General features: G+C 63.8%; 96 protein-coding genes, 1 other RNA gene and 8 pseudogenes (2 of these 105 only partly in view). 55 read left to right on the forward strand and 50 right to left on the reverse strand.

Annotated features, from left to right (window positions below; genetic code table 11):
• The 6 genes from ACHMW6_RS28100 to ACHMW6_RS28125 form a co-directional block, all read left to right on the forward strand.
• Positions 1–1,778, forward strand: the 3' portion of a protein-coding gene (locus tag ACHMW6_RS28100; RefSeq protein ID WP_395401871.1) for a M3 family metallopeptidase. Its footprint begins 307 nt before the window's first position; the window shows 1,778 of its 2,085 coding nt (coding positions 308–2,085); its start codon lies off the left edge, out of view; its stop codon occupies positions 1,776–1,778.
• The gene (locus tag ACHMW6_RS28105) at positions 1,775–2,404 is read left to right on the forward strand and encodes a DUF4124 domain-containing protein (RefSeq protein WP_395401873.1); all 630 of its coding nucleotides are present in this window, start codon (positions 1,775–1,777) and stop codon (positions 2,402–2,404) included. Before ACHMW6_RS28100 ends, ACHMW6_RS28105 begins: the two co-directional genes overlap by 4 nt.
• Before the next feature lies 1 nt (position 2,405).
• Positions 2,406–2,831: a DNA polymerase III subunit chi gene (locus ACHMW6_RS28110; protein ID WP_395401875.1), complete on the forward strand. Its 426-nt coding sequence runs from the start codon at positions 2,406–2,408 to the stop codon at positions 2,829–2,831.
• The gene (locus ACHMW6_RS28115) at positions 2,828–3,367 is read left to right on the forward strand and encodes a hypothetical protein (RefSeq protein ID WP_395401877.1); all 540 of its coding nucleotides are present in this window, start codon (positions 2,828–2,830) and stop codon (positions 3,365–3,367) included. Before ACHMW6_RS28110 ends, ACHMW6_RS28115 begins: the two co-directional genes overlap by 4 nt.
• Positions 3,368–3,449: 82 nt before the next feature.
• The gene (locus ACHMW6_RS28120; protein ID WP_395401879.1) at positions 3,450–4,595 is read left to right on the forward strand and encodes a branched-chain amino acid ABC transporter substrate-binding protein; all 1,146 of its coding nucleotides are present in this window, start codon (positions 3,450–3,452) and stop codon (positions 4,593–4,595) included.
• The gene (locus tag ACHMW6_RS28125) at positions 4,595–5,722 is read left to right on the forward strand and encodes a branched-chain amino acid ABC transporter substrate-binding protein (protein WP_395401881.1); all 1,128 of its coding nucleotides are present in this window, start codon (positions 4,595–4,597) and stop codon (positions 5,720–5,722) included. The genes ACHMW6_RS28120 and ACHMW6_RS28125 overlap by 1 nt, the downstream gene beginning before the upstream one ends.
• 114 nt (positions 5,723–5,836) lie before the next feature.
• On the opposite strand, the pseudogene ACHMW6_RS28130 reads toward ACHMW6_RS28125, so the two are convergent.
• A pseudogene (locus ACHMW6_RS28130) lies at positions 5,837–6,149 on the reverse strand (c-type cytochrome).
• A gap of 158 nt (positions 6,150–6,307) precedes the next feature.
• Between ACHMW6_RS28130 and ACHMW6_RS28135 the strand changes: the two are divergent.
• Positions 6,308–6,538, forward strand: coding sequence for a TIGR04438 family Trp-rich protein (locus ACHMW6_RS28135; protein ID WP_395401883.1), 231 nt, complete (start codon positions 6,308–6,310; stop codon positions 6,536–6,538).
• Between the two features lie 205 nt (positions 6,539–6,743).
• Here the strand turns inward: ACHMW6_RS28135 and ilvD are convergent, their stop codons facing one another.
• A complete protein-coding gene (gene ilvD, locus ACHMW6_RS28140; RefSeq protein WP_395401885.1) occupies positions 6,744–8,606 on the reverse strand; it encodes a dihydroxy-acid dehydratase in 1,863 nt (620 codons plus the stop codon).
• A gap of 93 nt (positions 8,607–8,699) precedes the next feature.
• Between ilvD and ACHMW6_RS28145 the strand changes: the two genes are divergently transcribed.
• Together ACHMW6_RS28145 and lgt are read left to right on the forward strand one after the other, a co-directional pair.
• Positions 8,700–9,602 carry a LysR family transcriptional regulator gene (locus tag ACHMW6_RS28145; protein ID WP_395401887.1) on the forward strand — a complete coding sequence of 301 codons (903 nt, stop codon included), beginning with the start codon at positions 8,700–8,702 and terminating at the stop codon, positions 9,600–9,602.
• A complete protein-coding gene (gene lgt, locus ACHMW6_RS28150; RefSeq protein WP_395401889.1) occupies positions 9,603–10,424 on the forward strand; it encodes a prolipoprotein diacylglyceryl transferase in 822 nt (273 codons plus the stop codon).
• Here lgt and ACHMW6_RS28155 read toward each other — a convergent pair.
• The 3 genes from ACHMW6_RS28155 to ACHMW6_RS28165 are packed head-to-tail and all read right to left on the reverse strand — an operon-like array spanning position 10,366 to position 12,587.
• Positions 10,366–11,130 (reverse strand): class I SAM-dependent methyltransferase, encoded by a 765-nt coding sequence (locus ACHMW6_RS28155; RefSeq protein WP_395401891.1) that lies wholly within the window; start codon positions 11,128–11,130, stop codon positions 10,366–10,368. The two genes, lgt and ACHMW6_RS28155, sit on opposite strands and share 59 nt — an antisense overlap.
• Positions 11,131–11,142: 12 nt before the next feature.
• A complete protein-coding gene (locus tag ACHMW6_RS28160) occupies positions 11,143–11,739 on the reverse strand; it encodes a chromate transporter (RefSeq protein ID WP_395401893.1) in 597 nt (198 codons plus the stop codon).
• Positions 11,736–12,587, reverse strand: coding sequence for a chromate transporter (locus tag ACHMW6_RS28165; RefSeq protein WP_395401895.1), 852 nt, complete (start codon positions 12,585–12,587; stop codon positions 11,736–11,738). Before ACHMW6_RS28165 ends, ACHMW6_RS28160 begins: the two co-directional genes overlap by 4 nt.
• A gap of 100 nt (positions 12,588–12,687) precedes the next feature.
• On the opposite strand from ACHMW6_RS28165, the gene ACHMW6_RS28170 reads away from it, so the two are divergent.
• Complete coding sequence (locus tag ACHMW6_RS28170; protein ID WP_395401897.1) at positions 12,688–13,557, forward strand: LysR family transcriptional regulator; 870 nt, start codon at positions 12,688–12,690, stop codon at positions 13,555–13,557.
• Here the strand turns inward: ACHMW6_RS28170 and ACHMW6_RS28175 are convergent.
• The 10 genes and pseudogenes from ACHMW6_RS28175 to ACHMW6_RS28220 form a co-directional block, all read right to left on the reverse strand.
• The gene (locus ACHMW6_RS28175) at positions 13,554–14,504 is read right to left on the reverse strand and encodes an NAD(P)H-dependent flavin oxidoreductase (RefSeq protein ID WP_395401899.1); all 951 of its coding nucleotides are present in this window, start codon (positions 14,502–14,504) and stop codon (positions 13,554–13,556) included. The two genes, ACHMW6_RS28170 and ACHMW6_RS28175, sit on opposite strands and share 4 nt — an antisense overlap.
• Before the next feature lie 11 nt (positions 14,505–14,515).
• A pseudogene (locus tag ACHMW6_RS28180) lies at positions 14,516–15,588 on the reverse strand (mandelate racemase/muconate lactonizing enzyme family protein).
• Between the two features lie 105 nt (positions 15,589–15,693).
• Positions 15,694–17,013: a porin gene (locus tag ACHMW6_RS28185; protein WP_395401901.1), complete on the reverse strand. Its 1,320-nt coding sequence runs from the start codon at positions 17,011–17,013 to the stop codon at positions 15,694–15,696.
• A gap of 37 nt (positions 17,014–17,050) precedes the next feature.
• Positions 17,051–18,301, reverse strand: coding sequence for an MFS transporter (locus tag ACHMW6_RS28190; protein ID WP_395401903.1), 1,251 nt, complete (start codon positions 18,299–18,301; stop codon positions 17,051–17,053).
• Positions 18,298–20,025 carry an AMP-binding protein gene (locus ACHMW6_RS28195; RefSeq protein ID WP_395401905.1) on the reverse strand — a complete coding sequence of 576 codons (1,728 nt, stop codon included), beginning with the start codon at positions 20,023–20,025 and terminating at the stop codon, positions 18,298–18,300. The genes ACHMW6_RS28190 and ACHMW6_RS28195 overlap by 4 nt, the downstream gene beginning before the upstream one ends.
• A complete protein-coding gene (locus ACHMW6_RS28200; protein ID WP_395401907.1) occupies positions 20,025–20,480 on the reverse strand; it encodes an acyl-CoA thioesterase in 456 nt (151 codons plus the stop codon). Before ACHMW6_RS28200 ends, ACHMW6_RS28195 begins: the two co-directional genes overlap by 1 nt.
• Positions 20,480–21,634: an FAD-dependent monooxygenase gene (locus ACHMW6_RS28205; RefSeq protein ID WP_395401909.1), complete on the reverse strand. Its 1,155-nt coding sequence runs from the start codon at positions 21,632–21,634 to the stop codon at positions 20,480–20,482. The genes ACHMW6_RS28200 and ACHMW6_RS28205 overlap by 1 nt, the downstream gene beginning before the upstream one ends.
• Positions 21,631–22,485: a VOC family protein gene (locus ACHMW6_RS28210; protein ID WP_395401911.1), complete on the reverse strand. Its 855-nt coding sequence runs from the start codon at positions 22,483–22,485 to the stop codon at positions 21,631–21,633. The genes ACHMW6_RS28205 and ACHMW6_RS28210 overlap by 4 nt, the downstream gene beginning before the upstream one ends.
• Positions 22,486–22,496: 11 nt before the next feature.
• Positions 22,497–22,799: a hypothetical protein gene (locus tag ACHMW6_RS28215; protein ID WP_395401913.1), complete on the reverse strand. Its 303-nt coding sequence runs from the start codon at positions 22,797–22,799 to the stop codon at positions 22,497–22,499.
• Positions 22,800–22,942: 143 nt separating this feature from the next.
• The gene (locus ACHMW6_RS28220) at positions 22,943–23,731 is read right to left on the reverse strand and encodes a hypothetical protein (protein ID WP_395401915.1); all 789 of its coding nucleotides are present in this window, start codon (positions 23,729–23,731) and stop codon (positions 22,943–22,945) included.
• 168 nt (positions 23,732–23,899) lie between these two features.
• Between ACHMW6_RS28220 and ACHMW6_RS28225 the strand changes: the two genes are divergently transcribed.
• Entirely contained in the window at positions 23,900–24,634 is a 735-nt protein-coding gene (locus ACHMW6_RS28225; protein WP_395401917.1) for a TetR/AcrR family transcriptional regulator, read from the forward strand.
• Between the two features lie 129 nt (positions 24,635–24,763).
• Here ACHMW6_RS28225 and ACHMW6_RS28230 read toward each other — a convergent pair whose 3' ends face one another.
• The 10 genes from ACHMW6_RS28230 to ACHMW6_RS28275 all read right to left on the reverse strand — a co-directional run bounded on the left by ACHMW6_RS28230 (position 24,764) and on the right by ACHMW6_RS28275 (position 33,406).
• Complete coding sequence (locus tag ACHMW6_RS28230; RefSeq protein WP_395401919.1) at positions 24,764–26,119, reverse strand: TolC family outer membrane protein; 1,356 nt, start codon at positions 26,117–26,119, stop codon at positions 24,764–24,766.
• Positions 26,116–29,175, reverse strand: a complete 3,060-nt coding sequence (locus ACHMW6_RS28235) for an efflux RND transporter permease subunit (protein WP_395401921.1) — start codon at positions 29,173–29,175, stop codon at positions 26,116–26,118. The genes ACHMW6_RS28230 and ACHMW6_RS28235 overlap by 4 nt, the downstream gene beginning before the upstream one ends.
• Entirely contained in the window at positions 29,172–30,248 is a 1,077-nt protein-coding gene (locus ACHMW6_RS28240) for an efflux RND transporter periplasmic adaptor subunit (RefSeq protein WP_395401923.1), read from the reverse strand. The genes ACHMW6_RS28235 and ACHMW6_RS28240 overlap by 4 nt, the downstream gene beginning before the upstream one ends.
• A gap of 115 nt (positions 30,249–30,363) precedes the next feature.
• On the reverse strand, positions 30,364–30,777 hold the full coding sequence (locus tag ACHMW6_RS28245) for a helix-turn-helix domain-containing protein (protein ID WP_395401925.1): 414 nt from the start codon (positions 30,775–30,777) through the stop codon (positions 30,364–30,366).
• Entirely contained in the window at positions 30,716–31,261 is a 546-nt protein-coding gene (locus ACHMW6_RS28250; RefSeq protein ID WP_395401927.1) for a hypothetical protein, read from the reverse strand. Before ACHMW6_RS28250 ends, ACHMW6_RS28245 begins: the two co-directional genes overlap by 62 nt.
• A 55-nt stretch (positions 31,262–31,316) precedes the next feature.
• A complete protein-coding gene (locus ACHMW6_RS28255) occupies positions 31,317–32,120 on the reverse strand; it encodes a sulfite exporter TauE/SafE family protein (protein WP_395408732.1) in 804 nt (267 codons plus the stop codon).
• Complete coding sequence (locus tag ACHMW6_RS28260; protein WP_395401929.1) at positions 32,120–32,578, reverse strand: EVE domain-containing protein; 459 nt, start codon at positions 32,576–32,578, stop codon at positions 32,120–32,122. The genes ACHMW6_RS28255 and ACHMW6_RS28260 overlap by 1 nt, the downstream gene beginning before the upstream one ends.
• Positions 32,579–32,644: 66 nt before the next feature.
• Positions 32,645–32,825: non-coding RNA, 6S RNA (gene ssrS / locus ACHMW6_RS28265), on the reverse strand.
• A 51-nt stretch (positions 32,826–32,876) separates the two neighbouring features.
• Complete coding sequence (locus ACHMW6_RS28270; protein ID WP_395401931.1) at positions 32,877–33,188, reverse strand: cell division protein ZapA; 312 nt, start codon at positions 33,186–33,188, stop codon at positions 32,877–32,879.
• Positions 33,185–33,406 carry a hypothetical protein gene (locus ACHMW6_RS28275; protein ID WP_395401933.1) on the reverse strand — a complete coding sequence of 74 codons (222 nt, stop codon included), beginning with the start codon at positions 33,404–33,406 and terminating at the stop codon, positions 33,185–33,187. Before ACHMW6_RS28275 ends, ACHMW6_RS28270 begins: the two co-directional genes overlap by 4 nt.
• Positions 33,407–33,725: 319 nt before the next feature.
• Between ACHMW6_RS28275 and ACHMW6_RS28280 the strand changes: the two genes are divergently transcribed.
• The 4 genes from ACHMW6_RS28280 to ACHMW6_RS28295 all read left to right on the forward strand — a co-directional run bounded on the left by ACHMW6_RS28280 (position 33,726) and on the right by ACHMW6_RS28295 (position 37,045).
• Positions 33,726–34,256, forward strand: a complete 531-nt coding sequence (locus ACHMW6_RS28280; protein WP_395401935.1) for an FxDxF family PEP-CTERM protein — start codon at positions 33,726–33,728, stop codon at positions 34,254–34,256.
• A 285-nt stretch (positions 34,257–34,541) separates the two neighbouring features.
• On the forward strand, positions 34,542–34,832 hold the full coding sequence (groES, locus tag ACHMW6_RS28285; protein ID WP_145874107.1) for a co-chaperone GroES: 291 nt from the start codon (positions 34,542–34,544) through the stop codon (positions 34,830–34,832).
• Positions 34,833–34,868: 36 nt separating this feature from the next.
• The gene (groL, locus tag ACHMW6_RS28290; protein ID WP_395401937.1) at positions 34,869–36,515 is read left to right on the forward strand and encodes a chaperonin GroEL; all 1,647 of its coding nucleotides are present in this window, start codon (positions 34,869–34,871) and stop codon (positions 36,513–36,515) included.
• Between the two features lie 152 nt (positions 36,516–36,667).
• The gene (locus ACHMW6_RS28295) at positions 36,668–37,045 is read left to right on the forward strand and encodes a YcxB family protein (protein ID WP_395401939.1); all 378 of its coding nucleotides are present in this window, start codon (positions 36,668–36,670) and stop codon (positions 37,043–37,045) included.
• Here the strand turns inward: ACHMW6_RS28295 and ACHMW6_RS28300 are convergent.
• Positions 37,039–37,482: a hypothetical protein gene (locus ACHMW6_RS28300; RefSeq protein WP_395401941.1), complete on the reverse strand. Its 444-nt coding sequence runs from the start codon at positions 37,480–37,482 to the stop codon at positions 37,039–37,041. The two genes, ACHMW6_RS28295 and ACHMW6_RS28300, sit on opposite strands and share 7 nt — an antisense overlap.
• Before the next feature lie 162 nt (positions 37,483–37,644).
• On the opposite strand from ACHMW6_RS28300, the gene ACHMW6_RS28305 reads away from it, so the two are divergent.
• The 3 genes from ACHMW6_RS28305 to ACHMW6_RS28315 are packed head-to-tail and all read left to right on the forward strand — an operon-like array spanning position 37,645 to position 39,383.
• Positions 37,645–38,118: a hypothetical protein gene (locus ACHMW6_RS28305; RefSeq protein ID WP_395401943.1), complete on the forward strand. Its 474-nt coding sequence runs from the start codon at positions 37,645–37,647 to the stop codon at positions 38,116–38,118.
• A gap of 9 nt (positions 38,119–38,127) precedes the next feature.
• On the forward strand, positions 38,128–38,757 hold the full coding sequence (locus ACHMW6_RS28310; protein ID WP_395401944.1) for a glutathione S-transferase family protein: 630 nt from the start codon (positions 38,128–38,130) through the stop codon (positions 38,755–38,757).
• A gap of 2 nt (positions 38,758–38,759) precedes the next feature.
• A complete protein-coding gene (locus tag ACHMW6_RS28315) occupies positions 38,760–39,383 on the forward strand; it encodes a hypothetical protein (RefSeq protein ID WP_395401946.1) in 624 nt (207 codons plus the stop codon).
• Here the strand turns inward: ACHMW6_RS28315 and ACHMW6_RS28320 are convergent.
• Complete coding sequence (locus tag ACHMW6_RS28320) at positions 39,361–40,596, reverse strand: MFS transporter (RefSeq protein ID WP_395401948.1); 1,236 nt, start codon at positions 40,594–40,596, stop codon at positions 39,361–39,363. The genes ACHMW6_RS28315 and ACHMW6_RS28320 overlap by 23 nt on opposite strands.
• Positions 40,597–41,124, reverse strand: coding sequence for a PadR family transcriptional regulator (locus ACHMW6_RS28325; RefSeq protein WP_395401950.1), 528 nt, complete (start codon positions 41,122–41,124; stop codon positions 40,597–40,599).
• A gap of 201 nt (positions 41,125–41,325) precedes the next feature.
• Between ACHMW6_RS28325 and ACHMW6_RS28330 the strand changes: the two are divergent.
• Positions 41,326–41,643, forward strand: a pseudogene (locus ACHMW6_RS28330) (FAD-dependent oxidoreductase); the annotation flags it as partial.
• 162 nt (positions 41,644–41,805) lie between these two features.
• Here ACHMW6_RS28330 and ACHMW6_RS28335 read toward each other — a convergent pair.
• A complete protein-coding gene (locus ACHMW6_RS28335; protein ID WP_395401952.1) occupies positions 41,806–43,680 on the reverse strand; it encodes a glucokinase in 1,875 nt (624 codons plus the stop codon).
• Between the two features lie 87 nt (positions 43,681–43,767).
• Positions 43,768–45,375: an alpha-glucosidase gene (locus ACHMW6_RS28340; protein WP_395401954.1), complete on the reverse strand. Its 1,608-nt coding sequence runs from the start codon at positions 45,373–45,375 to the stop codon at positions 43,768–43,770.
• 189 nt (positions 45,376–45,564) lie between these two features.
• On the opposite strand from ACHMW6_RS28340, the gene ACHMW6_RS28345 reads away from it, so the two are divergent.
• The 7 genes and pseudogenes from ACHMW6_RS28345 (at position 45,565) to ACHMW6_RS28375 (ending at position 56,193) form a co-directional block, all read left to right on the forward strand.
• Positions 45,565–47,196: an oligopeptide:H+ symporter gene (locus ACHMW6_RS28345; RefSeq protein WP_395401956.1), complete on the forward strand. Its 1,632-nt coding sequence runs from the start codon at positions 45,565–45,567 to the stop codon at positions 47,194–47,196.
• 254 nt (positions 47,197–47,450) lie between these two features.
• On the forward strand, positions 47,451–48,422 hold the full coding sequence (locus ACHMW6_RS28350) for an ABC transporter substrate-binding protein (protein ID WP_395401958.1): 972 nt from the start codon (positions 47,451–47,453) through the stop codon (positions 48,420–48,422).
• Positions 48,423–48,432: 10 nt separating this feature from the next.
• Complete coding sequence (locus tag ACHMW6_RS28355; protein WP_395401960.1) at positions 48,433–49,254, forward strand: ABC transporter permease; 822 nt, start codon at positions 48,433–48,435, stop codon at positions 49,252–49,254.
• A 3-nt stretch (positions 49,255–49,257) separates the two neighbouring features.
• A complete protein-coding gene (locus tag ACHMW6_RS28360) occupies positions 49,258–50,055 on the forward strand; it encodes an ABC transporter ATP-binding protein (protein WP_395401962.1) in 798 nt (265 codons plus the stop codon).
• Positions 50,056–50,259: 204 nt separating this feature from the next.
• Positions 50,260–52,005, forward strand: a complete 1,746-nt coding sequence (locus ACHMW6_RS28365; RefSeq protein WP_395401964.1) for an ATP-binding protein — start codon at positions 50,260–50,262, stop codon at positions 52,003–52,005.
• Positions 52,002–53,362 (forward strand): annotated as a pseudogene (locus ACHMW6_RS28370) (sigma-54-dependent transcriptional regulator). Before ACHMW6_RS28365 ends, ACHMW6_RS28370 begins: the two are co-directional and overlap by 4 nt.
• Positions 53,363–53,445: 83 nt before the next feature.
• Positions 53,446–56,193 (forward strand): alpha-1,6-glucosidase domain-containing protein, encoded by a 2,748-nt coding sequence (locus ACHMW6_RS28375; protein WP_395401966.1) that lies wholly within the window; start codon positions 53,446–53,448, stop codon positions 56,191–56,193.
• Between the two features lie 63 nt (positions 56,194–56,256).
• On the opposite strand, the gene ACHMW6_RS28380 is transcribed toward ACHMW6_RS28375, so the two are convergent.
• From ACHMW6_RS28380 to ACHMW6_RS28395, 4 genes and pseudogenes are all read right to left on the reverse strand, one after another.
• The gene (locus ACHMW6_RS28380) at positions 56,257–57,906 is read right to left on the reverse strand and encodes an alpha-amylase family glycosyl hydrolase (protein ID WP_395401968.1); all 1,650 of its coding nucleotides are present in this window, start codon (positions 57,904–57,906) and stop codon (positions 56,257–56,259) included.
• A 19-nt stretch (positions 57,907–57,925) separates the two neighbouring features.
• Positions 57,926–59,558: pseudogene (locus ACHMW6_RS28385) on the reverse strand (alpha-D-glucose phosphate-specific phosphoglucomutase).
• 165 nt (positions 59,559–59,723) lie between these two features.
• Complete coding sequence (locus ACHMW6_RS28390) at positions 59,724–61,049, reverse strand: MFS transporter (RefSeq protein WP_395408733.1); 1,326 nt, start codon at positions 61,047–61,049, stop codon at positions 59,724–59,726.
• A gap of 119 nt (positions 61,050–61,168) precedes the next feature.
• Positions 61,169–63,547: a TIM-barrel domain-containing protein gene (locus ACHMW6_RS28395; protein ID WP_395401970.1), complete on the reverse strand. Its 2,379-nt coding sequence runs from the start codon at positions 63,545–63,547 to the stop codon at positions 61,169–61,171.
• Positions 63,548–63,599: 52 nt separating this feature from the next.
• On the opposite strand from ACHMW6_RS28395, the gene ACHMW6_RS28400 reads away from it, so the two are divergent.
• Complete coding sequence (locus tag ACHMW6_RS28400; protein ID WP_395401972.1) at positions 63,600–65,420, forward strand: M2 family metallopeptidase; 1,821 nt, start codon at positions 63,600–63,602, stop codon at positions 65,418–65,420.
• Between the two features lie 183 nt (positions 65,421–65,603).
• On the opposite strand, the gene ACHMW6_RS28405 is transcribed toward ACHMW6_RS28400, so the two are convergent.
• Complete coding sequence (locus ACHMW6_RS28405) at positions 65,604–68,336, reverse strand: TonB-dependent receptor (RefSeq protein ID WP_395401974.1); 2,733 nt, start codon at positions 68,334–68,336, stop codon at positions 65,604–65,606.
• Between the two features lie 434 nt (positions 68,337–68,770).
• Between ACHMW6_RS28405 and ACHMW6_RS28410 the strand changes: the two are divergent.
• The 3 genes and pseudogenes from ACHMW6_RS28410 to ACHMW6_RS28420 form a co-directional block, all read left to right on the forward strand.
• Positions 68,771–69,334, forward strand: a pseudogene (locus tag ACHMW6_RS28410) (alpha-amylase family glycosyl hydrolase); the annotation flags it as partial.
• A gap of 127 nt (positions 69,335–69,461) precedes the next feature.
• The gene (locus tag ACHMW6_RS28415) at positions 69,462–70,490 is read left to right on the forward strand and encodes a cyclomaltodextrinase C-terminal domain-containing protein (protein WP_395401976.1); all 1,029 of its coding nucleotides are present in this window, start codon (positions 69,462–69,464) and stop codon (positions 70,488–70,490) included.
• The gene (locus tag ACHMW6_RS28420) at positions 70,490–73,684 is read left to right on the forward strand and encodes an alpha/beta hydrolase-fold protein (protein ID WP_395401978.1); all 3,195 of its coding nucleotides are present in this window, start codon (positions 70,490–70,492) and stop codon (positions 73,682–73,684) included. Before ACHMW6_RS28415 ends, ACHMW6_RS28420 begins: the two co-directional genes overlap by 1 nt.
• Positions 73,685–73,903: 219 nt before the next feature.
• Here ACHMW6_RS28420 and ACHMW6_RS28425 read toward each other — a convergent pair whose 3' ends face one another.
• The 5 genes from ACHMW6_RS28425 to ACHMW6_RS28445 all read right to left on the reverse strand — a co-directional run bounded on the left by ACHMW6_RS28425 (position 73,904) and on the right by ACHMW6_RS28445 (position 77,972).
• Positions 73,904–75,538 carry a methyl-accepting chemotaxis protein gene (locus tag ACHMW6_RS28425; RefSeq protein WP_395401980.1) on the reverse strand — a complete coding sequence of 545 codons (1,635 nt, stop codon included), beginning with the start codon at positions 75,536–75,538 and terminating at the stop codon, positions 73,904–73,906.
• A 65-nt stretch (positions 75,539–75,603) separates the two neighbouring features.
• A complete protein-coding gene (locus tag ACHMW6_RS28430; RefSeq protein ID WP_395401982.1) occupies positions 75,604–76,122 on the reverse strand; it encodes a GNAT family N-acetyltransferase in 519 nt (172 codons plus the stop codon).
• On the reverse strand, positions 76,122–76,298 hold the full coding sequence (locus ACHMW6_RS28435) for a hypothetical protein (RefSeq protein ID WP_395401984.1): 177 nt from the start codon (positions 76,296–76,298) through the stop codon (positions 76,122–76,124). Before ACHMW6_RS28435 ends, ACHMW6_RS28430 begins: the two co-directional genes overlap by 1 nt.
• A complete protein-coding gene (locus ACHMW6_RS28440; protein ID WP_395401986.1) occupies positions 76,277–76,645 on the reverse strand; it encodes a GNAT family N-acetyltransferase in 369 nt (122 codons plus the stop codon). Before ACHMW6_RS28440 ends, ACHMW6_RS28435 begins: the two co-directional genes overlap by 22 nt.
• 34 nt (positions 76,646–76,679) lie before the next feature.
• Complete coding sequence (locus ACHMW6_RS28445) at positions 76,680–77,972, reverse strand: amidohydrolase family protein (protein ID WP_395401988.1); 1,293 nt, start codon at positions 77,970–77,972, stop codon at positions 76,680–76,682.
• A 176-nt stretch (positions 77,973–78,148) separates the two neighbouring features.
• Here ACHMW6_RS28445 and phaP point away from each other — a divergent pair, with 176 nt between their 5' ends.
• The 9 genes from phaP (at position 78,149) to ACHMW6_RS28490 (ending at position 86,794) form a co-directional block, all read left to right on the forward strand.
• Entirely contained in the window at positions 78,149–78,766 is a 618-nt protein-coding gene (gene phaP, locus ACHMW6_RS28450; protein ID WP_395401990.1) for a TIGR01841 family phasin, read from the forward strand.
• 138 nt (positions 78,767–78,904) lie between these two features.
• Positions 78,905–80,656 (forward strand): ABC transporter ATP-binding protein, encoded by a 1,752-nt coding sequence (locus tag ACHMW6_RS28455; protein ID WP_395401992.1) that lies wholly within the window; start codon positions 78,905–78,907, stop codon positions 80,654–80,656.
• Complete coding sequence (locus tag ACHMW6_RS28460) at positions 80,643–82,439, forward strand: ABC transporter ATP-binding protein (RefSeq protein WP_395401994.1); 1,797 nt, start codon at positions 80,643–80,645, stop codon at positions 82,437–82,439. Before ACHMW6_RS28455 ends, ACHMW6_RS28460 begins: the two co-directional genes overlap by 14 nt.
• Positions 82,440–82,620: 181 nt before the next feature.
• On the forward strand, positions 82,621–84,669 hold the full coding sequence (locus tag ACHMW6_RS28465; RefSeq protein WP_395401996.1) for a diguanylate cyclase: 2,049 nt from the start codon (positions 82,621–82,623) through the stop codon (positions 84,667–84,669).
• Positions 84,670–84,724: 55 nt separating this feature from the next.
• Positions 84,725–85,084 carry a hypothetical protein gene (locus ACHMW6_RS28470; protein WP_395401998.1) on the forward strand — a complete coding sequence of 120 codons (360 nt, stop codon included), beginning with the start codon at positions 84,725–84,727 and terminating at the stop codon, positions 85,082–85,084.
• 41 nt (positions 85,085–85,125) lie between these two features.
• Entirely contained in the window at positions 85,126–85,824 is a 699-nt protein-coding gene (locus ACHMW6_RS28475; protein ID WP_395402000.1) for a YjjG family noncanonical pyrimidine nucleotidase, read from the forward strand.
• 187 nt (positions 85,825–86,011) lie between these two features.
• Entirely contained in the window at positions 86,012–86,251 is a 240-nt protein-coding gene (locus ACHMW6_RS28480) for a BrnT family toxin (protein WP_395402002.1), read from the forward strand.
• 101 nt (positions 86,252–86,352) lie between these two features.
• Positions 86,353–86,583: a BrnA antitoxin family protein gene (locus ACHMW6_RS28485; protein WP_395408734.1), complete on the forward strand. Its 231-nt coding sequence runs from the start codon at positions 86,353–86,355 to the stop codon at positions 86,581–86,583.
• A 31-nt stretch (positions 86,584–86,614) separates the two neighbouring features.
• Positions 86,615–86,794, forward strand: coding sequence for a hypothetical protein (locus ACHMW6_RS28490; protein ID WP_395402004.1), 180 nt, complete (start codon positions 86,615–86,617; stop codon positions 86,792–86,794).
• Here ACHMW6_RS28490 and ACHMW6_RS28495 read toward each other — a convergent pair.
• Together ACHMW6_RS28495 and ACHMW6_RS28500 are read right to left on the reverse strand one after the other, a co-directional pair.
• Positions 86,758–87,409 (reverse strand): annotated as a pseudogene (locus ACHMW6_RS28495) (glutathione S-transferase family protein). The gene ACHMW6_RS28490 and the pseudogene ACHMW6_RS28495 overlap by 37 nt on opposite strands.
• A 123-nt stretch (positions 87,410–87,532) precedes the next feature.
• Positions 87,533–88,246: a hypothetical protein gene (locus tag ACHMW6_RS28500; protein ID WP_395402006.1), complete on the reverse strand. Its 714-nt coding sequence runs from the start codon at positions 88,244–88,246 to the stop codon at positions 87,533–87,535.
• Positions 88,247–88,410: 164 nt separating this feature from the next.
• Here ACHMW6_RS28500 and ACHMW6_RS28505 point away from each other — a divergent pair, with 164 nt between their 5' ends.
• Positions 88,411–88,527: a hypothetical protein gene (locus ACHMW6_RS28505; protein ID WP_395408735.1), complete on the forward strand. Its 117-nt coding sequence runs from the start codon at positions 88,411–88,413 to the stop codon at positions 88,525–88,527.
• Positions 88,528–88,626: 99 nt separating this feature from the next.
• On the opposite strand, the gene ACHMW6_RS28510 is transcribed toward ACHMW6_RS28505, so the two are convergent.
• A complete protein-coding gene (locus tag ACHMW6_RS28510) occupies positions 88,627–88,959 on the reverse strand; it encodes an apolipophorin (RefSeq protein ID WP_395402008.1) in 333 nt (110 codons plus the stop codon).
• Between the two features lie 99 nt (positions 88,960–89,058).
• Between ACHMW6_RS28510 and ACHMW6_RS28515 the strand changes: the two genes are divergently transcribed.
• Genes ACHMW6_RS28515 through ACHMW6_RS28525 form a run of 3 tightly spaced genes read left to right on the forward strand, consistent with a single transcriptional unit; the run spans position 89,059 to position 91,816 of the window.
• Complete coding sequence (locus ACHMW6_RS28515; protein WP_395402010.1) at positions 89,059–90,831, forward strand: molybdopterin-dependent oxidoreductase; 1,773 nt, start codon at positions 89,059–89,061, stop codon at positions 90,829–90,831.
• On the forward strand, positions 90,762–91,265 hold the full coding sequence (locus tag ACHMW6_RS28520; protein ID WP_395402012.1) for a molybdopterin dinucleotide binding domain-containing protein: 504 nt from the start codon (positions 90,762–90,764) through the stop codon (positions 91,263–91,265). The genes ACHMW6_RS28515 and ACHMW6_RS28520 overlap by 70 nt, the downstream gene beginning before the upstream one ends.
• A gap of 41 nt (positions 91,266–91,306) precedes the next feature.
• Positions 91,307–91,816: a GNAT family N-acetyltransferase gene (locus tag ACHMW6_RS28525; protein ID WP_395402014.1), complete on the forward strand. Its 510-nt coding sequence runs from the start codon at positions 91,307–91,309 to the stop codon at positions 91,814–91,816.
• 3 nt (positions 91,817–91,819) lie between these two features.
• Here ACHMW6_RS28525 and ACHMW6_RS28530 read toward each other — a convergent pair whose 3' ends face one another.
• On the reverse strand, positions 91,820–92,092 hold the full coding sequence (locus ACHMW6_RS28530) for a hypothetical protein (RefSeq protein WP_395402016.1): 273 nt from the start codon (positions 92,090–92,092) through the stop codon (positions 91,820–91,822).
• 120 nt (positions 92,093–92,212) lie between these two features.
• Here ACHMW6_RS28530 and ACHMW6_RS28535 point away from each other — a divergent pair, with 120 nt between their 5' ends.
• The 5 genes from ACHMW6_RS28535 to ACHMW6_RS28555 are packed head-to-tail and all read left to right on the forward strand — an operon-like array spanning position 92,213 to position 101,086.
• Positions 92,213–94,414, forward strand: a complete 2,202-nt coding sequence (locus tag ACHMW6_RS28535; RefSeq protein ID WP_395402018.1) for a TonB-dependent receptor — start codon at positions 92,213–92,215, stop codon at positions 94,412–94,414.
• Positions 94,415–94,432: 18 nt separating this feature from the next.
• Positions 94,433–95,266: a carotenoid biosynthesis protein gene (locus ACHMW6_RS28540; protein ID WP_395402020.1), complete on the forward strand. Its 834-nt coding sequence runs from the start codon at positions 94,433–94,435 to the stop codon at positions 95,264–95,266.
• Positions 95,263–96,645, forward strand: coding sequence for an oxygenase MpaB family protein (locus tag ACHMW6_RS28545; protein ID WP_395402022.1), 1,383 nt, complete (start codon positions 95,263–95,265; stop codon positions 96,643–96,645). The genes ACHMW6_RS28540 and ACHMW6_RS28545 overlap by 4 nt, the downstream gene beginning before the upstream one ends.
• Positions 96,645–100,169, forward strand: a complete 3,525-nt coding sequence (locus ACHMW6_RS28550) for a response regulator (RefSeq protein ID WP_395402024.1) — start codon at positions 96,645–96,647, stop codon at positions 100,167–100,169. Before ACHMW6_RS28545 ends, ACHMW6_RS28550 begins: the two co-directional genes overlap by 1 nt.
• Complete coding sequence (locus tag ACHMW6_RS28555) at positions 100,166–101,086, forward strand: diguanylate cyclase domain-containing protein (RefSeq protein ID WP_395402026.1); 921 nt, start codon at positions 100,166–100,168, stop codon at positions 101,084–101,086. The genes ACHMW6_RS28550 and ACHMW6_RS28555 overlap by 4 nt, the downstream gene beginning before the upstream one ends.
• Here the strand turns inward: ACHMW6_RS28555 and ACHMW6_RS28560 are convergent.
• Positions 101,083–101,541 (reverse strand): hypothetical protein, encoded by a 459-nt coding sequence (locus ACHMW6_RS28560; RefSeq protein WP_395402028.1) that lies wholly within the window; start codon positions 101,539–101,541, stop codon positions 101,083–101,085. The genes ACHMW6_RS28555 and ACHMW6_RS28560 overlap by 4 nt on opposite strands.
• A gap of 137 nt (positions 101,542–101,678) precedes the next feature.
• Here ACHMW6_RS28560 and ACHMW6_RS28565 point away from each other — a divergent pair.
• From ACHMW6_RS28565 to ACHMW6_RS28580, 4 genes and pseudogenes are all read left to right on the forward strand, one after another.
• Positions 101,679–102,702: pseudogene (locus ACHMW6_RS28565) on the forward strand (hypothetical protein).
• Positions 102,703–102,732: 30 nt separating this feature from the next.
• Entirely contained in the window at positions 102,733–105,873 is a 3,141-nt protein-coding gene (locus ACHMW6_RS28570; RefSeq protein WP_395402030.1) for an ATP-binding protein, read from the forward strand.
• Between the two features lie 76 nt (positions 105,874–105,949).
• The gene (locus tag ACHMW6_RS28575; RefSeq protein WP_395402032.1) at positions 105,950–106,606 is read left to right on the forward strand and encodes a hypothetical protein; all 657 of its coding nucleotides are present in this window, start codon (positions 105,950–105,952) and stop codon (positions 106,604–106,606) included.
• A 160-nt stretch (positions 106,607–106,766) separates the two neighbouring features.
• Positions 106,767–108,002, forward strand: a complete 1,236-nt coding sequence (locus ACHMW6_RS28580) for a hypothetical protein (RefSeq protein WP_395402034.1) — start codon at positions 106,767–106,769, stop codon at positions 108,000–108,002.
• 169 nt (positions 108,003–108,171) lie between these two features.
• Here ACHMW6_RS28580 and ACHMW6_RS28585 read toward each other — a convergent pair whose 3' ends face one another.
• Positions 108,172–108,582, reverse strand: a complete 411-nt coding sequence (locus tag ACHMW6_RS28585) for a DUF6632 domain-containing protein (RefSeq protein ID WP_395402036.1) — start codon at positions 108,580–108,582, stop codon at positions 108,172–108,174.
• A gap of 125 nt (positions 108,583–108,707) precedes the next feature.
• Here ACHMW6_RS28585 and ACHMW6_RS28590 point away from each other — a divergent pair, with 125 nt between their 5' ends.
• Both ACHMW6_RS28590 and ACHMW6_RS28595 read left to right on the forward strand, forming a co-directional pair.
• Positions 108,708–109,094 carry a PA2779 family protein gene (locus ACHMW6_RS28590; RefSeq protein ID WP_395402038.1) on the forward strand — a complete coding sequence of 129 codons (387 nt, stop codon included), beginning with the start codon at positions 108,708–108,710 and terminating at the stop codon, positions 109,092–109,094.
• The gene (locus ACHMW6_RS28595) at positions 109,094–110,029 is read left to right on the forward strand and encodes a PA2778 family cysteine peptidase (protein ID WP_395402040.1); all 936 of its coding nucleotides are present in this window, start codon (positions 109,094–109,096) and stop codon (positions 110,027–110,029) included. The genes ACHMW6_RS28590 and ACHMW6_RS28595 overlap by 1 nt, the downstream gene beginning before the upstream one ends.
• 8 nt (positions 110,030–110,037) lie before the next feature.
• Here the strand turns inward: ACHMW6_RS28595 and ACHMW6_RS28600 are convergent, their stop codons facing one another.
• From ACHMW6_RS28600 to ACHMW6_RS28615, 4 genes are all read right to left on the reverse strand, one after another.
• Complete coding sequence (locus tag ACHMW6_RS28600) at positions 110,038–110,622, reverse strand: glutathione S-transferase family protein (RefSeq protein WP_395402042.1); 585 nt, start codon at positions 110,620–110,622, stop codon at positions 110,038–110,040.
• A gap of 81 nt (positions 110,623–110,703) precedes the next feature.
• A complete protein-coding gene (locus ACHMW6_RS28605; RefSeq protein ID WP_395402044.1) occupies positions 110,704–111,249 on the reverse strand; it encodes a carboxymuconolactone decarboxylase family protein in 546 nt (181 codons plus the stop codon).
• Positions 111,250–111,301: 52 nt separating this feature from the next.
• The gene (locus ACHMW6_RS28610) at positions 111,302–111,937 is read right to left on the reverse strand and encodes a nitroreductase family protein (protein ID WP_395402046.1); all 636 of its coding nucleotides are present in this window, start codon (positions 111,935–111,937) and stop codon (positions 111,302–111,304) included.
• 115 nt (positions 111,938–112,052) lie between these two features.
• Positions 112,053–113,012 (reverse strand): AraC family transcriptional regulator, encoded by a 960-nt coding sequence (locus ACHMW6_RS28615; protein ID WP_395402048.1) that lies wholly within the window; start codon positions 113,010–113,012, stop codon positions 112,053–112,055.
• A gap of 112 nt (positions 113,013–113,124) precedes the next feature.
• Between ACHMW6_RS28615 and ACHMW6_RS28620 the strand changes: the two genes are divergently transcribed.
• On the forward strand, positions 113,125–113,443 hold the 5' end (the start) of the coding sequence (locus ACHMW6_RS28620; RefSeq protein ID WP_395402050.1) for a PLP-dependent aminotransferase family protein. The gene runs 1,094 nt beyond the window's last position; the window shows 319 of its 1,413 coding nt (coding positions 1–319); it begins with the start codon at positions 113,125–113,127; its stop codon lies off the right edge, out of view.

Here is a 113,443-nt window from a genome sequence, read left to right on the forward strand (position 1 = left end):
CCGCCCTGGCCCAGAACGAAAACCTGTTCGCGAAATACAAGGCCCTGCGCGCCAGCCCCGAATTCGCCACCTTGTCTCCCGCGCGCAAGCGCATCGTGGACAATGCGATCCGCGACTTCCGCATGGGCGGCGCCGAGCTCCCGGCGGACAAGAAGGAACGCTTCGCCGACATCCAGGAACAGCATGCCGCCACGTCCACCCGCTTCAGCGAGAACGTGCTGGATGCGACCAATGACTGGAAGATGCTGATTGAAGACGAAGCCGAACTGGCCGGCCTGCCGGAAGACGTGAAGGCCGCCGCGAAAGCGCTGGCCGAGAAGGAAGGCAAGCAGGGCTTCATGTTCTCGCTGCACTTCCCGTCCTACTACCCGATCTTGCAATTCGCCGACAGCCGCGCGCTGCGCGAGAAGGTGTATCGCGCCAACGCCAGCAAGGCTTCCGAACTGGGCGAGATGTTCAGCGAGCGCGAAAAGTGGGACAACTCCGCCAACATCGTCACCCTGCTGAAGCTGCGCGAAGAAGAGGCCCAGCTGCTGGGTTACAAGAACTTCGCCGAAGTGTCGCTGGTGCCGAAGATGGCGCAGAGCCCCGAGCAGGTGATCGGCTTCCTCGAAGACCTGGCAAAACGTGCCCGTCCCTTCGCGGAAAAGGACCTGGCCGAGCTGCAGCAGTTCTCGTCGCAGGAACTGGGCATCAAGGACCTGCAGGCCTGGGACCTGCCCTACACTTCCGAGAAACTGCAGCAGCACCGCTATGCCTTCTCGGCCCAGGAAGTGAAGCAGTACTTCCCCGAGAATAAGGTGATCGACGGCCTGTTCAAGCTGGTGCAGAATCTGTTCAATGTGTCCATCGTGCCGGACGAAGCGCCGGCATGGCACAAGGATGTGCGCTTCTACCGCATCGAGCGCGATGGCAAGCTGATTGGCCAGTTCTACCTGGACCTCTACGCCCGCGCCGGCAAGTCCGGCGGCGCCTGGATGGACGATGCGCGCGGCCGACGCATGAAGGAAGGCCAGCTGCAAACGCCGGTCGCCTACCTGACCTGCAACTTCACCGAGCCCGCCGTCATCGACGGCAAGCTGCAGCCATCGCTGTTCACGCACGATGAAGTGATCACCCTGTTCCACGAATTCGGCCACGGCCTGCACCACATGCTGACGCAGGTGGAAGAGCTGGCGGTGTCCGGCATTTCCGGCGTGGAGTGGGATGCGGTGGAACTACCGTCGCAGTTCATGGAAAACTTCTGCTGGGAGTGGGATGTGCTGAGCCACATGACGGAGCACGTCCACACCGGCGAGCCGCTGCCGCGCGCGCTGTACGACAAGATGCTGGCCGCGAAAAACTTCCAGTCCGGCCTGCAGACGCTGCGCCAGGTGGAATTCTCGCTGCTGGACATGCACCTGCACTACGACTACAAGCCGGAGAGCGGCAAGTCAGTGCAGGATGTGATCGACGAAGTGCGCCGCAAGTTCTCGGTCATCATTCCGCCGTCGTTCAACCGCTTCCAGAATTCCTTCGGCCATATTTTCGCCGGCGGCTATGCGGCCGGCTATTACAGCTACAAGTGGGCCGAAGTGCTGTCCGCCGACGCGTATGCCGCGTTCGAAGAAGCGGCGGCGCTGGATGGCGGCAAGATGTCCACCGAAACGGGCAAGCGCTTCCAGCAAGAGATCCTGGCCGTTGGCGGTTCGCGCCCGGCGCTGGAATCGTTCACGGCCTTCCGCGGCCGCGAGCCCACCATCGACGCCCTGCTGCGCCACAGCGGCATGGCGGCATGACCATGCGCCGCGCCGCCCTGTTCCTGCTGCTGTGCGCCGCCGGCGTGGCGCAGGCGCAGATGTACAAGTGGAAGGACGCCAAAGGCGTGACCCATTACACGGACACGCCGCCGCCCGCGTCCGCCAGGAAGGCCGAGGTGAAAAACTTCAGCGCCGGCGGCGCCGGCGAGCTGCCGCCCGAGCTGGCGGACGTTGCGCGCGCCCGTCCCGTGGTGCTGTACACGGCGGCCAACTGCCCCGGCTGCGAGCAGGGCCGCGCCCTGCTCACCACGCGCGGCATTCCCTTCCGCGAGCGCACCATCGCCACCGCTGACGACCATGCCGCCCTGAAGGCGGCCGGCAGCGACGGCCAGTTGCCCCTGCTGCAGGTAGGCCGCACGAAGCAGATCGGCTTCGAGTCCCAGACCTGGGATGAGCTGCTGACCGGCGCCGGCTACCCCACCATCAACGCCCTGCCGCCGGGCTACCAGAATCCGCCGCCGGTGGCCGCCGCGCCGCCGAAGCAGCCTTCGCCGGAACAGGCTGCGCGCGCAGCAGAACTGGACGCGGCCCGCGCCCGCACCGCCGAAGAAGCCGCGCGCCGCGCACGCCAACCAGAAAACGCCCCGCCGAATTTCCAGTTTTAAGATGACGCAAATCGATTTCCACAGCAATGTGGCGGACAAGATCGCCTATGCCTGCCGCCTCCTGCGCAAAGCCTACACCGCCCGCAACCGCATCGTCGTGATGACCGAAGACGCCGAGCAACTGGCCGCGCTCGATCAGGCGCTGTGGACCTTTTCCGATGTGGACTTCCTGCCGCACGCCCACGTCAACGATCCCAAGGCTCCCGATTCGGCCATCGTGCTTGCCGACAGCGATGATGTGGAACTGCCCCAGGCCGATCTGCTCGTGAACCTCGCGCGCCGCGCGCCGGCCCAGTTCGAGAATTTCCCGCGCCTGATCGAAGTGATCTCCACCGACGAAGCCGATGCCGCGGCTGGCCGCCAGCGCTTCGTCGCCTACAAGCGCCAGGAATTCCAGCCGTCCCACCTCACCATAGGCAAGCCATGAGCAAGTTCGACGCCAGCATCCCGGTCCTCACCGAAGTCTTCCAGGACGAACCCGCGCTGGCGCCCACCGCGCACGCATCAACTGGCGCGCCCCTGGTCACGCCTAACCGGTCCGCCGCGTGGCCTTACCGCGCTGCCGACGCCGCCGATGCAACTGCGTCCGCGTCCGCCGCCGCCCCAGCCGACCCGTTCGCGCCCGCCGACACCTCCGAGCTGGATGCCGCGCGTCCTCCCTTGCCGGCCGAACCGGAGGCTGAACCGCCCGCGCCCGCGACCGTCGAACCGCTCGACTGGGAGCGCCTCGAACGCCAGGTCAGCCACAGCGTCCTGCAGCAACTCACCGCACGCGTCGACTTCGTGCTCGAGCAGCGCATCAACGACAGCATGGAAGAAGTCCTGAACCACGCCCTGCGCCGGCTGACCGAAGAAATCCGCGTTGGCCTGCACGACACGCTGAACAAGATCGTCACCCGCGCCGTGCAACAGGAAATCGCCCACCTCCAGGCAAGTGCACCACAGCCCAACGACAAACGTTAAATACAAAGCGGAAATTCCCGCTTTGCCAATTATTCATTTTGTTGTACCTTGTGCTGTCTGCAATTTTTCTTGGAGAATACCTATGCAGTTGACCAGCAAGTTGCTTCCAGTTGCCATCGCCATGGCCTTCGCCACCGGTGGCGCCTATGCCCAGGAAATCATTAAGATCGGCCACGTGGCCCCGGTATCCGGCCAGAATGCCCACCTCGGCAAGGACATGGAAAACGGCGCCAAGATGGCCGTGGAAGACCTGACCGCCAAGAATATCAAGATCGGCGGCAAACCGGTCAAATTCGTCATCCAGTATGAAGACGATGCTGGCGACCCCAAGCAGGGCACCAATGCCGCGCAAAAGCTGGTGGACGCCAAAGTGCAGGGCGTGATCGGCCACCTGAATTCCGGCACCACCATCCCCGCCTCCAAGATCTACTACGACGCAGGCATCCCGCAGATTTCCCCGGCAGCCACCTCCCCCGTCTACACCAAGCAGAAATTCAACACAACCTTCCGCGTGGTCGCGAATGACAACAAGCTGGGCGGCACCTTGGGCGCCTACGCCGTGCAAAAACTGGGCGCCAAGAAAATCGCCGTGATCGACGACCGCACCGCTTATGGACAGGGCGTTGCTGAAGAGTTCGTCAAAGGCGCCAAGAAAGCCATGCCGGGCGTGCAAATCGTCGGCAAGGAATTCACCAATGCGAACGCCACCGATTTCAACGCCATCCTGACCAATATCAAGTCCAAGAATCCGGATCTGGTCTTCTTCGGCGGCATGGATTCGGTGGGCGGTCCGCTGCTGCGCCAGATGAAGGCGCTGGGCATCAACGCCAAATACATGGGCGGCGACGGCGTCTGTACCGACGCGCTGTACCGCCTGTCCGCCGGCGCTGCGGCCGACGGCGTAGTCACCTGCGCGGAAGCGGGCGGCGTGCCAGCGGAAATGTCCAAGAACATCGACGAATTCCGTGCCCGCTACAAGAAGCAATTCGGCCAGGAAGTGCAGCTGTACGCGCCGTATGTCTACGACGCCATCATGACCATGGTGCAGGCGATGCAGGAAGCCAATTCCTCCGAGCCGGCCAAATACCTGCCCTATCTGGCCAAGATCAAGCATCAGGGCGTAACCGGCCCGATCGCCTTCGACCAGTTCGGCGACATCAAGGATGGCGCGCTGACCCTGTACACCTACAAGGCCGGCAAGAAAACCCAAATGGAAGTTGTGAAGTAATGCATAGAAAACTCATCGCCGCAGGCGCGGCGCTGGCCCTGGCGGGCGGCGCTTATGCGCAGGAAACCGTAAAGATCGGCTATGTCGGGCCGCTGTCCGGCCAGTCCGCCCACCTGGGCACGGACACCGGCAACGGCGCCCGCATGGCGGTCGACGACCTGAATGCCAAAGGCTTCAAGATCAATGGCAAACCGGTCAAGTTCGTGCTGCTGTCCGAAGACGATGCCGGCGAGCCCAAGCAGGCAACCGCCGCTGCGCAGAAGCTGGTGGACAGCAAGGTCAACGGCGTGATCGGCCATCAGACTTCCGGTACCTCGATCCCAGCGTCCAAGATTTACTACGACGCCGGCATTCCGCAGATCTCGGCCTCGGCCACCAGCCCCGTCTATACCCACCAGAAATTCAACACCACCTTCCGCGTGGTGGCGAACGACAACAAGCTCGGCTCCTCGCTTGGCCAGTACGCGGTGGGCAAACTGGGCGCGAAAAAGATCGCGGTGATCGACGACCGCACGGCTTACGGCCAGGGTGTGGCGGATGAGTTTATGAAGTCGGCACGCAAGACGGCCGGCGTTTCGATCGTGGCCAAGGAGTTCACCAACGACAAGGCCACCGACTTCAATGCCATTCTGACCAGCATCCGCGCCAAGAATCCGGACCTAGTGTTCTTCGGCGGCATGGACTCCGTCGGCGGCCCGCTACTGCGCCAGATGAAGGCGCTCGGCATCAAGGCCAAATTCATGGGCGGCGACGGCATCTGCACGGAAGCCATGCCCAAGCTGGCCGGCAATGCGGACGATATCGTCACCTGCGCCGAGGCCGGCGGCGTCACGCCGGAGCAGGAAAAGAAAATCGTCGAATTCGGCGAGCGCTACAAGAAGCGTTTCGGCAAGGATGTGCAGATTTACGCGCCGTACGGCTACGATGCGGTGATGGCGATGGCCACGGCCATGGCCGATGCCAAGTCCGCCGATCCGGCCAAGTACCTGCCCTTCCTGTTCAAGGTCAAATACGCCGGCAACAGCGGCCTGATCGCCTTCGACCAGTACGGCGACATCAAGGATGGCGCGCTGACCTTGTTCACCTACAAGAACGGCAAGAAATCCCGCCTCGAAGTCGTGAAATAAATAAGAACCCACGGCGTAACCCAGGTGTCTGCCACGATGTGGCAGACACCAGTTTTATGCCGTGGGTTTAAAAAAGCCGGGCTGACCCGGCTTTTTTCGTTAATGGCGCTTCGATTACTTCTGCGCCAGCACCCATTTCACCAGCGTGCGAGCTTCAGTCTCGTTCACCTGCGGATTGGCAGGCATCGGAATGGCGCCCCAGGGAACCGGAACCGCCCTTGATCACCTTCTGAACCAGCTTGTCCTCAGCGTCTTTCTGGCCGGCGTATTTCGCAGCGACATCCTTGAACGCAGGGCCAACCAGCTTGTTGGCAACAGCGTGGCAAGCCATGCAGTTCTTGGCCTTGGCCAGGTCCGGATTAGCCAGTGCAGCTTGCGAGGCGAAGGCGGAAGCGAGCAACATACCAACCATCAGGGAACGTTTCATCATTTTCTCCAAAATAAATCCTGCGAAATTCTAAAAGGTAAGATGCAGGTTTGTGCCAGATCAACGCGGTCGCCGCCACTGGGGTTGACCAGCTTGCGAATATTGCCCCACGTCAAGTCAAATCTTTTGTAAGATGATAGCAGACCAGGAGAATTCAATTGCCAATCATCATTATTATCGTAGCACTATGTTTGCTGCGTTACTTCGAAGTATGGAAATTCGCCGACCTGTCCTGGTGGTGGATTGTTGGCCTGATGGGCGTCGCCTTCCTGTGGTTCGAATTCATCGAACCCATGCTCGGCCTCGACAAGCGCAAGGCCCACGACGTCGACGCCCAACGCCGCAAAGAGCGCGTCAAGCAAAGCTTCGGCGATAAGAAAAAGAAATAACCCCAAACCTTGGGGTCAGATCCGACATTCGGACACGAACTCGGCCGTCCCTCGCCTGGCGGTGAGTGAACACGCAATCTACGTCACTTTTGGCAGATCCTGCTAAAGACGCGCGAGCTCAACAACTGCGCTTGCAAGACCGCCTCCCTCTGCGGCCTTGCAAGTGATGAGCTCGTGTCCGAATGTCGGATCTGACCCCAGGGGGTTAGCGGTGGAGCTGGGTGAGGTCGCGGACGGCGCCGCGGTCGGCGGAGGTGGTCAGCGCGGCGTAGGCTTGCAGGGCTTGCGAAACGACGCGCTGGCGGTTCACTGGCTTCCATGCGTCCGAACCACGCTCTTCCATCTGCGCACGGCGATGCGCCAGCTCTTCGGACGTCACGCGCAGGTTGATGGTGCGGGCCGGGATATCGATGTCGATCATGTCGCCTTCCTGCACCAGGCCGATCGCGCCGCCTTCCGCCGCTTCCGGCGATGCGTGGCCGATCACCAGGCCGGAGGAACCGCCCGAGAAGCGGCCGTCCGTGAACAGCGCACAGGCTTTGCCGAGGCCCTTCGACTTGATGTAGGAAGTCGGGTACAGCATTTCCTGCATGCCCGGGCCGCCCTTCGGACCTTCATAGCGAATGATCACGACATCGCCCGCGTGCACCTTGTCGCCCAGGATGTTTTCCACTGCTTCATCCTGGCTCTCGAACACGCGCGCCTTGCCGCTGAACTTGAGAATGGACTCGTCCACACCCGCCGTCTTCACGATGCAGCCCTTCTCGGCGATATTGCCGTACAACACCGCCAGGCCGCCGTCCTTCGAGTAAGCGTGCTCCAGGTCGCGGATACAGCCGGTAGCACGATCGGTGTCGGACGAGGCATAGCGCTCCGATTGCGAGAACGCCACCTGGGTCGGCACGCCGCCCGGCGCCGCGCGGAACAGCTGGTGCACGGCCTGGTCGTCGCTGCGCTTGATATCGTATTTCTCGATCGCTTCGCCGATGTTCTTGCTGTGGACCGTGTGCTGCGTGACATCCAGCAGCCCGGCGCGGGCCAGTTCGCCCAGGATGGAGATAATGCCGCCGGCGCGGTGCACGTCTTCGATATGGAATTTGTCCGTCATCGGCGCGACCTTGCACAGGCAAGGCACTTTGCGCGAGATGCGGTCGATATCGGCCATGGTGAAGTGGACTTGCGCCTCATGCGCGGCCGCCAGCAGGTGCAGCACGGTATTGGTGGAACCGCCCATGGACACGTCCAGCGCCATCGCGTTCTCGAACGCTTCCTTGGTGGCGATGGAACGCGGCAGCACCGAGTAGTCGTCCTGCTCGTAGTGGCGCTTGGCCAGGTCCACGATCAGGCGGCCGGCGCGCAGGAACAGTTCCTTGCGGTCGCTGTGGGTCGCCACGATGGTGCCGTTGCCCGGCAAGGACAGGCCCAGCGCCTCGGTCAGGCAGTTCATCGAGTTCGCGGTAAACATGCCGGAGCAGGAACCGCAGGTCGGACAGGCCGAACGTTCCGTCTCCGCCACATCGGCGTCGGACACCGAGGAATCGCCCGCCTTGATCATGGCGTCGATCAGGTCCAGCTTGATGATCTTCTCGCCGCCGTTGACGGCCTTGATCACCTTGCCCGCTTCCATCGGGCCGCCGGACACGAACACCGCCGGGATATTCAGGCGCATGGCGGCCATCAGCATGCCCGGGGTAATCTTGTCGCAGTTCGAGATGCAGACCATGGCGTCCGCGCAATGCGCGTTGACCATGTATTCCACCGAATCGGCGATCAGGTCGCGCGATGGCAGGGAGTACAGCATGCCGCCGTGCCCCATGGCGATGCCGTCGTCGACGGCGATCGTATTGAATTCCTTGGCGACGCCGCCGGACGCTTCGATCTCGCGCGCCACCAGCTGGCCCAGGTCCTTCAGGTGCACGTGGCCCGGCACAAACTGGGTAAACGAATTGACGACAGCAATGATCGGTTTTTCGAAGTCACCATCCTTCATGCCAGTCGCGCGCCACAAAGCGCGCGCGCCTGCCATATTGCGGCCTTGGGTAGTCGTTCTTGAGCGGTATTGGGGCATGGGGTTCTCCTCAGATAGATCCTTTCAGATTGCCTTGCCCAAGTCAGGTTGTCAAATATATGATTCACGTATCAGTGAGTCGAAAAACATATCATGGGAACCAATGTCGAGCTGCGCCAGCTACGCTATTTCGTAACTGTTGCCGAGGAATTACATTTTGGACGGGCCGCGCGCCGCCTGCACATGACGCAACCGCCCCTGTCCCAGACCATTCTCGCCATGGAGGACATGCTGGGCGCGGCCCTGTTCGACCGTAACCGCCGCGGCGTGGCCCTGACGCCGGCCGGCGAAGCCCTGCTGCCGGAAGCGCGCCGCCTGCTGGTCCAGGCGCAGCAGCTGCCGGAACTGGTGCAGAAGGCGGCAACTGGCGCGGTGGGCCATCTCTCGCTGGCTTTCGTGTCCTCGGCCGACTACAGCGTGCTGCCGCCCTCCCTGCGCGCCTACCGCGCCGCCTTTCCCCATGTGCAGATCACGCTGAAGGAAGCCACGTCCGATGTGCAGCTGGAAGACTTGCTGCAGGGTCGCGTCGATGCCGGCCTGCTGATCCCGCCCATGCCGGACAAGGCGAAGCAAGAGCTGGATTACATGGCCGTGCTGAGCGAACCGTTGATTCTCGCCTCCCCCGCCGGACTGCCGGAGCTGAAGGGCGTGCACATGGCCACCCTGCGCGAGCTGCCCAACCTGCCGCTGATCATCTTCCCGCGCGCCATTTCCCCTTCCTTATATGACTCCATCCTGGCCGTTTTCCGCAGCGCGGGCATCACGCCGGTCATCGGCCAGGAAGCGATACAAATGCAGACAATCGTAAGCCTGGTCTCTGCTGGCATGGGCATCGCACTTGTGCCACAATCCGTGTCGAATCTTAGGCGTCCGGGAGTAGAATACCGGCCGCTCGCGCATAACTCGCCGACCGTCGAAACAGGACTGGCCTGGCGGCGCGACAATGCCTCGCCGGTTCTGCGGGGCTTCCTCGATTTGATGAGAAAGAGAGTCTGAATGCCGCTTGTTCACCCGATGCCCGATCCGGTCGCCTTTCATATTGGCCCGGTAGCGGTTCACTGGTATGGCCTGATGTATGTGCTGGCCTTCGCCCTGTTCATCGCGCTCGGCCGCCTGCGCATCAAGCAGCCGCATATCGCGGCGCAGGGCTGGAAAAACCAGGACCTGGACGATATGCTCTTCTACGGCATGCTGGGCGTGATCATCGGGGGACGCCTGGGCGAAGTGCTGTTCTATCGTCCCGCCTATTTTGCCGCCAACCCGCTGGAAATCTTCATGGTCTGGCATGGCGGCATGTCCTATCACGGTGGCTTCCTCGGCGTGCTGATCGCCATGGCCCTGTGGTCGCGCAAGGCGAAACGCAATCTGCTGGACGTGTATGACTTCATTGCGCCGCTGGTCCCGCTGGGCTATGCCTGCGGACGCCTGGGCAATTTCATTAACGCCGAACTGCCGGGGCGCGTGGTGTCCAATCCGGATCTGCCATGGGCGATGGTGTGGCCGGGCGTCGAAGGCCTGCGCCACCCGTCGCCTATCTACCAGATGCTGGTGGACGGCATCCTGGTGTTCTGCATCCTGTGGCCGTATGCGCGCAAGGCGCGCCCCCGCCTGGCGGTCGGCGCCATGTACACGCTGCTGTATGGCTGCGCGCGTTTCGTGACCGAATACTTCCGCACGCCGGACTGGGAAATCAGCGTGGCCGGCCTGCCGGTCACCTCGGGCCAGATGCTGTCCCTGCCGATGATCCTGGCCGCCATCGCTATGCTGGTGTGGGCTTACCGTCAACCACACCAACTCGCACCGAAAGCGGCCAGTTGATCGTCATGCGGTGCTGCGGGTCGCCCCAGCAGCGCGCGAATTCATCACGGAACGGCGCCAGTGGATCGGCGCCGTTTTTTTCTTTGTAGGTCGCCACGGCGGACCAGCTTTCCAGGTAGTTCAGGAAGCGCCTCAGGTCCCACCGCGCGGTCAGCATGGCGGACGGCATTTCGATGCGCTGGAACGGGAAGGGAATCGTGCGGTAGCCGTTCTCCACGTGCGCCCGCTCGGGCGCCCAGTAGCCGTTCAGCACTTCGTTATAGAGGCGGTGGATCAGGATATCGACGTCCGGCGTGGCTTCCAGCAGGTTGTAGGAGATCACGGCCAGCAACCCGCCTGGCTTGCTGACGCGGCGCACTTCTTTGTAAAAGCCGTCGATGTCGAACCAGTGCAGGGCCTGGGCGACCAGGGTGAGGTCAACGCTGTTCGCTTCCAGGCTGCTCTGGTGTGAGGGCTCGCAGCGGTAGCTGATGTTGTCGGTGATCGGCGCGCGGTCGAGCTGCGGCTGGCTGATGTCCGTGCCCACCACTCTGTCGAAGTGGCTCGCCAGGTCGATCGTGGCCTGGCCGGAGCCGCAACCAACGTCCCACGCCAAGGCGCGGCTCGGCGCCAGCTCGGCCAGTCTGGCAAACAGCTGCGGGTCGTAGCCGGGGCGGCTGGCGCGGTATGCGTCCGATTGCTTGGTAAAGAGTTCTGCAGTGCTCATGATTTCGGTCCCTTACAAGATGCCCGCTGCGCCGGCCAGCGCGCCGGCAGCGATCAGGTAGACTGGATTGATCTTTGTTCCGTAGACGATGGCGGCGGACAGCATGGCCAATCCTATCGCAATTGCGCTGGCGTTGGCCATGCTCAGGAAGCTCCATGCGGCGGCGGCCAGCATGCCGGCCGACAGGGGCGCCAGGGCGTGGCGCAGCGCCTGCGTCCAGCGACTGCTCCGCCCGACCGTTTCTCGTTCGCCCTCGCCTTTGTCTCCGCCTTCGCCCTTGCTCGCGTCCCGCCGCCCGCGCCGCGCTGCAAGCTTCGCCGCGCCCAGCGCGAGCAGCGATGACGGCACAATCACCGCCGCCGTCGTCGCCAACGCGCCGGCCATGCCGGCAATCAGCCAGCCCACCAGCGTAATGAACAGCACATTCGGCCCCGGCGCGGCCTGCGCCAGCGCGTAGACTGCCGAGAACTGCTCGCTCGTCAGCCAGTGGTTCTGCACCGCCACATAATCATGGATATCCGGCGCCACCAGCACCACCCCGCCGCCAATTGCCGACAGCGACAGCACCGCCAGATGCAACGACAGCCCGCTCAAATTCACCCCGCTCACGGCAGCCTCCACACAAACGCAAACATCACAAACCCGAACGGCGCCAGCGCACACACCACCGTCACCAGCCCGAGCTTCAACACCCCCAGTCCCACGAAGGCCATCGCCAGCAGCGCCACCTGCGTCACCCGCCGCGCAATCCGCGCCTCCCGCTCCTCCCCCATCGCTGCCGCCGCGCCCCCGCCCACCGCGCCCGCAACACCCAGCTCCGCCCGGCCCGCGCCCGCGAGCGCGTCGTCCCGCACTACACCAGCAGGGGCCTGCCCCGCGCCGACCGCGCTGCCCACGCCTTCCGCCATGGCCACGCCTGCGGGCGCGGGCTCGCGCTCGGTCGCGCTGGCGGAGTGGCGGCGGTCATTGCCAGCCGCCGTTAGCGTGCGGGTCGCAGAAGGCGGCAAGGTCACGGGGCGCTCGCCGGCTGTGGCAGAGGAGCGCGGAGCGTCATCCCGCCACATGCCCCGCGCCAGCTTGGCCGCCGTGGCGAGAATCAGCCCGGCAGCGGCAGCGGCCATGCCCTGCAAGGCATGGGCAAATAAGGCGGACGTGGCCAACTCCTGGTAGGCCACGCCAAGCGCAATCACAATGAAGAAGGGCGCCACGAGCAGGCCGGACAAAGCGGCAAGAGCACCCCCAGTGCCGGCAAAGCGTTGGCCGACAATCACGGCCAGGTTGCAGATCGTGGGACCGGGCAGCAGCTGCGCGATACTGAGCAGCTGCGCAAATTCGCTATCGCTGAGCCAACGGGACCGTTCAACGAGATAACGGTAAGCAAACGGCAGGACACCACCAAACCCCAATAGCGCCATCTGCGAAAACAGCTTGAACAGCGCCCAGCAATTGATCTTCATGGCCGACTCCCCTCATCCATGAAGCCCAGTATAGTTCTGCACCGAACATATGAAAAATATATAATATAAATACCATCCATATGTATCAGGTATGCGTGCCATGAACCTCCGACAGCTCGAAATCTTCCTCGCCGTAGCCCGCCACGGCAGCTTCACCGCCGCAGCCGAAAAGCTGCCGATGGCCCAGCCGGCCGTCAGCCTCGCGATCCATAAGCTGGAGGACTCGCTGGACGCGAAGCTCTTCGTCCGCGATAAGTCCGGCGCCACGCTCACCGACGAAGGCAAGGTACTGGTGCGCCACGCCGAAGCGGTACTGTCGCAACTGGAAAACGCGAGGCAGGACATCGGCGCCTTCAGCAAACTCGCATCCGGCCATGTCACCCTGGGAGCACCGGCCATGGTGGCCGGCTACGTGCTGCCGCCCCTGTTGAGCAGCTTCCGCCGCCAATTCCCCGGCATCTCGCTCTCCGTGCGCCAGGCCGGCGCGAAAGCCATCGAGGAAGAGATCCGCAGCGGACAAATCGATTTCGGCCTGATCTCCGACTGGCGTAACTCGGAAGACCTGCATGCGGAGCACATCAGCAGCCACAGGATCGTCGCCTGCGTGGCCAAGCGCTCAAAGCTCGCGCAGGTGAAGTCGCTGAGCTGGCAGCAGCTGTTCGAACATCCCTTGATATTGTTCCCGCAGGACTACTACATGCGGCAAGTGGTGGACCACGCCTCCGCGCGGCTGCACGCGAAAGTCCAGGTCGCGATGGAGGTGGAGACGGTGCCCCTGATCGTGGGCCTGGCCGAGCGCGGCGTGGGCGTGGCGACCTTGCTCGACAACGCCGCCGAAGCGCACGCCAGCCAGGTTGCCCGCCTCGCCCTGCCCTCCGACGCGCGCATCGATGTGGCCTTGTGCCGCCGCAAGCACGTCCCCCTCAGCCGCGCCGGCGAGGCGCTGTGGACGCACCTGCGCGGCGCCTAATCGCGCAGCTCCGACAGCAGCTGGCAGGCCGCGGCGCGGTACTCGTCTGTCAGCCGGCTGACCAGCTGGCGCGTCGGCAGAATCTCGCGCACGCAGCCGGCGCCCTGCCCCGCGCCCCAGACATCCTTCCAGCGCCCGCGCGCGCCCATGCCCGCTCCGTCCGGCGCCGGCAGCGCATCCGGGTCGAGGCCACTGGCGGCGATCGAGCCGCGCAGGTAATTTGCCGGCAGCCCGGAAAAATACGGCGTGTGGACGATATCGGCTGAACCGCTGTCGACCACCATCTGCTTATGGGCCGCGGACGCCGCCGTTTCGGCGGTCGCCAGGAAGCGCGTCCCCATATAGGCCAGGTCGCATCCCATGGCCTGCGCCGCCAGCACATCCGCGCCGCTGCTGACCGCCCCGGCCAGCACCAGCAGGCCGTTGTAGAAGCTGCGCACTTCCCCCGCCAGCGCCATCGGATTCAGCGTGCCATCATGGCCACCGGCGCCGGCCGCGACGAGTACCAGCCCGTCCACGCCGGCCTCCAGCGCCTTGCGGGCATGCCGCACCGTGGTGACGTCGTGCAGCACGATGCCGCCATAGGCATGCACCGCCTGCACCAGCGCCGACGAGGTACGCAGCGACGTGATCACGATCGGCACCTGCTGCCGCACACACACGGCAATATCCGGCTCCACGCGCGGGTTGGCCGGATGGATGCCGATATTCACCGCAAACGGCGCCACCACGGCGCCCGGCGTGGCGGCCGCGCCGGCCAGCGCCGCCTTGATGCCGATGATCCAGTCCTCCAGCATCTCGGTAGTGCGCGCATTCAGGGCCGGCAGCGAGCCGACCACACCGGCCGTGCACTGCGCAACCACGGATTCCGCGCTCGACACAAGGAACATCGGCGCGGCAATGACGGGCAGCGCCAGGCGCCCGCGCAGCAATTCAGGTATAGCCATGGCAAACCTCCTCAGACAGAAATCGAATAGCGTCGCAGCGCGTCCGGCGCCAGTACCAGGCCGTGGCCGGCCGCAGCGCCAACTTCAAGGCAGCCGTCGCGCATCACAGGCCAGCCCTCGAACAGTGGTTCCAGCAGGGGGAAGTCCTCCAGCCAGCTCACATTGGGGCTGGCCGCCGCCAGATGGACGAAAAGGCCCGGCAGGAAATGCGGCGCCACATTGACGCCGAAAGCCGCCGCCAGGCGCGCAGCCTCCAGCGCCGGCGTCAGTCCGCCGATCAGCGCCAGGTCGGGCTGGATCACGCCGCACAAGCCACCGGAAACGAAGGGCAGGCATCGTCCGCACCCTGCAGGTGCTCGCCGGTGGCCACCATATAAGGGAAGGTGCGCGCCAGCGTGCGGTAGCCCGGCAGGTCGGACGCCGGCAGCGGCTCCTCCACAAACAGATACTCCGCCTCCTGTGCCACCGCCAGCAGCCGGCGCGCCTGCACCGCGCTGCACTTCTCGTTGGCGTCGCACATCAGCTCAATATGCGCCGGCGCCGCGCCGCGCACGGCCTGCAGCACGCTGCCCGCCTTGCGGCTGCCGTCCACGCGCGGCTTCACGCCGCGGAAGCCCGCCTCGACATGCGCTTGCGTGACTTCAGCCGCCTCGCGCGGCGACTGGCCGGCAAAATAACCGCCGCTGCCATACACGGGCACACTGCGCGGCGCGCCGCCCATAGCCACGCCCAGCGGCTCGCCGCGCGCGCGGGCATAGGCGTCCCACACGGCCATATCAATTGCCGCCAGCGCCAGGTAGTTCGGCCCGCGGCGGCTGCGGTTCAGCGTGTCGTTCAGCGCGCGCCAGCTGGCGGCGGGATGGAACAGCGTGGCGCCTTCGAGCTTCGCCGACAGCGCATAGGCCGAGGCCAGCATGGGCGCACCCGCGCCCGACAGCACATAGGAAAAACCCATGCCCGTGCAGCCGCCCTGCAGCACCACGTGCGTCACCAGCACATCGACACTGGAAACGCCCGATCCGCCGACCGGCTTCGCAAGCTTGTAGCGCAGCAGCTCGTGGCTGCACGATTCAATCTTCATCATTCACCTGCAAGAAAAAAACCCCGCAGCGTCGCCGCTGCGGGCAAACCTTCCCACTGGAAGGAGGAGTATGCGGAGCAGCCCCACGCCGCCCCACATCCACGAGACTCAGAACGAATGGCGCATGCCGAAGCTGACGATGGTGGTGCGCGCATCCATATTCGTGCCGGCGCCGGCGAACAGCGGGATTTCGTTCGCGCCCAGCGGGATCAGCAGCGCGGTCGGTCCGCCTGAAATCGGCAGCGGCGTGATCACGCCGCGCACGATGCGGCCGCGTTCATCCTTCACATAGCCGCTGCGCATGTAGAGCGCGCTGCGCTTGGACAGGTTGTAGTCGAAGCCGATCACGGCGCCGAAGTCCTTGCCCTTGGTGAAGTTGGTGAACTTGGTCTCCATTGCGCTGGCAACGAAGTTCCAGTTGCCATAGGGCTGGTTGACACCGATCGCATAAGTGTTGACCTTGGGGTTTTCCGGGCCTTCGAAGTTGAAGGTGCCGGTGTGGAAGTTGGCGCCCACCACGGTGCCGGTGGCGGCAAACTTGTACTTCGCGCCCACCATGGCGCCGCGATAGGAGTCCACTTTCACCAGCGGCACGAAGCCGGTGGTGCTGACAAAGCCCATCGGTGCGCGCATTTCGCTGCGCTGGTAGGAGCCAACCAGCGTGATCTCCTCGGTTGAGTAAGCGGCCATCGCGCTGAACGTGCGGCCGCGGTGGTCGTTCGATTCGGCACCCGCCGTCAGGCCGCCGAGGATCTGGCCGGTAGCCGGCGTGGATGGCGGCGTGGTCGGCGTCTGCACCGAGCGGGCCGGGCTGATTTGCGACGGCACCCCGGCATTTGGCGAGAAGCTGGCCAGCACGACCCACGGTCCCTTCATCGCGGCATAAGTGAGCAGGTTATCCTGGAACATTTGCAGGCTGTTGGTCACCAGGCCGCGCGCCATCAGGTCCGAGGAGCCCAGGCGGTCGGTGGTGCCCAGGTAGTAGGCGATCATCATCGGCGAAGCCTGGCGTCCCAGGCGCACTTCGCCGGCCTGCGTGGTCAGCGCCACGTAGGCCTGGCGGCCGAACAGGCGGCCATCATTGGTCAGCGTGCCGCCATCGAGCTGGATGCCGCCTTCGAGCACGAAGTTGGCCTTCATGCCATTGCCCAGGTCCTCCACGCCCTTGAAGCCGAAAAAGCTTTGCTGCGACAGGCTGGGCGTCATGCGCGTCACGCTTTGCGATGGCGACGCGATACTGTTCGGCACCGGGGTGGTGCCGTTCATGCCGAAGACGGTGCCGGTCACATTGCCCTGCGTCTTGCTGATGTGGTCAACCGCCACATCCAGGTTGCCGTAGATGGTCACGTTCGATTGCGACCATGCCGGAGCACTGGCCAGCGCACACGACGCCAGCCCGACGGCAGCCTTGAAAATCCTGTACTTCATGAAGTCTCCCAATATTGATTTATGTATTGCGCTTGTTTTACGCCGTAGCGCGGAGCGGCGACGCTTGCCGGTATCGCCCGAGCGCCAGCAGGGCCATGCCCGCCGCACCCAGCATCCAGGGATAGATTTCGAGCACCATGCGGTAGTGCCCGTTCAGGTCGAAGTAGCGGCCCATAGCGACAGGGCCGATCACGCCGCCCAGTGCATAGGCGGAGAAGCAGATGCCATACAGGGCGCCGAAGGCACGCATGCCGAAGTAGGAGCGCACAAGGTAGGAGATCAGGTCTCCTTCCGCGCCGATCGCCATGCCGATCATTGCGCCGCCCAGCAGCAGCGTGTTGTAATCGCTCGCGCCGGCCAGCATCAGCAAGCCGGAGGCGCCGGCGAACAGGAAGGCAGCGCCGACCAGCGGCGCGTGGACGCGGTCCAGCAGCACGCCGGTGAGGATGCGGCCGATGAACAGGCCGATGCCCATCAGCGACACGGACTTCGCCGCCTGCTCCGGCGTGTAGCCCCGGTCGATGAACAGCGCCGGCAGGTGCGGTCCCAGGGACAGCGTGGCGATGGACGCGACCAGGAAGGCGCCGAAGATCAGCCACAGGCGCGGCGAGCGCAGGCCCTCGGCCAGCGAAAGGCCGTCGGTACCCGGCCAGCCGGCTGCGCCATCGGCACGAGCGTCCGCGCTGCGGCGCGCCAGTGCTGCGGCCGGCGCGCGCCGCTCGCGCAGCAGCACAGAGGCCAGAAGCGCGGCGAACAGCGCAAACACAGCCAGTCCGACGTAAGCCATGCGCCAGCCATAGGCGCCGATCAGCTTTTGCGCCAGCAAGGGCATGCCCACCATCCCCAGCCCGAGGCCGGACATGGCGAGGCCCAGCGAAAGTCCCAGCCGGCGGTCGAACCATTGCGGCATGATGGCCAGGTAGCTGAGCGGCGAAGTGCCGGTGCCCAGCAGGCCGATGGCCAGCGCCAGCGCCGCCCATGCCGCCACGCTGCCCGTCTGCAGCGCCAGCGATGCAACGCAGGCAGCCATCAGCAGCGCCGACAGCAGGGCCACGCGGCGCACGCCATAGCGGTCCATCAGCAGGCCGACCAGGGGGCTGGCCAGCGCCACGCCCAGCATCGCGCTGCCGAAGGAGAGCGCCGTCTCCGCCCTGCCCCAGCCGAATTCCTGCGACAGGGGATGGACGAACACGCCCACCGTGCCCGCGAACAGCGGCCCGACGCCCGCGCCAAGTCCCACGGCGCCGCCGAAGACCACTGCCGCCAGGCGCCAGGCCGCGGCGTTCATGCTCGCACCCGCTGTTCCTGCGCCACCGCGGACGCGATCATCTCGCGCAGCGGAGCCTTGTCCGGCTTGCCGACCTTGGTGGCAGGGATGGCGTCAATGGCCTCGATGCGCTCGGGCCATTTGAACTTGGCCAGTCCAAGCGATTCCAGGTATTTGCCCATCTCTTCGACGGTCGGCGCCCTGCTCTTCGCGCGCAGCACGACATAGGCGCAAGCCTGCTCGCCATAGACCTCGCTCGGCATCGGCACCACGGCGCAATCGGCGATGGCGGGATGGCTGGCGACGCAGGATTCCACCTCCTCGCAGTTGATCTTTTCGCCACCGCGGTCGATCACGTCCTTGATGCGGCCTTCGAAGTAGTAATAGATGCGGCCATCGATGAAGCGCGAGGACAGCAAGTCCCCGGAGCGGTAGAAGCCATCGCTGGTGAACACCTGTGCGTTGCGTTCCTCGGCATCGTAGTAGCCGTGGAAGGTGCTCGGCCCTTTCGTCGCCAGTTCGCCCACTTCGCCCACCGCCACTTCGTCCTCCGTGCCCGGCTTGAGCAGCTTGACCTGATCCAGTTCGCAGATCGGATAGCCCACGGAGCGGTCGCGCACCTCGTCCGAATCGCTCTGGCGGGTGAACATGATCAGGCCTTCCGTCATGCCGAAGACGTGGATGCCGATGGTCTGCAGGTCGCGCCGCACCACATCCGAGCCATTGGTGCTGATGATCTTCACGCCCTTGAAATTGAGCAGCTTGCCGGCAATCGCTTCCTGCAGCTTCAGCATGATCGGGCGCACCAGGCCGATCCAGCTGGGCTTGTAGAACGCCATCACCTTGAAGAACACGGCCGGATTCACGTCCGGCGTGATGATGTTGCGCATGCCCATCAGCAGCGCCGGGCCCCAGCCGCACACCATGTTCGCGTTGTGAATCATCGGCAGCGGCAGGAACAGCACATCGTTTTCCGTCCAGCCGTGGGCGCGCGCCACCAGGCGCATTGCCAGCACGTACTCGCTGTGCATGCGCGGGATGATCTTCGGCACGCCGGTCGTGCCGCCGGACAGCTGGAACACCGCCACCTGCTGCGGATCATGCTCGATAGGCGCCAGGATGCGCTGCGCTTCCTTGAAGCCGATGGACTCGATCATGTCATCCATATGATGGTGGTGCGCCGGCTGCGCCGTGTTGTCCTTCTTCGAGAACAGCCCAGTCACGGCGCCGATCAAGCCCTTCGGCTTGCCGCGGGCGATGATGATGTGCTCCATGCTCGGGATCTGCGGCTTCAGCTTCTCGGCAAAGGCCACCATGTCGAACTTGGAATTGTCACCTTGGATCACCCAGGCCTTGGCCTTGGCGTGATTGGCGAGGTAGCCGATTTCCTTTTCGCGGTGGGCCGCCAGCGTGCAGATGGGAATCACGCCCGCCTTCCAGCACGCCACAGTGGCGACCACCAGCTCATTGCAGTTCTGGACCTGGAACACCACCCGATCCAGCGGTTTCAATCCCAGCTGGATGAAGGCCGCGCCGAGGCGCTCTGTGCGCTGGTGCAGTTCGTCGAAGGTGATGTCGCCTTCCGGCCCGGTCAGCGCGACCTTGCCGGCAAAGCGCGCGAAGGCTGCACGCAGCGCCCCGGGCACGGTCTCCCTGCCCAGCAGGCCGGCGCGCATATAGGCTTCCATTTCTTTCGCAGGCGGATAGACCACGCCCGGCATGGGATTTTTGACGCCAACTTCCATTACTTGTCTCCTTGTTTTGTATGCCGCATCAGCAAACCGCGCAGCTCTTCGGGAATGGCCACTTTGCGTTTGCTTTCGCGGTTGATGCAGACGATTGCGCAGACCCCGGCGAAGACCAGGTCGCCGTTCGGGGCGCTGGCTTCGCAGTGGAATTCGAAGCTGTGCTCACGCACTTCGCCGACCCAGTAGCGGATGTCCGCCACATCGCCCGGCGCCATGGACCGCCTGAACTCCAGCGACATGCCGCGTGCCGGGGTGGTGGCGCCGTGGCGGTGCATGAGGGCCATCATGCTGCCGCCCGCCACGTGGTCCGCGTACAAGCGGGCGGAGTCGAGCAGGTACTCGGTATAGCGCCCGGTGTAGACGATGCCGGCGGGATCGCAGTCCGACCAGCGCGCCTTGCGGCGCACCACGAAGGGTGCGCGGCTCAGCACATACTCGTGCGCGTCGTTCATCAGGCGCCTGCCAGTTCCGGCAGCTCGCCGGATGCCTCGATTTCCCGCACCAGGTCCGGGAACTGGGCGCGCAGCCTGTCCAGGCTGATGCGGCCGGTGCGCGTCATGTAGCGGTAGACGAATTCGTAGGGTCCGTAGGCATCCATCCAGCGCGGGAATTCCTCGTACCACATGGCCGAAATCTCGGAGGCGCCGATCAGTTTTTCCTTTTCCGGACGCCGCTTCATTTCATATTCGGCCAGCGCCGCATCCAGCGCCTGCGGATGCGCGCAAATGGCTTCCGCCAGCGCGATCGCGTCTTCCATGGCGATGCGGGTGCCGGAACCGATGGTCGGGTGGGCGCTGCTCAGCGCATCACCGATCAGCACCGTGCGGCCGCTGGACCAGCGCGCATTGCGGATCACGTCGAACTGGCGCCAGGTCGTGTTGTTGGACACCAGCGGATGGCCGTCCAGTTCGGGCGCGAATACGGCTTCCAGCAGCGCCTTGCGCTCTTCCAGAGACATCGCTTCGAGTCCCAGCTTCTGCCAGGTGGCGTGATCGCACTCGCCGACGAAGGTGCTCATCGTGTCGCTGTATGGGTAGTAGTGCGCCACGAAATAGCCGCCCTGGTATTTGCGGAACACCAGCGCCGCGGTCGGGAACACGCGCGTGGTGCCGAACCAGGCGAAGTGGTTTTCCAGGCTGCGGTGCGTGGTGCCGAAGCTCTCCCTGGCGCTTTCGCGCACCATGGAGTTCACGCCATCGGCGCCCACAATAAGGTCCGCATCCAGCGCGGACACGTCAGCCAGCCGCGCCTCATAGCGCACGTCGATACCCAGGTCGGCCGCGTGCTTGCGCAGGATGGTGACGAGGGTGATGCGCGGCAGCGTCCCGGCGCCGGGACCGGGCACGCGCACGCTGACCGGTGCTTCGCGGTTGCTGATCACCTGCGCCTTGAAGAAGTGCAGTGCCTGCATGATGTCCGCCGTGACCGCCGCATCGGCCGCTTCCAGCCGTGCCAGGCCGCCTTCGGTCAGGCCCATGCCGAAGCCATAAGTGGCGTCGCGCGCGTTCTGCTCATACACGGTGATGCCGATTTCCGGCATGCGCTTGCGCAGCAGGATGGCGAGGAACAGGCCGGATGGACCGCCGCCGACAATCGCTACCTTCATGCCGCCTCCGCCGCGCTGATCACCAGCTCATTCATGTCGAAGCGCTCGATGCGGCCGGCGAAACCGCCGGTCAGCACGCCATACCACACGGCAGGCTTGAAACCCAGTTCCTTGCGGTTGAACTGCAGCGTGGGATTGCCGTCGATGCGCGTGTAGCCGTTCGGCAGCGCTGTGGTGGCATAGCAGCCGCGCGCTTTCGCTGCATCGATCAGGGGACGGAACTCCGGTACATCCAGCACGAAGGCGCTGGCGGCGCCGGACGGCGTGGCGCCATCCACGCGGCGGGCCTTGCGCAGCCACACGTCGTCGATCGCCTTGAACGGTGCGCCCTGGTCGCGTGCCTTTTCCATTTCAATGGCCGCTTCGATGGTGTTGGTCGCATCGTTGCGGTCTTCCGCACCGAAGGGACGCAGCTGCAGCGTGATCTCGATCGGATAGCCGTTCGGGTCTTCGAAATACAGCGACTCGATCACTTCATGGCGCACCTGCATGTGCAGCGGAATGCCCATTTTCTCGGCGCGCGTCTTCCAGGCCAGCAGTTCATCGTAGGTCTCCACCTGCCAGGCGGTGTGCGTGGCCAGGTCGAAGGTCGTGTTGCGCACCGGGAGCCAGTCGGGGCGCTCGGTGCCGATGTAGTAGAAGAAGGCGATGGTGGCGCCGCGGCCCGCATCGAAGAAGAAGTGCAGGAAGTCCGGGTGGTCGTGCGGGCCCCAGCCGCGGGCGGAAACGGCATGCACCAGCGGCAGGCCAAGCAGGTCGCGGTAGAAGTGGACGGTTTCGGCCAGCTTCCAGGTGGGGCGGGCGGTATGGTGGACGCCGGCCAGCAGCGGTGTTGGAACGGTTTGGGTCATTGTGCTCTCTCTCAGAATGCGCGCAGCCAGTTGCCGAGGTGCTGCGCAGTGATGTTGCGGCCGGGTTCCTCGCCTTCGGCCAGCGCGGCGCCGTGATGGTTGCCGCGCACCGTGTGCATGACTTTGGCGGCGCTCGGAACCTGCTTGTAGATTTCCTCGATGTCCGAGGGGAAGGCTGCCTGGTCTCCGCTGTAGTAAATCAGCAGGAAGGGCTGGGTGATCGAGGCGCCGCACTTTTCCAGCGAGGCGTTGGAGGACAGGCCGGACCAGGTGGACAGCCAGGATTCCGGCGTGACCACGCGGGCAAAGCCCACGCTGCCCAGGTTGGAAACGAAGGGATCGCGCCCCCACAGGCCGCCGGCCGGGCGGTCGTTCGGATCGAGGCTGGGGTCCCAGGTGCGCAGGTCGGCATCGGTGCGCCAGACGTTGAAGATGGGCGCGTAGGAGGCCAGCTTCTTCAGCTCCAGGCTCTTCTCCTCCGCCAGCTTCTTTTCGCGCCGATCTTCACCTTCAGCAGCTGCTTCGCCTTCTGGTCCAGGCGTTCGACGCGGGCCACCTGGGCGGCGCGATAGCGGTCGATGAATTCCGGCGTGTACTTGGCCTTGCCCGTCATTGGGTTGAAGCCATTGGCGGGCGAGAACGGGTCCAGCGACGGGTCCACGTTCAGCGGGTCGTTTTCATCGGTGACCGAGCCGTCGATGCTGGCCATCAGCAGCTTGCCCTGGCCGCCGTGCGGTGCGACGAAGATCATGCCGTCCGCCACCGGCATGTCCAGCTCCGCCAACTTGGTTGGGCGGCCGCCCGGCGTGCGCTCGATGCGCTGCTCCGGCGCCAGCCTGGACTGCTGGTTGTACAGCGCATACAGCGGCGCGCCGCCGGAATTGCCCAGCAGGGCGATCTTCCTGAAGCCCAGCTTGCGCAGGTGGACCATGCCGGCGGCCACGTCGAACAGCGCGATCTCATGCTCCAGGCGCAGATCATTGCCGATGGAGCGTGGCGCCTGCACCCAGCATGCGCAGCCGGCATCGAGGATGGCCGGCACCAGGTAGTGCGACAGTTGGAACTCGCGCGGGTGCATCACCGATACCACGGTGCTTTCCTCGCCGGTCACCGTGAACAGGAAACCCATCGTCTTGCTGCCATCCGCAGTGCTCAGCGTGGCCGGCACCACCTTATGCGGGCGGTTCATCAGGCTGGGGTCCCAGCCCGCGCCGCGCAGGCCGGCGGTCGCTTCGTTTTCGCTCATTTCTGTCTCCTTGCTTGGATTAATTGATGCGTCGTCAATTAGTGTAGGACGCGGTTTTGGGGAAGTCAATTAAATTTGATGGCCCATCAATTAAATTGTGGAACGGTTGCACGGGCGGCGGGAAGGCCGCAGAATAGGCGGGTTTCCAGATCCCGCAGAACAAGCACCATGAGCAAAGCCAGCCCGGCGAAAGAAACCGCCGTTGCGCGCCCCCGCGGGCGCCCGCCCAAAGCCGCTGCCGCTATCGGCAACGAGGCGGACCTGTCGCGCAGCGCCATCATCGACAAGGTGCTGGAGCTCACTAAAACCGAGCCGCTGCAGGACATTTCCATCACCCTCATCGCACGCGAGTTCGGCGTGGTACCGGGGCTGATCTACTACTACATCGGCAACCGCGACAAGCTGGTGTCCGGCGTGATGAACCATTTCTACGAGAGCCGGATGCGCCATATGCCGCCACTGAGCGGCGACTGGCGCGCGGACATCGAAGACCTGGCGCGCTCCAACCTGAAGCTCACCAGCAAATATCCCGGCGTGGCGCAATACATCGCTTCACGCGGGCCGTACCGACTGTTCCAGATGGTCGGCGAGGGTGAGACCGACTACGGCATGGTGTATTTCGACCATGTGTCGGCCCTTTTCCTGCAGGGCGGTTTTACGCCGCAGCAGGCTGCGCTGGCTTATCGCCTGGTGGCGCAGTTCGTGTCGTCCTGCAGCCCGGCCCGGCCGGGATTGGCCGGCAGCCCGACGCAGGATGAGATCAAGGCGCGGTTTGAGGAGCTGGATGAGGAACGCTATCCTTCGGCCAAGTCCGTCGGCGTGCCGTTTGCTTCGCTTAAGACGAAGGATATGTTCGAAGCCGGCCTGCAGCTGCTGCTGGACGGGTTCGAAGCCTGGCTCTGAGCACACACGGCGGATCAAAACGATCCGCCCTACGCGCCGGTGGTGTGCCTGCGTCCGGTAATTGACCGCCCAACACAGCGTAGGGCGGATCATTGATCCGCCGTGCATGCCGGCCAGCGACGCCATAATTCACCGCTCCGCCAGATACGCATTAACCGCCCTCACCTCCCCCTCCCCAAGCCCACCCGCCGCCGCCGATAAACGCAAGCTGCCCATCAACCAGCTCACGCGCGCCTTCGACAAGTCATACATCGCCGAATAAACACTCTGCTGCGCATTGAGCACATCCAGCGTGGTGCGCATGCCCACTTCGCGCCCCAACTCCGCCGCCTCCTGCGCCGTGCGCGCGGCCTTGACCGACTGCTCCAGCGCCAGCACCTGGGCCGCGCCGTCGCTGACGGCCAGCCAGGCGTCGCGCACCTGCAGGCGCACATCGCGCCGCGCCGCATCCACATTGAACTGGGCCTCGCGCAGCCTGGCCGCCGCCTCGCGCTGCTGGGAGTCCAACGCCCCGCCCTGGTACAGGGGAATATTCAGCTGCAGTCCGATCGTATTGCTGCGCGTGCGTTCCGGCGACACCAGCGGCGACACATCGCCGGTCGTACGTACCTCCCCGTGTGAAGCCACGAGGTCCAGCGTAGGACGACTGATGCGCTTGTGACGTTCTGTTTCGGCGCGAGCTGATTCCAGCTGTCGCAGGCGGGTTTGCAGCTGCGGGTTATTGTCCTGCGCCTTTTGCTCCCAGGCCGCCAGCGGGGTGCTGCTGGCCTGCGGCGCAAAGCCCTCGCGCATCACGGCCAGCCCGCCTGCCTCCATGCCGGTCTGCTCGAAGAACTGCACGCGGCGCAATTCCAGCTCGCTGCCGGCCGCAATGCGCAGCGACTGCACGGACTCGCGGCGCGCCTCGGCATCGCGCAGGTCGATGATGCGGGCGCGGCCCGCGTCGAAACGAGCCTTGGCGTCGGCCGCCTGTTCGCCCGTGGCCGCCAGCTGGGCATCCAGCAGGCGCACACGTTCCTCGGCCAGCAGCACATTGAAGTATGCCTGGGCCACGCGCTGGATCTGGTCCTGGCGAGCGCTGTCGTAGCTCAGTTCAGCAATGGCCGACTGGCTGTGCATCTGCTTGCGCGCGGCGCGGTAGTCGGCGCGGTAGATCGGCTGCACCAGTGTCAAGCTGGCCTCGCGCCGCGTGCCCTTGCTTTCCGTCGGCAGCAGGTTGGACAGCTGCGGCGGCCCGAAAGCGCCGCTGTTCGTGTCCAGATGCGTCACGGCCGCAGTGAGATTGACGCGCGGCTTGAACAGCGCATCGCCCTGCACTTTCTTCTCGGCGCCCGCCTCGCGCGCGGCGCCGGCCGCCATCAGGCTGGGGTCCATGTCCAGCGCATGCTGCCAGGCCCCCATCAGGTCCATGGCATTGACGGACAGCGGCAACGCCCCGGCCAGCGCAGCGGCGACGCACGCGCCTGCGAACAATGTCGTTTTCATACGGCCTCCGGTTTCTTCACGCGATATGCTGCGGCGTACAGGGCCGGCAGGAACAGCAGGGTAAGCAGGGTCGCCACGATCAGGCCGCCCATGATGGCCCAGGCCATCGGGCCCCAGAAGGTGGAGCGGGTCAACGGGATCATGCCCAGCACCGCCGCCAGCGCGGTCAGCACGATGGGACGGAAGCGGCGCACGGCCGATTCCACGATGGCGTCGTAATACGAAGCACCGCGCGCCAAGTCCTGGTCGATCTGCACGACAAGGATCACGGAATTGCGGATGATCATGCCGAACAGCGCAATTACGCCCAGCGTGGCCACAAAACCGAAGGGAATGCGGAAGGTCGCCAGGATCAGGGACACACCGATCATGCCCAGCGGCGCGGTCACCAGCACCAGAACCATCTTCTTCATGTCCTGCAGCTGCATCATCAGCAGGAGCAGCACGACCACCAGCATCATCGGCATTACGGCCTTGATCGAACCCTGCGACTTCGCGCTCGATTCCATCGTGCCGCCCACCTCGATACGGTAGCCGAACGGCAGGCCGGCCGCCAGTTCGTCGATCTTCGGCTGCAGCGCGGCCGCCACGTCCGGCGCCATCGCTCCCTCCACGTCGGCGCGCACGGTGATCGTGGGCACCCGGTTACGGCGCCACAGTACGCTCTCTTCGCTGCCGACGACCAGGCGCGCCACCTGCGACAGGGGCACGAACTTGCCATCGCGAACGTAGACCTTCACATCCTTCAGGTTGTTCAGGTCACCGCGCTCGACGGCCGTCAGCCGCGCCACCACGTCGATGCCCTTGTCATCCTCAATGTACTGGGTGATGGCCTGGCCCGTCATCGACGTTTGCAGAGCGCTGGCGATCTGGCGCGAAGTCACGCCCACGGCGCGCGCCGCATCCTGGTCGATTTCCACGCGCATGGTCTTCAGGCGCTCGCCGTAATCGCTGTTCACGCGGCGCACGTTCGGATTGGCGCGCATGATGGCGGCCAGTTTTTCCGACACCGCCGCCAGCTGGTTCATGTCCGGCCCCGAGATGCGGAACTGCAGCGGATAACCGACCGGCGGACCGTTCTCCAGCCGGTTTACGCGGCCGCGCACCAGCGGGAAATCCGTCTCGAACAGCTTCTGGATCTTCGCCAGCACGCGTTCGCGCGCTGCCTCGTCATGCGTGACGACCATCATTTCGGCCAGGTGCAGGTTGGGCATCTGCGCATCCAGCGGCAGGTAGAAGCGCGGGCTGCCGCCACCCACGTAGCCGGTCACTGAAACCACATCCTTGTCGCCGGACAGTTTGGCTTCCATTGCCTTGACCTGGCTTTCGGTGGCGCCATAGGTCGCCGCTTCCGGCAGCCACAGGTCCACCATCAGTTCCGGACGATTGGACGCCGGGAAGAATTCCTTCGGCACGAACTTGAACAGCGCCAGTGAGCCAAGGAACAGCGCGCAGGTGACGGCGATGACGATGCGGCGGTGCGCCAGGCAAGCCTGCACTAGCTTGCGGAAGGTCACGTAGAAACCGCGCTGATAGACGGCATCCTCGTCGTGATGCGCATGCCCCTCTTTCGGCGTGGGCAGCAGCACATAGCCCAGGCAGGGCGTAAACAGCACGGCCACGATCCAGGACAGCAGCAGCGCCAGCCCGACCACCTGGAAGATGGAGAAGGTGTACTCGCCGGCCGAGGACTTGGCAAAGCCCACCGGCAGGAAGCCCGCCGCCGTGATCAGGGTGCCAGTCAGCATGGGGAAGGCGGTCGCCGTGTAGGCATAGGTGGCGGCCGCGAACTTGTCCCAGCCCTGCTCCAGCTTGAGCATCATCATTTCCACGGCAATGATCGCGTCGTCCACCAGCAGGCCAAGTGCGATGATCAGCGCTCCCAGCGAGATGCGCTGCAGTTCGATATTCAGCGCATACATGGCCAGGAAGGTGATCGCCAGTACCAGCGGGATGGACAGGGCGACCACGATGCCGCTGCGCACACCCAGCGAGAAGAAGCTGACCGCCAGCACGATGATCACGGCCTCCATCAGGCTGTGCGTGAATTCGTGCACGGAGCGCTGCACCACTTCCGGCTGGTCCGACACCGAGTGCATCTGCACGCCAACCGGCAGGCCGGACTGGATGCGCTTGATCTGCGCGTTCAGCTGCTCGCCGAGGCGGATCACGTCCCCGCCCTTGCGCATCGAGATCGCCAGGCCGATCGCTTCCTGGCCGTTGAAGCGCATCTTGAAGGTGGCGGGATCGGTCACGCCGCGCTTAACCTCCGCGATGTCGCCGAGGCGGAAGCTGCGGTCGCCGGCGCGGATGCCCATCTCGCGGATGCTCTCCACCGACTTGAATTCGCCGGACACGCGCACATGCACCCGCTCGTCGCCCGTCTCCACCACGCCGGCCGGATCGATCACATTGGTCGCGCGCAGCGCATTGACGATGGCGTTCGGGTCCAGTCCCAGCGACGCCAGCTTGGCGTTGGAAGTCTCCACGTAGATCTTTTCATCCTGCGCGCCCACGTAATCGACCTTGTTCACATCCGGCAGGCGCAGGATTTCATTGCGCGCCGCATCGGCAAAATCCTTCAGCTGCGGATAGTTGTAGCCATCGCCCGTGATCGCATACAGATTGCCGAAGGTATCGCCGAATTCATCGTTGAAGAAGGGACCGCGGATGCCCGAGGGCAGCGTGGGCTTGATGTCGCCGATCTTCTTGCGCACCTGGTACCAGGCGTCGGCCACATCGGCCGGGCTGGTGTCCTCGCGCAGCATGATGGTGATCTGCGTGACGCCGGGACGGGAATAGCTGGTCGTGTAATCGATCTGCGCGACTTCCTGCAGTTTCTTTTCCAGCTTGTCCGTCACCTGGTCGGCCATTTGCTGCGCCGTTGCGCCAGGCAGCTTGGCCTGCACCACCATGGCGCGGAAAGTGAACTCGGGATCTTCCTTCTGGCCCAGCTTCTGGTAGGCGAAGATGCCGGACAGCGCCAGCAAGCCAATCAGGAAGATCATCATTTGCGGGTGCTTGAGCGCCCAGCCGGAGAGGTTCAGGTCTTTCATGGCGCGCTCCGTGCGGCAACGCGAACCTTCTGGTCCGCGTGCAGCATGTGCACGCCGGCCGTGACGACCTGCTCGCCGTCCTGCAGCCCGCCGCCGATGATGGCGATATTATCCAGCGCCGCCAGCAGCGTGACGGGACGCTGGCGCACGCGCTGGGATTTCGGGTCGATGACCCAGACGGTCGGCTTGCCGTGGTCGGTGATCGCCGTCAGCGGCAGGCGGATGGCGGTCTCGCCTTCCACATCGGCCAGGTTCAGGGTGGCCGTCATGCCCAGGCGCAGATTGTCGTCCGGCTCGAGGATGGTGGCGCGGGCGATATAGGTGCGTGTCACGCTGTCCGTATCGGGCGCCAGTTCGCGCAGGCGGGCGGCGTAGACCCAGTCCGGCCGCATCCACGTCGTGACCTGCATGGCGCGGCCCGGCTTCAGTTCGGCCACACGGGACTCGGGCACGCTCACGACAATTTCCCGTTCGCCGGCAACGGCGATCGTCAGCACGGCCTGGCTGGCACCCACGGTCTGCCCTGCTTCGGCATAAATGGCGGTGACCACGCCGGCGCGGTCGGCGCGCAGTTCCGTATAGCCGCGCTGGTTTGCGGCCAGCTGGCGTTGCGCGGACGCGGAGCGCATCTGCGCTTTCGACTGGCGCACCAGCATGCGGTTCTGATCGAGTTCGGCCTGCGAGATGAACTGCTTGCGGAACAGCTCTTCGGCGCGCGCCAGGTCGGCATCGTCCTTGGCCAGGCGGCTCTCGGCGGAATCGGCCTGTGCGCTGTAGGCCGCGAGGTTGAGGGATGCGTCCTGCGGATCGAGGCGCATCAGCACCTGGCCCGGCGCCACCTTGTCACCCACGTCCACCATGCGCTCGGTGATCTTGCCGCCGACGCGGAAGCCGGCCTTGTGCTCATGCCGCGCGCGCACTTCGCCTGAGTAGGCGGCGCCCACGGTGCCCTTGCTGTGAGTGACGACAGTGCTCCATACCGGCCGCACATCTTCGTACTGCTCCTGTTCGCGGTGGTGGCAAGCGCTCAGGAGGACTGCGGTTGCCAATGCCGCTGCGATGCTGGTCTTCATTGCGTATCTCCGTTCGGTTCGCAGCCCGTGCGGATTGACGGGCTGCGAGAGGGATACTAATGAAGGGGATGCATCGCTTTCTTGTACCAACCCGACATTGGCGCTTGTCGAATTTTCACAATGGACTGGTAATTACGAGCTGGCGATCGGCGCCGGAGTAGCGCAGCAGGCGCGCTTCGTCTTCCTGCTCCGTGTCGCCGTACATGGCGCGCACGCAGGCGGTCGGCGTCATGTTCGAGAGTTCGGCGAACTCGCGCACCATCTGCGCCTGGTCGTAATAGCCTGCTTCGTGCGCCACAGCCGTCAGTTGCCCGCGGCGCGGCGTGCTGCGCAACATTGTCGCCATGGCCAGCATATGCCGCATCAGGCGGCGCGTATCGCGCAGCGGCACGCCATAGGACGAGAGGAAGCGGCGTTCGAACTGCCGCAAGGACAAGTTTGCATATTCGGCCAGCGCTTCGGCCGGCTCATTCAGCGCATGCACAGGCAGGCACAAGGGCGCCACACGGTTCTGGCTCTCGGCCTGCATGCGCTCCAGCAGCCAGTCGCCGAACGCAGTAATCCAGTCCAGCGGACCGTCGCCCCGCGCGAATGGCATCGCTCAGCTGGTGCACGCTGCCGGGGGCCGTGATGAACTCCAGAGGCACGATGCGGTTGGCCAGTTCATTGGCCGGCACATCGAACAGGCGGCCCACGCGGCCAACGCGCATCACCGCCACAATCAGGCTGGTTCCCGGCAGCCATTCAAGCCGCACCGGGCGCTGGTTCGGCCCGCGCATGAAGCCTTCGGTGACCAGCAATCCGTCCGGACCGCCAAGCCGCACGCCGCCCTGCACGATCACGCACATTGAAGGAAAAGCCATCGCGGGGATCAGCACCGGGCCGCCTGCGCACAGCTCAACATGCATATAGCGCAGCAGCGACATCAGGCGCAGCGGCGCCTTGAACAGGCGGCGCAGCGGCTCGCCGCAGGGTGCGCTCAGGCGGAAGACTTGATCGAAATCGGCATCCATGTCCTTCTCCGGGGACTTTTCAATGATGCGCTTCCCCGGCCATGCTGGCAATGGCTCAATGCAAGGCGTGCCAGAACATATAGATGGAAAGGCAATACAGAACGAAGGCGAAGACGCGCCGCAGCGATTGCACCGGCATGCGATGCGCGGTGCGTGCGCCCAGCGGCGCCAGCATCACGCTGGCCGCCACGATGACCAGCAGCGCCGGCGCGTAGATGAAACCCAGCGACAGCGGCGGCAGCTTCGGTTCGCCCCAGCCGAACCAGATATTCGACAGCGTACCGGCCAGCGCAATCGGAAAGCCCAGCGCCGCGCTGGTGGCCACGGCCTGATGGATGCGCACATTACACCAGGTCATGAAGGGCACGGAGATAAAACCGCCGCCCGCGCCGACCAGTCCTGCCACGATGCCGATCACGCCGCCCGCCGCGAACATGCCCGCGCTGCCGGGCAGCTCGCGCGTGGCGGAAGGCTTCATGGCCACCAGCATCTGCGTGGCCGACACCGCCACGAAGGCCGAGAACAGCAGCGACAGCACGGTCGTATTCAGCTGCTTGCCGATCCACGGTCCGATCCACGATCCGATCAGGATGCCCGGCGCCAGCAGCGCCACGATGCGCCACTGCACGGCGCCGAGACGATGGTGGGCGCGCACCGAAGAGAGCGAGGTAAACAGAATGGTGGCGAGCGAGGTCGCAATCGCCATATGCACCACCAGCTCGGGCGCAAATCCCTTGGCGGTAAAGATCATCGTGATGAAGGGCACCAGCACCATGCCGCCGCCGATGCCCAGCAGGCCCGCGGCAAAGCCGCCGCCCGCGCCCATCGCGAGCAGGATCAGGACCAGCTCCCAGTCCATCACTTCAACAGCGTCATGAGCTTTTTCCACTGGCCCGCGGTGACGGGCGTGATGGAGAGGCGGCTGCCCTTCTGCAGCACCACCATGTCTTCCAGGTCCGGAATGCTGCGCAGTTCGGCCAGCGACAGCAGGCGCGTTTTGCGCACGCCCTTCACATCGACGGAAATCCAGCGCGGCGTTTCCCCGGTCGCCTTCGCGTCGTAGTAAGGGCTCTTCTTGTCGAACTGCGTCGCATCCGGATAAGGACCGCTGACCACTTCGGCAATGCCGGCAATGCCCGGTTCGGGACAGGAGGAGTGATAGAACAGCACGCCGTCGCCCACCTGCATCGCATCGCGCATGAAGTTGCGCGCCTGGTAGTTGCGCACGCCGAACCAGGGCACGGTCTTGTCCTGGGCAGCCATCACATCGTCGATGCTTACTTCATCGGGTTCGGACTTCATCAGCCAGTACTGCATGCGCTTCCTCCGGACGTAAAAAAACGGTTGGGCGTCTTCCGACGCACGCAACCGCTTCATATGGAATAAGGCCCCGCCTGTGCCGCTATGCCGGCATCCCGAACCTGATGGTTCAAGGTGGTTGCAGTTAGCTCAACTTCGGGTTCATCGAACAAGCGACGCTCACGCCCGTCGAACAAATTCCCACAACCTATGCATGTAAATGGTTCAAGGAATATATGGCAAATCGCGAACACTGCAGGGTGACACGAAGTTTACTCCTCCAAGCCTTTTCGCGAAAGGCTTTTCGGACAATAAATCAAAACAGATTTTCTTGCGGAGCGAGTGCATTGTCGAGCACCTTTTGCATCGCGCGCATCTTCTCCTGCACTTCGAGCATCGACATTTGCGACAGCGGACCCTGGCCTGTTTTCGCGCTGAGGAATTCGCCGGCCATGGCTAGCGCGGCCATCACCGCGATACGGTCATTGCCCTTCACCTTGCCTGCGTCGCGGATTGCGCTCATACGTTTATCGAGCAGCTTGGCCGCTTCGCGCAATGCACCTTCCTCGCCTTCCCTGCACGCCAGCTTGTAGGCCTGGCCCATGATGGACACATCGACATGGATCATTGCGCGTCCTCTTGTACGGGCGCCGGTGCGCCGGGGATTTTTTCGAGCAGTGCGGCGACACGTTCGTGCGCTTCACTGAGGCGGCGCTGGAAAGCCATGTTTTCCACCACCAGGGCGGAGTTCGCCTGACGCAGCTGGGCATTTTCCCGGCGCAGCGCCTGGGTCAATTCCGCCAACTGGTCGATTTTGTCGGAAAGATCTTGGAAGTCTGAAATCATCTTGCAACTATAGGGCCGCACGATAACGGGGTCAACCGCTTTGTAAGCGTTGCCCGGAGCCTCCGCGAGCCCGTCCGGTAAGATTTTCTCGCTTCGCCGTAGGTCCGCTCCTACAAGCTTTCTCATCCATTTCACGACTTATTGTTAAGTGACTGATTTTGCAAGTTTGTCAGGGTTGAAAATTTCATAAATTCAACCCCAATTTCCTGATGGAGAGTTGTAAGTACTTGTTAATAAACAGAAATTAAGAAATCTGTGTTTGATACCTTGTCGGCTCCTTTAGCGGTCCCAACCGTAGAATCTTACTTAGGAGTACGGCATGACTAAACTGAAACATATTGCAGCAGTCCTGGCGCTGACCGGCGCCACCATGGCGGCCCATGCGGCCGACATCAGTGTAGCCCCAGGTCCGATCGATCTGGAAGAAGGCGTTGGCCTGGCCAGCCGACTGATCACCGGCAACAATTCCGGCAATACCTTCGCCGACCAGTACACATTCAACCTGTCCGGCGTATCGAACGTGCTGGCCGACGTGTATTCCTTCAGCGGCAACGCCAAGAACGGCCTGGACATCACCGGCTTCTCGCTGTTCAACGCAGCCGGCAACCTGATCAGCGCAGGTTCCCAGCTGTCCAGCGGCAAGACCGACCAGTGGGTGCTGGACCTGGGCACCCTGGCGGCCGACAACTACTACCTGCAGGTGAGCGGCACCGTGCTGTCGCAGGCTGCCGGCAGCTATACCACCAACCTGGCCATCTCGGCTGTTCCTGAGCCTGCCACCTACGGCATGCTGCTGGGCGGCCTGGCCCTGGTGGGCGCAGTAGCAGCGCGCCGCCGCAAGCAACAGTAAACCCAAGGCATAAACCTGGTGTCTGCCACGAGTGGCAGACACCTGCTTCACGCCCCTGGTTTTCCCCGCCTCCCCGAGGCAAGGACGCCGTCCCGCCGGCAAACTCGCAGGGCCCGCTGAGGAGCGTGGCCGGCGTCCTATCTGCACATCTTGCGACTCCGCAAACAAATTCTCTTGAAAAGCCAATAGGCCGTCCATATAATTGTTGGCACTCGTTAGCCGAGAGTGCTAACAGCCGCAGTACTTGCACAACTAGCAACAATCAACTGAATAAAGGAGTTTTGTATGAACCTTCGCCCATTGCACGATCGCGTAATCGTCAAACGTCTGGACCAGGAAACCAAAACTGCGTCCGGTCTGATCATCCCTGATGCTGCCGCCGAAAAACCGGACCAGGGTGAAGTGCTGGCTGTGGGCAACGGCAAAGTGGCTGACAACGGCACCGTGCGTGCCCTGGAAGTGAAAGTCGGCGACCGCGTCCTGTTCGGCAAATATTCCGGCCAAGCTGTCAAAGTCGACGGCGAAGAACTGCTGGTGATGCGCGAAGAAGACATCATGGCCATCGTAAACAAGTAATCGGCCTTTTAATACAGAATTCAGGAGAATACAAACATGGCAGCTAAAGAAGTTATTTTCGGCGATTCCGCACGTGCAAAGATGGTAGAAGGCGTCAACATCCTCGCCAACGCCGTTAAAGTCACCCTGGGCCCTAAAGGCCGCAACGTGGTTCTGGAACGCTCCTTCGGCGCCCCGACCGTCACCAAGGACGGCGTATCGGTCGCTAAAGAGATCGAGCTGAAAGACAAGCTGATGAACATGGGCGCGCAGATGGTGAAGGAAGTCGCGTCCAAGACCTCCGACAACGCCGGCGACGGCACCACCACCGCAACCGTGCTGGCACAAGCCATCGTGCGCGAAGGCATGAAGTACGTGGCCGCCGGCATGAACCCGATGGACCTGAAGCGCGGCATCGACAAGGCTGTTGCAGCCACCGTTGAACAGCTGAAGGCCATCGCCAAGCCAACCACCACCTCCAAGGAAATCGCCCAGGTTGGCGCGATCTCCGCCAACTCCGAAACCTCGATCGGCGAGCGCATCGCTGAAGCGATGGAAAAAGTGGGCAAGGAAGGCGTGATCACCGTGGAAGACGGCAAGTCCCTGCACGACGAGCTGGACATCGTGGAAGGCATGCAGTTCGACCGCGGCTACCTGTCCCCGTACTTCATCAACAATCAAGAGAAGCAAGTTGCCGTGCTGGAGAACCCGTTCGTTCTGCTGTGCGACAAGAAGATCTCCAACATCCGCGATCTGCTGCCGGTACTGGAGCAAGTGGCGAAAGCCGGCCGTCCGCTGCTGATCATCGCCGAAGACATCGAAGGCGAAGCGCTGGCGACCCTGGTGGTCAACAACATCCGCGGCATCCTGAAGACCTGCGCAGTGAAAGCTCCTGGCTTCGGCGACCGTCGCAAGGCCATGCTGGAAGACATCGCCATCCTGACCGGCGGCCAGGTGGTGGCTGAAGAAGTCGGCCTGACCCTGGAAAAGATCTCCCTGGCAGAACTGGGCCAGGCCAAGCGCATCGAAGTGGGCAAGGAAAACACCATCGTCATCGACGGCGCCGGTGAAGCCTCCGCCATCGAAGGCCGCGTGAAGCAGATCCGCGTGCAGATCGAAGAAGCGACCTCCGACTACGACCGTGAAAAACTGCAGGAACGCGTGGCCAAGCTGGCCGGCGGCGTTGCCGTGATCAAGGTTGGCGCTGCCACCGAAGTCGAAATGAAAGAGAAGAAGGCCCGCGTTGAAGACGCCCTGCACGCAACCCGCGCTGCTGTGGAAGAAGGCATTGTTCCTGGCGGTGGCGTTGCCCTGCTGCGTGCCCGCGCTGCCCTGAACGTGAAAGGCGACAACGCCGACCAGGACGCAGGCATCAAGATCGTGCTGCGCGCGATGGAAGAGCCTCTGCGCATGATCGTCACCAACGCCGGCGAAGAAGCTTCGGTGGTTGTGAATGCTGTGATGGCCGGTACCGGCAACTACGGCTACAACGCTGCCAACGGCACCTACGGCGACATGGTGGAAATGGGCGTGCTGGACCCAGCCAAGGTGACCCGCTCTGCCCTGCAGAACGCGGCCTCCATCGCTGGCCTGATGCTGACCACCGACTGCATGGTGGCTGAGGTTGTCGAAGACAAACCAGCCGGCGGCATGGGCGGTATGGGTGGCATGGGCGGCATGGGCGGCATGGACGGCATGATGTAATCTGCCTCCAGCGCTCCAGGCTGATAAAAAGCCTGCAGGGTTTGCGCCCTGCAGGCTTTTTTTATTACGGCTGAGTGTTATTCTGACGCCACCATGGCCAATTCCCAATCAAGGTGACGAATCCGGTAATACAGTTCAGCGTCAGCTATCGGATGCGCGAGTACCTCGCCCTGGTGGCCGACCACGCACAGGCGGAATTGATTCTCCGGAAGCGCGCGGCGCGCAAGCCCTTGCGCCAGTTCGACTTGCTGATGGTGCGCGCAGCGCTGTGGGTCGTGGGCCCGCCGGTATTCCTTTACAAGAGATGGCGCATCGGCGATTGCCGCTTCGCGATCGACCACGAAGGCATCGTCCGCGATTCGAAAGCGGGACGCATGGCGGTGCCGTGGTCCGAGGTAATGCGAATCTTTGAATACCCCTCAGGCTACCTGATCATGAAGTCCCAGGGCGGCATGCCGATACCCCTGCGCTGCCTGTCTGGCGCGCAATGGCAGCAACTGAGAACCCTGGCGGCAGACAGGCTTCAGTAATCGAACTTCCTGCTGCGGGCGTTCTTGTCGAATTTTTTCTTTGGCAACGCCGCTTCGGCCGCCGCCGCTGCCGCAGCCTGGCGGCCGCGCTCCTCGGCGGCCAGGCGCCTCTCCTCCGCGCGCTGCGCGTACAGCAAGTCCATCTGCTTCTGCGACTCGTAGCGCTCGCGCAGTTCCTGGAACTGCACGCTCTGCTTCACCAGGGCCGCCAGCCATGCCAGCGCCAGCAGCCACAACACGAAGTTATAGCCGCTTTGCCAGGAGCTGTAGGCCATGTCGACCATTGGAAAAATCGGACGCGCCTGGGTCAGCGCACTCTGCCCGACAAAGGCGAGGAAAGCGGCCATCAGGCCGAGGATGACCGTGCCGGTCAGTTGGCGTTTCGCGTCATGCACCTGGGTGGCAAGTGCGGCTTGCAATTCTGATACGGAATTCATGGTACAGCGGTGGCCGATCGAAGAGAAAACAGTGCTGATTGTCTCATCAATTTTGCCGCATGGAAACTACCGATCGCTACCGGGCCCCGGCCGGCACGGCCGCGAAGTCTCCGTCTGGTAGTATGTGCGCACCTTTGACACGCTATTGAAGACGACCACACCATGAGCAAGCGCAGTACGACCAGGAATCCCGCCATCGCCGGCGCCATTGCCGGCATCCTGGCAGTGGCGCTTGGGGCGTGGTATCTGAAGGAGCAGCGCACCGAAACGGCAACCGCCGTGGTGAACGCGAAGCCGGCCGCCGCAGAAGCCGTCTCGCGCGAGCAGGCTGTCGAAAAGCTGATGGCCCTGCCCGAGCTGCTGGCCTGGGGCGCGAAGATCGAACAGCGCAGCGGCGGCAAGGTACGCGGCGCGCTGATCGAATACGATCCGGCGCCGCGCGATGTCGAAGGCACAGCGTATTACCAGTTCACCTTTGTCGAAAACGGCGAGGAATCCGTGCAGGCCTGGCAGAGCTTCCTCGTGTCCACCCAACGCGGCGATATCCTCGTGGAAGACGATATCAGCGGCGAGCTGCTCACGCTCGACCGCTGGCGCGAGGACAAGCAGCCGCTCCAGCGCGCCAGCGCGCAGTAAAGGAGATCCATGTACACGCTCTACTACGGCAAGGGCGGCGCCAGCCTCGCCATCCACGCAGCGCTCAAGGAAATCGGCGTGCCTTATGAACTGCTTGAAGTGGACCTGGAAGCGGGACAGCAGCGCAGCGAGGAATACCTGCGCCTGAACCCGGACGGCCGCGTGCCGACCATGCTCGTGGAGGGCAAGCCGCTGCGCGAAGCGGCCGCCCTGATGATGATCCTGGCAGATCGCCACCCGCACTCCGGCCTTGCTCCGGCTCCGGGTTCGCTGGCCCGCGCCGAGTGGACGGAGCTGATCGTGTGGATGGCCTGCAATATCGCTGCGCCCTTCCGCCAGTGGTTCTACCCGGGCGACATTGGCTGCAGCAAGGAGCGCACCGAAACAATGGACGCGCTGCGCAGCAAGATCGAGGCGGGATTCGCCGCACTGAATGCGCGCCTGGAAGCCGGTGGCCCTTACCTGCTGGGCGAGCAGTTCAGCGGCGCCGACCTGATGCTGGCCATGTATATGCGCTGGTCGCGCAATATGCCGCGCCCCGCCACCGAATGGCCGGCGCTGAAGCAGTATGCCGACATACTGCGTGCCCGCCCGAGCTGGCGCCATGTCAACGAAGTCGAAGCACTCACTGGATGGTAAAGATGTTCAAGAAGTTATTCGGCGCGAAGAAGTCCGCGCCCGCGGCAGCGTATGGCAAGGAAGAACTGAATATAGTCTACGCAATGCTGTTCTGCGACGATCTGCCGCAGGGCGGTAAAGATCTCTTCGGCGAGCAGCCGGACGTGCGCGTGGTCACCGCCATCGCGCAGGACGCCAATGAAGAAAGCCGCCTGCGCCTGCTGGCCGCGCGCTGGCTGCGTGCCAACGGGCATCCCGCGCCCGCGTCGACCATCCTCGGCGTGGTGGTCGAAGTGCCGCTGGAAGGCGGCCTCGATACCCTGGCCGCCTACACGGACGGGCGCGTGCGCTACATCAACCACACGGGCCGCCTTGCTGTCTACGAAGGCGCACCGGAAGATGTGGCGCAGCAGGCCAGGCTGCTGGTCGCGGCGGCGATTCCCGCTGCAGCCAGGGCCACGCCGACAACGCAACGCGGTGCGCGTCCGCCGGCGGGCACGGTGCGCTTCAGCTACCTCTCCACCGAAGGCTTGCGCGTGCGCGAAGGGGGCTTTGGCGACCTGGCGCGCGATCCACTGGCCGCGTCCGTGCTGGAAAATGCGCAGCAACTGCTGGACCTGATCGTCAAGCAGTCGAACGCACAGTAATCTGCTCCGCGGGTGTGCCCTGCACCCGCCCCACCCACCAGACGGCGAACAGCGTGCCGCAAGTGGCGAGCAAGCCATTGCTGCCGTAGCCCTCGATGCGTCCCGACGCTTCCGTGTGCAGCAGCAGGCCGCCCAGCAGGGCGCCCAGGCCCGTGCCGACCTGCTGCACGGCAGCGTTTGCGCTGAGGAAGGCGCCGCGCTTGTGCGGCTCGGGAATCGTGGTCAGCAGCGCCTGCAGCGGCACCGTGCGGCCGGACAGCGCCACCATGAAGAAGGGGAAGAAAGCCATCAGCGCCAGCAGCGGCCAATGCGGCAGGTGCGTGATCGTCAGGATCGGCAGCGCCGAAAACAGCGCCACGTAGCGGAACACGCGGTGCTTGCCGTCCCTGTCAGACCAGTTGCCGATCATCCTTGAGCTGAACAGCGTGGCCAGGCCGCCGCACAGATAGACCCAGGTCACGTCCGCCGGCGAAATGCCGAGATTCCCCACCAGCACGGGCGAAATGAAGGGAATCACCAGCATCCCGCTCAGCATCGTCACAAAGGTCAGCAGGAAGGCGCGCAGGTGCGCCGGCACGCGGAACATGGCAACCAGGTCGGGCAGCACGCGCGACAGGGGCGCCGCATGGCCCAGGTGCGCCGTCAGCGAAGGCAGCGCGCGCGCCGCGGCGATCCAGATCAGCATCGAGAACACCACCAGCAGATAGAAAGGCATCTGCCAGCCGAAGTGCGCGGCCAGCATGACGCCCAGCGGCACGCCTGCAATGGCCGCCATGCTGAAGGACGTCATCACCACGCCGGTCGCGGCGCCGCGCCGCTCCTGCGGAATCAGGTCGCCGATGATGGACATCACGATCGCGCCCAGCACGCCGCCCGTCAGTCCGGCAAAGGCCCGCGACAACACCAGCATGTGGAAATTCGGCGCCAGCGCACAGGCCAGGTTGGAAAGATTAAAGAGCAGGAAGACCGTCAGCAGCATGCTCTTGCGGTCGAAGCGGTCGATATAGGTCGCGGCCAGCAGGCCGGAAAGACCGGCGCACCAGGCGTAAGCCGACACGGCGCCCGATACCTGGGCGGCGCTGGCATCGAAGGCCCGCATCAGCTGCGGGGCCAGCGGCATCATCACCATGAAGTCCATGATGACGGTGAATTGCGTGAGCGCCAGCAGCCACAGGACGGCACGCTCACGTTGCGGAGCAAGGGGAATAGTCATTTAGGGCAGCTGATTGATCTCGTCGGCGGCACGTTTCAGGATAGCGCTAATTTGCGCGATGCGCTGGCGGGGCGCAGCGGCGTCCCTTGCACGCTGGTGCACGACTTCCTTCAGCGCATGCATCAGCATGCGGATATCGCCGCCGCCCTCGCCCGCTTCGGACAGGCGCGACACGAAGGCATCGACCATCTGGCGGTTCTCTTCTAGGAAGGCCAGGCCTTCAGGCGTGATCGTATGCAGCTTTTTATTGCCGTCCGGCGCTGCCGACACATGCCCCATGTCCAGCAGCATCGAGAGCAGCGGATAGATGGCGCCGGGGCTGGGCGTGTAGCCGCCCCCCGCGCGCTGCTCCAGTTCCTTGATGATTTCATAGCCGTGGCGCGGTTTCTCGGCGATCAGCTGCAGCACGACGTAGCGCATGGCGCCGGCGTCGAACATCCTGGGACCGCGTCCGCCGCCGCCGCCGCCGCGGTGGAAATGGTGGCCATGCATATGGGGATGGTGGTGCCCTCGGAAGAATTTGAACATGCTGAATTCCTTAAGATATATCGCAATAAGATATATCGTAAACTATTTCGGCAAAATAGCAAGGACGGGCCGCCGTCTCTCCGCACAATGTGAAATGGCGCATGGATGCAGCGCCGGCGGCCGCAGAGAATGGAAGCCATGGACACCTACATCAAACACGCCGCATTTTCCGGCCGCATCGTGATTCTGGGCCTTGGCAGCATGGTGGCCGCGTTCCCGCAGCTGCAGGATGTGGGCATCGATTATGCGTGGGGCGGCTTCGTGGACATCAGCATGAACCGCGCGCCCGATATCGGCCGCGCCGACAACAACATCTACTATATGCAGGGCTTTTCCGGCCATGGCCTGGCCTTCACCGGCATGGCGGGCCTGATCGTCGCGCAGGCGATCGCCGGGCAGGCCGAGTGCTTCGACCTCTTTTCGCGCGTCAGACACGCCGAGTTCCCGGGCGGCACGCTGTTCCGCACACCGGCCCTGGTGCTAGGGATGCTGTATTTCCAGTTGAAGGATATGTTGTGACGGCGCACAGACGGCGGATCAATGATCCGCCCTACGCGCCACGATAACGCGTGGTTTTATCGATTCCGCGCCAACGGCGTGCATAACGCGTGGTTTCATCGGTTCTGACGCCGACGGCGTGTAGGGCGGATCATTGATCCGCCGTGCATCCCGGCCTGCGGCTTAATTATCGAGGTGCGAAATCAGCAGCTTGCGGCTCTCCTGCACCACCCCATTCTGCTTCCGCTCCAGCACCAGCGAAGCATTCTGCTGATCCAGCGAAATCCCGACCGACAGGATATCGATCAGCAGCAGCTGCAGGATGCGCGAGATCATGGACAGGAAAGTCGAGCTGTCCTCGGTATGATCGACCGCCAGGCACACCGTAGCCTTCTTCGCCAGCGGCGACTGCGACGTGGTAATCGCAATCACATCCGCGCCCGAAGCGCGCGCCGCATCGACTGCCGACAGCAGCTCCGGCAACTTGCCCGAATTGGAAATCGCAATCACCACATCGCCCGGGCTCAGCAACTCCCCCGCCAGCGTGAACAGATGCGAATCCCCATACACCGCAGTCGGAATGCGGAAGCGGAAGAACTTGTGCTGGCCATCCAGCGCCACCACGCGCGAATTGCCCATCGCGTAGAACTCCACCTTCTTCGCCTTTGCCAGCATGGCGATGGCACGGTCCAGCGAGCGCACGTCCAGCTGGTCGCGGAACTTCAGGATGGCGGACACGGTATTGTCGATCACTTTCGCGCTCAGGTCGTGCGTGCTGTCGGACACGCGCACCTGGCTGTGGCGCACCGGAATCGCGCCCGTCAGCGACGAAGCAAACTTCAGCTTGAAGTCCGCCAGGCCCTGGAAGCCCAGCGAACGGCAGAAACGGATCACGGTCGGCTGGCTCACGTCCGCCAGGCGCGCGATATCGGCAATCGGCTCATTCAGCACGAGGCGTGGCTGCTCGATCACCAGCTGCGCCACGCGCTGCTCGGCCGGCGTCAGCTCGCTCTGCATCTGCTGCACGCGTTCCATCAACGTGTTCGCGCCAGTGCGGCCCCGCAGGTGTTCGGACAGGATCGTCGCCACGCCATAGAAGGCCGGATTCGGCGTCGTGATCACATAGGTCGGGATTTCCGCCAAATAGGACGAGAAACGGCCCTTCGCTTCAAAGCGCGTGCGGAACGGCGAAGTCCGGAACCACTCACCCATGCGCGGCACGATGCCGCCGCCGATGAAGATGCCGCCGAAGGAGCCCAGCGTCACCGCCAGGTTGGCCGCCGCCCCGCCCAGCATGGCGCAGAAGCACTCCAGCACCTCGGTGCACAACGGATCGTTGTCTTTCAGCGCACCGGCGATGATCTGCTGCGAAGTCAGGTCGCGCACATTCAGGCCGTTGCGGCGCGCCAGCGCGCGATAAATGATTTCCATGCCGGGACCGGAAATCAGGCGCTCATTGGACACGTGCGGCCATGTCTGCCACGCATACTGCAGGATCGCGTATTCGCGCTCGTCGGCCGGCGCGAAATTGGTGTGGCCGCCTTCCGAACCCAGGGTCACGTAGCCGTCCACGGTCGGAATCACGCCGGAGCAGCCCAGGCCCGTGCCCGGGCCGAGCACGCCAATCACCGACTGCTGCGCCGGTGCGCCGCCGCCGACCTGCATCAGGTCTTCGGCCTTGAAGCCGGGGATGGCCATGGCCAGCGCGGTAAAGTCGTTCACCACCAGCAGCGTGTGCAGGCCCAGTTCACGGCGCACTTCGTCGGTGGAGAATTGCCAGTCGCGGTTGGTCATGCGGATGTAATCGCCATGGACCGGATTGGCCAGCGCCAGTGCGCCGTGATTCAGGTTGATGTCGCCATGATCGGCAAGATAGTTGCGCAGCAACGGCACGATGCCCGTGAAGTCGTCGCACTGGAGCACGCGGACAGCCTTGAATTCGCCGGGCGCCGTTTGCAGCGCCAGGCGGGCGTGCGTGGCGCCGATGTCCGCCAGCAGGCGAGGACCGTCGGCAAAGGCGCCGCGGGTCGTTTTGGAGTCTGCCTCTACTTGTTTCATGGTGTCTTGTGTTTCTTGAGTTTTATTCAACAACGGCCGCAAGGATACCCGAAAAAACAAACCCCGTGCAGTGACGGGGTTTTCTTCTTACTTCGCGTAGCCGAACCAGGCGCCGTAACCCGGCAGCTTGACCTGCCCGTCCACCACCTCACCCGGCAGGCCGGGTTGCGCCAGCTTCTCCGCACCGGCCGCCTGCGGCAGCGATACTTCCACCGGCTGGGCGCCGAGATTAAATACGGCGATCACGCTGCGCTCACCCTCCAGGCTGCGCTGCAGCGCCAGCACCGGTTCCGGCACATCGAAGAAGACGATATCGCCGCGCGTCAGCTGCGGCATGGTCTTGCGCCAGGCGATCATGCGGCGGGCAAAGTTCAGCGGCGAATCCCGGTCCTCTTCCTGCGTGGACGCCGCGATCGCGATATGCTCCGGCGCCACCGGCAGCCAGGGCGTGCCTTTCGTGAAACCGCCGTTATCGTCCTGCGTCCAGGCGATCGGCGTGCGGCAGCCATCGCGGCCCTTGAACTCGGGCCAGAAGGTCTTGCCATACGGGTCCTGGATCAGTTCATAAGGCACGTCCGCCTCGCTGAAGGCCAGCTCGTCGCCCTGGTACAGGCAGGGCGTGCCGCGCAGCGACAGCTGCATGGCCAGCACCAGCCTGGCGAAGGCCGCCGGATTGGACTGCCCTTCCCAGCGCGTGACGACACGCGCCACGTCGTGATTGCCGACCGACCAGGAACCCCAGCCATCGATCACGCGCGCGCCGAAGTCCTCGACCTGCTTGCGGATATGGGCCGCGGTGTGCACGGCGGTCAGCAGGTTGAAGCTGTAGGCCAGGTGCAGCTTGTCGCCGCCTTCGGTGTATTCGGCCATCACTGCCAGCGAATCGTCCGCCCCCACTTCACCAATGGCGATAGCGCCGTATTCATCGAGCAGCTTGCGCAGCTTGACGAGGAAGGCCACGTTCTCCGGCTGGGTCTTGTCGTGGATGTGAGCCTGCATGCCGTAAGGGTTTACATCGCTGACGGTGGATGTATCGCGCACCAGCGCCGGCGGATTGCTCTTCAGCGAACGGTCGTGGAAGTGGAAGTTGCAGGCGTCCATGCGCACGCCGTCGACGCCGCGCTCCAGCCAGAAACGCAGCGCATCCAGGTGGGCTTGCTGCACTTCCGGATGGTGGAAGTTCAGGTCCGGCTGGCTGACGAGGAAGTTGTGCATGTAGTACTGCTTGCGGCGCGAATCCCACTGCCAGCTGGAGCCGCCGAACACGGACAGCCAGTTGTTGGGTGGGTTCCCGTCCGGCAGCGGATCGGCCCATACATACCAGTCGGCCTTTGGATTGTCGCGCGAAGAGCGGCTCTCCTTGAACCATGGGTGGTCTTCGGAAGTGTGGGACATCACCTGGTCGATCATGATCTTCAGGCCCAGGCTGTGCGCCTTGGCGATCATCACATCGAAATCGGCGAGGGTGCCAAAGAGAGGGTCGACATCGCAGTAGTCCGCAACGTCGTAGCCGAAATCGCGCATCGGCGACTTGAAGAAGGGCGAGATCCAGACGATGTCCACGCCCAGCCTGGCGATGTACTCCAGGCGCTCGGTAATGCCGGGCAGGTCGCCAACGCCGTCGCCATTGCTATCCTGGTAGCTGCGCGGATAGACCTGATAGATAATCGCCTCTTTCCACCACTCTTTGTTCATGTCGCTTCCTTAAAAGGTTCTGTAGATAATATACATGAACTTCAGCGTGGTCGCAACGTTGTGATTTCCTTTGTTTTCAAAGACTTAGCGTTTTTCGTCGTAGTCAAACTACAGCGCCGATCAAAGTTGTATTGCCAAGCCAGCGGGCATCGCATAGCATCGCGGCCATTATTTGAACGGGGAGACTACATGTCACAAAATGACTTGCAGCAGGGAAACGGGCCGTTACCGCGGCAGATCCCATACATCATCACCAACGAAGCCTGCGAGCGCTTCAGCTTTTACGGGATGCGCAACATCCTGACGCCATTCCTGATCAGCACCCTGCTGCTGTTCCTGCCGCAGCCTGACCGCGTGAGCGAAGCGAAACACATCTTCCACACCTTCGTGATCGGCGTGTACTTCTTCCCGCTGCTGGGCGGCTTCCTGGCTGACCGCTACTTCGGCAAATACAACACCGTGTTCTGGTTCTCGCTGATCTACTGCGCGGGCCACGCCTGCCTTGCGATCTTCGAGGACAACCTGAACGGCTTCTATCTTGGCCTGTTCCTGATCGCCTTCGGCTCGGGCGGCATCAAGCCGCTGGTGGCATCGTTTGTCGGCGACCAGTTCGACCAGACCAACAAGAAGCGCGCCAAGGTGGTATTCGACGCCTTCTACTGGTCGATCAACTTCGGCTCCTTCTTTGCGTCGCTGCTGATGCCGATCTTCCTGCGCGACCTCGGCCCGGCTGTCGCCTTCGGCATTCCAGGCATCCTGATGTTCATCGCGACGCTGGTGTTCTGGATGGGCCGCCGCAAATACGTGCACGTGCCGCCGGCCGCGCCGAATCCGGACTCCTTCACGCGCGTTGCGAAGACTGCGCTGGTCAGTCATGCTGCAGGCCAGGGCCGTCCGGGCCTGAACATGGCGCTGGTCGGTGTGATCGGCGCGCTTGGCTCGCTGGCCATGACGCCCAAGTGGGGCTTCGTCATCTCCGCCTGCACCGCACTGGTCCTGCTGCTGGCATTCGGCGGCTGGGGCACGTCCATGCAACTGGAACGAGCCCGCGGCAAGCATTCCGATGAAGCCGTGGACGGCGTGCGTGCCGTGCTGCGCATCTTCATCGTGTTCGCGCTGGTGACGCCGTTCTGGTCCCTGTTCGACCAGAAGGCATCGACCTGGATCGTGCAGGCCAACGACATGGTCCACCCGACCTATGAAATCCTCGGCTACTCCTTCAGCTTCGTGCCGGCGCAAATGCAGGCGCTGAATCCCCTGCTGGTGATGCTGCTGATCCCCTTCAATAACTTCGCCCTGTTCCCGCTGCTGCGCCTGATCGGCATCGAACCGACGGCGCTGCGCCGCATGGGCGCCGGCATCTTCATCTCCGCGCTTTCCTGGCTGGTGATCGGCACCATCCAGGTTGTGATGGACGGCGGCACGCCCGTGTCGATGGCCTGGCAGATCCTGCCCTATGCCCTGCTGACGCTGGGTGAAGTGCTGGTCTCCGCCACCGGCCTGGAATTCGCCTACTCGCAAGCGCCGGCATCGATGAAGGGCACCATCATGTCGCTATGGTACCTGGCGGTCACCGTCGGCAACCTGTGGGTGCTGATCCTGAACTCCAGCGTGAAGAACGAAGCCGTATCGGCCTACATCGCCAGCACCGGCTTCTCCGTGATGGCCTTCCAGATGTATTTCTTCGCCATCTTCGCCGCCCTCGCCGCCGCAGTCTTCGCCTGGTACGCCATCCGCTACCGCATGGTCGACAACTACCGCGCCGAGTCCGAGCCCAACGCCTGCTACAGCCCCAACCAGCCCGTCGCCCAGAAAGCCTGAGGCTCACTCAAACCCACAGCCAAAAAACAGGTGTCAGGCACAATGTGCCTGACACCAGATTCACGCCTTTCGTTTTTCCGGAAATCCGCACGATGGGCGGATGGATTTCCGGAAATCCGCCGGAAAGCGTAGTGGAGCCGAGGCTCTGCGGCAGCGCATCAATCGAAATAAATCAAACACTTGAGTGTATTCCAGGCGACTGGCACGGTTTCTGCTCATTAGGCTGCCAACTATAACCAGTTGGAGACACTGATATGTCCAAATTCCGCCTGCTGTCCGCTGCCATCGTGGCCGCCTTCGCCGCCAACTCCGCACAAGCACAGGACGTCGTCCGCCTCGGCAACCTGAAATTCGCACACTATGGCGCCGTTTCCTACATCAAGGAGATCGCACCGAAGTGCGGCATCAAGGTCGTGGAGCACGTGTTCGCGAAAGGCCCGGACGTGATGCAAGCCATTCTCGCCGGTGAGCTGGACGTCGGCGCCACCGCATCCGAAGCCGCGATCCAGGGCCGTGCCAACGGCGCGCCCATCTTCGTGGTAGCCGGTTTCGCCAAGGGCGGCGCGCGCCTGGTCGCGCGCCCCGACAGCAATATCAAATCGATCAAGGACCTGAAGGGCAAGAAGGTCGGCGTCACCCGTGGCGGCATTCATGAAGTGCTGCTGGCCGCCGAACTGTCCCAGGCCGGACTGACCTACTCCGACCAGCCGGGCAAGGATGTGCAACTGGTCTTCCTGGCCTTCGCTGACCTGAACCAGGCCCTGCTCGGCAAGAACCTGGACGCGATCATGCAGTCCGAGCCCCAGTCCTCGCAGGCCATCAACAAGGGCTTCGGCGTGGAAGTGATGAAGCCCTACGACACGCCGATCGGCGAGCCGGTACGCACCATGGTCATGAGCGAGATGTTCTATAACGAGAAGCGCCCCGTCGCCGCCAAGTTCATGAAGTGCTTCGTGCAGGCCACCAAGACCTTCATCGACGACAAGGCCGTCGCCGAAAAATACGTGCGCGAGTCCATCTTCAAGAACCAGATCACGGCCGACGATTTCCAGGACGCGATCAGCAATTCGCCCTACACCTACGACATCACACCGAAGCATATCCAGGTCACGACCGACGTGATGGGCAAGAGCGGCGTGGGCAAGATGCGCAAGCCGCCGGTGGCAACGGAGTGGGTCAAGACCGACCTGCTGGACGAAGCCAAGAAAAGCCTGAACATCAAGTAAGGAGACCGGCATGAGCAAACAGAAATGGCGGGAGATCGGCGCGGGCGCCATCGTCCCGGTACTCCTGATCGCACTGTGGCAGGCCGCTTCCGGCATGGGCTACATCAATCCGCAGGTGCTGCCGTCGCCGCTGGCGGTGGTGCAGAAGTGGATCGAATACCTGCTGCCGCTGCAGCCGTACGACCCGGCTGCATCCTCGTGGCTGGCCTGGGCTTTTTCCGGTGAGCTGATTGGCGACACCTTGTCCAGCATGTACCGCGTGCTGGTGGGCTTTGCTGTCGGCGCCGGCCTGGCCCTGCCTTTCGGCCTGGTGATGGGTTCCTCGCAGCGCATGTACGCCTGGCTGAATCCCCTGCTGCAGGTGCTGCGCCCGATTCCGCCGATCGCCTACATTCCGCTGGCCATCCTGTGGTTCGGCCTCGGCAACGCGCCGGCCGTGTTCCTGATCGCGCTGGGCGCCTTCTTCCCCGTGCTGATGAACACCATCGCCGGCGTGCGCCAGGTGGACGGCATCTATGTGCGCGCCGCGCGCAATCTCGGCGTGAGCCAGCGCACGATGTTCGTGCGCGTGATGCTGCCGGCGGCCGTGCCTTACATCCTGTCCGGTGTGCGCATCGGTATCGGCACCGCCTTCATCGTGGTGATCGTGTCCGAAATGATCGCCGTGAACAACGGGCTCGGTTTCCGCATCCTCGAAGCGCGCGAGTACTTCTGGTCGGACAAGATCGTGGCCGGCATGATTTCCATCGGCCTGCTCGGCCTGGCCATCGACATCGGCATGAACAAACTGAATAACCATTTGCTGCGCTGGCACCGCGGCCTGGAGAATTGATCCATGAGCGCTACCCATATCGACGTCAAGGGCGTCAACAAGGTGTTCAAGACCGACAGCCGCGAAGTGATCGCGCTGAAGGACATCAAGCTGCAGATCCCGCAGGGCCAGTTCGTCTGCCTGCTGGGTCCCTCGGGCTGCGGCAAGTCGACGCTGCTGAATGCCATCGCCGGCTTCTCCCTGCCGTCCAGCGGCGAGATCACGGCGGACGGCCAGCTGATTACCGGTCCCGGTCCTGATCGCGGCATGGTGTTCCAGGAATACGCGCTGTTCCCATGGATGACCGTGGAGAAGAACATCGCCTTCGGCCTGGAGATCAAGGGCATGGCCAAGGCGGAGATCGATGCGCGCGTATCGCAGCTGCTTGCGATGCTGTCGCTGAGCGACTTCCGCCACCGCTTCCCGAAGGACCTCTCCGGCGGCATGCGCCAGCGCGTGGCGATTGCCCGCGTGCTGGCCCTCGACTCGCCCATTATGCTGATGGACGAACCCTTCGGCGCGCTGGACGCCCTCACCCGCCGCAACCTGCAGGACGAGTTGCTGCGCATCTGGTCAGAGCTGAAAAAGACCATCATCTTCGTCACGCACAGCATCGAGGAAGCGATCTACATGGCCGACCGCATCATTGTGATGACCTATCGTCCCGGCACGGTCAAGCGCGACATGATGATCGAGCTGCCGCGCCTGCGCGACCCGTCGTCATCCGAGTTCAACGCCCTGAAGCGCGAGCTTGGCATGCTGGTGATGGAAGAGCAGCAACGCCACCACAACGACGAAATGCGCCTCGCCGCCGTCGACTAAACCTTGGGGTCAGATCCGACATTCGGACACGAGCTCTACCATGGCGAGCTTGAACTGAAGCCGAATCGCGAATCTGCCCCATCATCCGCAGCCGCATTTTTTCGCGAATTTACCGCGTCGGCGGTGTGGCTTCATTCTGCGCCGGCGGCTGTGCTCGTGTCCGAATGTCGGATCTGACCCCAGGGTGCGGGATAGAATCTAGGTATGCGCATCAAATCAGCCCTCATCCTGTTGTCCGCCCTGGCATTGGTTGCTGCCGCCTACGTTGTGGGGGCGCAGAGGGCGCAGTATGATTCGCTGGCGCAGGGGCAGCGCCAGTTGCAGCTGATGGCGCCGGAGCTGCAGTCGGTGCTGGAGCGCTTCGAGACCCTGCCTTTCGTCCTCGGCCAGCAGTCCGATCTGACCTACGCCCTCGCTCATCCGGACGATCCCCAGGCCATCGCGCGCCTGAATCAGACGCTGCAAACCATCCAGCGCCAGGCCAGGGTCGGCGCGCTCTACCTGATGGACCGCAGCGGCCTGACCATCGGCGCCAGCAACTGGGACGAGCCGCTGGGCTTCGCCGGCAAGAACTTCCGCTACCGTCCCTACTTCAAGGAAGCCATCCAGGGCCGCGCGGGACGCTTCTACGGCATCGGCACCAATACCGGCGAGCCGGGCTACTTCATCGCGCAGCCGGTGTACCGCAATGGCAGCGCGGGCGGCCCGATCGCGGGCGTGATCACGGTGAAGATCAGCCTTTCCGAATTCGAACATAACTGGCGCAACAGCGACGAACCCATTCTGCTGGCGGACCGCGCCGGCGTCATCTTCCTCGCCAACCGCCCTGAGTGGCGCTATCACAGTCTGCGACCACTGGACCCGGCCACGCAGGCCGAGCTGGCAAGCACGCAGCAGTACATGGGCAAGGACATCACGCCGCTGCCGCACCAGCCGGGGCCCGTGGCCACGCGTGGCGTCGGACGCCTGGGCTGGGAACTGGCGCTGTTCCCGAACCAGTCGCGCGTGGTGCGCATCGGCGTCTACTGGGCGCTGGCCACGGCGCTGCTGCTGGTGTGCGGCTTCGCGTCCTACTGGGCACTGCACCAGCGCCGGCGACGCATGGAAGAGAAAGTGGCGTCCGCGCGCGAACTGGAAAGCCGCATCGCCGAGCGCACGCACCAGCTGCGCGAGACCAACCAGAATCTCGAATACAAGTATACGAAGCTGCAGGAGACGGAAAAAATGCTGCGCTCCACGCAGAATGAGCTGGTCCAGGCGGGCAAGCTGGCCATGCTGGGACAGATGGCGGCCGGCATGACGCATGAACTGAACCAGCCGCTCGCGGCGATCCGCGCCTTTGCCGATAATGCCCGCACCTTCCTGGCACGTGGCCAGTCCGAACAGGCTGCGGGCAACCTGTCCCATATCAGCGACGCGGCCGCGCGCATGGGCGCCATCATCAGCCAGCTGAAAGGCTTCGCGCGCAAGGACGAAACCATTACCCAGGTCGATCTGGCGCGTGCGGCGCGCGCCTCGGCCTTCCTGCTGGAGAGCGATTTCCGGCACCGCGATGTCTCGCTCGAGATCAACACCGGCGACGAGCAGGTGCTGGTGGCCGGCGATACGGTCCGCATCGAACAGGTGCTGATCAACCTGATTCGCAATGCATTGGATGCGGTCGAAGGCGCGCAGACGCGGCGCGTATGCGTCTCGCTGGACCGCGCGGAGGGACAGGGCATCGTGCGCATTCGCGACACGGGTCCCGGCATTCCGGACGATGTGGCGGCGCATCTGTTCGAGCCGTTTTTCACGACCAAGCCGACCGGTAAAGGCCTGGGGCTTGGCCTGGCGATTTCCTCGTCCATCGTGCAGGCCATGAACGGCCAGCTCACGGCGCGCAACCGCGACGACGGCGGCGCGGAATTCGAGGTACGCTTTCCACTGATGAATGAAGGAGCACAAGAGTGAGCGCTTTGCAGGCGATCCTGGTTGAAGACGAAGCCACGCTGCGGCTGGCCACGGCGCAGACGCTGGAGCTGGGCGGCTTTGCCGTGCAGGCTTGCGCGAGCGCGGAGGAGGCTTTGTCCCTGCTGCGCGCGGACTTTGGCGGCGTGGTCGTGACCGATGTGCGCCTGCCCGGGCAGTCCGGCCTTGAGCTGCTGGCGCAGGTGGTGGCGCTGGATGCCGAGTTGCCCGTCATCGTAGTCACCGGCCACGGCGACGTGAGCATGGCGGTGGCTGCAATGCGCGCGGGGGCTTATGACTTCATCGAGAAGCCTTTCTCGTCCGATCGCCTGATGGACGCGGTGAAGCGCGCGCAGGAGCGCCGCTCTCTCGTGCTGGAAAACCGCTCCCTGCGCACGGCGCGGGCCCTGCATCCGGACATGCCGGACCTGATCGGCCGCTCGCAGGCGATCGAGCATCTGAAGGTCGTGGTGCGCAATGTGGCGCCGGCGGGCGTGGATGTATTGATCAATGGCCAAACGGGTACCGGCAAGGAGGTGATGGCGCGCCTGCTGCACTCGGCCAGCGGACGCAAGGGCAACTTCGTCGCGATCAATTGCGGCGCGCTGCCGGAGTCCGTGTTCGAGAGCGAGATTTTCGGTCATGAACCGGGCGCGTTCACCGGTGCGCAGAAGCGCCGCATCGGCAAGCTGGAATTCGCCAATGGCGGGACCGTGTTCCTGGACGAGATCGAGAGTATGCCAATGTCGCTGCAGGTGAAGCTGCTGCGCGTGCTGCAGGAGCGCCGCCTGGAACGCCTGGGCGGGAACGAGGGCGTACCGCTGGATGTGCGCGTTGTGGCGGCCAGCAAGTCGGACTTGCTTGCTTTGAGCGCGCAGGGGCAGTTTCGCGAGGATCTCTATTACCGGATAGGCGTGGTCACCATCGATTTGCCCCGGCTGCGCGACCGGCGCGAGGATATTCCACTGCTGCTGGCACACTTCACGCGCGAGGCGGCGCAGCGCTATCAGCGCCCCCTGCCGGAGTGGACGCCGGAGCAGATGGCGTCCTGGCAGGCGGCGGATTGGCCAGGCAATGTGCGCGAGCTGCGCAATTTCGCCGAGCGCCTGACACTGGGACTTGTCGCCGCCACCACGCCGCCCGCGAATCCGCCGCCGGCGGCGCCGGGGCGGCGACGACGCCAACTGCCGCCGGCGCCCTCCCCCAGCTCGTCGACTCCTACGAGCGCGACCTGATCCTGCGCGCGCTGGCTGCGGCGGACAATAACGTCTCCCTGGCCGCCGACCGCCTGCTCGTCCCGCGCAAGACTCTGTACGACAAACTGAAGAAATACCAGATCACACCCAAGTCCAAACCGTAGTATTGCTACACCAGTTCGGGTACCATGAACGCGTTCGCCGCCAGATAAAACGTGCGGCATGTATTCAAACTACGGAGATCTGGATGGCACGCATTCGCGATATTTCGCTCACTTTGATCGCGCTGGGGGCGGCCGCGACGGCAGCATCGGCCGCTACGCCGGCAGCCGCGCCGACATTGGCGAGCTGCGAAGGTCCGCACGCGATCCCGCTCGGCCAGCCGAACAGTTTCGACGCGCGCGGCGTATGGCTGGACCGCAAACGCATCAAATGGCCCGGTGTCGCCACGGACGGCCAGTTCAAGCTGTACTACTCTTCGAGCGCCGCCATCAACGCGCAGCAAGGCGCGAAAGTTGCCGGCGCCGATGGCGCGCTGACGCTGGATGTCGTCCCCGCCGCGCCCTCGCCCGACACCGCGCCTGCGCAAGGCGCAATGGCCGCAGCGGCAGACCGCTTCCGCTATCTGGGCGACGGCGCCACGCTGTCGGTCCGCGCGGCGGACGCGCAGGCGCTGCCATCCCTTCTGAGCAGCCAGCTCGTGCTGGTCCAGGAAAACAGCGACGGCACCGTGCGCGACGCCACGACCGTGCAGGCTACGGGCATCCTGGACGACCTCTACGCCAGCGCGGAGGGCGCCACCGATCTTGGGGCAAGCCAGGGCCGCGCAGGCACCAGCTTCAAACTCTGGGCGCCAACGGCGCAGCGCGTAGCCGTCTGCACCTTCGACACCGGCAAAAGCAAGGCCAGACAGATCACGCCAATGAAGCTGGATGCAAAGACCGGCATCTGGTCCACGTCGGCACGCGCCGGCAGATACTACAAATACGTGGTGGACGTCATCGCACCGAAAGCAGGCCTGGTGCGCAACTTGGTCACCGACCCCTACTCGGTCAGCCTGAACACCGACTCCGCCCGCAGCTACATCGCCGACCTGCAAGACCCGCGCCTCGCCCCAACCGGCTGGAAGAATGACGCCACGCCGCAGACAGTAAAGGCCCTGCCGGACATGTCGATCTACGAGCTGCACGTGCGCGACTTCTCGATCAATGACCTGAGCGTAAGCCGTGTGAATCGCGGCAAATACACCGCCTTTGGCGAAACCGGCTCGAACGGCATGAAGCACCTGACCGCCCTCGCGCGCGCCGGCATGACCGACGTGCACCTGCTGCCCGTCTACGACATCGGCAGCGTGCCCGAGAAAGGCTGCGCCGTACCCCATCCCAGCGGCGCGCCGGACAGCGACAAGCAGCAGGCCACCGTCGCGCAAACGCACCTGACCGACTGCTACAACTGGGGCTACGACCCCTGGCATTACAGCGCGCCGGAAGGCAGCTACAGCACCGATCCGGAAGACGGCGCCCGCCGCATCATCGAGTTCCGAGAAATGGTGATGGCCCTGCACAAGGCCGGCCTGCGCGTAGGCATGGACGTGGTCTACAACCACACCTACCGCGGCGGCCAAGACGAGCGCTCGGTGCTGGACCGCATCGTGCCCGGCTACTACCACCGCCTGAACCTGAAGGGCGAGACCGAGCAGTCGACCTGCTGCTTCAATACGGCCACCGAGAACCGCATGATGGCCAAGCTGATGACCGACTCGACCGAACTGTGGACGAAGCATTACCACATCGACTCTTTCCGCTTCGACCTGATGGGCCACCAGCCCCGCGCGGCGATGGAGGCGCTGCAGGCGCGCGTGGACAAGGCCGCAGGGCGCCACATCCAGCTGATCGGCGAGGGCTGGAACTTCGGCGAGGTTGCGGACGGCGCGCGCTTCGTGCAGGCGTCGCAGCTGTCCCTGAATGGCAGCGGCATCGGCACCTTCAGCGACCGGGGACGCGATGCGATCCGCGGCGGCGGCGCGGGCGATTCGGGGCAGCAGATGATTGCGCAGCAGGGCTATATCAACGGACTATCCTATGATCCGAACGCGGGTGCGCCGCTGCGTCCAATCGCGGATTTGCTGTCGGCGGCAGACATGGTGCGGGTAGGCCTAGCGGGCACGATCCGCAGCTATCCGATGATGACCTACACGGGCGAAACGCGTGCGCTGCAGGATATCGTCTATGGCGGCAACCAGCCGGCCGGTTATGCCAGCCAGCCGGGCGAAGCGGTCAACTACGTGGAGAATCACGATAACCAGACGCTTTACGATATCAATGCCTTCAAGCTGCCGGTGGCGACGACCACCGCCGACCGCGCGCGCGTGCAGATGCTGGCTGCGGCGCTGAATGCGTTCAGCCAGGGCGTGGCTTACTACCACGCGGGCTTCGACATCCTGCGCTCGAAGTCCCTCGATCGCAACAGCTTCGAGTCGGGCGACTGGTTCAATCGCCTGGACTGGACGTATCGCGACAACTACTTCGGCGTCGGCCTGCCGCCGGCTGCGGATAATGGCAAGGACTATGCGCTTATCAAGCCTTTGCTGGGCAACGCGGCGCTGAAGCCGTCGCCGGCCGATATCGCGTTTGCGCGCGATGTGTTCCGCGATTTGCTGCGTATCCGGGCGAGTTCCACGCTGTTCCGTCTGCGTACGGCGGAGGATGTGCGGCAGCGGCTGCGGTTCTTCAATGTGGGGCCGTCGCAGGTGCCGACGGTTGTGGCGGCGACCATTGATGGCGCGGGGTACGATGGCGCGGGGTTCCGGTCAGTGACTTACCTGATTAACGTGGACAAGGTGGCGCAGACTGTGGCCGGCGAGGCGGGGAAGGCGTATCGAATGCATCCGGTGCATGCCAATGGCGCGGACAAGCGCGCTGCCGAGGCGCGCTATGATGCCGCTACCGGACGCTTTACCGTGCCCGCCCGCACTGCAGTCGTTTTCGTCGAATAAAACCCACGGCATAAAACAGGTGTCTGCCACGATGTGGCAGACACCAGGTTCACGCCTCTGGTTTTAGGGATGCGCCGCCGGCGCGAGAAGGATGGTGGAGGCTTTGCCGGAAGTTTGCACGGCGCCGCCTTTGACCACATAGCGGTCGCCGGAATAGAAATCGCGCAGCTTAGTCCCATCCGCGAACACGCCACGCACGGTGATTGGCAGCGGCGCGCCAGTGGGCACGTCAAGGGCAACGACGACTTTGTCCGTTCCGAGCACGCGCTTGAAGGTATAAGGCGCATCGGCCAGCTTCTCGTGCACACCGGCACCTACCGCCAGATGCGCCTGGCGGAACAGCCCCAGTTTGCTCCAGTGCGCGCGCACATCCGCCACACGGTAGCCATCGCGCTGGGCGTTCGACGCCAGATCATCCCAGTTCATGAACGAGCGCAGCTTCGCGTCGCCCACGGCTTCGGACACGTCCAGCCGGCGCGCGGTCTCGTCGCCGTAATAAATCTGCGCCGCGCCCGGCGCGAGCAGCAACTTGTTGGCTGTCTCGAAGGGCTTGGCGCGGGCGGCATCGAAAGGATTGCCATCGTCGTGGGAATCCATATAGTTCAGCACCGAGTGGCCCTTCAGCGGACCTGCCAGCTGCGCGGAATACTTGCTGAACAGCGCCTCATACGGCTGCTTCGCATCGCTGGGCAGACCGAAATTGATCAGGCTATCGAAGCCGTTGTCGTAGAAATCGGCCATCGCACCGCCGCCCATGTCGAACTGGCGTCCGTGAGCGATATTGTAGTTGTACACTTCGGCCGTCATATAGAACTTGCCGTCGCCAAGGACCTTCTTCGGATTGGCGCGCTTCCACTCATCGTGAGCCGCAACGGCCACTTTGCGCAATTCCTTCCATACGCCGGGTTCCGTGTGCTTGACGGTGTCGCCGCGGAAGCCATCGACGCCGTATTTGCGTATCCAGTCCGCATGCCACTTCATCAGGTAGTAGCGCGGCGCGCGCGGATAGCCGGTGCGGGCGAAGAATTCGTCCAGCTCCTTTATTTCGCGCTCGTAGCGGCCTTCGGCCTTCCATTTCGCGGCCAGCGCTTCAGGTAGGGCCACCGGCGCATTGCTGTCCGTGCGCACGTCCGGCAGGTTCTTCACCAGCGTGCAGCTGACGGTGGTCGGCACATCCTTGTACTGGCACTGCGGCTCGGTGCGCACCCAGTCTGCAGGCCAAACGGGATCGGCTTCGGTCACAGGCCCGGTATGGTTCATCACCACATCCAGCAGCACGCGGATGCCGCGCGCGTGGGCCGTTTCAACGAAATCACGAAAATCCTGTTCGGTACCGAGGTTGGCGTCCACCGCCGTCCAGTCGCGCGCCCAGTAGCCGTGGAAGCCGTAGGACTTGCCGGTGCCTTCGTCCGTGCCTGCGTGGATTTGCTCCACGGGCGGCGTGAGCCAGATGGCGTTGACGCCCAGGTCATCGAAGTAGCCCGACTTGACCTTGGCCGTCAGACTTTTCAGGTCGCCGCCCATGAAGCCGCGCAGCGGCGCCGCATCGGCCTTGCGGCCGTAGGCCAGGTCATTGGCCTTGTCGCCGTTCGCAAAGCGGTCGGTCAACAGGAAGTAAACGGTCGCGTTCTCCCACATGAATGGCTTGGGCGGCGCTGCCTGCGCGGTGCTCGCGGCCAGCAGGACGGACAGTGCTATCGATGTGAGCTTCATGCGACTCCTTTTTAGTTGATTATGTAATGACGGTCGGATTGCTCCGGCCAGTGTTCATGGCGATATTGGCCATGCTGTCTGCAATCGCAATCAGGCCGGCCAGCGCCTGTTGCGTCGGAATCTTGTGCTGTTCCGGATCGGGTTCATAGCGCTCCAGGTACACGCGCAGCGTAGCGCCCTCCGTGCCTGTGCCGGACAGTCGGTACACGATGCGCGAGCCGTCCGTCATCATGATGCGCACGCCCTGCTGGCTGGCATGGGAGCCATCCACCGGGTCCGTGTATTCGAAATCGTCGGCGGCGGCGATCGTGTAGTGATTCAGTTCATTGCCCGGCAACGCAGGCAGCTTGACGCGCAAGTCCTGCATCAGCAGCTTGGCCGCTTCCGTTTCGATGCCCTCGTAGTCGTGGCGCGAGTAGTAATTGCGGCCAAAGCGCGCCCAATGCGCGCTCACGATTTCTTCGACAGACTTGCCGCTGGCGGCCAGCAGGTTAAGCCAGAACAGCACGGCCCACACGCCATCCTTTTCGCGGATATGGTCCGAGCCGGTACCGTAGCTCTCCTCGCCGCACAGGGTCGCGCGGCCGGCGTCCAGCAGTGTGCCGAAATACTTCCAGCCGGTGGGGTGTTTCGTAGCACTGGATGCCCAGCGCTTCGGCCACGCGGTCCGCGGCGCGCGAGGTGGGCATGGACCGGGCGATGCCTTTCAGGCCCGCGCGGTAGCCCGGCGCCACCTGGGCGTTCGCGGCCAGCACGGCCAGGCTGTCGGACGGCGTGACGTCGAATTTGCGGCCGAGGATCATGTTGCGGTCGCCGTCGCCATCCGATGCGGCGCCGAAATCGGGCGCATCCGGTGCGGCCATGATGTCGATTAGCTGCGCGGCGTTGACGGGGTTCGGGTCCGGGTGCTCGCCGCCGAAATCCTCGCGCGGCACGCCATTGATCACCGTGCCGGCGGGCGCGCCCAGCATGCCTTCGATGATGGCTTTCGCATAAGGACCGGAAACGGCGTGCATGCCGTCGAAGCGCATCGTGAAGCCACTCGCGAACAGCTTGCGGATTGCATCGAAGTCGAACAGGCGGGACATCAGCTCGGCATAGTCGGCCACCGGGTCGATGATTTCCACGGCCATGTTCTCGATGCGCGTCGTGCCGACGGCGTCGATGGCTATGTCCGGCAGGTCGCTGATGCGGTAGCGCGAGATGACCGTGCTGCGTTCGTAGATGGCTTCCGTCAGCTGCTCGGGTGCGGGGCCGCCGTTGCCGGCGTTGTATTTCACGCCGAAGTCGCCGTCCGGGCCGCCGGGGTTGTGACTGGCGGAGAGGATGATGCCGCCGAAAGCGCCGTGCTTGCGGATCACGCAGCTGGCGGCCGGCGTGGACAGGATGCCGCCCTGCCCCAGCAACACGCGCGCGAAGCCGTTGGCAGCGGCCATTTTCAGGATGGTCTGGATGGCGGCGCGGTTGTGGTAACGGCCGTCGCCGCCCAACACCAGGGTTTTCCCGCTGGTGTCGCCCAGGGTGTCGAACACGCTCTGGATGAAGTTTTCGAGGTAGGTGTGCTGCTGGAAGACCGCGACTTTCTTGCGCAGTCCGGAGGTCCCCGGACGCTGGCCGGGGATCGGGGTCGTTGCTACGGTCTGGATGGCCATGTTCGCTTGCTCCTACGGGTTTCGATCAACCAACAGTTTGCCGCGAACTGCGACGCAGAGGCGCGCGGATGGGTGGCGCATACACGGCGGATCAATGATCCGCCCTACAGCCCCGTTGGGGCCTGGGACGCGTCGTAGGGCGGATCATTGATCCGCCGTTCATGCTCAGCCGGCGGGCTGCGCAGAATCCTTCACGAAGAGCGTCAACACACCCGCCACCACCATGCACGCCCCGCCCAGCGCCAGCGTATTCACCGTATGCCCGCCCAGGAAATGCTTGGTCACGAAGCCCAGCACCAGGCCGGAAAGAATCTGCGGAATCACGATGAAGTAATTGAACACGCCCATGAAATAGCCCATGCGTTTGGCAGGCAGTGCGCCGGCCAGGATCGCGTAGGGCATGGTGAGGATGCTGGCCCAGGCGATGCCGACGCCGATCATCGGCACCATCAGCATATTCTTATCGTGGATCATGAACATGCTGGCCAGGCTCACGCCACCGATCACCAGGCAGCTCATGTGAACGACCCTGCGGCTGGTCGCGCGTGCAAACACCGGCAGGATGAAGGCCGCCAGCGCGGAAACGCCGCTGTACACCGCGAACAGGATGCCGACCCAGTTGCCGGCCTGCTGGAAGGCGCTGGACTGCGCATCGGTGGTACCGAAGACATTGTCCGCCACGGCCGGCGTGGTATAGATCCACATCGCGAACAGGGCGATCCAGGTGAAGAACTGCACGAAGGCCAGTTGCACCATGGTGGACGGCATGTGGACGAAGCCGCCGAACACTTCCTTGATCGAGTGGGCGAAGCCGCGCTTCACGGCGCGCTCCATGCGGAATTGTTCGATGTCTTCCGGCGGCAGTTCGTCGGCGGTCAGCACGGTCCACAGAACGGACAGGAAGAAAGCCGCGCCGCCTGCATAGAAGGAGTAGCGCACGGAGTCCGGAATGGCGCCGTTGACGGCTTCATTGCTCACATGGAGGATGTCCGTGAACAGCGTTGGCAGCAGCGAGGCGATCACCGCACCGCAGCCGATGAAGAAAGTCTGCATCGCGTAGCCGGCCGTCTGCTGCGAAGGATCGAGCTTGTCACCGACAAAGGCGCGGAAGGGCTCCATGGACACATTGATGGACGCATCCATCATCCAAAGCACGGACACGGCCATCCAGATGGCCGCGGAATTGGGCATCAGGAACAGCGCGATCGCAGCCAGCACTGCGCCAATGAAGAAGAAGGGACGGCGGCGGCCCCACTTCGGGTGCCAGGTGTTGTCGCTCAGGTAGCCGATGATGGGCTGCACCAGCAGGCCGGTCACCGGCGCGGCAAGCCAGAACAGGGGCAGTTCATCCGGCGTGGCGCCCAGTGTCGCGAAAATGCGGCTGGTATTCGTATTCTGCAGCGCGAAACCGAACTGGATCCCGAAAAAGCCGAAGCTCATGTTCCAGAGCTGCCAGAAAGACAGCCTGGGTTTGGTAATGGCGGCGTGCATCTGCATCAGCTGTCCCGAGTATTTTGAGTAAATTTGTAGCAAAATAACATGGCTATTTCGGGCTGTCAATCACGGTTTAGCCCGAAAATCGCCGGTTTGCGACGGTTTTTGTAGTCAGGCTACAGAATAACCACCAGTTTGGCCTGCATTGCGCTACGCGCCGGGAGCGACGCCTCCATTCGCCCTTTCGCCCAGGTGAAAGCCAACGGTTTACCATCCAGGGTGACCGTGCGTGGGCGGGCCACCACATTGTGGACGACCAGCTTGTAGCCGCGCGCTTGCGCCTGGACCGCCTTGCCGGTTTCCGTGGCGATGGCGATCTCGAAACCTTTGGCGTCAGCCGCGCCATTGAAGCGCACCAGCTGATACTTGCCCTGCTCGTAGGCGTTGGCCGTGGCGCCGTCATCGTCATACAGCTTGCCGCTGGTCGCGCCGGCCAGCGGATCGTAGTAATAGTGCAGGTCGATCTGCTGCGTGCTGTAGTCGCGCGTGGTCTGTACCACCTTTGCCATCGGCACGAAGGCGCCGGCGCGGACGAAGACCGGGATGTGGTCGGGCACCGTGGACACCACTTCGGTGATGGCGCCGCGATGGCGCTTGTCCGTGTAGAAGTCGAACCACACGCTGCCCTTGTTCGGGAAGTAGACTTCCTTGCGCGCGGCGCCCGGCTCGGTGATCGGCGCGACCAGGAAACTGTCGCCCCACAGGTAAGTGGACGACAGGCCCGCGCCTTCGGCATCCTCGAACAGGATGGGGCGCATCAGCGGGATGCCGGTCTGGCTGTTTTCGAAAGCGGCCGTATAGTTATACGGCAGCATGGCGTAGCGCAGGCGAATCGCATCCCGCGCCAGCGCCTTGGTGCGCGGTTCGCGGAACACCGCTTCGGCCGGCACTTCTTCCTGCGCGTGCGGACGGAATACCGGCTGGAACACGCCGTACTGCAGCCAGCGCACATAGAGTTCATCGTCCAGCACCGGCGAGGCGAAGCCGCCCAGGTCCGAGTGCATATAGGCCAGGCCCTGCATGCCCATTTGCAGCGCGATCTCCATTTGCGACTGCAGTCCGCCCCAGCTGCGCGACACATCGCCCGACCACGGGATCAGGCCGAAACGCTGCGAGCCCGAATAACCGGCGCGCATCAGGATGAAGGGACGCTCCTGCGGGAATTCCTTCGCATAGCCTTCAGCGATCAGGCGCGCCCAGTCATGGCCGTAGATGTTGTGGACCTGGTCGGCGGAGCCGGTTCCGTGCTGCAGCGCACTCGGATGCACTTCCGGCTCGCCCAGGTCGCCCCACCAGCCGGTCACGCCATCCGCCTTCAGGCTCTTGTAGATATTCCAGAACCATTCGCGGCCTTCCGGGCGGTACAGGTCGATGAGGCCCGTGTTCCCGAAGAAGAAGTCATAGGTGTAGGGTTTGCCGTCGCGCGTGGTGGCCAGCGCCTTCGCATTCACTGCGTCCTGCCAACGGCTGGAGGTCGTCAGCACGAAGGGTTCGGTGATGACCACGGTCTTCACGCCCTTCTTTGCCAGGTCGGCGGTCATGCCGCGCGGGTTGGGGAAGCTATCCTTGTCCCAGGCCAGGTTGCCCATCGTGCCTTTCACTTCCTTGCCGAACCAGTAGAGGTCCAGCACCACGGCATCGACGGGGATCTTCTCTTCGATGAATTTGTCCACCACGGCGCGGGTTTCGGCTTCCGTGTGATAGCCGAAGCGGCTGGCGAAGTTTCCGAAGGCCCAGCGCGGCGGCAGCGGCTGACGGCCGGTCAGGCTGGTGTAGCCGGCCATGATGTCTTCCCATTTGTCGCCTGCCACTACCTGATAGGTCTTGCGGCCGCCGATGGTTTCGTAGCTCAGCGTGCCGTCCTTTCTGCTGTCGAAGTCCAGGTAGCCGATCTGCGGATTATCGAAGTGCAGCGCGTACTTTTTCGACGACAGCGCCATCGGGATCGTGAAGTTCATCAGCTCGGAGCGGTTGCCATAGCCGTAGTTCGCCTTGTTATACAACTGGAAGCGGTTGCCGCGGCGATTCATGCCGACCGCACGGGCGCCGGCGCCGTACAGGGCTTCGTCGCCGTCCAGCGCGAATTCGATGGTCTCGTTGCCGGCGCCGCGGATATAGCCGCGCTTTTCAGCGACCAGGGGCTGGCCCTTGTAGATATAGCTGATGCGGAAAGGCTGCTTCTCGACGTGAACGGTGATGCCGGGCGTCGCAAAGTCAAGCGAGACGCCGCGGTCAGACAGTGTGGCGTTGAGCGCGGTCGCGGCAGCCGGTGCCAGCACCACGGCATGCGAAGCCGGATCGAAGCGCTCGCCGTTCGGAATGAAGGTGGTTTCCACCACGGTGGCCGAGTATGGCTTGATCAGGTATTTGCCGTCGCTGACGGTGATTTCCAGCGTGTTCTGGTTGCGCGTGGCGGACACGAAATGCCGGTCCGCATTCTGCGCCAGTGCGGCCTGGCTGGCCAGTGCCAAAAGGGCGAACTTGAAGTATTTCATAGAAGACGTGAGTGTTATATTAGCGTGCAGTTTTACACATGAGGAGATTGAATTGTTCAAAACGATGACCAAGAAACCGCTGGTGCTGGCCACCGCGCTGGCCTTGTCCGCCGGCGCAGTCCACGCTGCCGAAGCCCCCAAGAAGGGCAAGGCCACCGCGGCGGATGCGCATAAATTCATCCAGGCGACTGAAGAGAAATTCGACAAACTGGGCATGGACACCAACCGCGCCGAATGGGTCGCGGCCAATTTCATTACCGACGACACGGAAGCGCTGTCCGCCTACTTTGGCGAGCTGACGCTGGATGCCGCAGGCAAGGCCGCGCTGGAAGCGCGCCACTACAATGGCCTGAAGCTTTCCGAAGACGATGCGCGCAAGCTGAAGCTGCTGCAGCTGACGCTGATGCTGTCCGATCCGAAAGAGCGCGCCGAATACTCGTCGAAGAAGGCTGCACTGCAGGGCGCCTATGGCAAGGCCAAATACTGCCCGACGGACGGCCGTCCCTGCATGCCGCTGGGCGAACTGGAAAAAGTGCTGGCCACCAGCCGCGATCCGAAGCAGCTGCTGGACGCATGGAACGGCTGGCACAGCCAGTCGCCGGCCTACAAGAAGATGTATGGCGATTATGTTGATCTGTCCAACAAGGGCGCGCGCGAAATGGGCTATGCCGATACCGGCGCGCTGTGGCGCTCGCAGTACGACATGACGCCCGAGCAGTTCGCGGCCGAAATGGAGCGCCTGTGGCAGCAGGTGAAGCCGCTGTACGACTCGCTGCATGAATACGCGCGCTACAAGCTGCGCGAAGCCTACGGTCCTGACGTCGTGCCGCTGACCGGCCCGATCCCGGCCCACCTGTTCGGCAATATGTGGAGCCAGACCTGGGACAATATCTATCCTCTGCTGATGCCAACGTCCGGCGCCAGCAAGTTCGACCTGACCAAGGTGCTGGAAGACCGCAAGACCTCGGCCAAGGACATGGTGCAGTACGGCGAGCGTTTCTACACCTCGCTGGGCATGCAGAAGCTGCCGGATACTTTCTGGCAGCGCTCCCTGCTGACCAAGCCGCAGGACCGCGACGTGGTCTGCCACGCTTCCGCATGGCAGCTGGACGGCAAGGATGATGTGCGCATCAAGATGTGCATCCGTCCGACCACCGAAGAATTCACCGTGATCCACCATGAGCTGGGCCATATCTATTACGACCTGGCGTACAAGAACCAGTCCAACCTGTTCCGCACCGGCGCCAACGACGGCTTCCACGAAGCGATCGGCGACACCATTGCGCTCTCCATCACCCCGGACTACCTGAAGAAGGTCGGCCTGATGGACCAGGAACCCGATGCCAACGCGGACATCGGCAACCTGCTGCAGCGCGCGCTGGCCAAGGTGGCTTTCCTGCCCTTCGGCTACTCGGTGGACAAATGGCGCTGGGATGTCTATTCCGGCAAGACCAAGCCGGCGGATTACGACAAGAGCTGGTGGCAGCTGCGCGAGCAGTACATGGGCGTGAAGCGCCCGCTGCCGATGCAGGCTGACGGTTTCGACGCCGGCGCCAAGTACCACGTTGCGGCCGACGTGCCGTACGCGCGCTACTTCCTGGCCCACCTGCTGCAGTTCCAGTTCCATCGCGCACTGTGCCGCGAAGCGGGCTACACGGGTCCTCTGCATAAGTGCTCCATCTACGGCAGCGAAAAAGCGGGCAAGAAGCTGCAGGCCATGCTGTCCATGGGGACTTCCAAGCCGTGGCCGGAAGAGCTGAAGGCCGTCAGCGGTGAAGACAGGATCGACGGCAATGCGCTGATCGAGTACTTTGCGCCCCTGAAAACGTGGCTGGATGAGCAGAACAAGCAGCTCGCCGCCAAGGCCAAATAAAACCAACTGCGTAACCCTGGTGTCTGCCACGATGTGGCAGACACCTGCTCATAAGCCGCCGGCCGTCATATAAGCCTGCGGCCCAAAACGGGTGGCTACCACATCGTGGCTGCCACCAGCTTCACGGTTTGGGTTTAAAAAAAATCGGGGGCCACGGCCCCCGATTCCTTTACAGCACGATACTTAGAACTTGTAGTTCGCGCCAAACAGCACGGTGCGGCCGTACTTCTGGTACTCGAGCTGCTGGTTCTTGGTACCGTTGTAGGTCTCGTAAGCTTCGTTGGTCAGGTTGTTCACCTGCAGCAGCAGGCCAACGCCCTTGAACATGCCGGAGTCGAAGGTGTAGCCAACCTGCATGTCGATCACGCGGTCACCCACCACATAGCGCAGGGTACGTTCCGCGGCAAAGTTGCTGATCTCACCCACGAAGTCGGAGCGCTTGCGCATGCTGATACGGGACTCGAAGCCAGCCTTCTCGTAGTACACGGTCACGTTGCTCACGTTCTTGGACAGGCCTGGCAGCGTGATGTTCGAACCGATATTGCTGCTTGGGTCCTGGATCGCGATGGAGCTGTCGTTGTACGAGTAGCTGCCGGTCACGCCGAAGCCATCCAGCACTGGGGTCAGCATGTTCAGCGGCAGCGAAGCCGTGAGTTCTGCGCCCTTCAGGTTACCGCCGTTGCCGTTGTACGGCGCGGTGTAGTTACCGAACGGGGTGATCGCCTTGGTGCCTGGAATCTGCGCCGAGAAGTCATGCTGCTGGGTCTGGGTGTAGATGTAGGTGTCCAGCTTCTTGTAGAAGCCAGCCAGCGCCACGTACGCCTTCTTGCCGAAGTACTTTTCGTACGAAATGTCGAAGGCCTTGGCGCGCCACGGATCCAGCTGGGCGTTGCCGCCGCTGCCGCTCGGCTTGAAGTCGTTGGTGCCCACGTTGAAGTCCAGTGCGGAACGCAGCTGGTCCACACGGGCACGGGCGATCTGCTTGGCCAGGGCCAGGCGCACGGTCTGGTCATTCTCCAGGGCGAAGGCCAGGTTCATGCTCGGCAGGTAGTCGGTGTACTTCTTGCCGTCGTGGATAGGCTTGACTTCGTTGCCCGGGGTGGCGGTGCCGTCCCAGTACTTGGCGTCGGACGACTGGTCAGTGTGCTGAACCTGCACGCCGACGTTACCGCGCATCATCACGCTGCCGAAGTCGTGCTCGATGTTCGCCTTGACGAAGGCGGTCGTGATCTTCTCGTTCACGTCCCATGCCTTGGCGATCAGGTAGCTGCGGTTGTCAACCGGGGCGAAGATCATGTACTTGCTCACCACGGCAGGCACGTTCCACGCCGGAATGGTGCCCACGCCGGCGAAGCCCAGGTCCACAGGGCTGTACAGCAGGTCGGACGAGATGGTGGACGGTGCGCCCTTCAGCAGGATATCGCCTTCAGGCTGGCGCTTCTGCTTCTTGCGGTCGGCGTAATGAACACCCACGTCGAAGCTGGAGAACCAGTTCTCCAGTGCGCCGGTCGCATCGAACTTGGCGGTCAGCTTGATGGCATTCAGCTCATCTTCCACTTTCGGGGTCTTGCCGTAGCCGGAACCGTAGATGGTGTTGCGCACATACAGCGACGCAGGGTTGCTGTAGTCGCGGCCCGGATCCATGGTCGGGAAACCGCCGCTGGCGAAGTTCAGCTTCACGGAGTCCAGGTAAGGATTGCCGGCAGCATCGCTGATCTGCAGGTTGTTTTCCAGGCTCACTTCATCGCGCTTGGCGGTCGAGTGGCTCAGGTCAGCCACCAGGGTCGCGCCGTTCAGGCGCCATTCATTGTTCCAGCCGATGGCACGGATATCGTCGCGGCGCTTGCCGTACATGCCGCGCACCAGCGGGTACACGCCGGTGGCGGTGCCGCCGCTCAGGGCGCCCTGGTCGGTGGTGACGCCGGTGAAGTTCAGGCCCGGAGTGTAGCCGCCGTTGTAGCCGCCGATGTGCACTTCGAACTGGTTGGCGGTGTCTTCATGCTTAAAGCGCGACGCGTACACGTCGATCATCGAGGTGAAGTTCTTGCTCGGACGGTACTGCAGCACGCCCATCAGGCCATCGCGCCTGTTGTAGCCGCTGCGCGCCAGGGACTTGATACCGTCGGTGATGTAGGTGCCGGTCGGCACGCCTGGACGGTTCTCACGCTTCCATGGCTCGTACACGCCGGTTTCGCGGTCCAGCACAGGGTTGTCCAGGTGGGCAAAGCCCAGCGCCACGCCGACGGTGCGGTCCATGAACTGGTCGATGTAGCTCACGCTGAAGCGGTTGCCCCAGGAGTTGGTGTTGGCGATGGTGCCCAGAGAATTCTTCTCGCCGCGCACGTTCATGGCCACGGTGCGCTTGCCGAAGTTCAGCGGACGCACGGTTTGCAGGTCCAGCGTGCCGGACAGGCCCTGGCCGATCATGCCGGCGTCAGGAGTCTTGTAAATGGTGACGCCGCTCAGCAGCTCGGATGGATACTGGTCGAATTCCACGCTGCGGTTGTCGCCGGTGGAGACTTGCTCGCGGCCGTTCAGCAGGGTGGTGGCGAAGTCCGGCGACAGGCCGCGCACGGAGATCACTTGCGCACGGCCGCCCACGCGCTGCGCTGCCAGGCCTGGCAGGCGCGCGATGGATTCGGCGATGGAAGTATCCGGCAGCTTGCCGATGTCTTCAGCGGAGATGGCTTCGACGATGGAGGTGGCGTCTTTTTTGATCGAGATTGCGTCCTCGATACCGCGACGGATACCGGACACGGTCACGGTCTGCATCGGGGTTTCGGCAGTCTGGCCGGTCGTCGCGCTTTGCGCGTATGCGGAACTCGCCAGAATGGACAGGAACACGGCGCAGCCAGCGGCGACCGGATTCAGTTGGAAAGCAGCGGTATTGCCTCGCTTGCTTGCGAAGTTATTCATTAATGTCCCCTTACTTGTAAACAATTTTCCTGCGAGCTGGCACTGTCGGTTTAATTCAACTACACAGGAATCCAAGGTAAGCACACGGTTTCCCACACGCTCTGGGCCGGATTCTGTACTAAAACTAGATTGAGTGTCAATGAATGTTCGCCATCACGAAACCGTATTTCTGGGGCCTCCCGTAGGAGAACTTTGCCAGCCGTTGTATTTCGGCTACAAGACCGGTTTAAAATTTGTGTAGTAGAACTACATCTCAAATCGGTGTATTGTCGCGTTCACAAGCTAACCCGGAGACAAATATGGTCCGTTTCACCGCTGCATCCTTGCTTGCAAGCACATTAATCTTCCCTCTTGCCCACGCCCAGGACTACCGCATCCAGCACATGGAACCCGCCTTCTGGTGGAGCGGCATGCAGCACAAGCAGCTGCAACTGATGGTGCACGGGCCGAAGATCGCGGACCTTGAACCCTCCCTGGATTACGCCGGCGCGCGCATCACGTCCGTCTCGCGCGTGGCCAACCGCAATTACATGTTCATCGACCTGCAGCTGGATGGCGCGGCGCCGGGCAAGTTCGATGTCGTCTTCGCCAGGAACGGCAAGCCCGCCGTGCGTTATTCGTACGAGCTGCGGGCCCGTGCGCCTGGATCAGCGCAGCGCAAGGGATTCAACAATGCGGATGCGATCTATCAGGTGATGCCGGACCGCTTCGCCAACGGCGATCCGTCCAACGACAGCGTCGCTGCGCTGGCCGAGAAGGCCAACCGCAAGAACGGCTCCGGGCGCCATGGCGGCGACCTGCAGGGCATGGCCGATCACCTGGACTATGTGGCCTCCATGGGCTACACGCAGATCTGGCCAACGCCGCTGGTCGAAAACAACCAGCCCGAATACTCCTATCACGGCTACGCGGCCACCGATCATTACAAGGTCGATGCGCGCTACGGCAGCAATGAGGACTACGTGCGCTTCGTGGCGAAGGCGCGCGAGAAAGGCATCGGCGTGATCCAGGACGTGGTGCTGAGCCACATCGGCAGCTCACACTGGTGGATGAAGGATATGCCGATGCCGGACTGGATCAGCTACGACGGCAAGTTCGTCCCCCACCGCTCATCACCGCGTCGCGGTGCAGGACCCCTATGGCAGCAAGGAGGACGCGCGCAACTTCACCCAGGGCTGGTTCGGCAAGCATATGCCGGACATGAACCAGACCAATCCCTTCGTGGCCAATTACCTTATCCAGAACAATATCTGGTGGATCGAGTACGCGGGCCTGTCCGGCCTCCGCGTCGATACTTACGGCTATTCGGACTCGCGCTTCCTTACCGAGTGGTCACGCCGCATGATGGAGGAATACCCGAACCTGAACATGGTGGGCGAAGAGTGGAGCATGCGCATTCCGGTGGTAGCGCACTGGCAGACGGGCAAGCAGAATTTCGACGGCTATGTGTCGCACATGCCATCGATGATGGATTTCCCGCTGAATGATGTGCTGCGCAAGGCTTTGGCCGATACGGACGGCACCTACAGCTTCACCGATGTCTACGAAACGCTGTCGCAGGACTATCTCTATCCGAACGCTTCGAATCTCGTGCTGTTCGAGGGGAACCACGATATGTCCCGCACTTTCAGCGTGGTCAATGACGACCCGGCGCTGTGGCGCATGGCCATGGCCTTCACGCTGACCGCCCCGCGCATTCCGCAGCTTTACTACGGCACCGAGATCCTGATGCCTTCGACCGTGAAGGGACGCGACGATCCTTCCTATCGCCACGATATGCCGGGCGGATGGGCGGGCGATGCGGTGAACGCGTTCACCGGCGCCGGCCTGACTTCTGCGCAGCGCGATGCGCAAGCCTGGCTGAAGAAGCTGCTCAACTGGCGCAAGACCGCCGGCGTGATTCATCATGGCCGGATGATGCATTACGGGCCGGAGGAGAATACCTATGTCTATTTCCGTTACGATAGTTCCGGCAAGGTGATGGTCGCCTTTAACAAGAACGCGCAACCCGTTTCGCTTGCAACGTCGCGCTTCCGCGAAATGCTGTCCGGCGCGCGCGTTGGCACGGACGTAATCACCGGCCAGTCCTTCGCCCTCGATGCGGCCACCATCACCCTTCCCGCCCGCTCGGTGCTCGTGCTGGAGGTGAAATAATGCCCGCGCCCCGCCCTGCCCGTCCACGCCGCACGGTGCTTGCGGCCGCGCTGCTGGCGCCAACGCTTGTCGCTGCAAGCCTGCCGACGCCGGCGCTGGCGGACAGTGTAACTGTGCCGCTGGGCGCCCACAGCGCGAGTTTCTCAACGCCGGACGCGTCGGCCCGTTTGCGCAGCTACACGCAATCGACCACGATGCAGTTGCGCGACAACGCGCCGCAAACCGTCGAATACTCCGAGCTGGACAACCTCCCGCGCGTACGCAGCGGCAACCTGGCTTTCGACGCCCTCTTCGCCCTGGCGATCACCGAAATGAAGCAGGACTCGGTAGCCGCCATCAAGGACGGCAGCTACAACGGCGGCAACGCCATCCCCTGCGAATGTTTCGAAACCGGCGAAAAATGGCATTACGTGTGGACGCGCGACCTATCCTATGCCGCGGCGCTCGGCCTGTCCATGCTCGACCCGCAGCGCGCCCGCAACTCGCTGATGTTCAAGCTCTCCGGCTACCGCGCCGGCAAGCCGGCAAACGCGCAAGGCACGGAAGACGGCCTGCAGATCGTGCAGGACACCGGCAGCGGCGGCAGCTGGCCCGTCAGCACGGACCGCGTAAGCTGGGCCTTCGGCGCCGAGGAAGCGCTGAAGTCCCTGCCCGAACTGGAGCGCGCGTCCTTTGAGGAAATCGCGCTGAAGGCCCTCAGCAACACCATCGAGAACGACCGCCTGGCCGCTTTCGACGCCGCCACAGGCCTCTACACCGGCGAAGAATCCTTCCTCGACTGGCGCGAGCAATCCTATGCAGCCTGGATCGTCAACGATATCGCCAGCATGGCTTCGTCCAAGGCGCTGTCCACCAACGCCGCGCACTACAAGGCGCTCACGCTGGCCGCCGAACTGGCGCGCCGCCAGGACGATACGGCGCGTGCGCAGCGCTACGATGGATGGGCCGCGGACCTGAAGTCTGCCGTCAACGCGCGCCTGTGGCTGAAGGATGCGGGCATGTACAGCAGCCTGACCGCCGGCCACTTCGATGGCGCGCCGATGCACAAGTTCGACTGGCTGGGCCAGTCGCTGGCCATCATTACGGGCATCGCCGACGCCGAGCAGGCGCGCAGCATCATGGCGCACTATCCCCACGGACCGGAAGGCGCGCCGGTAATCTGGCCGCAGCAGCAGGATGTGCCGGTCTATCACAACCGCGCGATCTGGCCGTTCGTCACGGCCTATGGACTGAAGGCGGCGGCGATGACGCGCAATGTGGCCGTGGCTGATGCGGCCTATGCGACCTTGATGCGCGGCGCGTCGCTCAATCTTTCAAATATGGAGAACCTGGAGTGGACGACCGGGCAGCCCATGCTCGAACATCCGGGCGCGCCGCAGCTCAACGGGCCGGTGATCAATTCGAAGCGCCAGCTTTGGTCGGTTGGGGCTTATGTCGGGATGGTCGTACAGCAGGTGTTCGGTATTTCGGCGACGACCGAGCGGCTTTCTGTTCGTCCGTTTATAACGTCGCGGCTGCGGCGGGAGGCGTTTGCGGGCAGCGATGTGGCGGAGCTGTCAGGACTTGTTTTGCATGGGAAGCGGATCAATGTGCGCCTCATACTGCCGCCTGCCGTGCCACTCGACGGCTATTACGAGATGGGGGCCGGCACGCTGAATGGCGCGCCGATGACCGAGGCGCCGCGCTGGGCTGATCTTGGCGAGGACAACACGATCGAACTGCGCCTCGGCGCCCTGATGCCCGGCCGGCAGCAGATTACGCGCGTGGACGTGGGCTCGTTCAACTTCGGCCCCGCTGCGTTTGGGCCGCATGAGCCGGTGGTCACGATCGCTGCGAATGCGTCCTCCAGCACGACAGGCCAGGTCGCCGCCCGCGATGGCGGCACAAGCCGGCTTACTGCTCCGGCGCACGGACGCAGCGCGATGGCCGTCGGGCGCGGCACGAGCCCGACACTGCACATTGCACCGGGCGCAGAGGGCGAGCGCGTGACGTTTAACGTATACCGCGACGGGAAGCTAGTCGCGTCGAAGATCGCGGCCGGGCCGTGGTCAGACCGCAATGCCGGCTCCCCGGCAGCGGCGAAATCCGCGAAATCGGCAACGGCAGGCGATGGCGCCGGCACGCGGGCGTGCTACGCGGTGGAGGCGGTGTTTGTGGCGTCGGGCAACCGCAGCCACCACAGCGCGCCGCTGTGCACGGGCGCGGGCGCCGTCGAGCTGGCAGCGCTAGCTGGCGTTGCGAGCGCGGGAAGGCATGCGATCCAGCTGCGTTATACGAACGCGGCCCACAAGATCAACCTCGGCATTACGAACGGCGTAAAGTGGCTGCGTCTGCGCGATGCGGAGGGCAAGGTGGCGGCGGAGGGTGTGGTGCAACTGCCGCACGCGCTGGGCGAAGCCTGGTCGACGCCGTTGTACGCGGACCTGAAGCCGGGCGCCTACAGCTACGAGCTGGACGGCTTCTTCAATATGAGCTACCTGCAGTCGAACAGCAGCTATGCCGACGCCGGCGGCACGAGCGGACAATGGAACGCGCCGACCGTGCACGCGATCCGTATCCAGCCGACCGCCGCCGCGCCTGCGCCGGTCAAGCGCGGCACGCTGCAGATCATCGACGGCTTCAAGTCACCCCAGCTCGGCAACGAGCGCAAGCTGCGCATCTATCTGCCGCCCGGCTACGAGGAAAACGGCAAGAAGCGCTACCCGGTGCTCTATATGCACGACGGACAGAACCTGTTCGATGCGAAGACCGCGGCTTATGGCGTCGAGTGGAATATCGATGAAGTGGCGGACCGCATGATCGCCGAGGGCAGCATGCAGGAGGTGATCATCGTCGGCATCGACAACACGGCCGACCGCATCGCGGAGTACACGCCCTGCTGCGATCCGAAATACGGCGGTGGCAAGCTGAATGATTATGCGAAGTTCATCGTGAAGACCGTGAAGCCGTGGGTGGACGGGCACTATCGCACGCTCAGGGACCGCAGGCACACGGCCGTCATGGGCTCCTCGCTGGGCGGCATCGCGTCTGTGTATATCGGGCAGCATTATCCACAGGTGTTTTCGATGGCGAGCGGGGTTTCGAGCTCGTTCTGGTGGAACGAGTCGAATATGGTGCGCAATGCGCCGCGGCTGTTGCCGGTGAAGTTTTATATCGATGCGGGGGACGGCGATGGATGGGCTGGAGGCTACTGACGCGTTCCGCAAGGCGATGCTGAAGCGGGGGTATCGGTCAGGCAGGGATTTTTATTTTTATAAGGATGAGGGCGGGATTCATAACGAGCAGTCGTGGGCGAGCCGGGTGCATGTGCCGTTGGGGTGGTTTTTCGGGACACGCCGCGGGTCCGCACGCACGGCGGATCAATGATCCGCCCTACAGCCCCTTCGGGGCCTTTGATTCGTCGAGGCGCATAATTATGCGCCGACGATGCGAAGAGGACGGCGGCGCGGGACGACGGTGCGGGATGCGGCATCGGGCTGCTCGCGCAGCTTGAACACGGACACCGCCTCAGCCAGGCTGGCCGCCTGCTGCTGCAAGGCATCCGCTGCGGCAGCGGCTTCCTCGACCAGCGCGGCGTTCTGCTGCGTCACGCTGTCCATCTGGTTGATGGCGATGCTGATCTGCTCGATGCCATCCTGCTGCTCATTGCTGGCCACAGCAATCTCGCCAATGATGGCGGACACGCGCTCCACGCTCGCCACCACCTCCTCCATGGTCGTCCTGGCCTGGCCAACGAGCTTGCTGCCTGCTTCCACGCGCAGCACGGAATCGCCAATCAGCTCCTTGATCTCCCTGGCTGCCGCCGCCGAGCGGTGCGCCAGGTTGCGCACCTCGCCCGCGACCACGGCAAAACCGCGCCCCTGCTCCCCGGCGCGCGCCGCCTCTACCGCCGCATTCAGCGCCAGGATATTGGTCTGGAACGCAATCCCGTCGATCACGCCGATGATGTCCACGATTCGCCGTGAGGACTCGTTGATCGCGCCCATCGTCTTCACCACTTCGGACACGGTCACGCCGCCCTTCACCGCCACATCGGAAGCGGCCGAAGCCAGCGTCCGCGCCTGATGCGCGTTCTCATTGTTTTGCCGCACGGTGCTGGTCAGCTCCACCATCGAGGATGCCGTCTCCTCCAGCGAACTGGCCTGCTCCTCCGTGCGTGAGGAAAGATCCATATTTCCGGAAGCGATCTCGGCGGAAGCGGTGGCAATGGTATCCGTGCCGATGCGCACCCGCCCCACGATATTGGACAGGTTCTCGTTCATGTGCTTGAGCGCCTCCAACAGCTCGCCCACTTCATCCTTGCTCTGCACGACTACTTCGGTGCGCAGGTCGCCCGAGGCCACCGTCTTGGCAATGCCGATCGCCTGCGTCAGGGGACGCGTGATCCCCAGCACCATCCACCACACGATCGCCCCGCCCAGCAGCACGGTCGCCACGATCATGATCCCCAGCGACATGGCCGCGCTGCGGTGCGCCCTGGCGCTGTCGTCGGACACGGCCGCCGCGGACACGCGTGCCTGCTCGCCGATATAGGCGACGATATCGTCAATCTGCTTGGTCGGCGGCCGGTCCATGCCCTTCACCAGCGCATCGACGATCTTCGGGCTTTCGGGATTGGCCGGGTCGTACTGCTTCAGCGCATTGAGATAATTCTTGCCCAGCTCTTCGTGCATGCGAATCGCTTCGGCGACCAGGGGCGTTTGCAGCTTGAGGCTATCCAGCTGGGCGCTGAGCTTTTGCAGCGCGTCGCTGGTCTGGCTGCCGCTCTTGACGAAGGCCTGGGCGTAGCGTTCCAGCTGGGCCGGATCATGGCCGCGCAGCAGGATGTTCTTCCACTCCTGTACCTGGATCTTGAATTCGACCTGCGCGCCGCGGGCCGTGTCCACCGCCTCGGTGAGCGTCACCGAGCGCTCCAGCCCTTCGGTGTTGCGCTGCTTGATGAAGCCCAGCGCGCTCCAGCCCTGGAAGCCGACGATCAGCACCGCCAGCAGGAAAAAGCCTCCCAGCAGCGCCAGGCGCACACCGATCTTGAGGTTGGCCAGTTTCATGATCGCCCCTGTCATTTGCAAGCCATGATGCGCTCATCGCGGGCAAATGCCAAGAACGGGCGGGATCAACTGTGGTGCGGCGGAAACTCCAGTCCGTACAGGTTGGTGTCCTTCGTTTCACCCTTCAGGACCAGCAGCTCGATAAAACTGAGGCCCAGCTTGCGCAGCAACTGGTTGGACGCCGTATTGCGCGGCGACACGATGCCCAGCAGACGCTTCAGGCCGACCTTGTCGCGCGCAAAAGCCACCACGGCGGCGGCTGCTTCAAAGGCATAGCCGCGGCCCCAGTAGGCAGGCAGGTAGGCATAGCCGATATCCGTGTCCGGCAGGGTGTCGCGCTTAATCAGGCCACACATGCCGATGGCCGCGCCATCGCTTTTCTGCTGCACCAGCATCAGCGAATAACCGAGGGCCTTGTGCATGGCCATGGGTCCGGTCACGATCGCGTTGCGTGCATCATCCAGCGTGCGCACGCCCTTGTCGCCGATGTTCTCGATGAAGGAAGGTTCGTTGACCAATTGAAGGTAAAAGGCGGCATCGCCCTCGGTCAGGGGACGCAGCGTCAAGCGTTCTGTTTCAATCATTATTGTTCGGGCCATTCGCTGGGGTCGGCCAGGAAGCGGTACATCACGTACACATCGACAAAACCGAGCTGCTGGTGACGATAGGCGCGCGGCAGCGTGCCGATCACGGAAAAGCCGAGCCGCTTCCACAGCAGCACGGCGGAGACGTTGGTGCTCACGACATAATTGAACTGCATGGCCAGGTAGCCTTCGTCCCGCGCCTGGTCCAGGCAATGGCGCCCAGCAGCTTGCCGATGCCGACACCCTGCGCGGCGGGGCTGACCATCAGCGAAGCATTGGCCACGTGGGCGCCGCGGTCGCGCTGGTTGGGCAGCAGGCGGTACATGCCGAGCAGGCGGTCCGCGCTGGACAGCACGGCCACCCAGGTTTTCACGCCGCGTCCGAACCAGAACTCGCGGCAATCTTCGCGGCTGGTGTCGGCGGCAAAGTAATAGGTATCCCCGCTGGCGATGAGCTCCTGGAAGATTTCCCACATGGAGTCAAAGTCGGTCTCGGTCGCCGGGCGGATGTCGATATCTTTCAAGGCTGCTCCAGGGCGCGGAAATGATGAACAATTGTCATCGATTTTGAGTTGCAAGTCCAGCGAGCCTGAAGTCGACCTGCGACGGCCGGCCCGGCAGGTCCAGGCGCGACACGGCGGGCGGCGCTTCGGCCACCACCTTGCCGCGCCGCACCACATGGCGCCGCGCTGCGCGTAGCCGGATCGCTTCCACCGCGTCGCCCGCATCGAGCACCACCAGGTCGGCATGGCAGCCGGGCGCCAGGCCATAGCCGTCCAGGCCGAGGATGCGGGCCGGCGTTTCGGTGACGGCGGCAAAGCAGGCGCGCATGGCTTGCTGGCCAGTCATTTGCGCTACGTGCAGGCCCATATGGGCTACTTCCAGCATATCGCCCGAGCCCAGGCTGTACCACGGGTCCATCACGCAGTCGTGGCCGAAGGCGACGTCGATGCCCGCGGCCATCAGCTCCGGCACGCGCGTCATGCCGCGGCGCTTCGGGTAGGTATCGTGGCGGCCCTGCAGCGTGATATTAATCAGCGGATTGGCGATGGCCGCCACGCCGGACTCCTTCATCAGGGGCAGCAGCTTGCTTACATAATAGTTGTCCATCGAGTGCATGGACGTGAGGTGGGAGCCGGCCACCCGGCCGTGCAGGCCGAGGCGGTGGGTCTGCGCGGCCAGGGTTTCGATGTGGCGCGAGTGGGGATCGTCGGATTCGTCGCAGTGCATGTCCACGCGCAGCCCTTTCTCCGCCGCGAACTCGCACAGGATGCGCACGGATTCCGCGCCGTCGGCCATGGTGCGCTCGAAGTGGGGAATGCCGCCCACCACGTCCACGCCCATGGCGATGGCGCGTTTCAGGTTGGCCAGCGCAGTGGGACTGCGCAGCAGTCCGTCCTGCGGGAAGGCCACCAGTTGCAGGTCCAGGTAAGGCGCGACGCGGCGCTTCACTTCCAGCAGCGCTTCCACCGCCAGCAGGCGGTCGTCGCAGATATCGACGTGGCTGCGGATGGCCAGCAGGCCGCGCGCCACGGCCCAGTCGCAGTATTGCAGCGCGCGTTCGATCAGCGCTTCCTGGGTCAGATGGGGTTTCAGCTCGCCCCACAGCGCGATGCCCTCCAGCAGCGTGCCGGACTGGTTCACGCGCGGCAGGCCGTAGCTGAGGGTGGCGTCCATATGGAAGTGGGCGTCCACGAAGGGCGGGGTGACGAGGCAACCGCTGGCATCGATCTCGCGTTCGCCCTGCGCGGAGAGCGCGGGGCCGGTGGCGGCAATGCGGCCGCCTTCAATCGCGATATCGATACCTTTCTTGCCGTCGGGCAGGTTGGCGTTCCGGATCAATAAGTCCATCGAATGGCTCCGCTGGTAGGGTTGGGATCGATTGTAGGCAGAGGCTGGACTGTGGCGCAATGTTGCGCCGCATTAATTTTGCTACAGAGCAGGACAAAAATGTCTTTTCATTACAATAATTCGTCGCTAGAATGGCTTTATTGCATCGCACCATTTCCTAACTCCTGGGAGAAGATATGTTTTCGATCACCGAACAACTGTCCGCAGCAACCAAGTCGCAACTGGAATCGCAACTGCAGTTTCTGAACAATTACGCCACCACCGCTTTCGAAGGCGCCCAGAAAGTCATCGCACTGAACCTGAGCGCCACCAAGGCATCGGTCGAGAAGAGCTCCGCCGCAGCCAGGCAGCTGCTGGAAGCCAAGGATCCTCAGGAATTCTTCAACGCCGCCAAAGCCCCGACCTTCGACAACGTGCTGGCTTACGGCCGCGAACTGTTCAGCATTGCCAGCAAGACTCAGGCAGACCTGTTCCAGGTGACCAAGGCCCAATTCAAGGAAGCCGGCGAACACGTGAAGCCGCTGGTGCTGGAAGCCCCGCTGGCCATCGTCGCGCCTCCGGCCAAGGCTGTTGAAGCGGTCGTTGCCGCCGGCGAAGAAGTTGCGGAAGCTACTGTTGCCGCTCCCAAGGCCGCTGCCAAGAAGGCCGCCAAGGCCGTCGCCGAAGCGCTGGACGAGGAAGCGCCCGTGCCAGCCGCCAAGCCGGCCGCCGCCACCTTCCCCGACCCGAAAACTTCCGTGCCAGTGAAAACCGCCGAAATCATTCCGGCAAGCGCCAAGCCGAAGAAGCAGTAAGTCTTTTAGGGGTCAGGCACGAAATGGAACATGAGGCCGCTTCGGCGAAGCGGCCTCATGTTCCATTTCGTGCCTGACCCCTAAGCGTAAAAACGGAGCTTGCTGTATCCTAGCGACCTTCGCGCTAGGAATTTTCAAATGAGTTTATCGCGGCTAATCGGCGGCTTCGTACGCTCGCACTGGCGTCCTTACGCGCAGGCGGGCGCCATGCTGGCCGGCGTGGCCGTGATCGGCATCTGGATACCGCGCCAGGTCGGCAAGATGATCGACGGGCTGGCCGCGCACACGCTCGGCTACCACGACTTGCTGCTTGATATCGGCCTGCTGCTCCTGGTCGGTCTCCTCAATTACGGCTTGCGCGTGGCCTGGCGCATGAAACTGTTCTCGGCCGCCTACCAGCTGGGCGTCGAACTGCGCACGCGCTTTTACCGCAGACTATCCCTGCAGGGCCCCACCTTCTACCAGAAGCAGCGCACCGGCGACCTGATGGCGTTGGCCACCAACGATATCGACGCCATCGAAATGGCCGCCGGCGAAGCGATGCTGGCCGGCTTCGACGGCTCGCTGTCCCTGTGCATGGTGCTGGGCATAATGCTGCTGGGCGTGGACTGGCGCCTGGCGCTTTTCGCGCTGATTCCCTTCCCCTTCATGGCCTGGGCTTTCTGGCGCATCTCCTCGCATATCCATACCGCCTCCGCCGATTCGCTGAAGCGTTTCAGCGCATTAAATGACCATGTGCAGGAAACGCTGTCCGGCGTGCGCACCCTGCGCGCCCTGGGGTTGGAGCAGCGCAGCAGCACGCGCTTCTCGGAACTGGCAGGCCACGCCGCCAATGCCGCCCTCACCGCGCAGAAATGGGAAGCCGCCTACGAACCTGCCGTCGGCCTCACGCTGACCGCCGCCACCGCGCTTTCGCTGGGCCTGGGTGGCTATCTCGTATGGCAGGGCGAGCTGACCATCGGCGCACTCACCTCCTTCAGCATGTACCTCGGCCAGCTGATCTGGCCCATGTTCGCGGCGGGCTGGGTACTGTCCCTGATCGAACGGGGCCGCGCCGCCTATGCGCGCCTGCAGCCCATGCTCGATGCGCCGCTCTCGATCGACGACAAGGGCACGCTGGATAAGCTCTCCCCCGGCGCGCTGCACATCGCGGACCTGGGCTACAACTATCCAGGCCAGACCGAGCCCGCGCTCTCGCATATCACGCTGACGCTGCAGCCGGGCCAGACGCTGGGCCTGGTCGGCCCCACCGGTTCCGGCAAGTCCACCCTGCTGCGCGCCATCCTGCGCCAGATCGCGCCGCAGCACGGCACGCTGCGCTGGGGCGGCCATGCGCTCGACGAATACACGCTGCACACGCTGCGCGCCGCCATCTCCTGGGTGCCGCAGGAATCCTTCCTGTTCTCGGCCTCGATTGCGGACAACATCGCGCTGGCGCGGCCGGAAGCGACGCGCGCCGAAGTGGAGCGCGCCGCCGACCTGGCCGCCATCCACGACGATATCCAGCTCTTCCCGCACAAATACGAAACGGAAGTGGGCGAGAAAGGCATCACGCTCTCCGGCGGCCAGCGGCAGCGCGTGGCGATTGCACGCGCCCTGCTGTCCGATAACGAAATGCTGCTGCTGGACGATGCTTTGTCGGCCGTGGACACGGGCACGGAAACGCGCATCCTCGAACACCTGGAAGAACTGCGCCGCGCCCACCCGGGCCGCAGCGCCATCATCGCCAGCCACCGCCTGAGCGCCGTCGTCAACGCCGACCAGATCGTGGTGCTGCAGCACGGCCGCATCACCGAAACGGGCAGCCACGAACAGCTGCTGGCGCAAAACGGCTGGTATGCCAGCCAGTGGCGCTACCAACAACTGGAGGCCAGCCTTGACGCTGCATGAAACGTCTCCACACAAGCAATCCGCCCGCGAGCAGACGAAGCGCGCGCTTGGCCTGCTCCGCCGTGCCTCTGCGGCGGACGTGCGCCACCTGTACTGGGCCATCCTCTGGCTCGCCATCGCGGCCGGCATGGAAGTCGTCGGCCCCCTGCTGGGCAAGCGCCTGATCGACGAACACCTGCTGCCGCGCCACCTGGACTGGACTTCGATGTCCCTGCTGCTGGGCGGCCTGCTGGTGACGGGCTGGATCGCCACCGGCCTGCGCTACCTGCAGCTGGTGCGCCTGTCCGGCGTGGCGATGCGCTCGGTGCAGCGCCTGCGCGAGCAGGTGTACGGTCATGTGCTGCGCCTGCCGATGGCCTTCTTCGACCGCGCCATCACGGGCCAGCTGGTCTCGCGCGTGACCAACGACACGGAAGCGGTGAAGGGCCTGTATATCCAGGTGCTGTTCGTGATCCTCGATTCGACCATCGTGCTGGCCGGCACCGTCGCGGCGATGGCCTGGCTGGACTGGCGGCTGATGACCATCGTGGTCGCCCTGCTGCCCTTCGTGCTGGTGATCGTGTGGGCCTACCAGCGCCTGTCCGCACCGGCCGTCACGCGCGCGCGCCAGCTGCGCAGCGACATCAATGCGCAGATTGCCGAATCGATCGGCGGCATGAGCGTGCTGCAGGCGAATAACGCCGAACAGCGCTTCGGCGATCGCTTCGCGCAAACCAATGCCGACCACTACACCCAGCGCATGGCCGAAATCCGCGCCAACGCCTGGCTGCTGCGCCCCGCGCTGGACATGCTGAACGTGCTGCTGCTGGCCGCCGTGATCTTCATGTTCGGCCAGCGCGGCGCCATGAGCACGGCCGAAGTGGGCGTGCTGTACGCCTTCATCAACTACATTGCGCGGGTGATCGAGCCGCTGATCCAGATCACCATGCAATTCAGCCAGCTGCAGCAATCCGTGGTGGCGACCGCGCGGGTCGCCATCTTGCTGGACGAAGCCGAGGCGCCGGAACACAGCCAGCAGGCGCGGCACCCGCGCAGCGCCGCCAACGATGCGGCGCTGGCCGTGGATATTCGCAACCTGGACTTCGCCTACGTGGACAATCAGACCGTTCTCCACAAGCTCTCGCTGCAAATTCCGCAGGGCGCCTTCTTCGGCATCGTGGGCCATACGGGCAGCGGCAAATCCACCCTGCTCTCGCTGCTGCTGCGCTACTATCCCGCGCCGCACGGCAGCATCCTGATGAACGGCATGCCGCTGGACGAAATCTGCAACGAGGAATTCCGTGCCGACGTGGGCCTGGTGCCGCAGGACCCCTTCCTGCTGGCGGCATCCGCGCGCGAGAACATCGATATGGGCCGCGGCCTCACGCAGCAGCAGATCGAGACGGCTGCCCGCGCCGCCCACGCCCACGACTTCATCATGGCCATGGAAGACGGCTACGACACGGTGCTGGGCGAAGGCGGCTCGCGCCTGTCCTCCGGCCAGAAGCAGCTGATCGCCATCGCCCGCGCGCTGGCCGGCCAGCCGCGCATCCTGCTGCTGGACGAAGCCACGTCGCGCATCGATTCGCAGACCGAGCAGATCGTGCAGCAGGCGCTGAACGAATTGCGCGGCCGCGTGACAATCATCGCCATCGCGCACCGCCTTTCCACCATCCGCGAAGCCGACCAGATCGTGGTGCTGAACCACGGCCGCATCGATGAAAAGGGCCCGCACGACGCGCTGATGCAGATCGAAGGAGGCCTGTACCAGCGCCTGTATCTGCTGCAGCAACTGGCTGCCTGAGGCAATATAGACAGCTCGGCAATGTGACACATTTCCCCCACAGATTGCTGTGATTTTTGGTGACAATTCCGCTGGTTAATGGACTTTCCCGTGCGCAAGGGGCATATAATTGTCCAGACAACTTCGAGGGACTTCCAGCTTGCCACCTACCCATTTCCGGACGCTCAAGCGGCGCTTGCCCATGCTGGCAGCCGCCTGCCTGCTCGCGCCCGTGCTGGTGTATGCGCAGTCCCCGCTGGATGGGGAAATCCGCGAAATCAAGGAAGCCGTCCGCTTCAATCCGGACAAGGCGCTGGCGCAACTGCAGCAAATCGAATCCAATGCCCGCACGGCGCCGGCGCTCACGCGCGGCGAGTTCCTGTCCCAGCTGGCCCTGACCTGGCGCTACCTGGGCCGGCACAAGACGGCGCTGTCGCTGTCCGAGGAATTGCTGGCCTTCGCCAAATCCCAGAACAATGAGGTACTGCATGCCAAGGGCTTGCTGACCAAAGCCTATGTGCTGTCCGCAATGGGCGAGCAGCAAAGTTCGCACCAACTGGCCTTCGACGCCGAGCGCGTGGCCGCCCGCACGGACGACCTGCCGCTGCGCGTGCAGTCCACCATCACGTCCGGCCAGTCCTACGCGGAACAGGGCAACTACCCGGTGGCGCTGCAGAAGATGCAGCATGCGGTGGACCTGGCCCACCAGGTGAAGGACGACCTGGTGCCCCTCGCCAGCGCGCTGAACTCCCTGACTCTGCTCTATACACAGATGAAGGAGTACGACAAGGGCTGGGAGGTGCTGGCGGAGAACATCGCCGTGTCCGAACGCCTGCAGTCGCCGGGCCGCCTGGCCATGGCCAAGAGCACCGAGTACGGCCTGGCCATCGATTCCAACCAGCCCAGGCGCGCCATGGCCGCGCTGCTGAAGGGACTGGACCTGGCGCGCAAGCTGGGCGCGCGCAGCATGATCGCGTCCACGCTGGTCAATCTGTCGGACATTTCGCTGAAGGAGCACGACTTCGCGCGCGCCCTGCGCTACGGGAACGAAGCGATTGCCGCGGCGCGCGAGATCAATGACCTGTCCACCGAAGCCACGGCCTATGTGAACATCGGCCAGGCCCATATGGGTCTTGGCCGCCTGGCCGAGGGACGCAAGAACTTCGAGCTGGGCATGGCTTACTTCGAGAAGGCCGGCGACAAGCCGGAGCTGCAAATCCTGCTCACCGAATTCGGCATGTCGCTGGAACGCTCGGGCGATTACGCGGGCGCCATCGCCGCTTATCACCGCGAGCGCAAGCTGTCCAACGAGATCTTCGAGAGCCAGCGCAAAAAGGCGATGTGGGAGCTGCAGGAAAAGTACGACACCGAAAAGAAGAAGCGCCAGATCGAGATGCTCAGCCACGAGAACCAGTCGAAGAGCGCCGAGATTGCGAACCGCCGCCTGCAGCAGCGCGTGTGGTGGCTGCTGGCTGTGGTATTCGCGCTCGCTGCCGTGATTGTCGGCCTGCTGTACCGCAAGGTGCGCCATGCGAACGCGCAGCTGAAAGTGAAAAACCTGGAGCTGAAGCAGCAAAGCGCGCTCGATCCGCTCACGGCGCTGTACAACCGCCGGCACTTCCAGGAATTCATGCGCTCGCATAACTGCGCCGAGCGGCGCGCCGCGCCGGGCGAAGACCTCGTGGGCGCGCTGTTCCTGCTGGACGTGGACCACTTCAAGCATATTAACGACACCTTCGGCCATGCGGCCGGCGACATGGTGCTGAAGATGATCGCCGACAACCTGCGCGTGGCGCTGCGCGAGACGGACATGATCGTGCGCTGGGGCGGCGAGGAATTCCTCGCCTTCCTGCCGGCGATTCCGCGCGCGGGCGTGGACGAGATTGCACGGCGCGTGCTGACCAGCATTTCCAGCCAGCCTATCGAGTACCAGGGTTCGATGATCCACGTGAACGTGTCCATCGGCTTCGCGCCCTTCCCGCAGATCCCGGGCGGCACGCCGCTGCAGTGGGAGCGCGCGGTGAACTTGGTGGACATGGCGCTCTACCTCGCCAAGGCCCACGGCCGCAACCGCGCCTACGGCGTGCGCGGCTTCGCGCACTTCGAACAGACGTCGCTCGAAGCCATCGAGCAGGACCTGGAACGCGCCTGGCGCGCCGGCTTCGTCGACCTCACCGTCGTCCTCGGCAACCCGCCGGACGACAGCCCGCCCAGCAACGTCGTTCCTCTCAAGGCCAAGGCCGGCGCGTGAGCCGGTGACATTCCACGCATTTTGCGTGCGGCGCCATGCGCTAAACTGCGCGGCTATGACGCCCCAACGCAAACTGCACATTGCCAACGCACTGATCATCCTCGGCATCCTTCCATTTTCGCTCAGCGTCTACTGGACCTTCTCCATCCTTGCCTGGGCGCGCGCCAATCCGGGCCAGGCTGGCGGCTCGGACGCATTCCTGATGATCTTCCTGCTGGGCGCCTCCTGGATCTTCGCCACCGTGGTCGCCGGCGGCGGCGCGCTGTGGTCGCGCCGTGTCGCCCGCTGCAATCCCGATGCGCGCACGCGCCTCGCCCTGGTCCTGCGCGCGCTGGCCGGCCTGACCATCCTCCTGCCGTTGCTCGCCTACGGCGTGCTGATTTTGATCAGTTATTGGCCGGTCAAGCCTACATGACGCCATGAGGCAGGCAGGGACGGCGTGCTATGATCCCTGCAATGAAACACCGCTTATTCCTCTTCGACCTGGACGACACCCTGCTCGACTTCAAGGCGTCCGAAAAGCTCTCCTTCGCGCGAACCCTGCAGGATCTTGGCTTTTACGACAACGTTGAAGCTTTGTTCCAGCAATATCAGGCGATCAATATCGAGCTGTGGAAGTCGTTCGAAGCGGGCGCCGTATCGAAGGACTTCCTGAAGGTCGAGCGCTTCCGCAGAACCTTTGCGGACAATGGCCTCGACCTCGACCCCGATGCGGCCAGCCACCGCTACCTGGAGTCGCTGTCCGAGACGGTAGTGCTGATTGACGGCGCCAAGACGCTGTGCGAAACGCTTGCTGCCGCCGGCGAAGTCGGCATCATCACCACCGGCGTGGACCACATCCAGACACGCCGCATCGCCAGCTCCGGCCTGCGCGAGCACATATCCTTCATCTCGACCTCTGAAGCCTGCGGCTACGCCAAGCCGGACAGCCGCTTCTTCGAGTACACGACAAAGATGGCCCGTTCCTTCTCCAGGGACGAAACCATCATCATCGGCGACCGCCTCGATGCCGACATCCTCGGCGCCAACCGCTTCGGCATCGAAAGCTGCTGGTTCAATCCCGGCGGCGCCACCAACGACTCCGAAGCGCTGCCCACCTTCGAAGTGACCCGCCTCCACGACGTCGTCCCCGCCCTGGCAAAAGCTGCCGCTTAACCAGCGTCCGCGGTCAGCGTCCACCAGGTCCGCGCGCCCGGCCCGGCCCGGACCGAAGCCCGCCTTCCACCCAGTCGTTTTGACCGTCCTCAATGTAACCTTCGCTGACTGCGACTACAGTCTGAAACACCATTTCCTGTTCGCCGCGCAACATTGACATGCCCATTTAATGTACGTACATTAATTCATGCAAATCGCCTTCGATCCAGAGAAGGAGCGGCGAAATATTGCTAAGCACGGCGTGTCGCTGGCCGAAGCGGCGCAACTGGATTGGAGCACGGCAGTCGACTGGGAAGATCATCGATTCGACTACAGCGAAGAGCGCCGTTGTGCTCTCGGTCTATCAGGAGGTCGGGTGTTATACGTTGCCTATGTCGACCGCAAAAAACGTTCGTCGAATTATCAGTCTGCGCAAGGCAAACGCTAGAGAGGTACTGAGGTATGTCCACGGAAAGGAATAAAGGGGCAAGGCCGTTCATGGTCATCGTGCCAACTGAGGAAGAAAATGCGGCTATCACTGCCGCAGCGATGACCGATCCTGATGCCCTGCCTCTGACTGACGAAGAACTAGCCCAGTTCAAGCCTGCACGACGACGTGGCCGACCGCTGTCACAAACGCCGAAAGTCCCCACGACAATTCGTCTTGATGCCAGCGTGCTTAACGCATTTCGGTCCACAGGACTCGGTTGGCAAACGCGCATTAACGACGCTCTGCACGACTGGGGCGCAGGCGCACGACCTGTTCCCGAAGCGTTATAACGTCACCGTGCGAAATAAGGCAGGCAAGGCCGTGTTCGAATGCTACATCGATGCGCAGAGCGCCGACGCAGCCGGCAAGCATGTAAAGACCTACCTGATCGAAGAAGGCCGCGCGGATGACGCAAAAGGGACGATACACGCTGCCCTCTTGCCAAGGCTCGAAGACAAGCCCCCTCAGCTTGCCGACGCCTCGTTGAAAACAGCCAACTGATCTTCGAAAGCGCGTTTGTACGCAGGCCGCGCCTCGCCCCTGGCGATATACGCTGCGATATTCGGGAATTCCTCGACCAGGCCCGAACTCCCCAAGCGGCGCAGCACCGTGATCATCAGCAGGTCGCCGGCGCTGAATTCGCCGTCGAGCCGAATCCTTGTCCTGAAGATGGTCCGAAAGTTCGGTGAGCCGCTGCCGCACGCGCTGATCGAGTATCGGCAGGCGCTGATTGAACCAGGGCTCCTTGGCTTCAAAAAGAACGAAGAAACTGCGCTCAACGACCGGAGGCTCCACCGTGGTCAGGGCGGCAAACATCCACGTGATCGCGCGGGCCCGCGCATTCGCTTCGGCCGGTAGCAGGCCCGCATGGCGCTCCGCGATATGGAAAATAATCGAACCCGACTCGAACAGCGCCAGATCGCCCTCCTCGTAGGTCGGGATCTGCCCGAATGGACTGAGCGCGAGATGCGCGGGCGCCTTCATCGCCTCGAACGACAGCAGCCGGACGTCATAAGGCTGCCCAACTTCCTCCAGCGCCCAGCGCACGCGCATGTCGCGCGCCAGGCCGCGGCCACGGTCGGGCGACCGCTCAAAACATGTGATGGTGGGCTTCATTTCTTTCTCCTGTCTGGTGGCCTACGGAGAGGCCGTTCATCATGTCTGCAATTTAACGACGAACGACCGAACCGGATTTCGACAAATCTTGTCTACTATCTCGAAGCCGCGGCCCAGCTTGCGTCACAACTTGAGAAGTGGCGCCAAAGCGATGGCAACGCCATCTGCAACTTCACTCTCGTTCTCAAACAAGTCGGAGCGCACTTCATTCTTGCCTGACTTAACGTTGGCGCGGTACGGGAGCAAGGCCCCTCCATGCGTACGCATGACCATCTCCCCGCTTGACGCGAAGATGTCCAGGCCAACCGACAATCCGAGTGTCGAACCATTGCCTCTTACCGTGTCCCCTCCTGCGCCATAAACGGGAACGCGGCGTTGCTGCCCGTCCCAGGCGGCGGACGCGCCGGAAATATCGGCACTGCGCAATACCAGACGCGGGCGAATGACCATCGCAGCGCTTGTTTCCGCGCTGACTCGCTGCACCAGATGCCCCAGCACCAACATCAGTTCGTGCCGGCGCAACGCGCCGGTATTCGGATCATAAATTCCGCCCACGTCCTTGACCTCCTGTGACCAGATCGCATCGTGACTGTCTTGGTCGAGTTTCACGACCTTGTATCCTGACGCAAGCAATCTCTGATGGAGCGCGTTCATCAATATAGCGATACCTGACTCCAGCTCAGCTGCCTCGACTTCCGCAGGCAGCAGCACAATCAGCGACCCGGCGGGTGGTTGACGGAAGCTCGGGGAAATGCGGTTATCGGAAGGGAGGGATGGGGTAGTAGCGACGCAGCCCGCCAACAGCAGGGACAACGCAAAAACCAAGAGCTTTCTCACTCAAATAACTCCAAATGGCAATGTTACGAAATTGCGTAATGGTAATGATTTGATTGAGTTACATTCTCACAAATAATCACTTTCCGACACCATAATGCTTCGACGTTCGTTTCGCTTGACGGCATCGTGCAGGCCACCTAATTTAGACCCAGCTGGACGCATCGCTGATAGATGAGTACTCCGTCTGGACTTTCCCAGCGGTGCTCGGCCAAGGCAAGCGTCTTTTTGAAGACAACGCGAAACCTGCCGCGCTGCGGCTCGTGAGTTCCGACGCCCAGTGAGAAGGAATTGGCCCGGCGCAAGAAAATGTCGACGGGCATGTGGTGACATCAGCTAGCCGCCAAATCTGACGGCTGTGCCAGCCCTATCACGAGCGAGACTTATTTGCGGCCTTCGTCGCGCCGCGCTTCGCGGGCGTTTTCCTGGATCTTCTCGCCAGCTTTCTCGACCTTCTCGCCGACCACTTCCGCGGCGCGGTTGAGCTTTTGGCCGGCCTCTCCGGCAGCCTTGTTCAGCTTGTCGCCGGTTTCCTTGGCGGCGTCGCTGAGCTGGTCCTGGGCCCGGTCGAGCTTGACGGCGGCTTTTTCGGTGGCTTTGTCGAGTTCGCGGCCGGCCTGCTCGGCAGGGCCGATGCGCTTGTCTTCGTCTTTGTGGCAGCCGGTGAGCGCGCACAGGAGCAGCGCGGCGGCTATGGTGACCTTGCTTGCGTTCATGGCAGTCTCCTTTCTTGCCAGCATAACAAAAATTTTCGTTGACGAGCGCAATGCTCGCATTAAAATAGCACGATCGTTCACCCACCTGGAGGCAGGACCATGACCGAGATTGCCCGCCGCATCTGCCCCTTCTGCGAAGCCGCCTGCGGCCTGGAAATCGAGCACGAGGGACGCAACGTGATCCGCATCCGCGGCGATGAGAACGATGTGTTCAGCAAAGGCTTCCTCTGCCCCAAGGCCGTGGCGCTGAAGGACCTGCACGAAGACCCCGACCGCCTGCGCACTCCCCTCATCAAGCGCAATGGCCACTTCGAGGAGGCCAGCTGGGACGAAGCCTATGCCGAGATCGAGCGCCGGCTGCTGCCCATCATCGAGCGTGACGGCCCGCACGCCGTGGCGACCCTGCTCGGCAATCCGGTCGCGCACAAAATGAGCCTGATGCTCTACTTCCCGCGCCTGGCGAAGGCGCTGGGCACGCGCAATATGTTCTCGGCGTCGAGCGTGGACCAGGTGCCGAAGATGCTGTCGTCCGGGCTGATGTTCGGCGGCTGGCTGACCGTCGCCGTGCCGGACATCGAGCGCTCGCAATTCCTGCTCATCATCGGCGCCAACCCGATGGTCTCCAACGGCAGCATGTGGACGGTGCCGGACTTTCGGGGCAAGGCCAAGGCCCTGCGCGCCCGCGGCGGCAAGATCGTGGTGGTTGATCCACGCCGCACCGAAACGGCCGAAGCGGCCGACCAGCACCTCTTCATCCGGCCTGGTGCGGACGTGTTCTTCCTGCTCGGCCTCATACACACGCTGTTCGACGAAAACCTGGTGCAGCTGGGCCGTCTGCAAGAGCACACGGCGGGCGTGGAGGATGTCCAGCTCGCGGTACGCGAATTCGCGCCCGAAGCCGTGGCAGCGCGCTGCGGCATCGCGGCGCAAGAAATCCGTTCGCTGGCGCGCACCATCGCCGGCACGCGCCACGCGGCGGTCTATGGCCGCATCGGCACCTGTACCCAGGAATACGGCACGCTGGCGTCCTGGCTGATCGACGTGATCAATGTGCTGACCGGCCACCTCGACGAGGAAGGCGGCATGATGTTCCCCAAGGCTGCGGCCTTCGCCGCCAACACGCGCGGCAAACCGGGCGCCGGCAAGGGCATCGTCAGCGGACGCTATCAGGCTCGCGTGTCCGGCGCACCCGAAGTGGCTGGCGAACTGCCGGTGACCTGCCTCGCCGAGGAAATCGATACGCCGGGCAAGGAACAGGTGAAGGCGCTGATCGCCATCGCCGGCAATCCGGTGCTGTCCACGCCGAACGGCGCGCGCCTCGCGGCGGCGCTGGACAAGCTGGAGTTCATGCTCAGCATGGATATCTACCTCAATGAAACCTCGCGCCATGCGGACGTGATCCTGCCCGGCGTGTCGCCGCTGGAAGACGACCATTACGACGTCAGCTTCACGCAGCTCTCCCACCACAACCATGCCCGATACAGCCCGCCAATGCTGGAGCGCGCCGAGGGCCAGCCGGACGAGTGGCAGTCGATGCTGCGCCTGATCGCCATCCTCAAGGGCCGCGGCGCCGATGCGGACATCGAAGCGCTGGACGATGAATTGCTGCAGCAAGACCTGGAACGCCTCGCCGGTCCGTTTGCGCCCGCTGTGATGGCAGCGCTGAAGCCGCAGCGCGGCGTGCAGCGCCTGCTGGACCTGGGCCTGCGCGGCGGGCCCTATGGCGACCAGTTCGGGCGCAATCCGGGGGGCTCTCGCTGTCCGCCGTGCGCGCCGCGCCCTCCGGCATCGACCTCGGTCCAATGGAACCGCGCATCCCCGAAATCCTGCGCACAGCCAGCGGCAAGATCGAACTGGCGCCGTCCGTGCTGATCGAAGACCTGCACCGCGCCGCCGCCGACCTGGCCGCGCCCGTGCCAGAACTGGTGCTGATCGGACGCCGCCAGCTGCGCTCCAACAACAGCTGGATGCACAACCTGCCCGTGCTGGCCAAAGGCGCCTATCGCTGCACGGCGCTGGTCCACCCGCAGGATGCGGCGCGCTACGGCGTGAGCGATGGTGCGCTGGCCGAACTGGCGCGCGATGGGCGCAGCATCACGGTGCAGGTGGAAGTGAGCGACGAGATGATGCCGGGTGTGGTCAGCCTGCCGCATGGCTGGGGGCACGACCAGCCGGATACGCGCCTGTCCGTCGCGTCCGAAAGGCCCGGCGCCAATATCAACGCCCTGCTTGACGAGCGGCTGCGCGATCCCCTGTCCGGCAACGCCGTGCTGTCAGGCCTGCCGGTGACGCTGCGCCCCGCCTGAGCGGACAGCCGGCGCAGCCCGTGGCGCGAGGTGGCGCGATCTTGACGCGAACTGGCGTGCCCGCCCCTGCTCCCGCGCTGGCAGGGCGGCGACAATGCCGCATGATCACGATCCGCCCCGCCCGTCCACACGACACGCCACTATTGCTGGCCATGATGCGCGAGCTTGCCCGGTTTGAAGGCTACCTCGCCGACTTCCGCGTCACCGAATCCGACCTCGCCAAACGCGCCTTCGGCCCGCAGCCGCAATGCCACGTGCTCGTCGCCGAGACGCATGAAGGCGTCGGCGGCTACGCCGTTTGGCTGCTGACGCCCTTTACCTACGACCTGCGCCCGACGATCACGCTGAAGGAGCTGTACGTCGCGCCCCAGCACCGCGGCCAGGGCGCAGCGCGCGCCCTGCTGGCCCGGCTGCGCGAGGAAGCGCTAAAGCGCAACGCCGGGCGCATCCAGTGGCTGGTCCTGCCGGACAATGAAGCGGCCAAGCGTGTCTACCGCACTTTCGGTGGTGGCGAAGACCGCGACTGGGAACACTGGCAACTTTCGCTATAGAAGTCAGCGCCGCGCCGTGAGCACGGCGCCGATCAGCGACGCGATGCCGAACACCAGCAGGGTGCCGCTCAGCGCCACGTTGAGGAATTTGGTGATGTGCCACGCGCCCACGGCGGCCGTGGCGAGAAACGCCAGCCCGAAGAACAACAGCCAACCGGCGGTATCTGCCGTGCCGGGGGCGACGTCGCGGCTGCGCAGGCGGCGCGCGTAGCCTTTGCCGACATAAAAGAACATCAGCAGCAATACCGCAAGTAATACAAGCGTCTCTACCAGCATTCCCACCTCCCCCTCAAAGCTTAGCATCGGCGCGGCCTGGGCGTCGTCCGAAGGACTGTTTCCGAGAAATAATACCTGCTAGACTTTTGCCTTTGTAGTAATTGAAGAGAAAGTAGTCCTATGGCGAGCAAGCTGGCAGTACTGATTTCAAGCATCATGTCGGGCGCAGCGTTCGCGCAAGAGGGCTTCATACCAGAAGTTGTTGTCACCGCGCAACGCGTGGCGGCCCCGGAATCGAAAACGCCGGTGGCCATGAGCGTGATATCGGGTGAACAACTTATCAGCGCCGGCATGGACAGCCCGTCCAATATCGCGTCGCGCCTGCCCAACACTTACCTGGAAAACGCCAACGACGGCCTGAAGATCACCATCCGCGGCGTGTCGAACTCGGACACCACCGAAAAAGGCGATCCGTCCGCCGCCTTCATGATGGACGGCGTGTATATCGCGCGTCCGCAAATCCAGAACCTCGCCTTCTACGACCTGCAGCGCGTGGAAGTGCTGCGCGGCCCGCAAGGCACACTGTATGGCCGCAACGCCACCGCCGGCGTGATCAATGTGATTTCGAATGCGCCAAGCCGCCAGCGCGAGGCGGCGCTCGGCCTGGAAGTGGGTAACTACGCCAGCCGCAAAGCCAGCGCCATGTTCAACCTGCCGGTCGGCGACACGCTGGCCCTGCGCCTCGCCGCAGCCTGGAACAAGCACGATCCATATCTGAGCAACGGCACCGCGGACGGCCGCAAGCTGGGCCTGGACCGCGATGACCTGTCCGTGCGCCTGTCCGCCAAATGGGATATCACGCAGGAAGCCTCCCTGCTGCTGCGCTATGACCACAGCAAGGTTGACGACATTCCGGACAACATCGTGCCGGACACGAACTTCTACAGCTTCGCCAGCGGCAAGCCGGTCTGGCAGGGCGGCAGCACGGACGACCGCCTGACGAACCGCTTCGTGCCCTTCAATGTGCGCCCCGAGCAGGGCTTCAGCCACAAGAAAACCGATGGCTTCAGCGCCGAAGCGAACTGGAACCTCGGCCCCGCCACGCTGACCTACGTCGGCTCGCACCGCAGCTTCGAGCACGAATTCCTCACCAATTACTACTACCGCGTGCAGCCCACGGTTGCCCTGGGCGTGCGCCAGGGCTTCGACGGCGACTACAGCCAGAATTCGCACGAGCTGCGCATCGCCACCAATGGCAGCGGCCCGCTGACGGCACAGGCGGGCCTGTACTACTTCCGCGAATCGTCGGACCAGCTGTACACCTTCCGCGACCTGCAGCTGCTTGGCCTGCCGCCCTACTACATCTTCCCGCACGGCCCCACCGTCGCGCGCAGCAAGGCGGTATTCGGCCAGGCCAGCTACCGCCTGCTCGACGGCCTGCGCGCCACGGCCGGCCTGCGCTACACGGACGATGAAAAGTCCCGTGTCGGCTCGACCAACTTCCAGCAAGGCCCGGTCTTCAATCCGGCCACCGACTTCAAGATGCTGAACGCAGCGTCGCTGAACACCGACCAGACAACCTGGCGCCTGGGCGTGGAATACGACCTGGCTCCTGCCACCCTGCTCTACGCCACGCTCTCCACCGGCTACAAGGCGGGCGGCTTCAACGACGGCTGCGTGGCCGGCACCAAAGCCCTGGGCATCGACTGCCCGGCCGTGCTGGCGACGCCGGAGTCCACCCTGGTCTACCAGCCGGAGCGCCTGAAGTCCTGGGAGGTGGGCGCCAAGTCGCGCTTCTGGGACAAGCGCGCCAGCCTGAATGTATCGGCCTTCTATTACGACTACACTAACCTGCAGGTATCCGGCGTGGCGATCGTGATGGGCGCGCCGCGCTTCGTGACCAACAACGCCGCCGAGGCCACCGTGCGCGGCCTGGAAGCGGACGGTGTGGTGCAGGCCACGCCAGCGGACCACATCACTTACGGCTTCACCCTGCTGGACGCACATTACGACCGTTACACGCCGGACGGCGTGCACTCGCTGGCCGGCGCCAAACTCGATCGCGCGCCGTCGCACACGATCACGCTGGGCTACGAGCACCGCTTCCGCCTGCCGGTGGGCGACCTCACCGCCGGTGGCGTGGCCCGCCGCAGCGCCGCCTACGACATCGGCGTGCCGACCGCGCTGCTGCAATACCGAGTTCCCGCGCGGACCCAGAGCGACCTGCAAATGGGCTACCGTCCGGACCATGCCAGCTGGTCCCTGCAAGCCTACGTGAAAAACGTGGAAAACAAGGTCCAGCCTCTCACCATCGACAGCTTTGGCATGACAGTGCCCAGCGATCCACGCACTTACGGCCTGCGCTTCAATTACCGACTCTAAACCAAGGAGCTTTCGCGTATGACCCAGCTGAACCGCGTCACCTGTATCCTGCTGTTGGCTTTTCTCGCCGTTACCGCGGCACGGGGAGCGTCGGACACGACCCTCCTCCTGATTGCCAGTTCGATCCTGATGTTCGCGTGCTGCTGGGCCAGCGCCACGCACTTGCTGGGGGCGCGCGCCGCGGCCAATTTCGTGGCGATCGCAACTTCCGTCGGCTGGTTCGCCGAGGAGATGGGCGCCAACTTCGGCTGGTTCTTCGGCGACTATCACTACACCAACGTATTGGGTCCCACGCTGGGCTCCACGCCCTTCGTGATTCCCCTGATGTGGTTCGCGCTGTGCTATACGGCCTATGTGCTGGCCAACCTGATCGTGTGGCAAACGCCGTCCGATGGCGTTTCGCCGACCGGCAGGGGCATCGTGCTGTCCTTCCTGGCCGCCCTGCTGGTCACCGCCTACGACCTCGGCGCCGATCCCTATATGGTCTTCAAGCTGCAGGCCTGGATCATGGAGAAGAAGGATGGCTGGTGGTTCGGCGAAACGCTGCAGGGCTTCTTCGGCTGGGCCACGGTTTCCTTCACCATCATCTTCCTGTTCCGCCTGACGCTGCGCCGCTGGGTGCCGGCGCCGAAACGCGCCCTCAGCAAATTCGACATGGGAGTGCCGCTGACCGTGTACGCGGGCAGCATGGTGTTCCAGATGTGTGCCGGCACGCCGGTTGAAACCCGCACCATCGCCTTCTTCGCCATGGGCATCCCGCTGCTGTGCGCCGTGTGCGGCCTCCAGCGCTGGCATCACGCCATCGAACAGGCGCCGCAGGGCGCGGATGCACCGGTGCGGGAGGCCGCATGAGCCGCAGCGATGCACCGCCCAGCGACGCGCGCCGCAGCGCCGATCCGCTGGCGGACAGTACGATCAGCCGCATCCTCAAGCCCTGGCAGGATGATCCTGATACTGCCGGCAGGTGGAAAGCGATCGCCACCGTCAACCGCGAGATCGCACGCTGGGAACTGAATGGCCAGCTCGATGGCTGGCAAGCCGCGCCGGACGTGCCGCCGCATATCGCGGCCGCGCTGCAGGAATACCTGCGCTTCGGGCGCAACCTGCCCGCGTGGGCCGACGGCGAAAAGATCGCCCGCGCCGAGGACTTGTTCATCGACGGCAGCATGCTGTCCTGCACCTTGCTGTTCTGCGCCAGCCTGCCCGAGTGCTATGTGATTCCCGACCTGGCTACAGTGCTGCACGCGGCCGGCCAACTGGAAGCGCATACCGAATACCGCATCCGCTCCACCGCCGCCATGATCTTCCCGGTGATGATGCGCGGCGGCCTGACGTCGCCCGAGGGCGGCGGCGTGGCGCAGGCCCTGAAGGTGCGCCTGATCCACGCCACCATCCGCTACCTGATCCTGCGCGGCGATCCCAGCGACGCGGTGCGCAGCGACGCGCCAGCCGAGATTGCGCCGCTGGCGGCGATGAATGCTTCCAGCTTCTACGAGTCGCTGTGGATGCAGGGCTGGAATGTGGAACGCGCCGGCCTGCCCTGCAACCAGGAAGAACTGGCCTACACGCTGCTGACCTTCCACTACGTCTTCCTGCGCTGCCTGCGCACGCTGGGCCTGCGCGAGAGCCCGGAAAATGAGGAAGCCTATCTGCACACCTGGAATGTGCTGGGCCATGTGCTGGGCATCGAGCACCGCCTGATGGCCGATACGATGGAGCAGGCCAAGGCCATGTTCGAAGCCATCCAGGAGCGCGGCCGCAAGGAAGCGTGCACACCGGACCCGCGCCCCGACCTGGGCTGGGCGCTGATGCGGACCATGCAATCCTATATTCCGTTCCGCGTGCTGAAGCCTTTCCCGGTGCTGCTTACGCGCTACCTGTGCGGCAGCCCCTGCCAGGACGACCTGCAGCTGACGGGGCGCGTGTCCATCTTCTCGCGCGCTACCTTCGTGGTCATCATGGGCCTGATCCGCGCCATCGATACCAGCGTGCGCCTGATCCTGCCGAACTTCTCGCTGTCGCGCATGTTCACGCGCGTGGCCGGCTACCAGCTCACCGTGAAAATGCTGATGGACCAGACGCGCCCCCTGAAACTGCCCGAATCCTTGCTCAACGAGGTCGACACCGTCACCCATGCATGGCATAACGATCCCAGGGCGCCCGCCTGGGTCAATGCCGTTGAACGCTACCTGACGGGGCGCAAGCAACAAACCGAACGAAAGGCTGACTGATGATCCGATTATGCCGATGCCTGCGCCTGCTCCTGCTGCTGGCCATGCTGAGCCCCGGCCTGGCGCTTGCCGCCGGCGCGCTGCTGCTGGACGACCGCGTCGGCGAAGTCGATGCCTGGCCGGCTGTGACCGTGCTCAGTGACCCGGGCGGCAAGCTCGATGCGCAGGCGGCGCTGGCGTCGGCCGGCTTCGAGGCGCCGCGCTCGGCCTACGCCACGCTGGGCGTCAACAAGGGCGTGCTGTGGCTGCGCATTCCCGCTTCCGTGGCGGCGGACAGCGACGGCCAGTGGGTGCTGAACATCGATTACGCGGTGCTGAACCGGGTGGACGTATACGTCGCACGCGGCGGCCAGCTGGCGCGGCGCGCCGTGCTGGGCAACCTGCAACCGCAGCATTCCCACCTGGCAGGTGGCCGCGCGCCGGCCGTGCTGTTGCAGCTCAAGCCGGGCGAGGAACATACGCTGATGCTGCGCGTGGAAAATCGCGGCGCCATGCTGCTGCCGATCCGCCTGTCCCGTCCTGGAGTGTTCCATGACGGCGCGCTGAACGAGCAAATGATCCAGGGCATGCTGATGGGCCTGAGCCTGTGCCTGCTGCTGTATAGCCTGGCGCAGTGGGCCAACCTGCGCGAACCGCTGTTCGGCAAGTTCGCGCTGCTGATCGCCGGCACCACGCTGTTCTCCGTCGAGTTCTTCGGCCTGGGCACGCAGTACCTTTGGAAGGACAATCTGTGGATGTCCCTGCACGCCGGCGGACTGTTTGCGCTGATGGCGTCCTGCGGCGCCTACCTGTTCGTGGAACAGGCGCTGGCGCGGCCGGGCATGGACCGCATGTTCAGCCGCCTGATGAAGCTGGGCGCTGCGCTGACCGTGATCAGCGCCGTCGCTTACTGTCTGGACCTGATCGGCGTCGACGTGTTGGTCGGCATCGTCAGCACGCTGGGCGTGATGCCCATGCTGCTTGGCCTGCCGGGCGCCTTCATGCGCGCGCGGCGCGGCGACCGCGTCGGCACCTTCTTCCTGATCGGCTGGGCGGTCAGCTTTGCCTCGTCCGTGATCCTGAGCCAGGTCATCAACGGCAAGATCCCGGCCAACTTCTGGACCATGCACGCCCTGCAGTTCGGGAACGCCTTCGACATGCTGGTCTTCATGCGCATCCTCGGCCTGCGCACCCAGGCCATGCGCACGGCCATGCTGCGCGCCGAGGAGGCCACACGCATGAAGTCCGATTTCCTGGCCAATATGAGCCACGAGATCCGCACGCCGATGAACGCCATCATCGGCATGAGCCGCCTGGCGCTGATGTCCGGCCCCGATCCCAAGCTGGCCAATTACCTGGGCAAGATCCTGGGCGCGGGCGAGCACCTGCTGGGCATCATCAACGATATCCTGGACTTCTCCAAGATCGAGGCCGGCAAGCTGGCGCTGGAGAAGGTGCCCTTTGACCTTAACGACCTGCTGGAGCACCTCTCCAGCCTGACCGCGTCCAAGACCGATGCCAAGCGCGTGGAGCTGGTGTTCCGCGTCGACCGCGCCGTGCCGGCGCGGCTGGTGGGCGATCCGCTGCGCCTGGGGCAGATCCTGATCAACCTGACCGGCAATGCGGTCAAGTTCACCGAACGCGGCGAAATCGTGGTGGCGGTGGAAGTGGCGGTGCGCGAAGCTGGCGTTGTCACCTTGCGCTTCTCCGTCAGCGATACCGGCATCGGCATGGACGATGCGCAGCTGGCGCGCCTGTTCCAGTCCTTCAGCCAGGCCGACGGGTCGATCACCCGCAAATATGGCGGCACGGGCCTGGGCCTGTCGATCTCGCGCCAGCTGGTGGAGATGATGGGGGGCACGATCCGCGTCTCCAGCACGCCGGGTGTGGGCAGCCGCTTCAGCTTTACCGTGCAGCTGGGCATCGGCGACGCGGCCGCGCCGGGCGTGGCTTCGCCGGTCGCCGCCCTGCACCAGCTGCGCGTGCTGGTGGTGGACGATGTGGAGACGGCGCGCGATGCGCTGACCGAGATGTTGGGCTCTTTCGGCATCACGGCCGATACGGCCAGCTCGGGCGAGCAGTGCCTGGCCATGCTGGCGCGCGCTGTCGATGCCGGCACGCCTTACCAGGTGGTGCTGATGGATTACCTGATGCCGGGCTGGGATGGCGTTGAAACCATCCGCCGCATCCGCTCCGACGAGCGCTTCCCGGCGCCGCCGGCAATCCTGATGGTCACTGCCCGCACCCGCGAGCGCGTGCTGCAGCAGGAGGGCCAGGTGGCGCTCGATGGCTTCCTCACCAAGCCTGTCGGGCCGGCGCTGCTCTATCACAGCCTGCTGCAGGTGCTCGGTCCGGACAGTTCCGCCGCCGACGCGCCGGCCGCCCCCGCCGCCGCCCACGGCCCCAGCCCCTCCCTGGCCACCCCGCCCTCCGCCGGCGTTCAGCCGCGCGACCTCTCCGGCCTCGCCGGCGCCCGCGTCCTGCTGGTCGACGACAACGCCAACAACCGCGAAGTCGCGGCCGATTTCCTCGCAGCCGGCCAGATCGAAGTCCACGTCGCCGTCCACGGCGCCGACGCGCTGAGCATGGTGCAGGAGCGCCAGTACGACCTGGTGCTGATGGATATCCAGATGGCCGTGATGGACGGCCTCACCGCCACCCGCCGCATCCGCGCCATCCCTGCCCTGCGCGGCCTGCCCATCGTCGCCATGACCGCCCACGCCATGGCCGGCGACCGCGACAAGAGCCTGGAAGCGGGCATGAACGATCACATCACCAAGCCGATCGATCCTGACCTGCTGTTCCGCACCCTGCGCAAATGGATCCCCGCCGACCGCCTGGCCTCCCGCACCGCCGGCGCCCCCGTCACGCCCGCCGCCGCAGCGGCGGCAAACACCGCGAGCCTGCCGGACATCACAGGCGTCGACTGGGCGCGTGCGCTGGCGACCGCGGACGGGCAAGCGCACCTGCTGCTGAAGCGCGCGAACAGCTTCCTGCAAGGCTACCGCAACGGTCCGCAGACCGTGCAGCAGGCCCTGGACAGCGGCGACTACGAGCCGCTGCAGACCCTCGCCCATAACCTGAAAGCCAGCGCCGCTTACGTCGGCGCAACCCGGCTCTCGTCACAGGCCGACCAGATCGAGCAGGCCCTGCGCGACGGCCAGCACGAGCGCGCGGCGCAGCTCGCACCGCAGATGTCCGCCATGCTGCAGGCGGTGCTGGCAGGCCTCACTCAGCTCGCAGGACAGCCGGCCGCCGCATCGGCCGCGACGCCAGCGGCAAGCACGCCGCGGCGCCCTGCCCCGGCTGCCGACCTGCCATCCCTGCTGCGCAATCTCGAATCCTGCCTGCGCGCCGATGACGCCCGCGCCGAAGACGCGCTGTTGGCACTGGAAGCCGCGCTGTCGAAAAACGCCCCCCAGGCGGCGCAGGAAGCATTGGCACAAGTCCGCCGCGCGGTCGACGAGATCGAGTATGATGCGGCCTTGTCCCCCCTGGCCGAGCTGGCCCAGGCTCTGGACATCGAACTGGGGGAAAGCGCATGAACCTGGCGGAGATGCAGAAAGTCCTGGTGGCGGACGACGACGCCATTAACCGGCAAGTGCTGGGCGAATTGCTGAAGCCCGAATACACGGTGCTGCTGGCGAAGAACGGCACGCAGACCCTGGAGCGCGCCCAGCGCCACGTGCCCGACCTGATCCTGCTGGACGTGGTCATGCCGGACATGGACGGCTACGAAGTCCTGCGCCGCCTGCGCGAAGACCCCGACACCGCCCACATTGCCGTGATCTTCATCTCCGGCCTGGACCGCCCCGAGGACGAGGCAAGCGGCCTGAAACTGGGCGCCGCCGACTACATCGCCAAGCCCTTCAATGCCGTGGTGGTGATGGCGCGCGTGGCCCTGCACCTGCAGCTGGTACGCCAGCGCCGCATGCTGGAGCGCCTGGCCAATATGGATGCGCTGACCGAACTGGCCAACCGGCGCCGCTTCAACGACGCCTTCGCCCTCGAATGGCAGCGCGCCCAGCGCAGCGGCGAGCCGCTGTCGCTGGCCCTGCTGGACATCGACTGCTTCAAGCAATACAACGATCTTTACGGCCACCCGGCCGGCGACCGCGTGCTGCGCGCCGTGGCGCGTACCGCCGCCAGCGCCATGCGCAGGCCCGCCGACCTGGCGGCGCGCTACGGCGGCGAAGAACTGGCCCTGCTGCTGCCCGGCACGGACGCCGCCCAGGCCCGCCACGTCCTGGAAAGCATCCGCCACGCCATCGCGCTGCAAGGCATTCCACATGCCGCCTCCGCCGCGGCGCCAATGCTGACGGTCAGCGTGGGTGGCGCGACCTTCCATTCGCCCGGCAGCGAAACCGATACTGAGTTACTGGAAGCGGCAGACAGTCACCTATACCAGGCCAAGCAGGCCGGGCGCAATCGGGTGAGCTGGCGCGAAGGAGGAGCCGCTTAGTCAGCGGGCATGATCTTCTTGGGAGGGGCCGGCGGCGCGAAAGCGACGGTGTCGCCTTCGGGCGCGGTGTCCATCGCGTCGGAAAACTCCAGCCAGCGATCCAGGCTGTCGCGGCGGCGGATGCTGATGCCTTTGGTGCTGATATAGCCTACCTGCTCGAAGTAGTCGGACTTGCACACCATCTTGGACGTGGTGGGCAGGTTGTCGAACAGGCGCTCGTAAGCCTTGCGCGCCTTCTGCTCCCACTTCTGCAGGGCCGGCTCGTTGAAGCGGTTGCTCTCGTAGTAGATGGTGATGGTGCCGTCGTGATTACCGAAGCCGACAACGGCCGCGCCCTTGCGCACGGCGGCCAGCACGTCTTCCTTGATCGCAGCGCTGGGGACGAACAGGGCCGCCCGGCTGTCGTCCTTGTCCGGCCGCTGCAGCGGCAAATCCTGTCCAAACTGTACGCCCATCGTTCTCCCGCTCCTCGTCAGGCCCGCCCGAGAAAGTTTCTCCGCGGCTATTTTTCCCGATTCTACCTCGCCCCCTCCCGCCGCTTCAAGCAGTGCAGCCGCGTATAATGCCGGTACTTTCGTTATACGACAAAAAGATGTCATTTCCACCTGCCGCCTTCGACACGGCAGCGCGCAATGTGCGCGACCTGCTCACCCACGCCATCGAACACCGCGCCCCGCACGCCGCCCTCGTCGTGTATGACCGCCGCAGCCCGCTCAACGAAGTGTTGACGGAAGCCTACCGCCGCGCGCTGCCGGACGGCCGCTTCATCGACTTCGACAGCGTCGGGCCCCAGGAAGTGCTGGACGCCTTCGCTGCAATGCAGGCCAGGGACCTGGTCGTGCTGATCCAGACCTCCAGCTTCCGCCTCAACGAATACCGCATCCGCATGGAGCTGTTCAAGCAGGGCCTGAAGGTGATCGAGCACCTGCACCTGTCGCGCATGCCGGGCGAGCAGGGCCTGACCTATATCGACGCGCTGGCCTACGACCCGGCCTACTACCGCGGCACCGGCCACGCGCTGAAGTCCCGCATCGACCGCGCCAGGTCGGCCGTGGTGGACAGCGGCGGCGAGCGCCTCGTCTTCGCCTCGCCCTTCGAGGAAGCCAAGCTGAATATCGGCGACTACGGCGCGATGAAGAACGCGGGCGGCCTGTTCCCCCATCGGCGAAGTGTTCACGGAAGCGCAGGACCTGGAAGCGGTGAATGGCCGCGTGAAAGTGTTTGTTTTCGGCGACACTTCCTTCCACGTGAACCGCCCCGAAACGCCTATCACGATGATTGTCGAAAAAGGCCGCGTGGCAGGCGCCGAAAACAGCACGCCGGAATTCGACAATATGCTGGCCATCATCCGCGCCCACGAAGGCGAAGTATGGGTGCGCGAGCTGGGCTTCGGCATGAACCGCGCCTTCTCGCGCGAGCGCATGGTGGACGATATCGGCACCTATGAACGCATGTGCGGCATCCACCTGTCGCTGGGCGCCAAACATGGCCAGTATCAAAAGCCTCAGTTCAAACGCAAGGATGCGCGTTATCATGTGGACGTATTCGCAGTCACCGAAGCCGTGTGGCTGGACGAAGACCAGATCTACCGGGACGGCGCCTGGCAGCCTGTATAACAAAGGCGCCTCCCCCGCATGAGGGAGACTATGCACGCTGTCATCAACTGGCTTGAATCCGTATTCGCAGGCATTCCGCTTGGCCTGCTCGAAATGTGGGGCCGCTTTGGCTACCTGGTCGGCTTCGCGCTGATGCTGTGCGCCTATGGCGGCTTCGTGCTGGGCACCCAGGGCCGCTGGGGCCTGGGCCGCATGCGCCAGAGCTGGAATGGCAAGGCGCTGGGCAGCGCGGTCATCACCTTTGTCGCCATTTTCGTCAGCGGCTATATCGGCTCCTTCATCGTGCTGGTGCCCGGCGCGCAAACCTTCGAGTCGCTGAAGGACTTGTGCGTCTTCCTGTGCGTGGTGCTGTTCGGCCTGCCCGCCCTGCTGATCGTGCCCTTTGCCTACGGCCTCTCGGACCTGATCGAAGGCGTGCCGCCCGCCTTCCTGCTGGACTGGCTGCCCGGCTACTTCATCAACCCGGCCTGCTTCTGGCTGGCGCACCAGCTGATCGGCCGCGATCCGGATTTCCGTAAAGGCCTCGTGTGGGCACGCTACGCCCTGTTCGTGCTGGTGTTCATGATGATCGAACCGCAGCTGTGGGGCCATATCACGTCCACCCAATTCACGCCCGCCCTGGCCTACCGCAGCGTGACGCCGGCCCTGGTCTTCACCACCTCCCTCACCTGGCTGCTGGCGCCCCTGGCAATGCTGGTGGCGCTGCCGCTGGCGCGGCGCTACCGCCTGTTCTGGGCCGAGATCCCGGGCCACGTGCGCGAGCGCGCGCTCGGCAGCAGCCGGTGGAACTGGGTCAATGCCCATGACGAGCGCGAGCTGCTGCGCTGGGATGAAGCGCCCGGCGTGCCGCTGCGCATGCTGCTGGCGGCGCCGGTGATCGTGATGATGCTGGCCACCATTGGCGTGACGGCCTGGCTCACCCTGGGCAGCGCGGAATCGGGCTCGGGCAAGCTGGCCAGCCGCCTGCATGAAGAAATCTCCTTCAATATCCGCCAGCAGCTGGACGACTTCCTCGTCGCCGAACGCAAGACGGGCAAGCCGCTGCAGCTGGAAGGCGTGAGCCGCCTGCTGCAAGGCTTGCCGGTGGCGCGCCACGGCCAGGCCTTCATCATCGGCCTCGATGGCCGCCTGCTCGCCTCCTCGGCCGGACCGACGAAGGTGGCCGATATGGCGATCGCGGAACTGCGGCGCGAGTCCGGTCCCCTTGCCTCGCTGATGAAGCCGCGCCAGTATTCGTTTGACGTCATCACCAGCAAGCCGCTGGCGCGCGAAACCTGGCTTAGCCAGGCCACGCCCTACCGCAGCCCGGATGGCGGCTCGGACTGGGTGCTGGTATCGGTGATGCCCGAGTCCTATTACCTGGAGGGCGTCCGCAACGGCAACAGCCAGTCGGCGATGGTGCTGGCCTGGGCCCTGCTGGCGGCGCTGCTGGCGGTGATCTGGCTGTCCGCCCTGGTGACCCGGCCAGTGCGCGGCATCGCGCTCGCCGCGCACGCTGTTGCTGCAGGCGACATGGGCCAGCGCGTGCCTGTCGGCCAGGTGCACGAACTGGGCGCCCTGTCGCGCGCCTTCAACCACATGGCGGCCCAGCTGCAAAAGTCCTTCAATGACCTGCAGTCGATGGCGCGGGCGCTGGCGGCGCGCGAGCGGATGCTGGAGCAAAGCGAAACGCGCTACCGCGAACTGTCCGAAAGCCTGGAGAAGCAGGTGGAGGCCCGCACGCGCGAGCTGAAGGTGGCGCTGCGCCGCGCCGAGGCGGCCAATGAAGCGAAGAGCGCCTTCCTGTCCAATATGAGCCACGAACTGCGCACGCCGCTGAATGCGGTGATCGGCTTTTCCGAGCTGCTGGGCGCGCAGCGCGATGCCAGCGAAGACCAGCGCCGCAAGCTGGGCATGATCAACCGCGCGGGCCAGCACCTGCTCTCGCTAATCAACGATATTCTGGACTTGTCCAAGATCGAGGCCGGCCGCACCGAGCTGCATCCGGCGCCCGTTGGCCTGCACGAGCTGCTTGGCACTGTGCTGGATATGGTGCGGCTGCGCGCGGGGAGCGTGTCGCTGCTGCTCGATTGCGAGGACGCGCCGCGCGCTGTGATGGTCGACGGGCCCAAGCTGCGGCAGGTGCTGTTGAATCTGCTGTCCAACGCCGTGAAGTTCACGGCGCAGGGCAGCGTGACCTTGTCCGTACACGGCGAACCGGCCGGCGCGCGCCACGTGCTGCTGCATTTCGCCGTGCGCGACACAGGCCCCGGCATCGCCGCCGACGATCACGAACGCATCTTCCACCCCTTCGTGCAGGGCGCCAACGCGCAAGCGCACAGCGGCACCGGCCTGGGTCTCGCCATCGTGCGCGAATACGTGCGGCTGATGGGCGGCGAGATCCGGCTTGCGTCCACGCCGGGCAAGGGCAGTACTTTCTCCTTCTCGCTGGCCGTGCCGCTGGCAGACAGCGTGCCTGCGCCAACCCTGAGCATCGAACGCGTGGCGGGCCTGCCGACGCACGAACGCGGCAAGACCGTGCTGGTGGTCGACGACAGTGCGGAGTCGCGCGCCCTGCTGCGCGGCCTGCTCGAGCCGCTGGGCTTTGCCGTCCACGAAGCGCCCGAAGGCGAAACCGGCGCGATGCGCGTTCTGAGCCTGCAGCCGGAACTGGTGCTGGCCGACTGGCGCATGGCGGGACGCGATGGCCTGTCGCTGATCCGCTTCATCCGGGCGCAGCAGGGCATACGCCAGCCGCGCATCGTGATCCAGAGCGCCAGCGCTTTCGAGTCCGAGCGCGGCGCGGCCCTGTCCGCGGGCGCCGACGACTTCCTGCGCAAGCCGCTGGACCAGGAACAGCTGTTCGCCGTAATCGAGCATCTGCTTGGCCTGCACTTCCTGCGCGAGGTCAGCATGCCCTCGCCTGCCCGCTCCCCTGCCTCGCCCCCCGTCCCGCCTGCCGCCACCGCCGCTGCCCACTCATCCGCCGCCGCCCTCCCATCGGCAGACGACCTCTCCCTACTGGACGCCTCTTTGCGCGCCGACCTGCGCGAAGCCGTCGCCACACTGAATGGCCAGCGCATCAATCGCTTGCTGCTGCACATCGAGTCCGCCCAGCCCGCGCTGGCCCCGCGCATTCGCCAGATGCTCGATCGTGCAGAACACCAACACCTGTGGAAAATCTTGGGCTGATTAAAAAGATAATGCTTTACAGCACACAAACCTTAGTTAAAAATATTTAACATTTATTAACTTATTGGTTTGTCCGATGACCGCTGCTTCCTTCCAGGTTGCGCTGACGGGCCTGAAAGAGGGCCACGCCGCAGAAGACGTCGCCCACCACCTGGCGCGCCTGTTCACCCAGCCGCCTGAGAAAATGCTCGCAATCCTGGACGGCAAGCGCCGCGTTCTGAAGAACGGCTTGAGCGAGGCCGACGCCCGCAAATACGAGGCAGCCCTCCACGGCGCCGGCTGCACCTGCGCCATCTCCAGCTTCGCCGCCTCCAGCGCCTCGTCCGCCGCCGAACTCGGCTCACCCGCCTCACCCGCGCCCGGCTCCCGCGACATCGTCACAGCCACCTCAACCGCCCTCGCCGCCCTCGCCACCCGCGCCGAACGACGCCGTTCCGCACAAGCCCAACGCGCGCAATCCGACCTGGCTGCAGGACAACGGCTGGCCATCGATTCCTTCATCCTCCACGGCATCTACCTCGTCGTCCAAAAACACTTCGGCCTGGTTCCCAGCCTGCTCGCCTGGCTGCTGATCGTGGCGGTCATGATCGCTGCTCTGCTCCGCCTGTGCCGTGGCCTCGGCAGCAGCGCCCCGACGCGCAAGCTGCTGATCATGTCGACCTTAATTCCTCTGGCTGGCCTGCTCATTCTTGCCTTCCTGACCCACCAGGCAAGTAAAACACCTAAGGAATAGCGAAATTAATAAAAAATTAATCGCAAATTAATACTCTCCAATTATCACCGGCTAAGAATAGTCTTATGCCGTCCGGATTAAATCTGGTGATAAATTAATTACCCAAAGCAAACAAACCCAAGGTAGAATATTTTCGATTTTATTAACCTCTGGTTTGTTTATGTCTACTGCTTCGTTCCAGGTCGCCCTGACCGGCCTGATGGACGGCCATGCCGCCGAAGATGTCGCCCACCGCCTCGCGCTCCTGTTCAAGCAACCGCCTGAGCGCATGCATGCGATCCTGGACGGCAAGCGCCGCGTGCTGAAGCGGGGACTGAACGAAGCCACCGCACGCCGCTACCTGACCGCGCTCGAAGCCGCCGGCTGCATCTGCGTCCTCAGCGAAGACATGCCGGCCGCCACCGCCCCCGCCACATCAGCCGTCGCCTCGCCAACGCCCGCTTCTGCCGCCACCCCAGGCTCGACCGCGCCGACTCCCATCGCGCCAACTGCCGTCCAGGGTAGCCAGGGCCGCAACTTCTACGACGGCGCCCGCCCCGTTGGCACCACCGCCGCGATGGCCGCCCGCGACGGCGGCGCCTCCGCGTCGCCCACTTCGGCCACGTCCGCCGAAGAATTCCGCGAGCGCCTGAAGAAAAAGGCCTTGTACGAAATGGGCGCAGGACAAAAACTGGTCATCGCCTCCATCATGCTGAACGGCGCCTACGCCGGCCTGAACAAACAACTTGGCCTGCTGCCCGCGTTTATCGCCTCATTAGCCGTGGTCGCCGTGATGATCGCCGGCCTGCTCAGCATGTGCCGCGGACTGGATTACAAGGGCGCCAAGCGCGTCTTGCTCATCCTGTCGATGTTCATCCCGCTGGTCGGCCTGATTGTCATGGTGATCCTGAGCCGCAAGTCGGGCAATGCGCTGAAAGAGGAAGGCATCCACGTAGGGCTTCTCGGCGCCAGCTCCGACGACTTGTCCATTCTGGCACGCGATGCCGGCCTGCCCGAGGGCACCCGTCCCCGCGTCGCCATGGCCTCGATCGCCGTGCTGCTCGTTTTCGCGGGTTGCTTTGCAGTAAGTAGCCACTACCGCGAAAAGGCCGAGCAAGCCGCCGCCCTGGCCATGAGCCAGCCCTGCGAACTGGTCGGAGTCTGGGACATCAGCAGCCGCCTCGGCGACTTCACCCTCACCCTCCACGAAGACGGCCGCATGCTCAGCAGCGAAAACAAGACCGGCGACTGGCGCCTGGAGGGCGGCGAACTGCTGCTCACCGAAGGCAGCGTGAACACATCCACCACCCACTACCAAATCCTGCGCGCTACCGACGGCTACGTCCTCGAGCGCATGGGCGTCGCGCACACGATGATGCCGAAACAGACCCTGAGCGGAAAACGCTGCAAGGATTGATACGCTGATCTAATTCCGTCTATTTCGGTCCGATAGCATCTATTTCGATCCGAATATCGCAGGGCGTGGTCTAAAACAATCCCCAAAAAACGGGCGAATGTCCAAATAGGTCCAATTCTGGAAGACGAAAATCTAAAACGATCTATTTTCTCGTGCTCTGATTCAATCTCTAGACCCATTTCGAGAGCCGCCGGCCAAACGGCGCCTTGAGTGCCTGAGGGCAAAGCCACCCCAGGACGGCTGCGACAATAAATAAGGCTGGAACATCGCCAGCCAAGTGAGCCATGTGCTCTGGATTGCCCATGGCCTGAATTGCCATGACGCCTCCATGAACGATGCTGGACCAGATGGTAAATGCAATGAGGCTGATGTGTTGCTGAGGGTCCCGCGCCGCAAGCAAGAGGAACACGCCCAGCGTGGCATAGATGGCAATGATCATTTCAAGGTACTCCGACCGCCCATGATGCCACGCCCAGCCAGAGGGCCAGAGCACGGTCAGGGGATACACCGCGAAGAGGAAGATGATGCCAAACACAACCAGCGAGACCCGAAGGTACTTCATTCGACTTGCTGCTCCCATGCCGCTCTCCCAATCTGCCAACCTGTCCCATTCAGGATATAACACCTGGGAAACATGCAGGGTAATCGTGCGTCACGGAAATTAATTCTCGGCTAAGCTTCGCCACCTTTTCCTAGGAGACCAACATGAAGAAAACCTTTGTACATTTCCTGCTGGCAGCTTTCGTCACGGTAGGCTTCCAGCAGAGCACCCAGGCGGCCATGATCAGCACCGCGCAGGTAGCCGCGACCGACGCGGGCGCACAAGCGCGTGCCCGCCTGGCCAACGAGCTGCAGCGCGCAGACGTGCAGGCGGCGCTGGAGCGCAACGGCATCGACCCGCTGGCGGCGCAGGCCCGCGTGGCCGCGCTCAGCGACGATGAAGCGGCATCCCTGGCGCAGCAGGTCGACGCGCTGCCTGCCGGCGGCGACGGCTTGATCGGGGCCCTGGTCCTGATCTTCGTTGTACTGCTGGTGACCGACATCCTCGGCCTGACCAAGGTGTACCCCTTCACCCGCTCCGTGCGTCACTAATGACCCAGCGTTTACTGGCCGCGCTGGCCGCGCTCCTGCTGCTGGCCGGCTGCGCGACCCAGACCCGCTCACTGCTCGCGGCGCCGCGTAGCGGCCCGCATCAGCAGGAGCTCAGCGCCACCCCGTTCCACGCCCAGGAGCGCTACCAGTGCGGCCCGGCCGCGCTGGCGATGCTGCTGGGCGCGGCGGCGGTCGACACGTCGCCGGAGGCGCTGGTGCCCGAAGTCTACCTTCCCGGCCGGGAAGGCAGCCTGCAGCTTGAGCTGCTGGCTGCCGCGCGCCACCATGGCGCACTGGCCGCGCCAATCTCGCCGCGCCTCGACGCGCTGCTGGCGGAGATCGACGCCGGACATCCCGTGCTGGTGCTGCAAAATCTGAGCCTGCCGATCGTGCCGAAGTGGCATTACGCCGTCGTCATCGGCTACGACCTCGACCGCGGTGAAGTGATCCTGCGCTCCGGCACCACGCGCCGCATGACGATGCCGCTTTCGACCTTCGAACATACCTGGTCGCGCAGCGGCTACTGGGGCATGGTGGCGCTCGCACCCGGCCACATTCCGGCCACCACCGAATTGAAGACGCTGTTGCCCGCACTGATAGCTTACGAAAAGGCGGCGCCGCCGCAGTCGGTACAGCTGACCTACCGCGCAGCCCTGCAACGCTGGCCGGACACGCTGGCCCTGCAGCTCGGCGTGGGCAATAGCGCCTACGCTGGCGGCGACCGGACCGCAGCCGCCGATGCCTTCCGCCGCGCCGCCGCGTCCCATCCGGACAGCGGCGCAGCCTTCAACAACCTGGCCGTGGTGCTGGGTGAGCTGGGCCAACTGGCCGAAGCGCGCGCCGCGGCACAAACCGCAATCGGCCTCGGCGGGCCATGGCGCGACGAGGCCCAGGCCACCTTGCGCACCCTGCAGGGTGCGGCTGTCTCACATTAGTCGACGTACTAAGCGGCCAGCGGCTGGTCCACTTCTTCTAAACGCAAATGACCTTGGAACCGGCCGCTGGAGACAGAAGGGCGGTTCGATTCGATCGCGTCGGCAAATAACACCGCAGGGTCCTGATGCAGCTCATTTAGGTAATGCTGTAAGCGCCGGTAGCGCGAAACGTCCAACCGGGCATGGCGTTCGGCCCAACGTGCAGCCGCCACCAGGTATGCATCCGCCACGGTACGCTTATCCCCTGCCACCCATTCGTGGCTATCAAAATGCGCGTCCAGTTGTGCACAGAACGCGAACAGTCGAGGAGCGCCAGCCTGGAATTCCTCATGAAGGGTATCCAGCAGCCGTTCCAACCGCAGATGGTCTGCACTACCCGGCCTGTAGCCCAGTAGATATCGACGCTGGGAACCGATATCACGAAGTATGGTATGACAATCGCGCATCACGTGGCGACGCGTTTCCAGCATAGGACCATGTTGCCCAGGCAGTTCCAGCCGCAATAAGTGATAAGGGCGGCACAGCCACTCGAGGGCGAAGATCGCGCCAAAGCTGCAACTGTGGGGTGCACCGTAATACAGGATTGGGACCATAGTCTTACCTCATTCAATGACACCGTTCACAAAATCCTCTCGCGATCCGTCGCGAGAGGATTGAGGCGACCGGACGGCTGGTCAGATTGAGCCCGCCGCTGCAACGGCTGGGAAGTCCTTCTCCGGATCGAACACGTTGTTGATGAAGTTCGTCAGGGAATACATGGCCACAAGTGCTGCGATCTCCATGATGTTCGCATCCGTGTATCCCGCATTGCGCACAGCTTCAAGATCAGCGTCGCTGACCCGCCCACGGTTGGATATGATCAGACGGGCAAACTGAACTGCTGCATCACGTTTTGGGTCGCTGGCATGGCCCTTCCGGGCGAGGATGATTTCTTCCGCCGGCAGTTTGGCCATGTGCTGGGCGGTGAAGCTGTGGACGGTCAGGCAATAGTTGCAGCCGTTTACTTCGGAAACCGCGAGGCCGATGCTGTCGCGCGTCTTGACATCGAGTGCCTTGCTCAACGAGCCGAGCAAACTCGCCCACGCGTTGAAGGCGATCGGGCTTTGTGCGAACGTCGCCATCATATTTGGGGTGAACCCGATGTTCCTGGTGAACGCATCGAGGGTCGGTTTCGATTCGGCTGGTACTTGTTCCGGCGTTAAAGCGATAGTTCTTGGCATTGAAGCCTCCTTGAGTTACTGATTGTGGATAGTGAATCAGGTTTTCCTGCGCTTAAACCAGGTCCAGGACCTCGTTCATCGGGCGGCGCGGTTTCTGGGCCCAGTTTCCGTCTCGCTCGGCACCGATGGACAGCAGCATGACCGGTACTTCGTCACGGGCCAGCCCAAATTCCTCGTGAACCGCGTCGGCATCGAAACCGATCATCGGGGTCGATCCCAGGCCGAGGGAACGCGCAGCGTAGATCATGGCCGCGGCGCCGAAGGTACCGGTGCGTACAGCCTCATCGCGCTGGCGCTGCGGATAATCCATATACAGGTCGCGCGCAGGTTTCTCCCATTCGGGCACGGTTGCAGCAGGCATGACGCCCGCTTCGACCAACGGAGCCAGGCGTTCCGGTATCACGCTCGAATCAGCCAATTGGCCGCAGATGATGAAGGTAACTGCCGCTTCGGTGATCGGCGGCTGATTCCACGCGATCGGACTCAAACGCGCCTTGGCCTCCGGCGTGCGCACCGCGATGAAGCGCCAGTTCTGCATGTGGAAAGATGTCGGCGCGGTTGTGCCGATTCGCACTAGCTCGTGGATTTGCTCGTCGCTCAGAACGGCCGACGGGTCGTAATATTTGGCTGCAGTACGGCTCAAGATGCATTCAATGACGGCATTGCTGATGCTGGTTTTGCGGGTCATGTCTAGTCCTGTGATGTGGAAATGAAGAGCCTTCACTTTAGGCTTTCCATGGCCCCGTTTCGAGACTGGATGGGATCAACAAACTGCTGAAAAGGATCAAGGTTCGGCGGCAACCTCAGATCCCGCCCTCGTGTGCCAGGCGGCGCCATTCTCCCGGCGTCATCCCCATCTTGTCGGTAAACACGCGCCGGAATGCCGCCACGGATCGATAGCCGACTGAGTCGGCCACGGCCTCAGTGCTTATCCCAGGTTTTTTGAGCTCAGTGGAAGCAAGGCTCATGCGGATATCGGTCAGCAGTTCTGTGGCCGAGCGCCCAACCTTATCCTGAAACTGCCGCATAAACGTTGCACGTGACATGCTGCACAAGTGTGCAAGATCCGGCAGACTCCAGGGGCGCGCCGGGTCGGCGAACATGGCGGAGATGGCGGGAGCCAGTCTCGGATGGCCCGCAAGTGCCAATAGGCCCGCGGGAGCTTGCCCGGATTCGCTCGCGGCCCGCAAGATCAGTGTGAACAGCGCTGAAGTCAGCGCGTTGAAGATGGCATATCCGCCAGGCTTGTCGCCGGAGGACTCCCTGCGCATTAACCCTACGAGGCTGGCGAGCTGGCTCGAAGCCGGTCCTCTGCCCTCTTCCTCATGCCCTTCGGTGGCACGCACCATCAAGGTCGTCGGGAGGTAATCGCGGATCAGCCGATAGTAAGGAGGCGCGATGAAAAATCGTCCGCACAACATATCCAGCTGCTCGCCTTGGCCATCATTCTCACTGCGCATCCATCCGGCAGCTTCACGGTGACCACGAGTGGGTTCCGGCGCAAGTCCGCTGCCATCATGCAGCACGTGCGCCGCGCCGTGAGGCAAAAGCAGGATATCTCCCTCGCTAAGCTCTTTCATCTTCCCGGTCTCAGGATCCTCCAGAAACGCCCTGCCCTTGAGTACGATGTGGTAGGGAATCTCGTAGGCCGTGGACTGGCCCCAGTCCACGCGCCATGGAGCGCCATAAGTGCAACGGACCTCCAGTTGGCCAGTGACGGTAATCATTTGGAGGAGATGGCTTAGCCAGTCAAATTGGCGCATAGGACCTTGGGAACCGGTTTTAATTTTGTAGCATCTTGATAGGGTTATTCTGTACCATCGATGGTATGGAAAAAAAGAACCAAGAACCTCGCGTTCCGTGTGTACCAAGAACATGGATACTGACCTGCACATTCAGCTCGACCGGTCAGCGAAATTGTCTCTGACGGAGCAAATCCGTCTGAGCATTAGCCGGGCAATAGAATCTGGCGTGATAGCTCCCGGTACTCGTTTGCCCTCGTGGCAAAGCCTGGCTGCGCACCTTGGGGTGGCGCGCGGAACAGTTCAAACTGCTTACGAACGGCTATCCGACGCCCAATTGATCGAATCATTTGGTGCTGGTGGAACTCGCGTTGCAGTGCGGCCCCATGTGGCCGCGGTTCAACCGGAAAAAACGCCGCCCGGATCGTTCATGAAAGCCTATCTGGAGATGA

Source organism: Pseudoduganella sp. UC29_106 (assembly GCF_044055365.1).
Classification (GTDB): domain Bacteria; phylum Pseudomonadota; class Gammaproteobacteria; order Burkholderiales; family Burkholderiaceae_D; genus Rugamonas.

What these genes read in the sequence shown, in the direction of transcription:
- ACHMW6_RS28105 (WP_395401873.1), top strand. Translation starts at nt 1,775, where the DNA reads ATGACCATGCGCCGCGCCGCCCTGTTCCTGCTGCTGTGCGCCGCCGGC.
- ACHMW6_RS28110 (WP_395401875.1), top strand. Translation starts at nt 2,406, where the DNA reads ATGACGCAAATCGATTTCCACAGCAATGTGGCGGACAAGATCGCCTAT.
- ACHMW6_RS28115 (WP_395401877.1), top strand. Translation starts at nt 2,828, where the DNA reads ATGAGCAAGTTCGACGCCAGCATCCCGGTCCTCACCGAAGTCTTCCAG.
- ACHMW6_RS28120 (WP_395401879.1), top strand. Translation starts at nt 3,450, where the DNA reads ATGCAGTTGACCAGCAAGTTGCTTCCAGTTGCCATCGCCATGGCCTTC.
- ACHMW6_RS28125 (WP_395401881.1), top strand. Translation starts at nt 4,595, where the DNA reads ATGCATAGAAAACTCATCGCCGCAGGCGCGGCGCTGGCCCTGGCGGGC.
- ilvD (WP_395401885.1), bottom strand. Translation starts at nt 8,606, where the DNA reads ATGCCCCAATACCGCTCAAGAACGACTACCCAAGGCCGCAATATGGCA.
- ACHMW6_RS28145 (WP_395401887.1), top strand. Translation starts at nt 8,700, where the DNA reads ATGGGAACCAATGTCGAGCTGCGCCAGCTACGCTATTTCGTAACTGTT.
- lgt (WP_395401889.1), top strand. Translation starts at nt 9,603, where the DNA reads ATGCCGCTTGTTCACCCGATGCCCGATCCGGTCGCCTTTCATATTGGC.
- ACHMW6_RS28155 (WP_395401891.1), bottom strand. Translation starts at nt 11,130, where the DNA reads ATGAGCACTGCAGAACTCTTTACCAAGCAATCGGACGCATACCGCGCC.
- ACHMW6_RS28165 (WP_395401895.1), bottom strand. Translation starts at nt 12,587, where the DNA reads ATGAAGATCAATTGCTGGGCGCTGTTCAAGCTGTTTTCGCAGATGGCG.
- ACHMW6_RS28170 (WP_395401897.1), top strand. Translation starts at nt 12,688, where the DNA reads ATGAACCTCCGACAGCTCGAAATCTTCCTCGCCGTAGCCCGCCACGGC.
- ACHMW6_RS28175 (WP_395401899.1), bottom strand. Translation starts at nt 14,504, where the DNA reads ATGGCTATACCTGAATTGCTGCGCGGGCGCCTGGCGCTGCCCGTCATT.
- ACHMW6_RS28185 (WP_395401901.1), bottom strand. Translation starts at nt 17,013, where the DNA reads ATGAAGTACAGGATTTTCAAGGCTGCCGTCGGGCTGGCGTCGTGTGCG.
- ACHMW6_RS28190 (WP_395401903.1), bottom strand. Translation starts at nt 18,301, where the DNA reads ATGAACGCCGCGGCCTGGCGCCTGGCGGCAGTGGTCTTCGGCGGCGCC.
- ACHMW6_RS28195 (WP_395401905.1), bottom strand. Translation starts at nt 20,025, where the DNA reads ATGGAAGTTGGCGTCAAAAATCCCATGCCGGGCGTGGTCTATCCGCCT.
- ACHMW6_RS28200 (WP_395401907.1), bottom strand. Translation starts at nt 20,480, where the DNA reads ATGAACGACGCGCACGAGTATGTGCTGAGCCGCGCACCCTTCGTGGTG.
- ACHMW6_RS28205 (WP_395401909.1), bottom strand. Translation starts at nt 21,634, where the DNA reads ATGAAGGTAGCGATTGTCGGCGGCGGTCCATCCGGCCTGTTCCTCGCC.
- ACHMW6_RS28210 (WP_395401911.1), bottom strand. Translation starts at nt 22,485, where the DNA reads ATGACCCAAACCGTTCCAACACCGCTGCTGGCCGGCGTCCACCATACC.
- ACHMW6_RS28220 (WP_395401915.1), bottom strand. Translation starts at nt 23,731, where the DNA reads ATGAGCGAAAACGAAGCGACCGCCGGCCTGCGCGGCGCGGGCTGGGAC.
- ACHMW6_RS28225 (WP_395401917.1), top strand. Translation starts at nt 23,900, where the DNA reads ATGAGCAAAGCCAGCCCGGCGAAAGAAACCGCCGTTGCGCGCCCCCGC.
- ACHMW6_RS28230 (WP_395401919.1), bottom strand. Translation starts at nt 26,119, where the DNA reads ATGAAAACGACATTGTTCGCAGGCGCGTGCGTCGCCGCTGCGCTGGCC.
- ACHMW6_RS28235 (WP_395401921.1), bottom strand. Translation starts at nt 29,175, where the DNA reads ATGAAAGACCTGAACCTCTCCGGCTGGGCGCTCAAGCACCCGCAAATG.
- ACHMW6_RS28240 (WP_395401923.1), bottom strand. Translation starts at nt 30,248, where the DNA reads ATGAAGACCAGCATCGCAGCGGCATTGGCAACCGCAGTCCTCCTGAGC.
- ACHMW6_RS28245 (WP_395401925.1), bottom strand. Translation starts at nt 30,777, where the DNA reads ATGCAGGCCGAGAGCCAGAACCGTGTGGCGCCCTTGTGCCTGCCTGTG.
- ACHMW6_RS28250 (WP_395401927.1), bottom strand. Translation starts at nt 31,261, where the DNA reads ATGGATGCCGATTTCGATCAAGTCTTCCGCCTGAGCGCACCCTGCGGC.
- ACHMW6_RS28255 (WP_395408732.1), bottom strand. Translation starts at nt 32,120, where the DNA reads ATGGACTGGGAGCTGGTCCTGATCCTGCTCGCGATGGGCGCGGGCGGC.
- ACHMW6_RS28260 (WP_395401929.1), bottom strand. Translation starts at nt 32,578, where the DNA reads ATGCAGTACTGGCTGATGAAGTCCGAACCCGATGAAGTAAGCATCGAC.
- ACHMW6_RS28270 (WP_395401931.1), bottom strand. Translation starts at nt 33,188, where the DNA reads ATGATCCATGTCGATGTGTCCATCATGGGCCAGGCCTACAAGCTGGCG.
- ACHMW6_RS28275 (WP_395401933.1), bottom strand. Translation starts at nt 33,406, where the DNA reads ATGATTTCAGACTTCCAAGATCTTTCCGACAAAATCGACCAGTTGGCG.
- ACHMW6_RS28280 (WP_395401935.1), top strand. Translation starts at nt 33,726, where the DNA reads ATGACTAAACTGAAACATATTGCAGCAGTCCTGGCGCTGACCGGCGCC.
- groES (WP_145874107.1), top strand. Translation starts at nt 34,542, where the DNA reads ATGAACCTTCGCCCATTGCACGATCGCGTAATCGTCAAACGTCTGGAC.
- groL (WP_395401937.1), top strand. Translation starts at nt 34,869, where the DNA reads ATGGCAGCTAAAGAAGTTATTTTCGGCGATTCCGCACGTGCAAAGATG.
- ACHMW6_RS28295 (WP_395401939.1), top strand. Translation starts at nt 36,668, where the DNA reads ATGCGCGAGTACCTCGCCCTGGTGGCCGACCACGCACAGGCGGAATTG.
- ACHMW6_RS28300 (WP_395401941.1), bottom strand. Translation starts at nt 37,482, where the DNA reads ATGAATTCCGTATCAGAATTGCAAGCCGCACTTGCCACCCAGGTGCAT.
- ACHMW6_RS28305 (WP_395401943.1), top strand. Translation starts at nt 37,645, where the DNA reads ATGAGCAAGCGCAGTACGACCAGGAATCCCGCCATCGCCGGCGCCATT.
- ACHMW6_RS28310 (WP_395401944.1), top strand. Translation starts at nt 38,128, where the DNA reads ATGTACACGCTCTACTACGGCAAGGGCGGCGCCAGCCTCGCCATCCAC.
- ACHMW6_RS28315 (WP_395401946.1), top strand. Translation starts at nt 38,760, where the DNA reads ATGTTCAAGAAGTTATTCGGCGCGAAGAAGTCCGCGCCCGCGGCAGCG.
- ACHMW6_RS28320 (WP_395401948.1), bottom strand. Translation starts at nt 40,596, where the DNA reads ATGACTATTCCCCTTGCTCCGCAACGTGAGCGTGCCGTCCTGTGGCTG.
- ACHMW6_RS28325 (WP_395401950.1), bottom strand. Translation starts at nt 41,124, where the DNA reads ATGTTCAAATTCTTCCGAGGGCACCACCATCCCCATATGCATGGCCAC.
- ACHMW6_RS28335 (WP_395401952.1), bottom strand. Translation starts at nt 43,680, where the DNA reads ATGAAACAAGTAGAGGCAGACTCCAAAACGACCCGCGGCGCCTTTGCC.
- ACHMW6_RS28340 (WP_395401954.1), bottom strand. Translation starts at nt 45,375, where the DNA reads ATGAACAAAGAGTGGTGGAAAGAGGCGATTATCTATCAGGTCTATCCG.
- ACHMW6_RS28345 (WP_395401956.1), top strand. Translation starts at nt 45,565, where the DNA reads ATGTCACAAAATGACTTGCAGCAGGGAAACGGGCCGTTACCGCGGCAG.
- ACHMW6_RS28350 (WP_395401958.1), top strand. Translation starts at nt 47,451, where the DNA reads ATGTCCAAATTCCGCCTGCTGTCCGCTGCCATCGTGGCCGCCTTCGCC.
- ACHMW6_RS28355 (WP_395401960.1), top strand. Translation starts at nt 48,433, where the DNA reads ATGAGCAAACAGAAATGGCGGGAGATCGGCGCGGGCGCCATCGTCCCG.
- ACHMW6_RS28360 (WP_395401962.1), top strand. Translation starts at nt 49,258, where the DNA reads ATGAGCGCTACCCATATCGACGTCAAGGGCGTCAACAAGGTGTTCAAG.
- ACHMW6_RS28365 (WP_395401964.1), top strand. Translation starts at nt 50,260, where the DNA reads ATGCGCATCAAATCAGCCCTCATCCTGTTGTCCGCCCTGGCATTGGTT.
- ACHMW6_RS28375 (WP_395401966.1), top strand. Translation starts at nt 53,446, where the DNA reads ATGGCACGCATTCGCGATATTTCGCTCACTTTGATCGCGCTGGGGGCG.
- ACHMW6_RS28380 (WP_395401968.1), bottom strand. Translation starts at nt 57,906, where the DNA reads ATGAAGCTCACATCGATAGCACTGTCCGTCCTGCTGGCCGCGAGCACC.
- ACHMW6_RS28390 (WP_395408733.1), bottom strand. Translation starts at nt 61,049, where the DNA reads ATGCACGCCGCCATTACCAAACCCAGGCTGTCTTTCTGGCAGCTCTGG.
- ACHMW6_RS28395 (WP_395401970.1), bottom strand. Translation starts at nt 63,547, where the DNA reads ATGAAATACTTCAAGTTCGCCCTTTTGGCACTGGCCAGCCAGGCCGCA.
- ACHMW6_RS28405 (WP_395401974.1), bottom strand. Translation starts at nt 68,336, where the DNA reads ATGAATAACTTCGCAAGCAAGCGAGGCAATACCGCTGCTTTCCAACTG.
- ACHMW6_RS28420 (WP_395401978.1), top strand. Translation starts at nt 70,490, where the DNA reads ATGCCCGCGCCCCGCCCTGCCCGTCCACGCCGCACGGTGCTTGCGGCC.
- ACHMW6_RS28425 (WP_395401980.1), bottom strand. Translation starts at nt 75,538, where the DNA reads ATGAAACTGGCCAACCTCAAGATCGGTGTGCGCCTGGCGCTGCTGGGA.
- ACHMW6_RS28430 (WP_395401982.1), bottom strand. Translation starts at nt 76,122, where the DNA reads ATGATTGAAACAGAACGCTTGACGCTGCGTCCCCTGACCGAGGGCGAT.
- ACHMW6_RS28435 (WP_395401984.1), bottom strand. Translation starts at nt 76,298, where the DNA reads ATGCAGTTCAATTATGTCGTGAGCACCAACGTCTCCGCCGTGCTGCTG.
- ACHMW6_RS28445 (WP_395401988.1), bottom strand. Translation starts at nt 77,972, where the DNA reads ATGGACTTATTGATCCGGAACGCCAACCTGCCCGACGGCAAGAAAGGT.
- phaP (WP_395401990.1), top strand. Translation starts at nt 78,149, where the DNA reads ATGTTTTCGATCACCGAACAACTGTCCGCAGCAACCAAGTCGCAACTG.
- ACHMW6_RS28455 (WP_395401992.1), top strand. Translation starts at nt 78,905, where the DNA reads ATGAGTTTATCGCGGCTAATCGGCGGCTTCGTACGCTCGCACTGGCGT.
- ACHMW6_RS28465 (WP_395401996.1), top strand. Translation starts at nt 82,621, where the DNA reads ATGCTGGCAGCCGCCTGCCTGCTCGCGCCCGTGCTGGTGTATGCGCAG.
- ACHMW6_RS28470 (WP_395401998.1), top strand. Translation starts at nt 84,725, where the DNA reads ATGACGCCCCAACGCAAACTGCACATTGCCAACGCACTGATCATCCTC.
- ACHMW6_RS28475 (WP_395402000.1), top strand. Translation starts at nt 85,126, where the DNA reads ATGAAACACCGCTTATTCCTCTTCGACCTGGACGACACCCTGCTCGAC.
- ACHMW6_RS28480 (WP_395402002.1), top strand. Translation starts at nt 86,012, where the DNA reads ATGCAAATCGCCTTCGATCCAGAGAAGGAGCGGCGAAATATTGCTAAG.
- ACHMW6_RS28485 (WP_395408734.1), top strand. Translation starts at nt 86,353, where the DNA reads ATGACCGATCCTGATGCCCTGCCTCTGACTGACGAAGAACTAGCCCAG.
- ACHMW6_RS28510 (WP_395402008.1), bottom strand. Translation starts at nt 88,959, where the DNA reads ATGAACGCAAGCAAGGTCACCATAGCCGCCGCGCTGCTCCTGTGCGCG.
- ACHMW6_RS28515 (WP_395402010.1), top strand. Translation starts at nt 89,059, where the DNA reads ATGACCGAGATTGCCCGCCGCATCTGCCCCTTCTGCGAAGCCGCCTGC.
- ACHMW6_RS28520 (WP_395402012.1), top strand. Translation starts at nt 90,762, where the DNA reads ATGGAACCGCGCATCCCCGAAATCCTGCGCACAGCCAGCGGCAAGATC.
- ACHMW6_RS28530 (WP_395402016.1), bottom strand. Translation starts at nt 92,092, where the DNA reads ATGCTGGTAGAGACGCTTGTATTACTTGCGGTATTGCTGCTGATGTTC.
- ACHMW6_RS28535 (WP_395402018.1), top strand. Translation starts at nt 92,213, where the DNA reads ATGGCGAGCAAGCTGGCAGTACTGATTTCAAGCATCATGTCGGGCGCA.
- ACHMW6_RS28540 (WP_395402020.1), top strand. Translation starts at nt 94,433, where the DNA reads ATGACCCAGCTGAACCGCGTCACCTGTATCCTGCTGTTGGCTTTTCTC.
- ACHMW6_RS28545 (WP_395402022.1), top strand. Translation starts at nt 95,263, where the DNA reads ATGAGCCGCAGCGATGCACCGCCCAGCGACGCGCGCCGCAGCGCCGAT.
- ACHMW6_RS28550 (WP_395402024.1), top strand. Translation starts at nt 96,645, where the DNA reads ATGATCCGATTATGCCGATGCCTGCGCCTGCTCCTGCTGCTGGCCATG.
- ACHMW6_RS28555 (WP_395402026.1), top strand. Translation starts at nt 100,166, where the DNA reads ATGAACCTGGCGGAGATGCAGAAAGTCCTGGTGGCGGACGACGACGCC.
- ACHMW6_RS28560 (WP_395402028.1), bottom strand. Translation starts at nt 101,541, where the DNA reads ATGGGCGTACAGTTTGGACAGGATTTGCCGCTGCAGCGGCCGGACAAG.
- ACHMW6_RS28570 (WP_395402030.1), top strand. Translation starts at nt 102,733, where the DNA reads ATGCACGCTGTCATCAACTGGCTTGAATCCGTATTCGCAGGCATTCCG.
- ACHMW6_RS28575 (WP_395402032.1), top strand. Translation starts at nt 105,950, where the DNA reads ATGACCGCTGCTTCCTTCCAGGTTGCGCTGACGGGCCTGAAAGAGGGC.
- ACHMW6_RS28580 (WP_395402034.1), top strand. Translation starts at nt 106,767, where the DNA reads ATGTCTACTGCTTCGTTCCAGGTCGCCCTGACCGGCCTGATGGACGGC.
- ACHMW6_RS28585 (WP_395402036.1), bottom strand. Translation starts at nt 108,582, where the DNA reads ATGGGAGCAGCAAGTCGAATGAAGTACCTTCGGGTCTCGCTGGTTGTG.
- ACHMW6_RS28590 (WP_395402038.1), top strand. Translation starts at nt 108,708, where the DNA reads ATGAAGAAAACCTTTGTACATTTCCTGCTGGCAGCTTTCGTCACGGTA.
- ACHMW6_RS28595 (WP_395402040.1), top strand. Translation starts at nt 109,094, where the DNA reads ATGACCCAGCGTTTACTGGCCGCGCTGGCCGCGCTCCTGCTGCTGGCC.
- ACHMW6_RS28600 (WP_395402042.1), bottom strand. Translation starts at nt 110,622, where the DNA reads ATGGTCCCAATCCTGTATTACGGTGCACCCCACAGTTGCAGCTTTGGC.
- ACHMW6_RS28605 (WP_395402044.1), bottom strand. Translation starts at nt 111,249, where the DNA reads ATGCCAAGAACTATCGCTTTAACGCCGGAACAAGTACCAGCCGAATCG.
- ACHMW6_RS28610 (WP_395402046.1), bottom strand. Translation starts at nt 111,937, where the DNA reads ATGACCCGCAAAACCAGCATCAGCAATGCCGTCATTGAATGCATCTTG.
- ACHMW6_RS28615 (WP_395402048.1), bottom strand. Translation starts at nt 113,012, where the DNA reads ATGCGCCAATTTGACTGGCTAAGCCATCTCCTCCAAATGATTACCGTC.